A 115,343-nucleotide genomic window follows, 5' to 3' on the forward strand; every position below is an offset into this window, starting at 1 on the left:
CGGCAACGGCACCTCGAAGCTCCAGACGGGCACGGACAAGTCCGTACTGGTGATCCCCTACAGCTGAACCCGCGAAAACCGGCGGCGGGCATCGGCATCCGGCCGATGCCCGCCGCACCGGCATGCCCGGGACGCTGGGGAGCGGCTGTCGGCGGATCAGACGGGCGGGGGCGGCCGCAGGTCAGCCGTTGAGCCTCTGGTGGACCTCGGCGACCGTGGCGGCCAGGTCGCTCAGGTCGGGGCGGACGGCGTGCGCGATCGAGGGGTCGTCACTCGCGTGGAGACGGTTGATCCACACGCGGGTGATGCCGAGTTCACCGGCCGGAACCATGTCGTGGAAGTAGCTCTGCGCCACATGCACCCAGCGGTCACGGGTGACGCCGAGGGACTTCTCGAAATGCTCGAAGTGGTCGTGGGCCGGCTTGTAGGCGCCGGAGTCCTCGGCGGTGACGACCGCGTCGAACCGGACCCGCAGGCGGCGCTGGGTCTCGCCGATGATGACGCGGTCGCAGTTGGTGAGCAGGGCGAGGTTCCAGCCGGACTCCCGCAGCTCGCGCAGGGCCTGCCGCGTCTCGGGGAAGACCGGCCAGAACGGGATGCCGGCCGTCAGGACGCGGGCGTCGTCCTCCAGCAGATCGATCTTCGCCTCGGTGGCCGTGCGCTTCAGGGCCTCCGCCAGGACGTCGCCGTAGCGCATGGAGGGGTGCTCGCGCTGCACCTGCGGCTCGTGGCGGTTGTAGACGTCCAGCAGCTCCCAGCCCTTACCGGGCGCGACCAGTTCGATGCCGGTGGCGATGCCGTGGCGCCAGTCCACGAGGGTGCCGAAACAGTCGAAGGTGACCCAACGCTTCTCGCTCATCGATCTTCCTCCGGGTCGCAGAAGGAGCCGCGACGGCGTCCGCGGCACGACCACAGGCCGGGCCGCAGGCCGGGCCACAGGCCATGGGCGCCGCCGACAGTCGGATTGTCCACGATCTCGGACCCGGGCGCTTTTCGTCAGCTGCCCGAGGTGCGCATCGAGTCGTGCTCAAGCTGCGGGATCCACCCTCGCGGCGGGCCCGGACCGGTGGGCCTTCTCTCGTGACGCGAGGGCACCTGCCGGTCGGCGAGTACGGCCCGCACCCCGGGCGGCTGCGGCGGCAGCCGGAACAGAAGGCTCATCCGGACCACTCGTCGATCACGACTCGACACCGCCCTGGCGCTTGGCCAACTCCGATCGCTTGTACGAGTACGAGAAGTAGACCCCGCACCCGATCAGGAACCAGACGACGAACCGCACCCAGGTCTGCCACTGCAGGAACGTGATCAGCCAGATCGAGAAGATCACACCCAGCGCCGGCACGAACGGCATCCCCGGAGTACGGAAGCTGCGCGGCAGGTCCGGCTGCCGGTAGCGGAGCACGATCACCGCCGTGCACACCACCACGAACGCCAGCAGGATGCCGATGTTGGTCAGTTCGGCCGCCTCCTCGATCGGCAGGAAGCCGGCGATGGCGGCCGACGCCACCCCGACGATCCACGTCACGCGCGTCGGCACGTGTCGCGTGGGGTGCGTCTTCGCGAACCACTTGGGCAGCAGCCCGTCCCGGGACATGGAGAACCACACCCGGGTCACACCCAGCATGAACGTGAACATCACCGTGAGGATGCCGATGATCGCCCCCACCGCGATCACGTCCGCCAGCCGGTCCAGCCCCACCGACTGGAAGGCGGTCGAGAAGCCGCTCTCCTTGTCGATGTCCTTGTAGTTCTGCATGCCGGTCAGCACCAGGCAGGCCGCCGCGTACAGCACCATCGCGATCGCCAGCGAGTAGATGATCGCCTTCGGCATGTGCCGCCGCGCGTCCTTGGACTCCTCGGCCGCCGTCGACATCGCGTCGTAGCCGAAGACCGCGAAGAACACGGTCGCCGCACCGGTGAACGCCCCGCTGATCCCGTAGGGGAAGAACGGGTGGTAGTTGGCGGTGTTGATGTGGAAGACACCGACCCCGATCACCACCAGCACGACCAGCACCTTCAGCGCCACCACGATCGTCTCGAAGCGGGCCGCACTGCGGATGCCGAGGGTCAGCAGCCAGGCGATGAGCAGGCACAGGAGCGCCGCGAACAGGTCCACCTTGTGCCCGGCACCGGTGCCGGGCGCGCCCAGCATCCAGGCGGGCAGCTGCGCGCCCATGTCCTCGATCAGGAAGCTGAAGTAGCCGGAGATGCCGATCGCGACCACCGCCACGATCGCCGTGTACTCCAGGAGCAGGTCCCAGCCGATGAACCAGCCGGCGAACTCGCCGAGCACCGCGTAGCCGTAGGTGTAGGCCGAACCCGCCTTCGGGATCATGCCCGCGAACTCGGCGTACGACAGGGCCGCGGCCGCGCTGGCCACGCCCGCGATGAGGAAGGACACCAGCACCGCGGGGCCCGCCGTACCGTTGGCCACCGTACCGGCGAGGGTGAAGATGCCCGCGCCGATGATGCCGCCCACACCGATCGCGGTCAGCTGCCACAGCCCCAGCGTCCGCTCCAGCCGAGGTCCCTCACCGGCTTCCGTCTCCTCGATGTGTTCGATGGGCTTACGGCGCAGAATGCCCTCGCCCGCCCGGAGCCCGGCCATGTGCCTCACCTCTTCGCCTACGGCAACGGCTGACGGCGGATCATGTCGGCTCGGCGCCGCCGGGTCGGGGAGGACCGCCGTGCACGCGGCCGGACCGCGGCGAGGCGGCGGTCGGTCCGGCCCACCGGCCTACGGCACCACCGTCACCTGCCATCGTCCGCTTCGACCAGGTGGACCGCGACCGAACCGACGCCCCGGGGGCCGGCCTGCTCGGCGGCACCCACCACCGCGTCCGCCTTCAGCCCGGCGACGGCCCTGACCAGGCCGTCGTACGGGTCGTCGCGGAACGTGGGGAACGGCCGGCGAACCCCGGGCACCCCCTTCAGCCGTTCGGCTGTCTCCCGGAGCCACCGGGCGAGGCCGGCGGCCTGCGCGGCGGCCCGTATCGAGGAGTCGGAGCCGTCCACCCGACGACGACGGCCTTCGGTCCGTCCGTGCCCCGCAGAGTGATCACGACTCGATACGCGCCCCGGCACAGTGGTCCACTCCGCGGCCGGGGTGCGGTGAAGTCATCGTCCGAGACCCCGGTGCCGTCGGATCTCGCCTTCGTGCCGTTCGTCGGTGGGTGCGAGCCCGGCGGCAGTGGCGACGAGGGCGGCGGTGCGGGAGACAGCGCCGCGGGTGGCCTTCTTCCCGTTGTCACCGGGAATGCACCCCAATGGCCCCGATCCTGGCCCGCTGTGGAGCACGTCGCCGTCACCGCCCTTAATGTTTCCGCTGGAAGGAGGGGCCGTCATGAACGCATCCGGACGACATTCGTCACACCAAGAGGGACCATGACGAACTCTCCCGGTAACGCCGCGGGCCTTCTCGTACGTTCTCGCCCACGGTCCCTGGATCTGCTCGGGTGCCTTGCCTTCTGTGAACCGACCCCAGGCGTCGTCGTCCGGCGGCATCGGCGCCGGACCAAGCCCGGGCGGCCCTGACTCTGTTCCTTCCCACCACCACGGAGGCGACCATGGGCTTCGTCGGCCGACCCTTCATTTTCCTCGCCGTTGCGGTTCTCGGCGGCTCTGCCGGGCTCGCTCTCATCGGATCCGCGTCGGCCGACGTGGTCCCGCGGAAGACGGCCGGGACCGCGGCACCCCACCCTGCCGACGGCTCCTCGGCGAAAAGCCGCACCCTCCGCGTGGAGGCCCGGCTGCACGTCGGCGAAGAGCTGGATCTGGGTGCACCAGGCCGCAGCGTCGGCGACCAGTTCCTCTTCAGCGGGGATCTGGTCTCGACCGAGGGGCCGGAAGACCGCTTCGCCGGACGCTTCAGCGGGTCCTGCGCCCTCACCGACCTCGAACGCGACACGGGACCGTGCTCGTCGACCGCGGTGCTGCCGGAAGGACAGATCACCGTCCAGGGCGAGCAAACCGGAATTCCGGTACCGAGCCCGGTCGTCAACGCGATCACCGGAGGCACCGGAGAGTTCCGTAAGGCGCGTGGCCAGGTGACACAACGGGTGCTGACGCCGGCGACCTGGCACCTCACCTTCGAAGTTTTCGACGTGCAGCCTCATCGGACCGGGGACGGTCGCAGTCCGTCCGAGGCGCCGATGCCCACACCGTTGTCCTCCTCCGGCAAGTAGCCGCGCCAGGCGGTGCCGCCGCCGCCCGGAACACGGTGGCGAGAGCAGCGGTCCGCGACCCGCACCCCTCACCACACAGGGAGACGTCGTGAGCAAGAACTTCCGCACACTCCTGAACTGGGGCGTCGCCCTGGTCACCGCCACGGCCGCCACCGTCACGATCGGCGCAACCACCGGTGGCCCGCCGAACCCGCTGCCGGCCGACCCGCAGACCCGCCCGACGGCCGGTCAGGAGAAGGAACCGCAGAGCGATTCCCGGGCGGCGGAGCGCCGGCAGATCGCCACATCGACCCTGGACGGGGACGCCAAGTTCACACTCACCGCTCTGCGGTCGCAGACCGATCCGCTCGCGGCATCCGTGCGCCTCCAGGTCTTCACCTTCGAGAACGGTGTGTGGAGGGAGTCGGACCGTGCTCTGGTCGGTGAGGCGGATGCCTGGTTCTGGTTCCCGCTGACCGGCCGCCACGCGGTGTGCGAGTTCTCCACCGCCGGTACGGAGCCCGCACCGGTCGCCGTCAGCCTGCTGATCACGCCGTCGATCGGCTGTTCACCGACCGAGGACTTCCGGATCGAGAACGGGCAGATCATCCCCGCCTGACAGCGGCCGGGCACCGTCGTCGCCCGCCGTCCACAGGGGGAGACGACGTGCCGGAAGTCCTCCGGCGTGCCGGCCGGGCAACCGACGCCGCAGCGATTCCGCCTCCCGGTGAGCACCGGGCGGCGGGCGGCGGGCGGCGGGCGGCGGGCGGCGGGTTCAGCGTCGGTGCGTGCGGTGGCGGGTCCCGCAGGGCCAGGACCAGCAGCCGCTGCGCCCGGTCGGGGGCGAGGACCGACGGCGGACCCGGATCAGGGCGCACAGCGTGGGCATGCACGAGGACACCGCGCGCTCCAGGACCTCGTCGTGCGGGCGGTCGCCCGCGGGGGCGTGGTGGTCGGCGGCGTGCACCGGCAGGAGAGGCAGCGGACCCGTCGGGCACCACCACACCCGGCACCTCTGCCGTTCGGTCGTGTCGGCGAAGTCGCCTGTGCCTTCAGGGGCTTGGGGGGCGAGGACGGGAGTGGCGACCGTGTCCCACAACCGTTCCAGGGTCGCCATGACGGTCTGCCGGCTGGGCCCCAGGACCACCCCCGACGAAACCATCACACTCTCACACGTGAAAGATTGACGACGCTTTCCCTTCCATGGTTAGGTGTCCGTGCTTCCGGCGGTGGCCGGGGGGACTCCGTCGGAAGCACCAGTCCCCCTGTCCCCATCCCCGTCCAAGGGCGGGAAGCGCGCTTGCTTCCCGACGTACGACCCATACGGATCCGACGCAAGGAGCACCATCCGCGATGCACGACACCTCACCCTCCTTCCAGCTGCTGCCCGGCTCCCCCGACTCCCCCGTGATCCTGCACGTCCCGCACTCCTCGCGGGTCGTGCCGGCGGAGGTGCGGAGCGGGATCACGCTCGACGACACCGCCCTGGAGCGGGAGTTGGACCACATGACCGACTCGCACACGGCGGAGATCGCGAAGCTGGCCGCCGGCCGGGTGCCCTCCGGTACGCCCTGGCGGTTCGTGAACCGGCTCTCCCGTCTGGTCGTCGACCCCGAGCGGTTCCCGGACGAGCGGGAGGAGATGCTGGCCGTCGGCATGGGGGCGGTGTACACGGGGACGTCGCACCAAGGTGAGCTGCGCCCGGGCGACCACGACGGACGTCCGCTCGTGGAGCGGTACTTCCACCCGTACGCCGAGGCCATGACCGACGCGGTCGCCGGGCGGCTGGACGCGGTGGGGCGGGCGGTCGTCATCGACGTGCACTCGTACCCGACCGAGCCCCTGCCGTACGAGCTCCACGGCACCGGCCCCCGCCCGCCGATCTGCCTGGGCACGCACCCCTTCCACACCCCGGCCGGGCTGCTCGCCCGCGCGGAGAAGGCGTTCGCGGGCTTCGGCGGTACGGGGGTCGACAGCCCCTTCGCGGGGACGTACGTACCGCTCGCGTACTACGGGAAGGATCCGCGGGTGAGCGCGCTGATGATCGAGATCCGCAGGGATCTGTACATGGACGAGCCGGGCGGCCCGGCGGGGCCGGGGCTCGCCGTGCTGGCGGAGGCGCTGGCGGAGCTGGTGCGGTCGGCCCACTCGGAGTAGGCGTCCGGGCCGCCGCCCGCCACCGGCCCCGCGCAGGGGTCGGGCGGGGCCTACTCCTCCGGCAGGTGCGCGTCCGGTGCGTCCAGGCGGTGGCTGGGGAAGCTCGAGCGGGTGGCCGCCTCGTGGCGCATCCGCAGGAACTCCAGGTGCCGCTCGTACTGGTCGAGGGCGTCGGCGATGAGCTGTTCCTTGGTGTACCCCATCACGTCGTAGTCCTGGTTGCCCTCGGCGAGCCGGACCTCGAAACGTACGTAGGTGTCGTGCGTGCTGACCGACCGGGTGGCGAACGCGGGGGTCGGCAGCACGACGGGCCGGACCTCGTAGAGGAATTCGTCGCCGGGGCCGATCGGTACCCGCAGGCCGACATGGGGAAGGCTGTTCTCCTCGTCGATGCCCTCCAGGACCTCCGCCTCCGCTCCTTGCTCCCGCAGCTCCTGGGCGACCTCCTGGAAGGCGGGACGGCACACGTGGTCGACGAATCTCACGGCCGCCCGCCTGCCGGGGAACGCCATCGTCCGCGCCAGTCGATGCCGCCAGTTCGGCGCCCCCGGCAGACCGTGCTGCGTCATACGTCCGGAGAGCCTCCCGGGCAGCGTGGTGATCCTCGCCTCCGCCCGCATCCGCTCGGTGCGCAACGCCAGATAGAGCCCGGCCATGATCAGGAACATGACGAAGGAGAAGGGCAGCCCCATGATGATGGTGGCGTTGGTGAGCGCGTGCACACCGCCCACGATGAGCATGGCGAGGGTGAGCAGCCCTGTCGCCACCGCCCAGAAGATGCGCAGCCACGTCGGCGCGTCGGTCACCGGGGTGGGCAGCTCCGCGCTGAGGTTGCCCATGACCAGGGCCCCGGAGTCCGCGGAGGTGACGTACAGCAGCAGCCCGACGAAGGTCGCGAGTCCGGCGCTGAACAGGAACCCCGGATACTCCGCCAACAGGTTGTAGAAGCCCTGCTCGGGGACGTTCATGGCCGTTTCGCCGAACGCGGTGTTCCCGTCGCGCACCAGGAACAGGGCGCTGTTGCCGAAGATCGACAGGAAGAGGCCGGTGAAGAGGAACGGGATGATCAGGGTCGCCGCGATGAACTCGCGCAGGGTGCGGCCTCGGGAGATGCGGGCCAGGAAGAGTCCGACGAACGGCGCCCAGGCGATCCACCAGGCCCAGAAGAAGAGCGTCCACGCGTCCAGCCACTCGACGGGCTGGTCGTAGGCGAAGGTGTTCAGGGTCATCGAGGGAAAACGGCTGACGTAGTCCCCGACGTTCTGGACCACGGCGTTGAGCAGCCGGAACGGTTCGCCGACGACGAGGATGTAGAGCATCAGCAGGGCGGCGAGGACGACGTTGAGCTGTGACAGCCTGCGGATGCCCTTGTCGACGCCGGAGGCCGCGGAGAAGGTGGCCATCCCCACCGCGACGACGATCAGGGCGATCTGTGCGGCCAGCCCCTCTTCCACGCCGAAGAGGACCTTCAGGCCGTAGTTCAGCTGCACCACGCCGATGCCGAGCGTCACGCCGATGCCGAACACGGTGCCGATGATGGCCGCCAGGTCGACGGTGTCGCCGATCCGCCCGTGGATGCGTCGGCCGATGATCGGGTAGAGCGCGGAGCGGATCGCGAGCGGCAGATGGTACCGGAAGGAGAAGTAGGCGAGCGCCATGCCCATCAGCGCGTACATGCCCCAGCCGGTGATGCCGTAGTGGAACAGGGTCCACACCACGGCCTGCCGGGCGGCCTCGAGCGTCTCCGGATCGCCCTGCGGCGGTGCGAGGTAGTGGCTGACGGGCCCGGAGACCGAGAAGAACATCAGGTCGATGCCGATGCCCGCCGCGAACAGCATGGCCCCCCAGGTGAAGACACCGTAGTCGGGCCTGGAGTGCTTGGGGCCCAGCTTGACCGTGCCGTACTTGGACAAGGCGATGAAGACGACGAACAGCAGGTACAGGGTCGCGGCGAGGAAGTAGTACCAGCCGAACCAGTGGGAGATCTTGCCGACCGCCACGCCGATGACCGTTTCCGCACCGGAGGGGGTGATGATCGCCCAGATCGAGATCGCGAGGATGAGGGAGGCCGACCCGAAGAAGACCACGGGTTTGAGCCGGACCGTGCCCATCGGCACCTCCTCCGCCGCCATCTCCTCCGGCACGGCTCCGGTGCCCTTGTCTCCATCGGTCGACACGGTCGAATTCCCCCTTCATTCAGGACGAGGACAGGGACGAGGGCACCGGCTCTCGACGGCCGGCGGCATGCGCGGCGGGCGGAAGACCTCTCGCCGGTGTCCGCAGGTCCGCGGACCGGTCACCGTGCCGTCGCCTTGCCGGTGGGCCCGGGCTTGCCGGTGAGCAGGTCGGCGGCGCGTTCGGCGGCGAGCAGGACGGTCACCATGGGGTTGATGGTGGGCATCGTCGGGAACACCGACGCGTCGACGATGCGTACGCCCTCGACGCCGCGCAGCCTCAACTCCGGGTCGCAGACGGCCATCGGGTCGTCCGCCGCGCCCATGCGGCAGGTGCCCGCCGGGTGGTAGACGGTGTGGGCCGCGCGGCGCCCGTACTCCGACAGGTCGGCGTCGGAGGTGACGTCCGGGCCGGGCGCGACCTCGCGGACGAGCCAGCCGCTCAGGGGTTCGGTCGCGGCGACCTCCCGGGCCAGCTTGAGCCCTTCGACGATGGTGCGCTCGTCGTGGCCACCGGGGTCGGTGAAGTACCGGAAGTCCAGGGCGGGGTGCTCGGCCGGGTCGGAACTGCGCAGCCACATACGGCCGACGGAGCGGGCCCGGGGCACGTTCGGCGTCATGCACACCCCGTGCTCCGGGACGGGGTAGCCCAGGCGTTCGGTGTTGACGGTGAACGGCACCTGGTAGAAGTGGAACATCAGATCCGGGCGCGGCTGCCCCTTCTCGAGACGCAGGAACAGTCCGGCGTCGGAGTCCATCGCGGAGTTGGGCGGCAGTGGCTCCTTGGTCTCCCAGACCATCACGGACTCGGGGTGGTCCAGCAGGTTCTCCCCCACGCCGGGCAGGTCGACCCGTACCTCGATGCCCAGGCGGCGCAGGTCCTCGGCCGGGCCGATGCCGGACAGCATCAGCAGGCGCGGGGTGTCGATGGCGCCGGCGCACAGCAGGAGTTCGCGTTCGGCGCGCACGGTGGCGGGCTCACCGTCGGCGCCGCGGACGGCGACCCGGGTCAGCCTCCCCGACTCGTCGGTGAGCAGCCGGTGGGCCCAGGTCTCCAGGAGGAGGGTGAGGTTGGGGCGGCGGTCCATGACGGGGTGGAGGTAGGCCACGGAGGTGGAGGACCGCAGGTTGCCCTCCGGTTCGTAGGCCAGGGAGAAGAAGCCGGTGCCGTCGGCGAAGGGTTCGGCGTTGAAGTCGTCGATGACGGGGACGCCGGTGGCGCGGGAGGCGGCGGTGACGAAGTCCTTGGCGATGGGGTTGCGGTCGGCCTCGGCCACCGGGACGATCTTGGTGAGCAGCCGGTCGCGGTAGGGGAGGATCGTCGCCGGGTCCCAGCCGGTGCAGCCGTGGGCCACCCAGTCGTCGAGGTCCTGCGGCAGCGGCAGGAAACTGATCAGCGTGTTGTGGGAGGAGCAGCCGCCCAGCACCCGGGCCCGTGAGTGCAGGATGTGGGAGTTGCCACGCGGCTGTTCGACGGTGGTGTAGCCGTAGTCGAACTCCGAGCCGAGCAGGTTGATCCAGTTGCGCAGACGCAGGATGCGCTCGTCACCGACGTCGCTGGGGCCGCCCTCGATGACGCAGACACGGCAGTCGGGGTCCTCGCTCAGACGGGCGGCGAGCACACAGCCGGCGGTGCCGCCGCCGACGATGACGTAGTCGTAGGAGGACTCGGCGCCGTGCGGGGTGGTGGAGGCCATGGGATGCCTTTCTTCGGTGGCCGTCGGGAGGGGCGGGCGGTATGCCGCGTCGTGCTGCCGTGCCTGGTCAGCCCTTGAACCAGCCGGAGGGCCCCGGGGCGAGGTTCTGGTAGATGTGCTTGGCCTCCTGGTACTCGCGCAGGCCCGTGGGGCCCAGCTCGCGCCCGACGCCGGAGCGGCCGAAGCCGCCCCACTCGGCCTGCGGTACGTAGGGGTGGAAGTCGTTGATCCACACGGTGCCGTGCCGCAGCCGCTGGGCGACGCGCTGGGCACGGCTCGCGTCGGAGGTCCACACGCCGCCGGCCAGGCCGTAGCGGGTGTCGTTGGCCAGCTCCACCGCCTCGTCCTCGGTGTGGAAACGCTCGACGGTGACAACCGGTCCGAAGACCTCTTCCTGCACGATGTGCATGGACTTGTCGCAGTCGGCGAAGACCGTCGGCAGCAGGAAGAAGCCGCGGCTCAGCGCCGGGTCGTCGGGGCGGGTGCCGCCGGTGACTAGCCGGGCGCCCTCCTCCCGGGCGACGGCGATGTGGCGTTCGACCTTGTCACGGTGCTCGGCGGAGCTGAGCGGGCCGCTCTCGGTGCCCTCCTCCATGCCGCTGCCCAGCCGGATCGACTGGGCGCGCCGGGCGAGGGAGTCGACGAACCGGTCGTACAGGGAGTCCTGGACCAGCAGGCGTGAACCGGCGGAGCAGACCTGCCCGGCGTGCAGGAAGGCGGCGTCCAGCGCGTAGTCCACGGCGGCGGCGAAGTCGGCGTCCTCGAAGACGATGTTGGGGTTCTTGCCGCCCAGTTCCAGGGCGACGGTCTTCGGCCCCTCGGCGGCGGCGGCCATGATGGTGCGTCCGGTGGCCAGGCCTCCGGTGAAGGACACCAGGTCGACCTCGGGATGGCCGGTCAGGGCCGCGCCGACGGTCGCCCCGGAACCGAGCACCAGGTTGGCGACGCCGGGCGGGGCGCCGGCCTCCTCGATCAGCCGGATCATGGCGATCGTGGTGAGCGGTGTGGTCTCGCTGGGTTTGAGGACGAAGGTGTTTCCGGCGGCCAGCGCCGGCGCCACCTTCCACGAGGCCTGCAGCAGCGGGTAGTTCCAGGGGGCGATGAGCGCGCACACCCCGACCGGCTGGTAGACGACACGGCTGAGGACGTCCGGGCCGACGTCCACGACACGGCCGCCGTCCTTGCCCGCGAGTTCCGCGAAGTAGCGGAAGGCGTTCGCCACGTCCTCCACGTCGAAGCGGGACTCGGTCAGCGTCTTGCCGGTGTCGGCGGTCTCGGTGCGGGCGATCTCCTCCTTGTCGCGCAGCAGCAGGTCGTGGACGCGCATCAGCAGGTCGGCGCGCCGGCGGGTGGGGGCGTTCGCCCAGTCCCCCTCGTCGAAGGCACGCCGGGCGGCGCGCACCGCGCGGTCCACGTCGGTGGCGTCCGCCTCGTCGACGGTGGTCACGACGGAGGCGTCGTACGGGTTGACCACCTCCCGCCGCCCGCCGGCCGCCGCCTTCGTCCACTCACCGTCGATGTACAGCTCGCCCACCGCGGGGCCTCCTTCGCGTCCGGCCGGTACCGATCGGTTGCCGGTCGGCAACACGGTCATCGTGCGGTCGGCGGCTCCGGGGCGCACGGCCACCGTCGCGACCGGGTGGTCCGGGTGCCCCGGGCGGGCTAACGAACGGACGGGGCGGGAGGACCGGACGGGCAGGGCGGGAGGACCGGAGAAGCCGACCGGGGCGGGACGAGCTGGTCGGGGCGGGACGGGACGGACGGACGGGACGGGACGGTCGGGAGGTGTGCGCGGAGGTGACGCGTGGGGCGTTGTCCCGGCAGCGGGCGTCCCTGTGTCAGGCCGGCGGTCCGTCCCGGCCGGCCAGGCAGCAGTCGCCGCACTTCGAGCCGTCCGGCACCCGGTAGTAGAGGCAGCAGCTGCGGCGGCGGAACGTGAGCCCCGGGCCGGTGATCACTCCGGTGCCCGCGAGCCGTCCGGTGTCCAGCAGCCGGGTGGTGAGGTCCGTGAGCGGCTCGTGCAGCTCGGGGCGGGCCGACAGCAGGACCTGGGCCGATCCGACGAGCGCGGAGGCGGCGTTCCCGTCCAGCAGTCGCGGGGCGATCTTGACACGCAGTCCGCTCTCGAGCGCGCGCAACTGCCGCATCACCTGCTCGTTCAGGGCGAGAGCGGGGTCGGGGAGCCGCTCGGCGTACCAGCCGGCGGGGCGGGGCAGGCAAAGGGCCGGTCCGTCGTCGGCACGCCGCAGCTCCGTCAGGTCCGGGACGATCCCGTGCAGCAGCACGCACGCCAGGGCAGGGGACCAGAGGCGGGCCGCGTGCCCGAGGTGGGCGATGGACACGCCGATCCGCGGTTCGCCGGTGCGGTACCGCCGCGCGACGGCTTCGGCCAGGTCGGTGAAGCCGCGCGCGGCGGACCGGTCGAGCAGGTGCCGGCCCTCGTCCGGGCCGCCGACGGGCAGGACGAAGAAGCCGCCGAGGGCCGCCACCTCGTGCAGGGCCGCGGTGACGGCCTCGGTGGGTGCCTGAGCCTGAGCGTGTTCGGTCATGCCGGGGCGTTTCCTTTCCGGCGGGCGCCGCGTCGTGGGTTCGAGGGAGGCGTGGTGACCCGCTCGTGTGGACAGCGGCACCGGCCCTGAGGGGGCGGCCTGGTGAGCGCGGCCTCAGAGGGCCGTGCCCCGCCGCGGCGGCCTGACGGTGTAGAGGTCGAGGATGTCCGGGAGGGGCGCGACGCCGGGGCCGCCGGCGTGCGCCCAGGCGACGATGTCCTCGATGGCGTCGGGGTCGTTGACCAGCCCCAGCCAGACGGGCCGGCCGCCGGCCGACCGGCCCGCCGCGGAGGGCTGGACGACGATGACGTTGGCCTGTTCACACAGGTCCAGGCAGGCGGACACCCGTGTCGGAACCGCCGCGCGCAGGCGCGCCGTCTGCGCCGCGTGGTCGACGCCGGGCACCTTGGAGCTGCCGCAGCAGCAGTCCCGGCACACGACGACCCGACAGGGCGCGGGAGCCTTCGGCGGGGCGGGCAGCGGAACGGGCGGCGGGGCCGTGGCCTGACCGGACGTCACTTCGACCGGATTCACGTCGACGGACATACGTCCTCACCCCTCTCCCCGGGGAGATCCGCCCCGGTCGAAGTCCCGCAGCTCTGCGGCGAGTGAGCTGACGGCCGCGGGGTTGCGCGGGCTCTCCACCAGGTCCACGTAGTCGAGGACGACGATCCGGTCGTTCTTGACGGCCGAGACCTGCGCGAGCGGCGGATAGGACGTCAGGAACTTCCGCTTCTGGTCGGCGCTGGTGTCCCCGTAGTCGTTGATCACGATCACCTCCGGGTCACGTTCGACGACGGTTTCCCAACCGACCGTCGTCCAGCTGTCCTCGAGGTCCTTCATGATGTGGTCACCGCCCGCCTTGGTGATGATGTCGTGCGGACCCGCGTACGCACCCGAGGTCAACGGCTTGTCCCGCCCGTCGTCGTAGAGGAAGACCCTCGGACGGTCCGCCCCCTTCGGCGCCTTCGCCTGCGCTTCGGCCACCTGCTCTCGGAACGTCGCGACGAGGGTGGTGGCACGGTCCTCGACGTCGAAGATCCTCCCCAGGTTCCGCAGGTCGGTGTAGAGAGCGTCGAGCGGCGACATCACGCCCCGTGCCTTCCCTCTCCCGTTGCGGCACGACTCACTCAGCAGATACGAGCCGACGCCCACCTCCTCCAACTCGGCGGGGGTGAAGCCGGTTCCCTCGCTGAAGCCGTAGTTCCAGCCGGCGAAGACCAGATCGGCGCGGGCGTCGAGGACCAGCTCCTTGTTGATCCGCTCCTTCGAGAGCCACTCGGTCTTTTGGTAGGCGTCCTTCCAGGGAACGGACGTGAGGTCGCCCTTGTCGTCGGGCATCACATAGCCCGCCATGTGCCCCTCGAGCCCGAGCGCGAACATGATCTCGGTGATGCCGACGTCGTTGGTGACCACGCGCCGGGGCGCCTTGTCGTAGGTCTTCTTCTCTCCGCAGTTCTCCACGGTCACCGGATAGTGGCCGTCACGGGCCGCGGAACCGTCCTTCTCCCCTTCCTGAGAGGTGACCTGCGCACCGCAGCCGGTGAGGAGCAGGGCTGTGGCGAGTGCGAGTGCGGCGGGGCGCACCGGGTGCGGCATGGTGGCGGTGACTCCTCAAGTAGCGGACTGAGCGGGCTGATCGAGCTGATCGGACCGGGCGGACCGAGCGGACCGAGCGGGCAGGAGGCGGTCGAAGAGCAGCTGTACGGCGCCGGTCTCCGGATGCGGGACGCGATGCGCCCGCACGCCGAAGACCTCGGCCAGCAGCTCGGGGGTGAGCACCTCGTGCGGAGCGCCGGAGGCGACGATCCGGCCGCCGTCGATGACATGGAGCAGATCGCAGTGGAGTGCGGCGAGGTTGAGGTCGTGCAGCGCGGTGAGCACCGTCAGCCCGCTGCCGCGCACCAGAGCGAGCAGTTCCAACTGCTGGGCGATGTCCAGGTGGTTGGTGGGTTCGTCGAGCACCAGCACCCGGGGGCGCTGGGCGAGCGCCCGGGCGATCAGGACCCGTTGCCGCTCGCCGCCGGAGAGGGTGAGGAAGCCGCGGTCGGCGAGGTGACCGGCGCCGACCCCCGCCAGCGCGGCCTCGCACGCCCCGCGGTCCTCCTCGGTGGTCCGGGCCGCCGACCGCTGATGCGGCAACCGCCCCATCGCCACGACCTCGGCGACCGTGAAGTCGAATTCGGTGACCGCCTCCTGGGGCAGTGCGGCCACCCGGCGGGCGCTTTCCCGCGCACTCATGGCGTACAGGTCCTCGCCGCCGAGCCGGACCGTACCGGCCGAGGGGCGCAGCGCCCGGTAGACACAGCGCAACAGGGTAGATTTCCCACTGCCGTTGGGCCCGACCAGCCCGACGAGCTGTCCCTCGGCCGCGCCCAGTGTGACCTCTTCCAGCAGCCGGGCGCCGTCGGCCTCGACGGTCAGTGCGTCGACGTCGACCTGCATCACATGCCCCCGAAGGTGTAGGAACGGCGGCGCATCAGCAGGACGAAGCACGGCACGCCGATGGCCGCGGTCAGTACGCCCACCGGCAGTTCGACCGGCGCGAGCACCACGCGGGACAGGATGTCCACCCAGATCAGCAGGACGGCTCCGGCGAGCGGTGCGACGGCCAGCAGCCGCCGGTGGTCGGCGCCGACGAGCATCCGCACGGCGTGCGGAACCATCAGTCCGACGAAGCCGATCGCCCCGCTCACCGCCACCACCGCCCCCGTGACGGCCGCGGAGACCAGGAACAGCTCCTTGCGCAGTCTCCCCGGGTCCACTCCCAGCGCGGCGGCCGTCTCGTCGCCCATGGCCAGGGCGTTCAGCCGACGCGCCGACCACCCGAGATGGACCAGGCCGCCGAGCACCGCCCCCGCGGCGATCGGAACGGAGGCCCAGTTGGCGCCGCCGAGGCTGCCGAGCAGCCACATCATCGCGGAACGGGCCGCCTCACCACGCTCGGCCACGAACACCATGAACGTGGTGACGGCCGAGAAGCCGTAGAACATCGCGGTGCCCGTCAGGACGAGCCGCAGCGGGCTCAGGCCGCGAGGGGTGCGGGCGATCGCGTACACCAGCACCATGGCCAGGAGCGCGGAGAGGAACGCCGCCGTGGACAGGGCCCAGACGCCGAGCGCGCCGAAGGCTCCGAAGATGAGCACGGCGTTGGCGCCCACGGCCGCGCCCGAGGAGATGCCCAGTACGTACGGGTCGGCGAGAGCGTTGCGGACCATGGCCTGCACGGCGACGCCGATGGCCGACAGTCCGGCCCCGACGATCGCGGCCAGCACGGCCCGGGGGAAGCGCAGCTCCCAGACAATGGTGTACGCCGGCACCTGGCCGGGGGTGATGGAGCCGCCCGTCAACCCGGCCCACAGATGGTGCAGCACCTCGCCCCAGGCGATCCCCGACGCCCCGATCCCCACCCCGCAGACGAGGGACAGGGGCAAGGCGGCGCCCAGGCCGATCAGGAGAAGGGGCAACGGCACGCGTCCGGGGGACCCGGTCCCGGCTCCGGTACGGGGCGTGCGGGCGGGCGTGGCAGGGTCGGTTCGGAGGGTGGTGGCCACGGACGGATCGCTTTCGCCTCAGGCCGTGCCCCTACGCAACACTAAGGAGCGGCCCCGGGCGCGGGCGCCCTGCGCAGCACCTCTCGCAGTCCACGGCGAATGACAGGAGCCTTCGCACCGCGGGTAATCGGGCTTGCGGGGCCTTGGAGTGGCTCCACCTACCGTTGCGGGTCAGCGCCGGAATTCGACCGGACTTCCCCCGCGGGGCATGTGCAGCTTAGCGCGCCCGCCGGAGCAGCCCCGCCGGTGGTGGCGGAGATCACCCCCACCGGCACTCCCACCGGGCCTCTGCACCTGCCCTGCTCAACGGCCTGGCAGGCCGCCGGCGGCCTGGCCCGGCGAGGAGCTGGACGCGTGCGGCCGGCTGACGCACGGCATCGGGAACCTCTGCGTCGGCACCGACCGTGAACCCGACCACGACGCACGCCGACTGGTCGCACTCCTCATCGCAGGACTGCACCAGGCCCCGGACCGAGATGGGTCCAGGGCCTGGCGCCCAGCGGCTCGGCGGGGAGCGGGGAGCGGCCGGGGCTCCCGGCCGGTTCAGGCGGCGGCGCCGGCCGTTCCGCCGCCGCCGGTGGCGACACCGCCGGCCGGCCTGGTCGCGGAGAAGGGAGGCGTGTCCTGCCGGCACGTCGTTCCGACCGGCGGGAGGGTGCCGTCGACGAGGTAGCGGCTCTCGTGCGCCGTGACGCAGCTGCTGGGGTTGATCAACGCGGTGTGCCCGTAGCCGTCGTTGGTGAGCAGGCGGGCGTTGGCCAGTTCCTCGACCATGGCCTGCGCGTTCGAGTAGGGAGTGGCGGGGTCGTAGGTGGTACCGACCACCAGGACGGGGTGTGCCGTCGGCTTGTCCCACGGACCGCGGTAGCGGTCGGCGGCGACCGCGGGCCAGGTGGCGCACCCCTCGGCGGCCCAGGTCCAGAAGCGTCCGGCGTCGCCCGCACGAGCGGCGGCGGCCTCCTCCATGGCGTGGTAGGCCCCGGGATCACGCGGGTTGGGACTGTCACTGCAGAGCACCGCGGCACCCTGCTCCTCGCCCAGGTACGGGTTCGGGTCCGGAACCGCCGGTGGGGGCGGGGGCGAGGCCGGCTCCGGGGCGCGGCCCCGCCACAGGTCCTGCAGCCGGCCGGCGAGGTCCGTCCACCCCGGGTGGACGACGTAGAGGCTGCTCACCGCGTCGGCGACCGTGCCGGCGTAGGTCCACGCGCCCACGGGCTGCTTCCGGAGCCGCTGCATCAGCTGGTCGAACTTGGTCCGGGTCGCCTTCGGGCCGCCGGCGGAGAAGGCGCAGTGGGCGGTGGTGGTGGACCCGCACAGGGCGAGGAACCGATCCAGGGTCGCCGCCGCGGTGCGGTCCGAGCCCATGCGCAGGAACGTCGTGAGCCGGGGGTCGGCGTCGGACGCGTGATGCGTCCAGGCCTGCGGGTCGATGTTGCTGTCGAGGACCATGGCTCGGACCTTGCCGGGGAAGAGGCCGGCGTAGGTGGCGCCCAGGATCGTGCCGTAGGAAATCCCCTGGTAGGTGAGGTGCGGCTCCCCCACCGCCCGGCGGAGCAGGTCGAGGTCGCGGGCGGTGTCGGTGGTCGACACATGGCGCAGCAGTTCGGGGTCACGCTGCTCACAGCGCCGGGCCAGGTCCTTGTACGCGGCGATGAAGGCCGCCCGCTCCTTCTCGTCCACCGGGAAGCCCGCCGGTTTGCCCGCGTTCCATTCGGCGGCTTCCTCGGGAGTCGCGAAACAGTTCACCGCGGTGCTGCTGCCGACTCCCCGGGGGTCCCAGCTGACGATGTCGAACCGCTCCCGCACCTCGCGCGGGAACTTCTCGTAGTTCTGCGGCATCTGCACGGTTCCGGGACCGCCGGGGCCGCCGGGGTTGAAGAAGAGGGTGCCGATGCGCCGGCCGGGGTCGGTCGCCTTCCGTTTGACGACCGCCAGCTCGAGGGTGCGGCCACCCGGTCTGCCGTGGTCCAGCGGCACCTTCGCGGTCGCGCAGTCGAACTCGCTGCCCCGGACGCAGGGGCTCCAGTCCAGTCGAGGGACGGGCACCGAAGGTGCGGGGGCACCGCCGGCCACGGCGAGGTCCTGGCCGGCCAGTACGGTCGAGCAGGTCACCAGCGCGGTGACGAACGCGGCATGACGTCTGCGGACCGCTGTGAATCGGCGTATGAGGGGCATGGGCATACTCCGTTCGTGGGTTCTCCGTGGCTGAACGCCCCGGGCCGCCGACGCCCTGGCCGCGTGCGCGTCCGGGTCCACCACACAGCGGTCCGTCGGTGCGCGCTCGGCGATACAGCCGAATGGCCCAGCCCTCGCGCCCCGGCCCGGCGCACGGTGGTAAGCGGCGCCATCCGGGCGGGCCGGCGGCCCACCCGTCGGGGGTGGATCGGTGAGCCGCCGGCCGGGAGCGGTCCGGGCGCGGCGCGGACCGGCTCCTCACCGGTGAACTGCTCCTCGTCGTCCGGCGGTGGCCGGCCGTGCGGGAGGAGGTCCTACCGGCCGGGCCGGCGAGAACGTCATGTCTGACGGTGTCTTCGGCCGGACCGGCCGGTGGGAGTCCCCTACGTCTGACGGTGCGGTGCGCCCCCAGGGCCGCCGATCGTCCCGGGTGGTCAGGCGGCGGCCGACCCTCCGTTCAGCGCGGCCACGATTTCCTCGTCCTCGAACTCTCCGGTGGGCGTGAAGCCCAGCGACGCGTACAGGCGGACGGCGGGGGCGTTCTCCGGATGGTAGGAGAGCCGGATCTCGCGGCAGGACGGCAGTGTGGCGAGGCGCCGTATCAGGACGCGCATCGTGGCGCGGCCCACGCCCTTGCCCTGCTCGGCGGCGTCGACGACCATGCCGCCGATCCAGTGGGTGCCGTCCTCCTCGTCGTACGCCCACATGACGTGGCCCACGACCTCGTCACCGGCCCGGACCGCGAGGGAGTTCCAGGTTCCGTCCCGCAGGGAGAGCAGCAGATAGCGTGCGCCGAGGGCGGCCACGAACCGGCGCTGGTCGTCGGCGGGAGCCACGTCGGCGACGGCGCGCCAGTTCTCGTCCGTGATCTCCTCGAGCACCACGCGCCGGCCCTGGCGGTCGGTGTCTGTCTTCGTCATCAGACCTGTTCTTTCGCTCGATACGGGTAGGGCGGCCCGGGCGGGCCTGGTCGGCCGTCGGCGGGGGCGCCCCGTAGGTCCGCGCCCGCTGCCCGGCTGTTCAGCGCAGCAGGTCCTCGGGGCTGCGGGGAACACCCCGGATGTGCCGGCCGGCCTGCTGTATGGCGGTGAGGAGTCCGTGGCCGGTGTCGGCCATGACCAGCCCGTCGACGACGGCTTCGCGCATGACGCCGACGGTGTCCTTCACGGGGATCCCTTTGCGGCGTGCGTAGTGGCCCGCCTCGCCGTCGTCGGTGATCCACACGGAATGGGCGAACTCGCTGCGGTGCTCGATCAGGACCAGGGTTTCCGCCTCGCCCAGGTGTTGCAGTGGCCGGGACGGAGCACCCGCGAAGACGACGCGTCGCGTGCGGTCCACTAACGAGATCTCGGCAGGGTCGTCGATCTCGATGGGTGCGCCGAGCCATCCGCCGCCGGCCACCTCGCTCAGCCCCGGCCAGTAGCGCGACGACCGCTCGGCCTCGGCCGCGACGGCCTGGGTCCAGCGCCCCCGGCCGTCCAGGACCTTCTCCAACAGGGCGAGACGGTCGACCGCCGCGAAGTTGCACAGCACGGTGTTGTCGGGAAACCAGCAGTGGCGCGTCATGGCTGGAAGACCAGGTCCCCCTCGTCGACCGCGGCAGTGCTCGAGGGATCTTCCGGAGGAACGGGCTCGGGTTCGAGCACCTCGCGGAGCCTGTCGGCCTCCCATCCCGTGTAGGCCGCCAACGGCCGCAGGGTGGTCTCTCCGTCCAGGTACGCCTCGTACAGCGTCTGGGCGGGGCGGAAGGGCAGCCGCTTGGTCTGCGCCCAGGCCGTACGGGCCTGGAAGAGGTCGCTCTGCCCGGTCAGCCAGTGGCAGTCCTCGGTGGTGAGTCCGCGCAGCCTGCCGGCGGTCCGCTCGTCGATGAGGCCCAACTGGGAGAGGCGCGCCGCCAGAGCACTGGGTGACACCTGGAAGTGGACCACCAGGGAGGTGAGTTGTTCGTCCGACAGACCGCCTGCCGCCACCGCCGCCTCGATCTCCGACCGGGGCATGAGGAGATGGGCGGCGAACACGTTCGCGCGGACCTCGGTGAGGTCCTTCTGGTGACCGGGGGTCAGGTGGGTCTCCGTCAGGAGGTCCTGTGCGTCCCGGGCCAGGATGTGCCCGAGTTCGTGTGCGAGGGTGAAGCGCTGCCGGGTGGGCACACGGGTCCGGGCGATCATGATGAGCCGGAAGCCGTCCGCCTGCCAGGCGGCACCGTCGATCCCCTCGGGCAGTCCGATCTTGGCCACGTCCACCCCGAAGGTCTGCTCCAGCGCCTGGAGGAGTTCCGCACTGTCCATGCTGCCCACCGGTGGTGACCCCTCGGCGTGCAGCCGGGCGAGCGCGGCTTCCGCGAGCGCCACGCCTTCGTCCACACACCCCTTGTGATCCGTGGGAGCGGTGGGGTGCGACGGGCCGGCCGAGGGCAGTTCGGGCTGCTGCGGCGCCCTGCCGAGGAGGACGAGGACCTCGTGCGCGCTGGTGAAGCGTTCGACGAGGTCCTTGAGGGTGGCACGGCCGTCCCCGCTCATCGCCGACGGCACGGCACGGGCGGCGAAGGCCGGACGCAGCGGGTCGCGGCCGGTCAGCAGCCAGTCGACCGTCGTGTCGCCGAACTCCGCGATGCGCGCCAGGTCCAGGGAGGTGAACCGGCGGACTCCGCTGAGCGACTTGGACAGCTTGTCCGGCGTCAGCCCGACCCTCTCGGCGAACTCCGCCTGCCTGACCGATGCCCTGAGCATGACGCTTCGCACACGATCGGTCACGGTCTCCTTCATGCCCTCACCCTAGGAACCGAATGCGAAAATCGCAACCGGACGGGTCCGGCACGACTCCGATGGCGGGGCGGGCCTTCCGCATCGAGGCCGCTTCGGCCGTCGGGCGCGTCCCACCACTGCCCGCCGGAGCGTGCGGCCGCCGCCCGGACCACCGGGATGCGCCGGCTCGCCCCCCTTCTCTCTGGCCGGACGACACGGATGTGCCCCACCGGCCGTCGAGCGCCCTGTGCGGGACGCAACGGAGCCTGGTCAAGGCCCGGTCGGGTTTCACGAGAACCACCGCCCCCTCCACGCACGTCTGTTCTACGGTGCCATCAGTCACCTTTGACACCGTGACGAGGGAGGGGCCGTGGAGCAGCCCAGGACGGCGTTGGCCGAGCGGATCGCCGAGCAGCGGGCGGGGGCCGGTGATCCGCGGGCGCTGGTGGGTGAGATGCGGCGGTCGGTGCTTCTGGTCCCGTCCGTCGACGGCCGCCTGTGGAGCGCGCATTCGGGTGGGGTGCGGTGGGTGTGCGCCTTCACGGACGAGACGGCGCTGGCCCGCTTCGCCCTTCACCACGGGCCGGGTGACCGGCCGATGGACTACGCGGCGCTGCGGGGTGCCCGCATCGTGGACGAGATCGTGCCGTCTCTGGGCGAGCCCGCCGGCCTGGCGGTGGACATCGCCGACGAAGGCGGGTCGATGTTCTTCCCGCCGGTCACCGGGATCGTTCCCGACGGTGCCGCCCTCGACACCGAAACGACGGAGGGGGGACCTGGCCGTGGGCACTGACGGGACGGATCTGAACTTCGACAAGGCGTCGGTGGCGAGGTTCACCAAGGGGGTGGGTGCCACCATCGACGAGCTGGGCGACCTGGGCGGCGCCACCGGCTCCATCATGGGCAAAGGGTTCTCCCAGCTGTCGATGACCGGGATGGAGACCGGGCACCACGGCCTGTCCGTCGACTTCGAGGACTTCTGCGAACGCTGGGAGTGGGGCGTGCGCGCCCTGGTGAACGACGCCGGCCAGATCGCGAACCGGCTGGGGCTGGCGGCGGGCACCCTGTGGGAGCACGACCAGTACGTGGCAGGCTCGCTGAAGGTGGGGGTCAACGCCCTGATGGGCGGCAACCCGCACGCCTCCGAGGAGGAGATCACCCAGCAGGACTGGGGTGAGGTGTTCACGCCGGACCACCTGGACCCGGACTGGAGCCGTGAGTCGTTCGAGCGGGCCGGCGAGGAGATCGAGCAGACCTGGAAGGACACCGGCCGTTCGCTGCTCACGGAGGGGCGGGGCGGACAGCAGTCGGAGTGGCTCAACGAGCAGTTGGGCATCGACGAGGGCGAGTGGAACCGGGCGCTGGACGAGACGTTCGGCCCGTCGCCCGAGGAACGCCCCCAACAGGCGCAGCAGCAGGGCAGCCAGGGCGGCGACGGGGGTGACTGAGCGTGGGTATCGGCGACTTCATCAAGGACATCACCCCGGACTCGGTGGAGGAGGCGGTCGAGGACGGTGTCGAGTGGCTCGGCGACCGGGTCGAGGGCGCGGGGAACTGGACCGCGGACCGGCTGGACGAGGCCGGCTGGGAGTCGGGTGCGGACTGGGTGCGCGAGCAGTCGCGTTCGGTGGCGAACCGGATGGGCGCCGAGGTCGACGAGATGGACCTCGGAGAGACCGAGGACAGGACCAAGCTGGTCTACGGCAGTCCGGAGAAGATCCGTTCCACCGCTGAGAAACTCCGCTCCTTCCAGAAAGCGTTCGACGACGCCGGTTCCGGGCTGAAGGGTCTGGACTCCTCACAGCTCAAGGGCGAGGCCGCCGAGGCACTGCGCAAGGCGGTGAGCACCCAGCCGCCGAAGTGGTTCACCGGTGCCGACGCCTGCGAGAAGGCGGTCGGCGCGCTGGAGTCGTTCGCCTCCACCGTGAGCTGGGCGCAGGGGCAGGCGCAGACGGCGATCGGCAAGTGGAAGGAAGGGGTCAAGGCGTCCGAGGACGCCGCCGACGCCCACCGCAAGAAGGTCGACGCCTACAACAAGGCCGTCGACCGCTACAACGCCCAGCCCGCCGACAAGCGCGACCCGTCCACGCTTCCGCCGTGTCCGGCGCCGACGTTCGACGACCCGGGCAAGAAGCTGATGCAGGAGGCGCAGGACATCCTCGCCGAGGCCCGCAAGCAGCGGAACACCGCCGCGGAGACCGCCCGCAGCGCGGTCCGCACGGCACGCGACATGGCCCCGGAGAAACCGTCGTACACCCAGCAGGTGGGCGACGGTCTGCAGGAGCTGCAGATCATGGGCGACCACGTCGGCGGCGGGATCATCAAGGGCACGGCGGGACTGCTCACCTTCGTGCGGGGCATCAACCCGCTGGACCCGTACAACCTCACCCACCCGGCCGAGTACGCCACGAACCTCAACAGCCTGGCCTCCGGCCTGGTGCTGGCAGCCAACGACCCGGTCGGCACCGGCAAGCAGATGGTCGGCGACTTCATGAAGGACCCCTACGAGGGTTTCGGCCGGCTGCTGCCCGACGCCGCGCTGACCGTGGCCACCGGCGGGGGCGGTGCCGCGGTCAAGGGCGTGCGCATCGCCGCCGACGCGGCCGACGCCGCGCGGGTCCGCCGCCTGGTCGACGACGCCCCCGACGGCACCCACAACCGGCCCGACGGGTCCCGCACCACCGACGGCACCGACCCCGTCGACCTGGCTTCCGGCCGCATGTTCCTGCCCCAGGCCGACGTGGAGATCCCCGGCATCCTGCCGCTGGTCTTCACCCGGCGCACCGAGTCCGGCTGCACGGCCGGCCGCTTCCTGGGGCCGTCCTGGACCTCCACCGTCGACGAACGCCTGGAGATCGACCCGGTCGGCGTCGTCCACGTCACCGCCGACGGCCTGCTGATCCCCTATCCGCACCCCGTCCCCGGAGCCCCCACCCGCCCCGAGTCCGGCACCACCCGCACCCTGCTGGCCCGCGACGCGGACGGCGACTACACGCTCACCGACCCCGGCACCGGCCTGGTCCGCCACTTCACCGCCCCGCCCGGCGGTGAGCCCGGCGGCGACGGCGACGCCTGGCTGATGTCCGTCACCGAACGCAACGGCCACACCGTCACCGTCGACCGCACCGAGGACGGCCTGCCGACGGCCCTGGTCCACTCGGCCGGCCCCCGGGTGAAGCTGACCACCACCGACGGCCGGATCACCGCCCTCGCCCTGGTCGGCGCGGGCGAGAACGGCGCCGACCTGCCGCTGATGGGCTACGGCTACCGGGACGGCGACCTCACCACCGTCACCAAACCCTCCGGCGCCACCACCACCTTCGCCTACGACGACCGCCGCCGCGTCACCGCCTGGACCGACTCCAACGACAGCCGCTACGACTACGCCTACGACGACCGCGACCGCGTCATCGCCGAAGGCGGCGAGGCCGGCCACATCCAGATCACCCTCGCCTACACCGAACCCGACCCCGCCACCGGCCACCGCACCACCACACTGACCACCGCCGACGGCCGCACCACCCGCCACCTCATCGACCACCGCTGCCGGGTGATCGCCACCACCGACCCGCTCGGCCACACCACCCGCTCCACCTACGACACCCACGGCAACCTGCTCACCCGCACCGACCCGCTCGGCGCCACCACCGCCTACACCTACGACGAGAACAGCCGACTGGTCTGCGCTGTCCGCCCGGACGGCTCCGAACTGCGCATCGTGCGCGGACCTCTCGGGCTGCCGACGCAAGTCGTCGGGCCGGACGGTGCCCGCACGACCTACGCGTACGACGAGCGCGGCAACCGCACCGCGGTCACCGACCCGACCGGGAAAACGACCCGTTCGGTCTACGACGACGCAGGCCGGCTCACCGCCGTCACCGACGCCCTCGAGGACACGACCCGTGTGGTGTGCGACACAGCAGGTCTGATCGTGGCGGTGACCGACCCGTCCGGCGCCACCACCCGCACCGAACGGGACGGGCTCGGCCGTCCGGTCCGTGTCACCGACCCGACGGGCGGGGTCACCCGACTGGACTGGAACTCGGACGGGCAGCTCGTCCGCCGCATCGGGCCGGGCGGCACCAGCGAGTCATGGATCTACGACGGCGAGGGCAACTGCCTCGCCCACACGGACGCCGTCGGCGGCGTCTCGCGCTACGAGTACACCCACTTCGACCTCCCGCTCGCCGGCACCCGGCCCGACGGGAGCCGCTACGAGTTCGAGCACGACAACGACCTGCGTCTCACCCGGGTCACCAACCCGCAGGGTCTGACCTGGACGTACGAGTACGACGCGGTCGGCAACATCGTGTCCGAGACCGACTTCGACGGGCGCACCCTGACCTACCGCATGGACGCCGCGGGTCGGCTCGCCAAGCGGATCGACGCGCTCGGCGGGGCCGTCTCCTTCGAGCGCGACCAGCTCGGCCAGGTCATCCGCAAGGACGTCGACGGCCGGGTGACGACCTACGCCTACGATCGGGCGGGCCGCCTCCTGGAGGCGATCGGACCGGAGAGCGAACTCCGCTACCAGTACGACCGCCGCGGGCAGGTCAAGACAGAACTGGTGGACGGCCGCCCGCTCGTCCACTCCTACGACGCCCTGGGGCGGCGCATCCGCCGGACCACGCCCACCGGCCATGTCACGTCCTACACCTACGCCTCCGACGGACTCCCCCTGCGGCTCACCACGGAGGGCCGGCGGGTCGACTTCCACCACGACGCCGTCGGCCGTGAACTGACCCGTACCTACGGGGACGCGATCACCATGACGTCGGCCTGGGACGAGGCCGGACGGCTCGCCGAGCAGCACATCACCGCCGGAGTCAGAGCCATCGACAGCCGCGCCTACGCCTACCGCGCCGACGGCCACCTGGTCTCCGTCGCGACCCGGCTGTCGGGCACCCGTACCTTCGATCTCGACCGGGCGGGCCGGGTCACCGCCGTCCACGCACAAGGCTGGACGGAGCGATACGCCTACGACGCCGTCGGCAACCAGACCTCGGCCTCCTGGCCGTCCCGCCACCCCGGCAGCGAGGCCATCGGGCCGCGCGCCTACACCGGTACCACCGTCACCCGCGCCGGAGACGTCCGCTTCGGGCACGACGCTCTCGGCCGGATCGTCCTGCGGCAGAAGACCCGCCTGTCCCGTAAGCCCGACACCTGGCGCTACGAGTGGGACACTGAGAACCGTCTCACCTCCGTCACCACCCCGGACGGGACGCGGTGGCGGTACCGCTACGACCCACTGGGCCGCCGCACCGCGAAGCAGCGCCTGGCGGACGACGGCGAGGGCGTGGTCGAGGAGATCCGCTTCACCTGGGACGGCCTCACCCTGTGCGAGCAGACCAGCCACCGGCCGGACGTCCCGAACACGGTCGTCCTCACCTGGGACCACCGGGACGTTGTGCCCCTGGCCCAGACCGAGCGCATCCTCACGGCCGACAGCGGTCAGGAGGAGATCGACCGGCGGTTCTTCGCCATCGCCACCGATCTCGTCGGCACGCCGACCGAACTCATCGACGAGTCCGGGGACATCGCCTGGCGCAGCCGGAGCACGCTCTGGGGCACCACTGCCTGGGCCAGGGACAGCAGCGCCTACATCCCGCTGCGCTTCCCCGGCCAGTACTACGACCCCGAGACCGGCCTCCACTACAACTGCTTCCGTCACTACGACCCCGAGACCGGCCGCTACACCTCCCCGGACCCACTGGGTCTCGCTCCCGCGCCGAATCCTGTGGGCTATGTCGACAACCCGCACACAGGGTGCGACCCGCTGGGCCTGATGCCCAAGTACACGAAGGAGGAAAAAGCCCAACAGGCCAGGGAAAAGGCCATCCAGACCGCGGACGAGGTCATCGAGAGAGCCCAGGGCAACCGGATGAAGAAGGCCGGGAACTACCACGCGGATTCCATGCACAGCTTCAGTGACGAGCGGGTCTTGGAGATCCTCAAGAGCCCAGACGCCGTTTACCACTCGACGGCGGGCAGCGGAAGGCTGACCTTCCGACAAGGGGAGGACATCGTGGTGACAGAGGGTGGAGGTGCAGGGGCGGGCAATGCCATCACGGCGTACGGCCCGTCCGGTACCAGGGGGGACTCCGGTGTGCGGGCACTCGGAGGCCTGCCCTCCGACCCCGGAGGGCCGATTACCCACGCAGACGTGGTGGAGGGCAGGATTCCGGCCAAGAACGGCTACCTGGCTCCCGCGGTGCAGATTCGATGAGGCGGCATTCACCATGAGACTTACCCTCGACGGCGACTGGAGTGCAACGGTGACGGGCAATGCCCTTCGCGTCCCACCGCGCTTCGACTTCCTGGATCAGCGGGTGCGTATCGCGGAGTACACCGACGTGAAGGAATGGCAGCGGTTCCTCGTGGACACGTTCGGCAGCCAGGAGTGGCTGTGGGACGACCCGGACGAGCTCCGGTTCGATCCGGCCGGCCGGGAGCTGGTCGGCGCCGCGTTCCGATTGCCCCACGAAGCGGCCGACCTCGAGGACTGCGCCCGCGTTCCCGCCACACCCCCCGCCCGTCCTGGCGGTCTGCGTGCCGACGAGGTCCGGGATTTCCGCCTGGCGATGACCACCGAGCTCTGCCGCGCCCCCGAAGACGCCGTACTGACCTGCCTGCGCGACCTCGACGTCCTCGACGAGCCGCTGGACGCCCGCATCGGCATCGCTCCCGACGTGGCGCTCCTCGTCCAGGGCGGCGCCGTCGTCGGCTGGAGCCTGACCGACCCGGTCCGGTACGTCACCACCGGGTTCGCCGCTCTCGACCCGGCTCCACCGGCCCAAGCCACCCGGCTCCTGTTCACGGCCTGCATGGACCTAGCCACCACGCCGTGGCTGGACGCGGTGAGGCGCCGTGACCCGGCCGCGGTGTCCGACCTGCGGGAACTGGACCACAGGCTGCGCGACCAACGCGAGGACCGGCACCGCGTCGACGCCCTGCTCTCGCTTGTCGGCAACCTGGTGGAGGATTACGCAAACTCGTGACGTCCATTGATCAGAAGCTCATGGGCTTCTCGTCCAGGACGTGCCGAAGCGGCCGCGGACAGCCCGCACCGCTTCAGGTGCATGCGCCCGGGCTGGGTCAGCCGCACCCGGTACGGCTTCGCGATGAGGCCGCCCACCTGTCGCCGCGTCCACACCTGCTCGCCTCGCCGTCAACGCGGCTACCGGAGAACGACGGCCAGCGGGTGGTGAAGCACAAATTCTGAACCCGGCTCCTCCCCGGGCGGCGGCGCTCGGTGGCAGTCCGTCGGACCCCGGTAAGCCGGTGACCCACGAGGACATCGTGCAGGGCAGGATTCCCACCGACGACGGCTCCATGGCCCCGGCACAGCAGATCAGATGAGGCAAGAATGACCATGAAACTGTCGTTCGACGGCGACTGGTGTGCAACGGTGACGGACGATCCGCTGCGCGTCACTCCCCGCTTCACCGGCGACTCCGTGGATGTCGCGCAGTATGTGGACGTGAAGGAGCGCGAGCGGTTCGTCGCGCATAGCTTCGGTAGCCAGCACTGGCTGTGGGACGCGCCTGACGTCCTCCGGTTCGACCCGGACAGCCGGCAGTTGGCCGGGGTCGAGTTCAGGCTGCCCGAAGAGTCCGTCTCCGCCGAGGACGCCGCTCGGCTTTCCCTCACACCTGCGGTACGCCCGGGTGGGCTCCGCGCCGAAGAGATCCGGGATTTCCGACATGAGATGGGGAAGGTGTTGTGCCGCGCCCCCGACGATTCCGTGCTGTCCTGTCTCCGCGACCTCGACGTCCTCGACGCCCCGCTGGAGGCCCGCATCGGCATCGCCCCCGACGTGGCACTTCTCGTCCAGGACGGCTCCGCCGTCGGCTGGAGCCTGACCGATCCAGTCCGCTATGTGACCAGCGGGTTCGCCGCTCCTGACCCCAACCCGCCCTCCCCCTCCACCCGTCACCTGTTCACTGAATGCCTGGATCTGGTCACCACACCCGTGGTCGAGGACTTGGCGGACGGCGAACCGACCGCCCTGGCCCGGCTGCGGGCCGCCGACGAGGTCCTGCGCGCCCAGCCCGAGGACCGGCACCGGGCCGACGCGCTGCTTGAGATGATCGCCACGTTCATGGAGGATTACGGACGGTGAATCTCCCCCCGGTCCACGCAAGCGGGAAGTGAAGGCGGGGCAGGTGTAGAGGGAATTTTTCGTCCCTGATGACGAAGAAGCGTATGAGGCCGCTGGCGAATGGCCGAATTCGGATGAAAATGGAGTGCGAGTTCCTGCCCTGCGGGACACTTCCGGGAAATAGCTGGCATTTCCCTACGACACTCTATTCCTGGAGAACGCGACATCCTCTTCCGTGTCCTGAGCGACGCCGCGAATTTCTGGGCGGGAAAACCCGAGCTCCCGGGCCAGGGGAAGGTCACCTTCCAGACCGTACTGCTGTGCCCGTCCGAAGTTCAGGAGGAGATGCTCCACAAAATTCACGCATGGTGAATCTCTTTCGTCGGATGTATGGGCAGGACGGCACAGAGTGACTGATTCAGAACACGACATGTCAACGGATCCAAGGGCCGTGCTCGGCACGGACGGCGCCCCTCCTCCCCCGCCGCAGCCGGGCATGTGCTGCCTCACCATCTGCTGTCCCGCGGAAAGTCCGCTCGCGGGCGATGATTTTGCTCGAGGGCAGGAGTCTCCTCTTTGAACGCCCCCGCCGGGTGCCCACCTGCTCCGGTCAGGGTGCGATGCAGAGCGCTACCCGCGACAGGAGACTCTCCCGAATGACTGATCCGGAACTGGTATCCGACCGCAGCCGGAGGGCCGGGGTCTGGCCCCTGATCCGTACTGAGCGAGCGGCGCTGGCGGCCGATCTCGCGGACCTGTCCGACGAGCAGTGGGCGTCACCGTCGCTGTGCAGCGGATTGACGGTGCGCGAGGTGCTGGCACATCTGACCGCGGGGGCCCGCCTCAACGCTGTGCGCTGGCTGGCGGGTGTGATCCGCTGCCGGTTCGACTTCGACAAGCAGGTGGCCATGCGGCTGGCCGAGCAGCTGGGGGCGACCCCGGCCGAGACCCTTGAGCGGTTCCGGCACGTCGTCCCAAGTACGACCAGGCCTCCCCTGCCGGCCGTGGCCATGCTGGGCGAGACGATCGTGCACGCGGAGGACATCCGGCGCCCTCTGGGCATCCACCGTGACTATCCGGTCGAGACGGTCACGCAGGTGGCCGAGTACTACCAGGGGTCGGATCTCGTGGTCGTCGCCAAGGGACGCGTCGAGGGCCTGAAACTCGTCGCCGTCGACGGTCCCTTCGCGACCGGTTCCGGGCCGCTCGTGTCCGGCACCGGCTTGGCCCTGGTGATGGCCATGACCGGGCGCGCGACGTACTGCGACGACCTCGAAGGCGACGGTGTCGCGCTCCTCCGCAGTCGCTGCGGAACGTGACGGACGGCATGCCGGTCGCCTCACCGGGGCACGGGGCGCCCGGCCGCCGCCGTACCGGTCAGAGGCCCGCCCGTGCCAGCAGCACCGGCAGCGCCTCCGGCTTCACCTTCTGCACCGACCTCACCTGCCCGAGTCCCAGTTCGTCCCGGCCCACGGGATCGCGGTACAGCGCCTTCGTCGCCCCGGGGAGCAGAGTCGCCCCGACCAGGTAGGGGATGTCGGGGGCGTCCGGGTCGTTCCAGGGCTCCTGGTCGACCTCGGCCACCGCGGCGACCGCCGGTTCCGGGTGGGTGAAGAAGAACCACAGGCGTTCGCCCTGCTTCATGCGGTTGCGACGGCTGAGCCAGAGTTCGAGTCCGGGCTCCTCCTCCGCCAGCCGACGTATCGCCTCCCTGTCGGACGGCTCCCCGTCCAGCGTGTCTCTCTTCGGATCGAGGATGTAGATCCAGTCCGCCACGGCTTCCCTCTCGGTCAACAGCGGCCCGCCACCGGGCCCTGCATGCACGCCACGCACCGCTCGTACAGCGATCGTCAGGCCACATGGTGCCAAGTCGCTCCGACATCCGCAGCTTCCTGTTCCCGAGGGCTCTCGCTTCCCTGTCCGGCATGACGGCCCCGCACCCGTGGCCGTGCCCCTTCCGAGCGGGCCCGCGTGGGCCGGCGCCCCCCTGCTCCCCGGTTCCCGGTCGACCGCTGCACGCTCTCAAGTCATCAATGTATTCCTCGAGTTGGTCACCATCGGTATGTTCGATTCCAAGAAGTCCTCCACCTCCACGCCTGCCCGCGCCGCTCCGCACTTCCGCTCCTCCGCTCCTCCGCCGCCGACCTCGCCGGGCTTCGTCTGCACGCGGCACAGGTCCGGCGAAGGGGCACCGGCACCTGCGCCCGGCCCTCGCGTACGGCCCGATCGACCGCTCACTCGAACCTGTCCCCCAGTGCGCGCCTCCCGACAAGGAGTTGTCACCGCATGACCGACAACGGCACGCCCGACAGACCGGAGCCGGCCCCCGCACCCCCGTATCCCGCCGCGCCGCCCACCACTCCCCCGGCGCCGGTGACGACCGCCGATCGCCGGGACCGGGCGGGACGGCGCGCTCTGGCGGTCGTCGCCGTCCTCGCCGTCCTCGCCCTCCTGCTGGCCGGCGCCACCGCCTGGTGGGTGCTGGGCAAGGACGACGAGGGGGGAGGCGGTGACCCGCTGGAACACGTCGAGATCTCGGGCGGCAGACTCGTCGTCGACGAGAGCGACAGCGAGTACTGCGACGACACCGACATCTACTCGTACAACGACTGCGACACGGACGCCGACGAGACCTACACGTTCACCTACGAGATCACCAACAAGGGGGACGGGCCCGCCAACTACTCCGTCATCGTCAACGCCTTCGACGACGACGGAGACTTCGTCGGCCAGACCTACGTCGGTGCGACCCATCTGAAGTCCGGCAGGACCGAGTCCGACAAGGGCGAGTTCAGCGAGTACAGCACGCTCGAGGACGACCGCGAGCTGTCCGACATCGCGTCCGTGAAGGTCGCCCACGCCGAACGCACGCCACTGGCCAACTGACCCGGCGCATCAGCCGTCCCGGCGGTGCCCCCGAGAACGTGCGTAGCGTCACGGGACCCGCAGGGCGCCGAGCAGCATCGGGAGCGACGCGTGCAGTTCACGTTCCCAGTACGCCCAGCCATGGGTTCCCGGCCCGTAGAAGTGGGTGGTCACGTGCTCCGCGCCCACCCTCTTCAACTCGGCGGCGAGAGCGTGGTTCTGCCGGTTGAAGTCGGCCTCGAGCGCACTCGTGCCGCCCGGCGGGTCCAGCGGGCCGGTGGTGCCGTCGCCGCACGACAGGTACACGGGGATCGACCGGAGCCGCTCGGCCAGGTGGAACGGGTCGTGGGCCTGCCAGATGCGGCGCTGCGCGACCGGGTCGCCCCAGACCCGCAGCGGGTCGTCGCCCTGGCCGGCGAAGAAGCCCATGATGCGGTCGACCGACTCGTCGTTCAGGAGTGGGTGGGCCGAGCCGGAGTACGCGGCGGTCGCCTTGAACATGCCGGGGTTCCGTGCGGCGTACTGCAGGGCGCCCTGGCCTCCCATCGACAGACCGGCCACGACACGGTCGGCGCCGGCACCCCAGTCACGCTCCAGGAGGTGTCGCAGCTCCACGGTATGGAACGTCTCCCAGGCCGGGTCGCCGCCTCGGCCGTGGTTCCACCAGTCGCTGTACCAGCCGTTCCAGCCCGCCTCCGGCATCACCACGAGGACGTCGCGCAGGCTGTCGGTCCGCGCGACGTCGGTCATCGAGGTCCACGAGGTGTAGTCGCCGCAGCAACCGTGCAGCAGCCAGAGGGTCGGCCAGTGCTGCCGGCGTCGCGCGTCCGGATTCCAGCCGTCGGGGGTGAGCAGGCGGACCTCGACCGTACGGCCGCCCAGGGCCCGCGAGCGGACCGACAGGTCGACCTGCCGGTCGGCGACCCGGGTGACCGCGACGACCTCGGCGCCTCGTGACACCCCGGGACGCGCCCTGTCCGTCGCCGCCTGGACGCCGGTGACGGGAGACCCCGTCGGTGGGGCGGCGGCGAGTGCCGGTGCGGTGGGGGCGAGGGTGAGCAGCAGCACGGCGAGGACGAGGGGAACGCGGGCTCGAAGGGTCAGGACGGCGGTCACGGTCGCGATCACGGCGGCTCCCTGCGGGATCGGTTCGTCGCTGACAACCCATCGGTGCGCGCTGCATGAATATCGGCGGGTTCCCCTTCCGCGTCAAGACCCACGCCCAGCACGCGCGGGACGGTCTGGGAGCTGCGGCCGTGTGGCCGATGACGTGGTCGGACCACCGGACACGGGGCCGGCCTGGTCCGGGGCGGGGCGCCCGTGTCGCGTCCGTCTGTACGACGTGCCGGGCGGGCTGCCCGGCACCGCTCTGCCCTCTCTACCCTCGTTGCAGATCTCCGCGGTTCACCTGGGCGAGGAGCGGCGGCTCGGACTGCCCCTCGTAACCGAGGTGGAGTTCCCGCCGTGCCCGGGTGGCCATGACGTAGTAGGACATCCGCAGTGCGGCGGAGGTCGGATCGGTCGCGGCGTCCTCGTGGGTGTCGGGGATGACGACCGTGTCGAATCCCAGTCCCTTGGCGCTGCGGCGGTGCACGATCACGACGCCGGGCCGGCCGAGGTCGAGGTTGCGGTACTGTCCGCCCCTCGACTGCGATGTGTACAGCTGGGGCTTGAGCCGCGGTGCCCGTTTCTGGATGCTGCCGAGCAGGGAGAACTGGGTGTGTTTGGAAGCGGCGATCACCCCGATGCTCTTCTTGGGCTGCGTCCCGGCCAGCAGGACGAGCAGGTCCGCGACGCCCCGCTCATGGAAGCGGTGCAGGCGTGGCGGCGGGCCTTGACGGTCCGGCAGGTCCGGGGTGTCGGTACCGGTGTGGAAGTGCGCGGCGAAGGACGCGATCTGCTCGGTGTTGCGGTGGTTGCCGGCCACATCGTGGCGGGTGCACTTGCCCAGGTTCCGGGCGATCTCGTCGAGGGTGGAGTTGGTGTCGGTGAGCCGCTGGCACTCGTCCGCGTAGACGGTCGTGCGCGCCCTGAGCATGCGGACGAGCAGGTAGAACTGCGGGGGAAGGTCCTGGCCTTCGTCGACGACCAGGGCGGCGCCGACGGCTCCCGCCGGTTCGGCGGCCCGGTTGAGGAGGGCGTCCCAGTCGTACCAGCCGTCGCCGCCGACCGGTGGAGTGGTTCCGTACCACTCGGCGAGCCAGCTGTGGACGGTCATGACACGGACCGAGCGGTCCGCGGGCCCCAGTGCGTGCACCGTACCGGCGAGCGACTGCCGCAGCAGGTTGGAGTAGGTCAGCAGGACCACCGGTGTGCCGGTGAGGGCCAGCATGACGGCCCGCTGGGCCGCCAGGACGCTCTTGCCGCTGCCCGGCGGGCCGCTGATCAGATGGTTGCCGTCGAAGGGCAGCTCGTCGAGGCCGGCCCGCTGGTCGGGGTCGAGGTCGAGGTAGGTGACGGTCACGGCTGCTCCAGGGCGGTGGCCGCGGCGGTGCGGGCCGCGGCGACGATGGACTGCAGGTATCCGGGGACGCGTTCGCCTCCGACGACGAGAGCACGGTCCAGGAGGGAGTTGCCGGTCTCGCAGCTGGTCTCCGGGAGCAGGGCGCAGGCGTGGCAGGCGGCCCTGTTGAGGTTGCCGAAGCCCTGGCCGCTGTGTTCGGCGCACAGGGGGTCGGCCGAGCACCAGGCTGCCGACTCGGTCATCCGCAGCAGTGTTTCGGCCAGCCGCGGGGGTTCGCCCTGGCGGACGAGTCCGCCCAGGGTGCCCTCGGCGTCTCCGGCGGCGGTGTAGACGAGGATGCCGTACTGGTCCTGATCGGGGCGGGCGTAGATCCGCTCGCGCAGGCTCGCGGTCGTGTACCCGGACTCGAAGGACAGCTGGCGGATGAGGAGGTGGGCGAGGGTGTGCAGGAGGACGAAGCGGGGGGCGAGTTCAGGTCCGGTCACACTCTCCAGACGGTCCTTCTGGAACGAGCGGTCGAGGTCGGCCCGCATGCCTGCGACCCGTCGGCGGACCTCCGCGCCCTGCTCCCATTCCCGGAGCGCGTCGCGGTCCAGGGTGAGGAAGACGCCCTCGCCGAAGACCTCGACGGCGGGCAGCCACTTCAGCCGGCGGGACGTGTCGGCGGCCACGACGGTGGCGTCCGGAGAGACCCGGGTGAAACCGGACAGGGCCCGGACCTCGCGGAGCCGGTCGGCGAGCACGATGCGGCCGAAGCGGCGGGCGAGCCCGGCCCACGGTTCGTCCGTCTCCCCCGCCAGTCCGAGCGTGGTCTCGCGCAGGGCGAAGTCACGGGTGGCGGGCGGGGCGGGCGCCGTGAACGCGGCCCATTCCTCCCGGCTCAGGTCGGGGCGGGCGGGGCCGGCGGGCGTCTGCCCCGGGGAGGCGGCCACGACGGGGGCCGCTTGTCCCGTCTCCTCCGCCAGGAGGGTGTCCAGCAGGCTGTCGTCGGCTCCGGTGTCCTCCTGGATCATCTCCCGGAAGGCGGCGGCGCGCGGCGAGGCGGGGTCCCTGCACAGCAGGACCCACAGATGATGTTCCCGGACCCGGGCCGCGAGCGCGTCGTCGGTGTGCACGGGGACGTCGGTCTCGGGGATGTCCAACGCCGAGTGCACGACGGGGTAGTAGAGGTTGCCCGCCGTGCGCTGCACGATCTGCACCGGACGCGGGCATGCGACGGCCTCGCTCGCACGCTGCCACGGGTTGCGTCCCGAGCAGCGCATGCCGTGGGTGCCGAGGATGTCGAGCAGGTCCCGGGTGGCGCCGCACCCCTTGGCCGTGCAGGCGACGGAGAGCGCTTCGAGGCCGGAGGCCCGTTCCGAGACGAGGAACCGCAGCCTCTCGCGTTCCTCGCAGCGCCGCCGCTCGCCGCCGTCGCGCCGCGAGTGCGCCCAGAACCACCAGTCGACGTCACCGAGGTGCCCGGCCTGGCAGATCTGCACGAACCGCATCGGCGCCAGGGTCCGCGCGGGCGTGCAGGACGGGCAGCGCGGCGCCTGGCCGTGCTTCTCGTCGGCGATCCGCCAGCGCTTCATGCGCCGGCAGGCACCGCAGAACAGCCAGGAGGGGAAGCGGATGTACGGTGCTCCGGGCGCGTCGGCGACGTCGAAGCGGTCGTTGGCGGTGGCGGGCGCGGCGTGGAAACCGGTGACGCCGAGCCGGTCGGCGAGCCGGGGCGAGTCGATCCGCTGCTTGGCGCGGGCCGGCCAGTCGCCGATACCGGCGGCCACGAACGACTCGCCCTGGATGTCGAAGACGGCCCCGACCCCGAAGGGCACCACGGTCTGCGACTGGCGTACCCGGAGTGTGCGGCTCACAGGTCGGCTCCCTTCACTGTCACCTGGCATTCCCGGTCGACGTTGCGCATGGAGTTGGGTGTCTCCCACAGGCCGTGGAGCTGTTCGAAGCTCTTGATGAGGTTGGACTGGCCCTTGCCCTGGCTGCGGTAGTACAGCTCGCGGCCGTCCTTGCGGGCCTGGCGGGCGAGGTCCTCCCAGTCCGCGACCAGTCCGGCGAGTTCCTTGCGGACCGCGTCCCCGGCGGTCGGCTCGGCGGTCTCCGCCCGCTGCGCCAACTCTTCGATCAGCTTTTCCACTTCGGGCAGCCGGTCGAGGATCCGCCCAGCCTGGTTCTCGGCCGCCAAACCGAGCCGGTGCCGTACGAGGACGACGAGCACGGCGTGCAGGGCGCGGCGGCGGGAGGGAACCGACCAGGGGGTGACACTGGTCGGCTCGACGTGCCGGTAGAGGGCCCGGTGGTACACGTCGAAGGTCTCGTAGTGCGAACGGTCCCTGGGGCGGGTGGCGTTGAAGAAGGTCACCACGAGTCCGGGAACGGCGTGCCGGCCCACGCGGCTGGTGGCCTGGATGTACTCGGCGGTCGTCTTGGGCTGGCCCTGCATCAGCATCAGGGCGAGCCGTTTGACGTCGACGCCCACGGAGAGCATGTTCGTGCAGGGCAGGAAGGACACCGACTTCGGGTCGTCCCAGCTCTTCTCCAACCGGTCCAGCAGCACGGGCTGCTCGGCCCGGGGGAGGTTGCTGGTCAGCTCCTCCACCTGGGCGTCCGGCAACGGACGCACCCCAGCCCCGGAGTCGAGTCCGGCGAGCTGGGCGGGGATGTCGTCGGCGGCGGCGGTGACGGTGCGGCCGAGTTCGCGCAGGCTGTGGTGGTAGGCGACCAGGGTCCAGTAGGCGTCCCGGTGTTCCTCCGGGAGCTGCCACGCCCCCTGGAGAAGGGCGGCCGCGGTGGCCACGGAGGCGCGGCCGGCGGTGTGTCCCTGTGCCATGACGCCGAGGTAGCGGCGGCCGGGGCGGGAGGTGTCCGGCTCGGCGAAGTAGGAGTGCCGGGCGTCGAGTCCGGCGGGCGGGAAGAGCTGGACGTCTCCCCCGTACAGGGCGCGGACCTGTTCGCCGGAGCGGCGGATGGTCGCCGTGGACGCCACGACCTTGGGACCGGTTCCGTCCGGCGCGGTGCACAGTCCGAGGACGGCGGCCTCGTACAGGCCCACGGTGGTGCCGAGCGGGCCGGTGAGCAGGTGGAGCTCGTCCTGGATGACGAGGGACGGCGGCAGATGGCCGGTCCCGGCTCCGAAGAGCCGTCCCGCCCGCTGTTCCCAGGCGAGCCGGGCGAACTTGTCGACGGTGCCGAGGACGAAGGTGGGCGGCTTGTCGTACAGGTGCTCGTCCACGACGGCGACGGGCAGTTCGTCGTGGAAGAGGCACGCGTCCCTCGGGCAGAAGAAGGCGAAGGAGTCGGCGCCCGCGCGCACTCCGTAGTCGTCGATGTCGGGCGACTTGTGGGCGGGCAGGATGCGCGTGCCGCACCAGGGGCAGCGGTCCAGGATGAACACGTCGTCGGGGGTGGCGGCCTGGCGTGCGTCGTGGAAGTCGCGGCGCGCCTTCTCGTAGCTGTTCGCGGTGGTGGTCTCACCGACCCACAGACCGATGGAGAAGGGCTCCTCGCCGTATGTGGCCGGGTCGGCGCGGCGCATGGACTCCAGTGCGCACACGGTCGTGGCGGCGCGCTGGAACTGCTGCGTGGTGAGCAGGCTGAGGGTGTACCGGCTGAGCACGGCCGTCCCGCCCCCGTCCCGCTCACCACGGCGCAGCACCATGACGAACGCGGCGAGCAGCAGGTACGCCTCGGTCTTGCCACCACCGGTCGGGAACCAGATCAGGTCCGTCACGGCACGGTCCGGGTGGCGGGGGTCGGCGGTCCCGTCCACGGCCAGCAGGAAGAACGCGAGCTGGAAGGGGCGCCAGGTGGCGTCCGCGTACGGCTGCGGGTCCGGCGGTACGCCGTCGTCGCGGCGGGGACGCCGGGTGCCGGCGAGGTCGGCGGCGGAGTGGCGCATCTGCAGTGCCATGGCCCGGTTGGCGGCCCGGAAGGCGTGCAGCAGTTCGGGGCGTCGAGGGTCGCAGAGGGTCCGTACACCGGACTCGATGCGGGTGACGGCGGCGCTGATGCGATCGAGGACGCGCCGGGCGGCTTCCCTGCCCCACTCGGGCACCTCGCTGTCGAGCTGGTTGAGCTGTCCCACGTACCAGGCGCGGTAGGCGGCGGCGAACTCGGCCAGTTCCTCCCTCAGTTGATCGGCGGAGACGGCGGGGTCGGCGAGGTGGGTGAGCCTGAGCACCGGGGTGTCGGTCAGGCCGGCGGCCCGTACGCCGGTGACCTCGGCCTCGGGCATGACGGCGGCCCGGAGCCCGGTCACGCGGCTGCCGGTCTCCTCGTCGTACACCTCCTCGACGGCGCACCCGTGCCCGACGGCGTGCGTCCGCACGTGCCGGTACTGCAGGCGCAGTTCCTGCTCCTCCTCGTCCCTGCTGGCCAGGCTCACGCTCGGGTACTGGAGCACCCGCCCGTCGACCGGCCGGGCCCGCAGGTCCACTTGGAACAGCATCCCGTCCCAGTGGGCGCTCCTGCCGAGGGCGGGGTCGTGCCGGGCCGCGTTGACGAGGGCGACGGTGACGAGTTTCCCGCTGCCGAAGTCCCTTCGTGTGACCCGGAGTTCCGCTCGGGCGTCCAGCACGGAGACCTGGTCCCGGTCCGGGCCGAGGAGGTGTGTCTCGGCCGGTATCGCGATCCGCTGCCATGTCCGACCACGCTGGCCGCTGCGCGACTGGGTGCGGTAACGGGCGGCGGAGCACTCGACCTCGAGGGTCTCGGCGTCGGTGTAGAAGCTGAATCCGAGGGACGACGGCAGCCAGGAGTTCGACTCCGGCACGGGGTCGCCCGCCGGTGCGGTGTCCTCGGCCCCCCGCTCGGTGCCGGTCCCCTCGAACTCCTCCTTGGCGAGGTCCAACTGCCCCTGCAGGTCGGCTTCCTGCGGGTAGAGGGTGCCCATGAGGTACTGCCGGTCGGGTGGTGCGTCGAGCGTCTCGTCGTCGCCACCGGCCGGGCCGACGAGTTGCCGTCGCAGGTAGGAGACGAGTTCCTGTCTGGGGTCCATGGGAGTTCCTGGTGCTCTTCTGAGGAAGGGGGTGTGGTGTGCGTCTGTGGGTCAGGAGCGGAGCCAGCGGTCCCGCAGGGAGCCGCGGCTCCGGACGGCCTCCTGTGCCGCGGCCAGCTGTGCCTGGACGTCGCCGAGTCGTGTCTGCAGTTCGGTGATCCGGAGCCAGGCGTCGTGCTCGCTCTGCGCGATGCGCCGGGCCGCCTGCTGCTCGGCCTCCTCGGCGCGCCGACGGGCCGCCTCGACGAGCAGTTTCTGCTGTTCGACGGCCGCTTCGGCCTCGCGCAGCCGCGCCTCGACTTCGGCGACCCGCACCTGGGCACCCTGGAGGTACTCCTCGCGCGCCGACGCCGCGGCACGTTCGCGTTCGGCGATGGTCGCCTCGGTCTTGCGCAGCCTCGTCTCCAGCTCGGCGGCCCACGCCCCGGCGGCGCGTTCGCGTTCGGTGGTGGTCGCCCGGGCCCCCGCCAGCCGTGCCTCGAGGTCCGCGATACGGGCCTCGGCGCCCTCGCGGTACTCCCGCAGTCTCCGCTCCAGGACGTGGACCCGCTCCTCGGCGCCCTCCGCCCTCTGGGCGGCCTCCTCTTGGTGCTCGGTCCTGCGCAGCAGCGCCTGGTACGCCTCGTGGTGCTGCGCGATGCGTTGTTCGGCCTCGGCACGGACGCGCCGCCCGTGACGGAGCATCACCGTGTCCATGCGCGTGAGCAGGATGTTCTCCCAGGTGTCGATCTCCTGCTCGGCCACCGCACGGGCTGCGGCGAGACGCTGCTCGACGGCCTGCCGTTCATCGGCGAGACTCCTCTCGGCGGCCTGGCGCTCCTGCGCGAGACGCCGATCCGCAGCCTGCCGTACCTCGGCGAGCCTCTGCTCACGGATCCGGTGCTCTTCCTCGAGGCGCAGCTCGGCGGACTCACGCTGCTCAGCGAGCCGTCGCTCGTACTCCTCCTTGAAACGCGCCTCACGCACCTCGTACTCAGCCCGGAGAGCGGCGTCCGGCCCCTCTGTTGTCGACACGTCGACAGGGATGGTTTCGGCTTCTCCCGGCTCGGCTTCCGCCGGCTCATCGGTGACCTGCTGACCACCTGACGGAACCGCGTCCGTGGAGGGCTGCACCGCGGACTCCTCCGCGGCGGTCCGGGTCTCCTCGGGTTCGCTCGCTTCGCCGGGCACCGGCGCCTGCTCGTTCCGTTCCGCCTGCGCGTCGGCGAACTCCCGCAAGGCGTCGCGGACGGCGAGGCGCGACTCACCGCGCACCAGGGGCCGATCGGTCAGGTAGGTCCGTGGGGTCACCCCGCGGAGGACCTCGGCAGGCCGCTCGAAGAAGTGCTCGGGCCTGAGCCCCAGCTCCTTGACCATGTCGAAGACGCCTTCGAGCACTTCGAGTGCCTTGACCACCTGGCGGTCGAGCATGCCCCGCTGCCGCGCGGCGCGGACCACGGCCTCGGCGGCGGACGAGCCGAGCAGCGTCCCCAGTTGCAGGCGTCCCACGGCCAGCAGCGCGTACTCGGCGAGCCATGCGACGTCCCCGCCGAACGGCGGCCGGACCAACGCCGTGGCCCTGGCCCAGTCGGCGGTGAACTGCAGACTGACGGCGGCACCGGTCTCCCGGGCTTCAGCCCCCACCGAGGGATCGTCTCGGGGCGACTCGGCAACCACCGGGGCTCGCACGGTCTCGGCCGTCGCCTCCGCACCGGGTGCTTCCGCAGCCGGCTCGGCCTCATCCGCCTCCGCGTCCGGGACCGCTTCGGGCGTCGAGGGCACCTCCTCGACACCAACGGCCCGGTCGGCGTCCGCACTCTCCTCCGCGCCCGGAACCGCCTCGGCCTCTGCTCTCGTCTCGGCCCTTGCGCCTTCCTCGGCACACACCGGTTCCTCGGACTCCGGCATCCCCACCATGACCGGTGCCTCGACGATCGGCGCACCCTCGCCCACCTGGTGTCCGGCCTCCATCGGCGCCGACGCCACGGTCACCTGCGGCTCCGTCCCGGCCGCCCGGGCGCCCCGCTCCGCCCTCGCCCTGCGGAGGGCGAGCCGGGCGCGGGCGGTGCGCGCCGCGTGGGTGGCGCGGGCGATCCGGGCCAGACGTGCCGCCTCCGCCGCCCTCTCCGCCGCCCGTTCGGCCTCCTCGCACACGGCGTCCAGGCCGACGCCGGTGAGGCCCGCCCTACGCAGCCGCTCCTGGAACACGGGCCGCGCCTTCACCTCGAGCTGTCGGATGCGCTCCCGCGTGACACCGAACTCGCGGCCGAGCTCGTCCAGCGTCGACGGCTCGTCCCCGTCGAGTCCGAGGCGACGCACCAGGATCCGGCGCTCCCGCTCCGGGAAGGTGTCCACGACCGCCAGCGCCGCCTCGACGTGCAGCGCGTCCACCACCTGCTTCTCCACCGACGGCAGCACGTGCGTCCGGCCCACGAAGTCCGCCAGGGTCGCGCCGTCCCCGATCACGCGGTCCAGGGAGTCGGTGCGACGGGTGAGGCGCCGGATCTCCTCCACCTTCTGCAGGGTCATGTCGCACATCACCGCGACGTCGGCAGCGGTCGCGGGGCGCCCTTCTGCCGCAAGGGCGCGTTCCGTCCCGGCCACCTTCCGCATCTGTTCGTGCATGTGCACCGGGATGCGGATGACAGCGCCTTCGTCGGCGATGGCCCGGGTGATGGCCTGACGGATCCACCAGGTGGCGTACGTGGAGAACTTGAAGCCCTTGGTCGGGTCGAACTTCCGGGCGGCTCGCAGCAGACCGAGGAAGCCGTGCTGGAGCAGGTCGTCGTAGTCGAGGCCCTGCTCCAGGTGCAACCGGACCAGGGAGTGCACGAGGCGCTGGTTGTGCAGGACGAGGCAGTCCCGGGCACGGATCCTGAGGTCGTCGGGCGGCAGTGCCTTCAGTTCCTCTTCGTCCAGTGCCCGTGCGATGTGGTCCGCTCCGCCCCGGATCAGCGCGGCCAGGCCCACCTCGGCCTGTGCGCTCAGCAGCCGGTCGGCGGGGTGCCGCTCGTACCGGTCGGCGTCCAGCACGGCGTACGCCGCGGCGAGCGCCTCGCCGAGGTCTCCGGGCGCCGTCTCCTCTGCGGGGGGCTCGCCCTCCGGGTCCGCCCGATCCGGCTCGTCCGCCTCCGTTTCGGCGAGGACGCCCTCCCAGCCGTCTTCCTGCGCCCCCTCCGACACCGCCGCCTCGCCGGTGCCCCCACCGCCCCGCTCCTCCGGTTCCGGTCGCTCCGGGCCGTGTTCGGCCTCCGGATTCCGCACCGGTGTCCCCGCGCGCAGCTGCGCGGCCTCGTGGGCCTGGAGTCCGGCGAGCCTCACGACACCGTCCAGGACGCGAGAGGTCACGTAGCCGTCGGCGTCGAGGTAGCGCTTTATCAGGTTGTGCACCGGCTGCATCCGTGGGGACACATTTCCCCCCGGATTCTGTACAACCTTTTCACCGTTCCGCTTGTCACCTTCTGCGTGCACATGCAACTTCCGCACGGGCAGGCCCAGCCGACCCAGCTCGTCACGCAGCCGGTCCTGCTCGGCGTCCCCCAAGGCGAGCGCCCGCACGCTTTCGACGAAGACGTGCTCCGGCACGACCCCGTCCACAGCACTGCCTCGCAGCCGCACCAACAACCCGCCGAGCGCCGTGCGCAGATCGGACGATCCGTCGCCGACCAAAGACCGCTGCGCCATTGGCCCACCCTTCACCGTTCCCGGCGTCACCATAGAGTTGCCACGTTGACGATGTCAACGAAAACATCTCTATCCATCAAGCGCCCCTTCGTGTACGGTGTCGGCTGTCGCTGTATCTCCTCTGTCACGATGGGTACGCGCAGCGGCGCGTGAGAGGGCCCGTGCACCTGGGGGGTGTGGGGGACGTGTGCGAGGGCGAGGGAGCGAGCGGCAGTGAGCGACGCACTGGTCGACGGCAGGTTCCGCATCGGACTGGTCATCGGCAGGGGCAATATGGGAGAGGTCCATCGGGCCGAGGACCTGCAAGCTCCCGAGGGCACCCCGGAACGCGCCGTCGCCGTCAAGACGATCCTGCGCCGTCGCACCGGCACGCAGGTGGACACCGCCGGCGACGCGAAGGCCGTGCAGCGTTTCTTCCGCGAAGTGCGGATCATGCGCCGCCTGTTGCACCCCAACCTCACCCGGCTCGTGGCGGGCGGCATCGACGAGAACGCCGGAAGCCCCGGCGGCCTGCCCTATCTGGCCATGGAGTTCCTCGACGGCGAGACCCTGCGGGACCTGATCGAGGAAGAGGCCCAGCTGCCCGTCTCCTGGGCCGCGGCCATCGGCGCCCAGATAGCCGCCGGCCTCGCCACCGCGCACGCCGCGGGCATCGTGCACCGCGACCTCAAGCCTGCCAACGTGATGCTCACGCAGGGCGGCACGGTCAAGGTGCTCGACTTCGGCATGGGCAGCATCGTCGACGACCCGGACCAGACCCGTCTGACCAGCACGGGCGTGAGCGTGGGCACCGCCCGCTACATGGCGCCGGAGCAGTGCCTGGCCAGGCAGGTGACCCAGGCCGCCGACCTCTACGCACTGGGCTGCGTGCTGTACGAGATGCTGGTCGGCGTTCCCCCGTTCACCAGCGAGTCCGCGTACGAGCTGGCCGACCGGCACGTCAACCAGCAGCCGGCGCCGGTCCGGGCGGTCCGCGGCGAAGTGCCTGCCGAGCTCGCCCGGCTCGTGGAACGCCTGCTGGCCAAGGACCCAGCGGACCGCCCCGCCGACGCGGTGAGCGTGCGGGACGCGCTGCTCCCGCTCGCCGTGTCCGGTGCCGAGGACCTGCTGCCGCACTGGGGCGCCCTCGACCCGACGGTGCCCCTGCGCGAGGCCGCTCCCGCCCCGGCGACCGCCGCCTCCCCAGCCGATGCCGACGAGGCCGCCGCCGCGCAGCCCTCGGAACCGGGCACGGTCATGGACGTCTTCGGTGTCCACCGGGCCCTCATCAAGGACTACCGCTCCTTCACCGAGGGCGGCACCGTCATCCGCGACGACCGCATCGCGGGCTACGTCGAGAAGGACCTCGACGACAAGTCGCAGTGGCCGGACCCGTGGCTGTCGCTCAACCCCTTCTTCCAGGGCGGCGGCACCGTGGTCGAACTCGCCCAGCAGAAGGTGCTGCACGCCGAGTGCGCCCGCATCTTCCAGGCGAAGAAGACCGAGGGCGGCACCGTCTGCGACGGCCGCCCGCTCACCCTGCACCGCCACCAGCGCGACGCCATCGACGCCGCCGCCTCCGGCGCCTCCTACGTCCTGACGACCGGCACCGGCTCCGGCAAGTCGCTCTCCTACATCGTCCCGATCGTCGACAAGGTGCTGCGCGAGCGGGACCAGGAAGGCCCGAACGCGCCCAAGCGCGTGCGGGCGATCATCGTCTACCCGATGAACGCGCTCGCCAACAGCCAGCTGCGCGAGCTGGAGAAGTACCTGCGCGACGGGTACGGCGCGGGCAGGGAGCCGGTCACCTTCGCCCGCTACACGGGCCAGGAGGACGACGAGAAGCGCAAGGAGATCCGCGACAACCCGCCGGACATCCTCCTCACCAACTACGTGATGCTGGAGCTGATGCTCACCCGCCCCGCCGACCGGGCGAGCCTGATCAAGATGGCGCGGGGCCTGGAGTTCCTGGTCTTCGACGAACTGCACACCTACCGCGGCCGCCAGGGCGCCGACGTCGCCCTGCTCATCCGCCGCGTCCGCGAGGCCTGCCGGGCCGAGGAACTGCAGTGCATCGGCACCTCGGCGACCATGTCGACCGAGGGCACCTGGGAGGACCAGCGCAACGTGGTCGCCGAGGTGGCGACCACCCTCTTCGGCACCAAGGTGCGGCCCGAGCACGTCATCGGCGAGACCCTGGTCCGCGCGACCCGCGAGGCACCGGACACCGTCCCGGCCGAGCGTCTCACCTCGCCCGCCGCCCCGCGCGCCTACGACGACCTGGTGCGTGATCCGCTGGCCCGCTGGATCGAGAGCCGCTTCGGCCTCGTCGAGGACGCGGAGTCGGGCCGCCTGGTACGGCAGCAGCCGGCGAAGATCGAGGTGGCCGCGAAGGAGCTGAGCGAGCGGTCGGGCGTGCCGGAGAAGGACTGCGCCGACGCCATCCGCGCCACCCTGGAGGCCGGTTCGCAGGCCCTCCACCCGGTGACCGAGCGCCCGCTGTTCGCGTTCCGGCTGCACCAGTTCCTGTCCAAGGGCGACACCGTGTACGTCACCCTGGAGGACAAGCCCTCCCGCCACCTCACCCGCTCCTACCAGCTCGAACAGCCGGGCAGTGGCGGCAAGTTGCTGATGCCGCTGGCGTTCTGCCGGGAGTGCGGCCAGGAGTACCTGACGGTGTGGCGCACCGAGAAGGACGGTGAGGTCCGCTACGAGGCCCGCCGTGACACCTCGGCGACCGGCGGCCGTCAGGGCGACGGCTACCTCTACGTCGACCACGAGCGGGAGTGGCCGTCGAACGTCCAGTACGCCGTGGACGACCGCCGGCTGCCCGAGTCCTGGCTGGAGGTGGACGACAAGGGTCAGGAGGTCGTCAGGCGCGCCTACCGCGACCGGGTACCGCGCGCGGTCACCGTCGACCCGTACGGCCGGGAGGGCCAGGGCGAGCTGAAGGCCGCGTTCATCCCCTCCCCCTTCCTGTTCTGCCTGCACTGCGGGGTGGCGTACGAGCAGACCCGCGGCAAGGACTTCGCCAAGCTGGCCACGCTGGACCAGGAGGGCCGCTCGTCGGCGACCTCGCTGGTGTCGGCGTCCATCGTGCGGTCGCTGAAGTCGGTGCCGGAGGAGGCCCTGGACAAGGAGGCGCGCAAGCTCCTCACCTTCGTCGACAACCGGCAGGACGCCTCCCTCCAGGCGGGCCACTTCAACGACTTCGTGCAGATCACGCAGTTGCGCGGGGCCCTGTACCGGGCGGCGCTGGACGCGGGCGAGGACGGCCTGCACCACGAGGAGCTGGCCACGGCCGTCACCAACGTCCTGGCACTCGCCCCCGCCGACTACACCGGCGACACCGACCTCTCCCCCGGCCTGGCCCGCAACGCGGCCCGCACGCTGCGCGACGTGATCGCCTTCCGGCTCTACCTGGACCTGGAGCGCGGCTGGCGCATCACCATGCCGAACCTGGAGCAGACGGGCCTGCTGGAGATCGACTACGAGGACCTGCACTGGGTGGCCGGCAAGCAGGACCGCTGGGAGACCGCGCACCCGGCGCTGCGGGACGCCGACCCCGCCCTGCGCGCGGAGATCGTCAGGGCGCTGCTGGACGAGATGCGCCGCTCGCTGGCGATCGACGTGTCCTACTTCCGTGACGACACCTTCGAGTCGCTGCAACGGGCCACCGAGGAGCGGCTGGTGGACCCGTGGGTGCTGTCCTCCGGCGACAAGCCGCGGGTCGGCACGGCCTACCCGCACCCGTCCCGGCCGGGCGCCGACCGCTCCAGCCTGTTCCTGTCGGCGCGCGGCAAGTACGGCAAGTACCTGCGGCGGTCGGACCGTTCCTTCGCGGGGCTGGACCAGGACGACCTCCAGCTGGTCATCGCCCAGCTGCTGACCGTCCTCGCCAAGGCCGGCCTGGTGAAGGAGGTCGAGACCGCCCCGCAGCGCCCCGGCCGCTACCGCCGCCCTTCGGGCCCGACGACGACCGGCTACCGGGTCGCGGCCCAGTCGCTGGTCTGGCGGGCCGGCAAGGGCGAGTCGGGCGCGCACGACCCGCTCACCCGCACCTACCAGAGCGGCGACGGCCCCCGCATCAACACCTTCTTCCTGAAGCTGTACCGGGAGACCGCCGACGCGCTCGCCGGCCTGTTCGCCCGCGAGCACACCGCGCAGGTCGCGCCGGAGGACCGGGAGAAGCGCGAGGAGGCCTTCCGCAAGGCGGAGCTGAAGCTGCTGTACTGCTCCCCCACGATGGAGCTGGGCGTCGACATCTCCTCCCTCAACGCGGTGATGATGCGCAACGTCCCGCCCACCCCCGCCAACTACGCCCAGCGTTCGGGCCGCGCGGGCCGCAGCGGCCAGCCCGCGCTGGTCACCACGTACTGCGCCACGGGCAACAGCCACGACCAGTACTACTTCCGCCGCTCGGCGCGCATGGTCGCGGGCGCGGTCGCCCCGCCCCGCCTGGACCTCGCCAACGAGGACCTGGTCCTCTCCCACCTCCAGGGCATCTGGATCGCCGAGGCGGGCCTGCGGCTGGGCCGCTCCATCCCGGACGTGCTGGACGTGTCGTATCCGGACACCGGCGACCGCCCGGACCCCGCCCTGGAACTGCTGCCCGAGATCCAGGCGGCCTCGCACGACGACGGCGCCCGGCGCCGCACGGTCGACGCGGCCCTCGCCGTCCTCGGCCCGCTGCTCAAGGAGTTCGCCGACACCACGTGGTGGCACGACGACTGGATCCAGGACAGGGTGCGCACGGTCCCCGAGCGTTTCGACCGCGCCTTCGACCGCTGGCGCAGCCTGTTCCGGGCCGCGCTCGACGACCAGTACGTGCAGAACCGGCGCCGTCTCGACTACAGCCTCACCGAGGGCGACCGCAACCGCGCCAACGCCCGCCGCCGCGAGGCCGAGACACAGCTCAACCTGCTGATGAACGAGAGCGTCGACAGCAAGTCGGTCCTCTCCGACTTCAACCCGTACCGCTACCTGGCCTCCGAGGGCTTCCTGCCCGGCTACAGCTTCCCGCGCCTGCCGTTGGCCGCGTACATCCCGACGATCGGCCGCCGCCGCGGCGACGGCGACTACCTCCAGCGGCCCCGTTTCCTGGCCGTCCGCGAGTTCGGTCCCGGCGCGCTGATCTACCACGAGGGCGCCCGCTACCAGGTGACCCGCATCCAGCTCCCGCCGGACTCCTCCGGCGAGCTGACCACGGGCGAGGCCCGCCGCTGCGCCCACTGCGGCTACCACCACGACCCGAAGGAGCGCGAGGACCGCTGCGGCTTCTGCGAGGAGCCGCTGGGCTCGGCCACCTACGGCCTGCTCCACCTGCACACCGTGTACACCACCCGCCGCGAGCGGATCTCCTCGGACGAGGAGGAGCGGCGCCGGGCCGGCTTCCGGCTGGAGACGTCGTACCGCTTCCACGACCACGGCGCCCGCCGGGGCCGCCTCAACGCAGCGGTCGCCGACGCGGCGGGCGGGCAGCTCGCCGAGATCTCCTACGGCGACTCCGCGACCGTCCGCATCACCAACACCGGACGGGTGCGCGCCAAGAAGGACGAGCCGCCGGGCTACTGGCTCGACCTGGCCGACGGCCGCTGGATGAACGACAAGGACGCCGCCGAGGCCTCCGGCGACTCCGGCGAACTCCCGGTGATCGACGCCGACGGCAACGAGCGGCGCCGCAAGAAGCGCGTCATCCCGTTCGTGGAGGACCGCCGCAACATCCTCGTCGTCACCCTCGACGAGGCGCTGCCCGAGCCCGTCGCGCTGACGCTGATGTACGCGCTGGAGCGGGGCATCGAGGCCGCGTTCGAGCTGGAGGACGCCGAACTGACGGCGGAGCTCCTTCCGCCGGACGACGGCCCCCGCCGCCGCTTCCTGTTCATGGAGGCCGCGGAGGGCGGCGCGGGCGTGCTGCGCCGCCTCCAGGCGGAGGAGGACGCCCTGGCCAAGGCGGCCCACCGCGCCCTGGAGATCTGCCACTTCGACTCCGACGGCACGGACAAGGGCGGCAAGGAGCACCGCGGCGACCGCGCCTGCGCGCTCGGCTGCTACGAGTGCCTGCTGACCTACGGCAACCAGCTCGACCACACCCGGATCAACCGCCACACGGTGGCGTCCCTGCTGGTCCGCTTCGCGTCGGCGACGGCGACCCGGGAGGCCCGCGGCGAATCCCGGTCGGAGCAGTACCGCCGCCTGGTCGCCGAGACCTCCGCCCCGTCCCCGGCCGAGCCCACGGCGGTGGAGGCCGCCGCGGCGGCGGAGCTGGCGGAGCAGGGCGACTTCCTGGGGTGGGTGAAGGCCAAGGGCCTGCACCTGCCGACGGAGACCGGCACCCTCCTCACCGAGGCCAACGCCATGCCCGACTACGTCTACCGGGAGCCCGGCACGCGCCTGGCCGTCTTCGTCGACCTGCCGGGCACGGAGCAGACCGCCCTGCGCGACGAGGACGCCGAGGAACGCCTCCTCGACGCCGGCTGGGAGGCCGTCCGCTTCCGCCCCGGTGACGACTGGGACGCGCTCGCCGCCCGCTACGCCGACTGCTTCGGCTCCCCCACCGCCGACTGACCGCCCGCCCCGCGCCTTCCGCCCCGCTTCGAGGATCTGACGACTGACATGGCACTCACGTACTCCGCAGGCTCCCTGGTCACCGCACGCGGCCGGGAGTGGGTTGTCCTCCCCGAGAGCGAGCCCGACCTGCTGGTGCTGCGCCCGCTGGGCGGCTCGGACGACGACATCGCCGCTGTCTTCCCGGCCTTCGAGACGGTGAAGGGCGCCGAGTTCGCCCCGCCGGAACCGAGCGACCTCGGCGACCAGCGGGCCGCCGGCCTGCTGCGCACCGCCCTGCGCGTCGGCTTCCGCTCGGGCGCGGGCCCGTTCCGCTCACTGGCCGGCATCGCGGTGGAGCCGCGCGCGTACCAGCTCGTCCCGCTGCTGATGGCGCTGCGGCAGAAGACGGTCCGCATGCTGATCTCCGACGACGTCGGCATCGGCAAGACCATCGAGTCGGGGCTGATCGCGAGCGAGATGCTGGCGCAGGGCGAGGCGACGGGCCTGGCGGTGCTGTGCTCGCCCGCGCTGGCCGAGCAGTGGCAGCAGGAGCTGCGCACCAAGTTCGGCATCGACGCGGAACTCGTCCTCTCCTCGACGGTCTCCCGTCTGGAGCGGAGCCTGGATCTGGGCCAGTCCCTGTTCGACAAGTACCCGCACGTGATCGTCTCCACGGACTTCATCAAGTCCACCCGCCACCGCGACGACTTCGTGCGGCACTGCCCCGACCTGGTGATCGTCGACGAGGCGCACACCTGCGTGGTCGCCGACGACACGAAGACCGGCACGCAGAACCAGCTCCGCTACGAGCTGCTGCGCCGCGTCGCCGAGGACGCCGAGCGGCACCTGCTCCTCGTCACGGCGACCCCGCACAGCGGCAAGGAGTCCGCCTTCCGTAACCTGCTGGGCCTGGTCAGGCCCGAACTGGCCCACGTCGACCTGGACTCGGAGAAGGGCCGCAAGCTGCTCGCCCGGCACTTCGTGGCCCGCAAGCGGGCGGACGTGCGCCAGTACCTCACCAAGGAGGACGGCCTGGCCGACGACTCGCTGGCCGAGCGCACGGCGTTCCCGTCCGACCGCTACTTCAAGGACGAGACGTACAAGCTGTCCCCCGAGTACCGGGCATTGCTCGACGACGCCATCGCGTACGCGAGCGAGCGCGTGGAGGAGGCGGGGGGCCAGGGCCGGCGCGAGGCCCGCATCGCCTGGTGGTCGGCGATCGCGCTGCTGCGGTCGATGGTGTCGTCGCCGCGGGCCGCCGCGCAGACCCTGCGCACCCGGTCCGCGGCGGCGGTGGCCGCGTCGGCGGAGGAGGCCGACCGCCTGGGCGCCCCGCTGACCAGCGACTCGGCGGACAGCGACGCCCTGGAGGGCATGGACGTCGCCCCGGGCGCGGAGACGGAGGAGGACGCGGGCTCGCGCCTGGCCGAACTCGCCGCGCGGGCGGAGGCGTTGGAGGGCCCGGCGCAGGACCTGAAGCTGAAGGCACTCATCAAGCACCTCAAGGCCCTGCTGGCCGACGGCCACAACCCGATCGTCTTCTGCCGCTACATCCCGACCGCCGAGTACCTGGCCGAGCAGCTCGGCAACGACCCGGAGACGAAGAAACGCGGCCCGCTCGGCGCGAAGACGGTCGTCAAGGCGGTCACCGGCACGCTCTCCCCGCAGCAGCGCATCGACCGTATCGAGGAGTTGGCGGCGGAAGCCGGCGGGGACGCCGCCGCGCGCCGCGTCCTGATCGCCACCGACTGTCTGTCGGAGGGCGTGAACCTCCAGCACCACTTCGACGCCGTCCTCCACTACGACCTGGCCTGGAACCCCACCCGCCACGACCAGCGCGAGGGCCGTGTCGACCGGTACGGGCAGAAGCGCGACGAGGTCCGCGTCGTCACGCTGTACGGCGAGGACAACGGCATCGACGGCAAGGTCCTGGAGGTGCTGATCAAGAAGCACCGCCAGATCAAAAAGGACCTCGGCATCTCGGTCTCCGTCCCGGACGAGATGTCGACCGGCGTGACGGACGCGATCGTGGAGTGGCTGCTGCTGCGCGGCCGGCAGGGCGAGCAGGAGGCGCTGTTCGAGACGGAGTCCTTCCAGCAGAGCTTCGCGGACCTGGAGAAGGACTGGAACTCGGCCGCCGACCGGGAGAAGGCGTCCCGTTCGCGGTTCGCGCAGCGCTCCATCCACCCGGAGGAGGTGGCCCGCGAGGTCGCCGCCGTACGGGAGGCGCTGGGCGGCGCGGGCGAGATCGACACGTTCGTACGGGAGTCGCTGAACGCGCTGGGCGCGGTCCTGCGCGACTCCGGCGAGGACTTCACGGCCCAGGTCGGCGGCACGCCGATCGGTCTGCGGGACGCCCTGGCCCCGGTCGTGGGCGCGGAGACGGTCGAACGGGACCGCCCGATCCCGTTCCGCTCGACCCCGGCGGTGGCGCGGGGCGAGGCGGCCCTGGTCCGCACGGACCCGGTGGTGGGTGCGCTGGCCTCCCACGTGCTGAACGCCGCCCTGGACCCCCAGGCGGACGGCGCCCGCCCGGCCCGCCGCTGCGGCGTCGTGACCACGGACGCGGTGACCACGCGCACCACGCTGCTCCTGGTCCGCTACCGCTTCCACCTGACCCTGCCCTCGCGTAACGGCGAGAAGCAGGTCGTCGCGGAGGACGCCCGCCTGCTGGCCTTCGAGGGCGCCCCGAGGAACGCGGTGTGGCTGCCGCCGGAGCGCGCGGTGGAGCTGCTGGACGCACGGGCGACCGAGAACACGGCCGCGGCGGCCGGCGAGCGCACCATGACCCGCATCCTCGACCAGCTCGGCGAGGTGAGGGCCCACCTGGAGTCCTACGGCGACGACCTGGCCGCCGAGCTGGACGCCTCCCACCGCCGGGTACGCGCCGCCTCCGGCGAGATCGTCCGGGGCCTGTCCGTCACCGCCCAGAAGCCCGCCGACATCCTCGGCACCTACGTCTACCTGCCCGCAGCTCCCTCCCCCGTCTCCGCTTCCGCTGCCTCTGTCTCCGCTGGAGTGTCCGCCTGATGTCCGCCACCACCCGCAACCAGGTGTTCACCGCCGTCCACACCGTCGGCGGCCTGCTGCCGGCCGACATGCTGGTCCGCATCTCCGAGGGCAGGGACGTCCCCGGCTCCAAGCCCGCCGACTACGGCCTGCCGTCCTCGCGCTCGGTCCGCGACGAGGCCGAACGCAGCTGGGAGTACCTGAAGCCGCTCTGGCGCGACCTGCGCAAGCACCTCCCCGAGGACACGGAGACGGGCGTCCCGGCCACCGACCCGACCGGCCGCGCCGACACCGACTGGCTGGCGCCGCTGTGGCGGGAGCTGGGCTTCGGTCGGCTGACGGCGGTCGGCCCGGCGGGCATCACGGCCGACTCGGACGCGGAGAAGAAGTTCCCGGTCTCCCACCGTTGGGGCCATGCCCTGATCCACCAGACCGCCTGGAACGCCGAGCTCGACAAGCGCCCGGGCGGCGCGGGCACGGTCCCACCCCAGTCGATGCTCCAGGAGTGCCTGAACCGCACCGAGGCCCACCTGTGGGGCGTCCTCACCAACGGCCGCCAGGTACGGCTGCTGCGCGACTCCAGCGCCCTGGCCACGGCGTCGTACGTCGAGTTCGACCTGGAGGCGATCTTCGACGGCGAGCTGTTCAGCGAGTTCGTGCTGCTGTACCGGCTGCTGCACGTGTCGCGGTTCGAGGTGGCGGAGGGGGCGGCGCCGTCTTCGTGTTGGCTGGAGACATGGCGGACGGCGGCGATCGAGACGGGCACCCGCGCCCTGGAGAACTACCGCGACGGCGTCCAGCAGGCCCTCGCGGCCCTCGGCACCGGCTTCCTGCGCCATCCCGACAACGCGGAGCTGCGCGAGAACCTCGATCCGGCGGCGCTCCAGTCGGCGTTGCTCCGGCTCGTCTACCGGCTGATCTTCCTGTTCGTGGCGGAGGAACGCCGGGCGCTGCCTTCCCCGGACGCCGACGAACGGGCCCGCGACCGCTACACCCGCTACTTCTCCACGGCCCGGCTGCGCGAGCGGGCCCTGCGCCGGCAGGGCACCACGCACAGCGACCAGTACGAGGCCCTCCAGCTCGTACTGACTGCCCTGGGCGACGAGCACGGACGCCCGGAACTGGGCCTGCCGGGCCTCGGCGGCCTGTTCAACGACACGGCGGCCGACGCACCCCTCGCGGGCGCCCGGATCGCCAACCGGTACTTCCTGGAGGCGGTGCGTCACCTCGCCCGGGTCCGGGACGCCGACGCCGCGCGCTGGCGAGCCGTGGACTACCAGCACATGGGCGCCGAGGAACTCGGCTCGGTCTACGAGGCCCTGCTGGAGCTGGTGCCGAAGTACAGCGCGTCCGACCGTACGTTCGCGCTGGTGGACCGGGCGGGCAACGACCGTAAGAAGACCGGCAGTTACTACACCCCTGCGGCACTCACCGAGACGCTTCTCGACTCGACGCTTGACCCGGTGATCGACGATGCCGTGAAGCGCGGCGAGCAGCGGGCTTCCGCCGAGGGCCGTCCCGATCCCGCCGACACCATCGTCGAGGAGTTGCTGTCCCTCACGGTGTGCGACCCGGCCTGCGGCTCCGGCCACTTCTTGGTCGCCGCCGCCCGCCGCATCGCCAAGCGGGTCGCCTCCGTCCGCGAGCGCAACCCGGAGCCCACCGCCGAGACGGTGCAGCACGCCCTCCACGAAGTCGTGGCGCAGTGCGTCTACGGCGTAGACCTCAACCCCATGGCGGTGGAGCTGGCCAAGGTCTCCCTGTGGCTGGAGGCCATGGAGCCGGGCCGTCCGTTGGGCTTCTTGGACGCCCACATCCGGCACGGCAACGGTCTGATCGGCGCGACGCCGGCGTTGATGCGGGACGGCATCCCCGACACGGCCTTCAAGAAGGCCGAGGGCGATGTCGAGGCCTGGGCGAAAATGCTGCGCGCCCGGAATGAGCAGGAGCGCGCCGGTCAGGGCGGCCTCTTCGACGTCGAGTCGGAGACCCAGGTCGCCAACACGACCTTTGCCTACGGGCTGCGCCGCATCACGTCCGCGCCCGCCCACACCCTGGCCGACGTACGGCGCAAGGAGGCCGCGTTCAAGGAGTGGGCGACCTCCGGCGAGTATCTGAGGGCGTTGCACCTCGCCGACGCGTGGTGCGCCGCGTTCGTGTGGGTCAAGCGGGAGGATGCTCCGCCGGCCATCACTCACAAGGTGTTCCGGGGCCTTGAGGACCCCGAGGCCGACGCGGCTCCGCAGTCGACGCACGACGAGATCATCCGTCTGCGCGACCAGTACGCCTTCTTCCACTGGCACTTGGAGTTCCCCGAGATCTTCACCGTCCCGGACGAGGGCTCGGCAGAGGCGGCGAAGGTCGACCCCGCGACGGGCTGGGCCGGCGGGTTCTCGTGCGTGGTGGGCAACCCGCCGTGGGACAAGGTCGACTTCGAGGACAAGAAGTACTTCAGTGTCGTCGACCCGGACATCGCCGCGATCTCCGGTACGGCGCGGAGAACGCGGATCACGGAGTGGGAGGTCGAGCATCCGGAGGCGGGGGCGCGGTACCGCGAGGCGCGGCGGACGGTCAAGGGGACGTTCCACTTCGCGGGGGACTCGGGGGTGTTCCCTTTGTGCGCAAAGGGGTTGACGGTCAAGGGCGTCAACTCGCTTCAGACGGACACCTTGTTCGCAGAGCGGATGACCGCGATCGTCGCGCCCGAGGGGCGACACGGCCTGATCCTGCCGACGGCGATCGCAACGGGCGCGGGCTCGCAGTACCTGTTCTCCGGCTTCACCCAGCGTGGTGCGTTGGTTTCGCTATACGACTTCGAAAACCGACGCCCGAAGAGCCCTGCTCTGCCGAAGGGCGGCAAGTGGTTCGAGAGCGTGCACTCCAGCTACAAGTTCTGTCTTCTCTCCCTCACCGGTCGCGCCGGACGGGAGTCAGCCGCGCGCTTTGGTTTCTTCCTCGGCGATGTTACGGACCTCGATAATCCGAACAAGGTGTTCGCCCTCAGCCCCGAGGATTTGGCACTCATCAGCCCCAACACAGGGACACTCCCTGTCTACCGCACACGCAGGGACGCGGAACTGACCGCAGAGATCTATCGACAACTGCCCGTCCTTTGGGACGAACAGCACCGGGACGGGAACCCGTGGGGCCTGGACTTCAAGAATCTCTTCAACACGACCGATGACTCCGACCTTTATCACACACGTGATGAACTTGAAGACGCTGGTTGGCAATTGAAGGGGAACACTTACGTGCGAGGGACCGAGCAGTTGTTGCCGGTCTACGACGGAAAGATGGCTCACCTTTTTGACCACCGATGGACCTCATACACCGGGACCGGAAACGAAGACCGACGTCGCATTGGGTCAGACGAGAAGTCGAACCCTGCAACCTGGGCACAACCCCGTTACTGGATTCAACACGACGGTAAGATCCAAACGCGCAGGAGGGGAAGAAAGGTGGAGGTGTCTGGCATCGCTCAACGACTCGAACAGTCGAACTGGCATTACGACTGGCTGCTCGGCTGGCGAGACATCGCACGGGCGACGGATGCACGGACCTCAATTCCCTCCTTCCTTCCTCGGTCCGCAGTCGTTGAAACTTTCCCCCTTATGCTGCCGCGTGTCGCACCCAGACTCATCGCTGCTCTCGTTGCCACTCAATCGTCACTGGTCTTCGACTTTGTGAGTCGCCAGCGGATAAGCGATGCCCACATGAAGCTATTCATCTGGAAGCAACTTCCCGTGCCGTCCCCCACCGCGCTCGAACCCCACCTCCCCTTCCTCCTCCCCCGCGTCCTGGAACTTGTATACACCGCCTACGACATGACTCCCCTCGCTCGCGACCTGGGCGACGAGGGCGAGCCGTTCCGCTGGGACGAGTTCCGTAGGGCCCAGCTCCGCGCCGAGTTGGACGCCTACTTCTTCCACCTGTACGGCATCTCCGCCGAGGACACCGACTACATCCTCGAGACCTTCCAGTCGGAGTCGGGCGGCCTCAAGAACAACGAGATCGCCAAGCACAGCGAGTACCGCACCAAGCGCCTCGTCCTCGCCGAGTACGACCGCATGGCAGAGGCTGGTCTCGCACTCGACCGTCCTTTGATGGACGGCGACGGCTACACCACCCCCCTTCCCCTGCCTCCGGGTCACGGCCCTCGTCACCGCTCTTAGCTCCTTCTCTTGGCTCGCGAGTGCTCAACGCTGGTGTCGGCATGCTTAGTTGAGCCGCAGCGCGCTTGACACCCTCTCAGCCGCATGGTTGTCTCTTCGTCAGGCCAGGGGTTCTCCAGCACAGGAGAGCCCCTGGCCTCCTCCTCCTCCTCAACAGCACCACAGGTTTACGACCGACGTGGCTGCCAAGAGTTCAGCCGCCAACTCAGAAGGGGCACTCGTGAGCAAGAAGCCTGGCATGAACAGCATCGGTACCGAGTACAGAGAGAGGCGCATCATCATCACCATCCGCCGGGAGCGCGGCCGACGAAGCTTTCAACTGCTCGTCGATGACCACCTTACGTTCGGGATCTCCATCTCCTCGGCCTTCCTCTTCGCCCTTCTCTTCCTGCTCATCGCTGCGGGATATCACTGGCTGGCACGGTAGCGCCCCCCTCTGGCCATGTGGCCGGTAGGATCCCTGCAGTCTGCTGCATGCCGACCGAAATTATCGATGGATCCGGGTGAAATCGCCAGTAGTCGCACGTATCGTTGGGGCATGACTCTGGAAGATTCGAGCACGCCCGCCGGGAAGAAGACCCGGGTCAAGATGTGGGTCGAGTATCCAGCCGGCACGCGGCTCTCTAAGTCACAAACTCCCGGTGGGTACAGCTCGCTTGCGCGCGATGTTGAGACGAACGACCTCGAAACACACGCCACACTGTTTCCCATCGATGATGACGAGGATGGAGCCGGTTCGATACCGGATCCACCGCCGGTCTTCGTCTACGTCACCAACGAGGGCGCGTCGGATTCGCAGAACAGCGAGCCGGTGAAGCTTGAGGAGATCATCGAACTTCTGGACCGTCTCTACGCCTTCGCCAAGTGGGTGGAGAGGAACGCACCCAAGGCCAGGGTCTGGTGGAATCAACAGGCACTCCCTGTCGTAAAGTCGACATGGGACAGGGTCACCAAAGCCCGCAAGGACGACAGCCGATCCGCAGCCGCGACTGTGGACGCCGCGGCCGAAGCCCTGGCCGAAGAACATCGAGTCGACATGAGCAGCACAGAAGCACGAGAGCGCTTTGTTGCAGCCCTGGCGGCCAGGCTGTTCAGCGACGAGCAGTTGAGGGTGCTGCGCAAAGCCCGGATCAAGGATGACGCCGCCTCCCTCGAACTGAGCGGCGCAACGAACGGGCAGGCTCTTGAGCAGCTTCGAGACGCCATCAGATTGATGGTTGAGACTTATCCGGAAGTTCTCAGCGAAGAGGTGCCGCCGGAGGGGGCAAAGAGTCGACACTCTCTCCTGCGCCTGGGCAGGAAGGGCTGAACACGCCAGGTGTCCCGGCGGTGCGCGTCTCAACGCAACCGCCGGGACGACGCGGCTCAGTCCCTGGCCGCAAACCGGACGAAGCGCGACCACTCCTCACGCCCGAGGACGAAGTGAGGACGCGTCACGTCCTTCGAGTCCCGTACGTGGACAGCTCCCTCCGTGAGGGCCACCTCCACGCAGTCGTCGCCCTGTGCGCTGCTGTAGCTGGACTTGAACCAACCGAGTTCGGACGTGTTCATAGCGCTCCTCTGATCCGCATCAGCAGGCTCATGGAGTCCTTCGGGGAAAGTGCCTGCGAGCGCAGTCTTGCATAGCGCATGTGGATGCGGCTCACCTCTTTCGGGCCAGCGATCAGGCGGCCGTTCTCCTGGCCTTCGGAGTACGCCCGCCAGCGGCCGTCCGGCATCTCCAGCAGTCGTACAGGCCCCGAAAGGCATGCATGCTGCTCGCTGTTCGCAGGCATGACCTGGACGGTGACATTGCGCAGCAGGCTGAGCTCAAGGATGAGGTCGAGTTGCTCTGCAGTGACTTGCATCCCTCCCAAGCGGCGCATGAGCACAGCTTCTTCGAGGACGAAGTCGAACGTCGTGTTGGGCCGTTCGCGGAGTAGTTGCTGACGCTCCATGCGCACCTGCACGGTGGTCTCCAGGGCATCGTCCGACAGGGGCGGGATCTCGTTCTCGCAGAGCGCCCGTACGTACCCCTCCGACTGCAGCAACCCAGGAACCAGTCGGCACTCGTACGTGCAGAGGCTCACCGCCGTACGCTCCAGCCTCGCCCACTGCCGGAACCAGGCCGCCAGCCCCGCCTCCCCCCGCGTCAGAAACCGCGCCGAGTGCCGCAGCGCCCCCGTGTTCCCCAACGCTTCCTCCGCCCGCTCCACGAACGACGCGTCCGGCATCCGCCGCCCCAACTCCACCGACTCCACCGTGTGTTTGGAGAACCGGACCAGCTCCCCGAACTGCACCCGGCTCAGCCCCGCGTGCTCACGCAGCGCCTGCACGACGGCCCCGAACGTCCGCAGACTGTCCGACGGATCCGGCTCCCGCTCGCACTCCCCGCCCGGCGCCGCCGGTTCCACGTGATCGGTCGTCATGCGCGGCCCACCTCCAGGTACTCACACGCCAGGTCCTCTCCCTGAGAACGCCAGAGTGACCGGAACGAATTCGCACAGCCCACCGAACGTGCCCGTACGCTGACGCAGCGTACGGGGTGGGCGGATCCAGAGGGCGTGCCACACGTTCTTCCAGGGCGAGGCTCGATACGGGCGTTCTCAGGTCGGCAGTCGCCAGCGAGGGCCCTCCGGGGCGCCCAGCCAGACGACCTGATCCCACTCGGTGACGGTCATGCCGAACGCGGTCTGGTCGGGCGAGCCCGCCTTCTGCCACGTGTCGAGCGCGTCCTCGACCTGGTCCCACAGGCGCAGGGGCCCGTCCTGGTGAACCCTCCAACCGCCGGCGCCGTCCGGCTCGGTCCATGCCTGCGAGCCGGTCGCCGCGTCGACCAGGGCGACGCCCTCCGCGAGGCGTACCAACTCGGCGGACGGCGCACCGAGCTGCGCGACGAAGAGCCCGGTCCAGTCGTCCAGCAGATCCGGGCTCAGCCGCGCTTCCCGCGTGCTGCCCGGGTGTGCGTAGAAGGTGGGGCGAGGCGGTCGTTCGTGCGGCCGGGCGAGCATGTACGACACCGGGTCGGCGGCGAAGCGGCCGTGTGCGACGCCCTCCTCGTCGAGGACGAGCCGGATCAGGCCCGAGCCCAGCATCCAGCCGCTGATCGTCGTGGTGATGCCGCCCCCGTCACGGAGCTGCCACAGCCACGACGGAGGGACGGTGCGCACGGCGCACGTCGCGATCACCGTGTCGTAGTCGGCGCCGTCCTGGTGGCCGCGCAGGCCGTCGCCGACGACCAGGTGCGGGGAGCAGCCGGCGGCTCGGAGGTGCTGTGCGGCGGCGGCCGCCACCTTCTCGTCGTACTCGACGGAGTACACGCTCTCGTCCCCGAGCCGGTGGCAGAGCACGGCGGTGGAGTAGCCCGTCCCCGTGCCGATCTCGAGGACCCTGTGGCCGTCGCGGACGTCGGCGAGTTCGAGCATCCGCGTGACGAGCGACGGAAGCGTGCCGGAGGAGGTCGGCCGTCCTGCCACGGGGGCCGTGGCTTCCCGGGCGCCGATGCCGTCGACCTGTGTCACCCAGGTGGTGTCCGAGTGGACCATCCGGAGCCACTCGTCGTCATCGAGTTGCTCGCGGCGTACGGGTTCCCACCGGGTGCCGTGGGGACGGAACACGGCGTCGCCCAGGAACAGTTCGCGGGGCACGGCCTCGACGGCGGCGCGCCATGCCGGATCGGTGAGCAGGCCCCGTGCGGCGAGTTCGCGGGCGAGGTCCTGGCGGAGGAGTGCAGTGTTGGTCATCGGCTGTCCCGGTCGGGGTACTGGAGTCGGTCGGCGAGGGCGGCGGTGATCCGGTCGGTGACGGGATCGGGGAACCATGCGAACTGCCCGTTCGGATTGCACTCGTACCAGTGCCACCGTCCGGCGGCGTCGAGTCCGAAGTCGAAGGCGCCGTAGGTCAGGCCGAACGCGGCGAGGTAGTCGTGCACGCCCTTCGCCACGTCGGGCGGCGGGTCGACGAGGCGGTAGTCGAGGTCGTCGTAGGAGCGGCGCCAGTCCAGTCCCGGTGCCCCGTCGATCCGCACGGCGAACAGCCGGTTCCCCACCGCGGTGAGCCGGATGTCCGCGACCTTGTCCACACGGCTCTGGAACAGGTGCATCGTGTGGCCGACACCGGCGTCGAGCTCGGCCGCGGCGACTTCTTCGACCCACACCGTCAGGCCTCGGCCGTCCCGATCGGTGTACTCGCTGTTGTACAGCGGCTTGTAGACGGCCGGGCCGTGGTCGCGGAGGAACCGCCGGGCCCGCTCCGTGTCGTTGGTGAGGAGCGTCGGCGGCACGCGCAGCCCGCACCGCGCCGCGGTCGTGAGCTGGGCCGGCTTGTACTCGGCGGCCCGGTTGCGCCACGGGTGGTTGACGTACTGCGCTCCCGGCAGGGCCGCCAGGATCCCGCCGAGGCCGTGGCGTGCCTGCTGTGCGCACCAGTCGGCATCCGGTCCGTCCAGTCCTTCGGGAGCGGAGCAGGGGCGCGGGCGGCGCCAGTACACGGATCGGACCGTGTCCAGCGCCAGCTCCCGGGTCTCCGTCCGCACCTCACCTGTGAGCCGCGCACCTTCCGCGCGCGCTGCCACCCGGACCGTCTCCGGGAAGTCGCCCGGGTCGAGCCGGACGACCGGCACCGAACGCCGACCCAGTTCCCCGATGACGACGTCCGCCGTCGCGTCGTCCAGCCGCGTGACGACGAGAACCGGTGTTGCCCCGCTCAATCGCTGTCTCCGGACTGGTCGCTTCCCTCGTCCGTGGTGCCGTCCAGGGAGGTCTTCGTCTTCGTCTCCTTGCAGGTCTCGCTGCGCTTGTGCCGGTCCAGTTCCGGGACGTCCAGGCCGTCGGGTCCGACCCACCGCCCGACTTGGCGGTCCGCGTCGAGCACGACCGTCGCCGCGGTCAGTACGGCCGCTGCGGGAAACGGCTTCATCCGGGTCAGGCCCCACGGCCTCGTGGTCGGCGTCGTCATCGGGCACCTCTTTCTCGTCGACACTGCGGCGACCGCACCGGACACAGCCGCGTGCCTGCGGGCCATGTCCCCGTGATCGTCGGCACCCAGCGTGAGCGACGCGGATCCGAGCCGTCCACCGAACGTACCCGTACGCTGACGCGGCGTACGGGGCGAGCCGGTTCAAGAAGCACGGCGCTCGCTCCTTCTGGAGGCAGTCGAACTCCTTGTGACCGGCGGGCTTGGGGGCTATCCGCAGGTCCTCCGACATCGCCGCGCCGCAGTCGAGTGAAGCCCCTCAGGGTCTCCCCACCGGACGAGCTGGTCCTCCTCGGTGACGGTCATGCGTGTACGACGCCGGGTCGGCCGTGAAGCGGCCTCGTGCGATGCCCTCCTCGTCGAAAACGAGCCGGATCAGGCCCTGGCTGAGCATCCTCACCAACGGCCATCTACAACTGCCGTAGCTGACAGAGAGGGCACCGGCGTCGTCGACAGCCTTGGTGCCGGCGAGCGGAAGGGCCTCAGCCCGTGTAGTTGCTGTTTCTGACAGAGTGAGACGCACACAGATCACTGCTGCCGGAAAGGCCTCTTTTGATGTCCGAGCCCGTGCGGGATGCTTCCTTCGATCACTTCGGTGCGGACGGTATGCGGCAATTCCACATCCCCGGGGCGTTCGGTATCCGGCTGCCCCCCACCGCCCGTGAACACCTGGAAGGCACAGGCGTACCACTGAACGTGGCGCCTTACTTCCAAGCGGCCACGCCGGCCGACGGTGCGACACTCGGGCTCCTTGCCGGCCATCAGGGCCTTCCACACCCGCCGGCACAGATGGCCGATTGGCTGCGGATCGGTACCGACGGGCTGGCCCACCTGTGTGTGCGCCCTGACGGCGCCGTCCAGGCGGTCTTCCTCAGCGACCACGGCGAGGATGACATGCTGGTGTCATCGAGCGTTGCCAGATTCACCTCGGCGCTCACTGTGTTGGACCGGAGGCTGCCGGTGATCGCGGCATCGACGGGACTGTCCGTCGCGGCGGCCGCCTTCCGTGAACTCAACGCCGAACTGCGACGGATTGACGAGACGGCGTTCCAGGAGCGCGAGAGCTGGTGGCCCCGGGTCCTCGACGACGTGCGGCACACCCTGAACTTCCCGTTCTCCTCTGCCTTCGAGTACCTCGACGACCTCGGTAACAAGCAGATCGTCACCGAGGCGACCGGCCCGGGGCGCGGTCATCCGGAGGAACTGCTCTGGCAGCGGCTGCAGTCCCAGGGCGTCTCGTCCACCCAGGTGCGTCGTGTGTACTGCGAACTCGAGCCATGCATGATGCCCGGCCACTACTGCGCGGTCTGGCTGCGCAGCACCTTCCCCCAGGCCGAGTTCACCCACAGCTTCGACTACGGATCCGACGCTGCCTCCCGAGAAGAGGGTCTGAAAGAGCTGCTCACTCACGCGGCCAGGCAGGCCCGCTCGTGACGAGCCTGCGGTGGGGGAGGCCCTCCGCCGGGAGAGAACCGGCAGCCGCTGCCCTGCTGGCATGGCTGGCCGATCCGGCTGCCCCCCGCATGTGCCTGGTCACAGGCAGCACAGGCTGCGGAAAATCAGCTCTGCTTGCCTGGCTGGTGGCTCACGGCGCGCGCTCCGGAACGCCTCAGGAACGCCGCATACACGCGGTCGCACCCCTGCAGGGCCTCGGCGTACGGGGTGCGGTGTGGACCCTGGCCAACCAACTCGGTGTGGTCGCCCGAACCCCCGCCGAACTGACAGCTGCTCTGGCCGCCGACCGCCGACCGATCACCATCGTGCTGCCCGACCTGCAGGACGCCGCGGACGCACTGGTGCTCGCCGATATGGCCGCCGCCCTCTCACGCTTCGAGCACGTCCGTGTCATCGTCGAAGCCACCGCCTCAAGCCTCGCGGCCGTGCGCCTGGAAGATCAGGTACCGGCGGTCATGAACCTCGACCACGACCAGTGGACCGATCCTGAGCGGCTCGCCGCCTGGCAGACGGCACTCAACGAGTCCGTACCCATGCGCACACCGCCCGCCGAGCACGCAGTCAGCCTGGACGACCCCGAGGACGTCTGCGCCGCCGACCCCATCACGATCACCGCCCGCTACGAGAGCAGCAACGACGAGCACGGAGGACTGCGTACCGCCTGGCTGCGCGCAGGTCAGTCCGTCCTTCGCGAACCACGGCCACCAGCACGGGCACTGGCCGTTCTCTCGGCACTCGGCGACAGCGCCGACCCACGCCTGAAACAGCACCTGACAGTACTTGCCGCCGACACCGACTGGAGCCTGGTCTGGAACCGGGTGAGCGGTGATATCCGCCCGCCCTGGCCTGGTCCCGCTCTCGCCCTCGCCACTGGACACGAGGTGCTGGCGGGCACCGTACTCGCCGCAGACCACCAAGGCGTCGTACGGATCATCAGCGCAGACAGCGCCCGCGCTTCAGGCCGTCTTCCCCGCCCCTTCGCCCCGATACGAGCACTGGCGGCGCTGCCGGACGGAACCGTGCTTGCGCTGGACATACAAGGACGCCTCACCTGTCAGCACAGCCTCGCAGTACGCAAACCCTCCGGCATCAGCGCCCTCCTCGACGACGGCCCCACCCCTGTCCAGCAGCTCATCGACATCATGAGCAACCACCTGGCGCAGGCCCCAGGGCGCGCGCTCTCCGCCACTTCCCACCTGCTGGCGGTCGCCGACGACGCCGGCGCCGTCCACGCCGCCACCCTGCATCAGCCAACAGACCAGCCACAGACAGCCACGCTCCATGAAGGCCCCGTCACCGCACTCGCCGCCCTGGACCTCGATGTTTCAGAAGACGGCACACCTGTCTCCCTGCTGTACAGCGGCGGCGCGGACGGACACGTCCGTGCCTGGTCACCAAGCCGCGCAGCCCTTGCACCCCCCGTGATGCAACGGCCAATTCCCGTCACGGCCTTGGCAGCCATGCACACCGAAGACGGGCCGGCGCTCGCTGTCGGGTGGGGGGACGGCCTCGTCGAACACCACACCTGGAACCGGGGCACTACACGCGTCTACCACCCCGGCCCGCCCGTTCGTTCACTCACAGCAACTGCGAACGGAGACCTCGTCGTCGGCTGCGACGACATGCTCGTCTGCCTACGCCCTCGCTGACACCAGCGCAGGACCGGGTTTGTTCGACTTCGGCTTGACTGCTTCTCACTTCCTGTCAAAACTTGCCCGGTTGGTGACCGATCCGGGGGGAACGACACGTGGGGAAGAAGCTGCCCGACGAACTCGTCGAGGTCCTCGACCTCGTCGGCGTCCAATGGCCCGACATCGACGAAGACGAGGTCCGCGACAGCGCCAAGGACTACCGTCACCTGGCCGAAGGCCTCCGCGACGTCATCGCCGAGGGCAACAAGGCCTGTTCCCACATCGTCGCCGGACGCAGCAAGGGCAAGACCGTCGATGCCATCGACCGCCGATGGGGCAAACTCACCACCAAGGACCTCACCACCTTCATCAAGGCCCTCGACGACCTCGCCGAGGCCCTCGACGACTGCGCCGGCTTCATCGAAGGCTGCAAGATCGCCTGCATCGCCAAACTCTCCGCCACCGCAGCCACCGCCACCGCCGGCGTCATCGGCATGTTCTTCACCGCCGGCCTCAGCGGCCTGCTCAGCGCCGCAGCCATCGCCGCCTGCCGCTTCGCCCTGCACGAGGCCATCGACTACGCCATCGACCAGATCACCTCAGTCGTCACCGACAAGATCGAGGCAAAGATTCTCGACAAGATCGAAGACCTCTTCACCGACCGACTCGACGCACACGACGACAACGACCTCTCCCACTACGCCCCCGGCAGCGCAGACATGGCCTACGACCTGGTCATCGAGTTCGACGAGTTCGAGAAGGCCTCCGGCGGCTACGGCGAGACCAAGCGCAACTTCGACGACAAGAAGAAGACCCACAGAACCGGAAGCGCCAAACGGCGCAGCTCCGTCAAGCAAGACAGCCGCTTCCACAAACTGGCCACCGCCATGGACAAGGCCGAAGACGTCGTCGACAAGAAAATCGACGAGACCATCGACGTCCTGGAAAAACACGGCGGCAAGATCGACGACAGCAAGAAGGAACACAAGAAGACCGACCAGAAGGTCAAAGACGACATCGACAGTTGCGATGACATACGCACATACCTGCTCAGCACCGACGGTGCCGTCCAACGCCTGGACCCCGACGGTCAACTCCGCAGCCTCGACAGCACAGACAAAGACCGCCTGGACGGCATCCTCGACAACGGCAAAGCCTGGCGTCCCCAAACACGGCGAGACCAAGCCGACACAGCCGTACCCAACACCCACACCGGGAAAGTCAGCTCCACCAAGGTCGACCCCTACTCCGACGAACTCGGCCAAGCCACCCAACTCGCCCGCTACGCCCGTAACGAATACAGCGGAAACAATTACGCCGCCGGGCGCTACATCGACCCCGACGGCAAAGGAGAAAGCATACTCGTCGGCTACAGCGAGAAGAGCATGCACTCCGAAAGATCGATCGGCTATCCGCTCCTGCACAACGGAAAACAGTCAGGCCTCAAAGAGGTCTTCACCGAACGTGAGCCCTGCCAGCTCAAACCCAGCTGCGACCGCTGGCTCGACCGCCACTTCCCACAGGCCAAAACCGTCCACCACACCAACACTTACGACCAGACCGTCCCACGCCACCAACGTGACAAAGAGCACCAGCAATACATGGACGAGCTCCGCAAGGCACACGGCCGCTAACATTGACTCCTCACCCCAGCCGCGCAACACCCAAAAGGTCCCCGCATGAGCTTCGCTATCACGCCGGCCGAACTCCTCAACACCTTCGGTCTGACCGGCGTCGTGTACTTCCCCCGCTACGAATCTCCCGACAACCAACTCGATACCCGAACCGCGGACTTCCTCAGCCAGGTCGGCCTCCCACACGACGAGACATTCAAGTCCAAGGCGAGCATTGGTCAGGAAGAGTCGATCCTCCTGACCGAATGGTTCACCCCTGACGACGGAACCCTTCCTGAGGAATGTCACCCTTGGCTCGTCCTCGGCTACTTCGCAGCCTCCGTCATTGCCCTCGACCCCCACACCGGAAAGGTGTACGCCTTCGGCGAGGGGGAACCCCTAAACACCTACACCCAGCTCCATCGAGATGTCGAATCCCTCGTCCACGCCCTGAACCTCTTCAAGGAATTCGAGGAACACCAACGCGACGACCAGGCCGACATCGACGAGCAGGTGGAGGACCTGCGCGCACGCATTCACGCCTTTGACGCGACTCCCTTCGAGGACGACCAGTCCCAATGGAACCTCATCCTCGACGAGGTCATCGAAGGTGTCTGGTGAGCGAACCGCCCAGGCCCCGCTGGTGGCGCCAAGGACAGTGATCAAGGAAAGTCAAGCTCCCGACTTCGCACGGCGAACAGCCGGTTCCCACTGCGGTGAGCCGTACGTCCACGGCCTTGTCCACGCGGCTCTGGAACAGGTGCATCGCGTGGCCGACACCGGCGTCGAGGTCGGCCACGGCGACTTCTTCCACCCACACCGTCAGGCATTGGCGCCGTCCCGGCCGGTGCAGTCGCCGCTGTACAGCGGCTTGCAGACGGCCGGGCCCTGGTCGCAGAGGAACTGCCATGCCCGCTCGGCGTCGTTGGTGAGGAGCGTCGGCGGCACGCGCAGCCCGCACCGCGCCGCGGCCGTGAGCTGGGCCGGCTTGTACTCGGCGGCCCGGTTGCGCCCGGGTGGTTGACGTGGTTCGCTCCCGGCAGGGCGGTCAGGATTCCGCCGAGGCCATGACGCGCCTGCCGTGTGCGCCGCAGCCGCACGATGTCACTGCGCCACCGCTCGACCCACTCGTCGAGCAGCCCTTCACGAACGCCGTACGTACGCAACCGCGTGGTCCTGGGCATGCGGCGCACTCTCCTGTCGAGCCCGGCAACCGACCGCCACGGGCCGCGTGTTGCCCGGCAGGACGACGCTCGTCACGACCGCGCCCGGCCGGCCACGCGCACCGCCTCCAGTCACCTTCGATCCGCACCCAACGTGACCGTCCGTCCCGCGCACCTTCCACAGCAAGCGTCCGTACGGTGACGCAACGTACGGGCCACACCCCTGGAACGCGCCCCCGCGCACCCGCCACCGTGGTCCCATGAGCACAACCACCCCCCAGCTCCCCGCCGCCGCGCGGTCGTTCACGCAGCAGTTGCCGTCCACCCGGCGCGGTGCCCGCCTCGCCCGTCTACTCACGTACGAGCAGCTGCGGACCTGGCAGGTGTCACCCGGCGTCACCGACCGCGCGGAGCAGATCGTCGCGGAGCTGGCCGCCAACGCGGCGCTGCACGGCCGGGTCCAGGGCCGCGACTTCCGCCTCACCCTCACCCACGATCCGGCCGCCGGCGTCCTGCGCATCGCGGTCACCGACGCCCGCGGGGACCGGCTCCCCTCCCCCGTGACGGACGTCGTCACGCCGCCGGACGAGGAGTCGGGTCGCGGCCTGCTCATCGTCACCGCCCTGGCCGACCACTGGGGCACGGAACCGTATCCGCCCGGCGGCAAGACCGTGTGGGCCGAGTGCGCGTGCTGAGCGCCGTCATGTTCACCGATGCACTCGATGGGGTGAGGCCGCCGTCGTTCGGGTCTCCCCTCAGGAACGTGAGCGGTATGGTCGATGGTATGGCAACCAAGAAGTACACCGTCACACTCCCCGAGGAGCTTGCCGAGGCCATCCGGGCCGAAGTGGGCCCCGGCGGGTTCAGCCGCTATGTCACGCAGGCCATAGAGCGTCGGCGGGAGCAGGACCGGCTCGGGGAAGCGGTCGCTTGGTGGGAGGAGGAGTACGGCGAGGCCACCGAGGCCGAGCTGGCGGAGGCGGAGGCGGAGCGCAGGGAGATCGAGCGCCGGCACGCCGAGCTGGCTCGCGCACAGCGGGTGGCCTCCGGTGAGCCGATCGAGGCCACGCCGGAAGAACAGCGCCGGGCGGCAGCATGACGGGGGACCCGGTATACCTTCTGGACTGCGAAGGTCTGTCCCGCTGGGTACGGGGCGAGCGTCGGACAGGCATCCGCATCAAGGACGCCCACCGGCTCGGCATCCGTGTCATGACCACCTCGATGACGTTGATCGAGGCGTACGACGTACGGACCTATATCCCGGCCTGGCACTGGGCTCTCTCCCGTGTCCACGTCGAACCGGTGACCGAGGACATCGCCGAGGACGCGATCGGGCTGCTCAAGGAAGCCGGCCTGCACGGCCACAAGTACGCCATCGACGCGGCCCTGGCCGCCGTCGCTCTGCGACAGCCGGGGCCGGTCACGGTCTTCACCTCCGACGAGGACGACCTGCGCAAGCTGTGCGGGGACCGTGTGGTCGTCATGGGCCTGTGACCGGCCTGTCCGTCGCTTCCACCCCGAGGGGGCGAAAGCGGCGAGCAGGGCACGGGCCGCTGAGCTCCGTATCCGGCGCGACATCACACGTCGAGCGCCACGCCTGCCGTGGCAGCGGTTCCAGGCGTCGAAGAGCTGGGCCACCACGTGGCAGTGTGATGACGCCCGCGTGTGGATTCAGGGCGAGAATCCGGTCGAGGTGGAGTTCACCCTGTGGTTCCAGGAGGTCGAGGACGACAGGCCGGACCCGGACGCCTACCTGGACGACCTCTGTGCCGTCGCCGTCGCGAAGATCCCGGAGGTCGCGGCACAGCTCCGGTCCGGAATCCTCGGGGAGCGACTGGAGGAACCGGAGGGCGAGGTCACGGACGCGGACTCCTACATCGAGCACCGTGCATGGATGGTCACCGGCAAAGAACTCCTCGTGGGCGTGAAACAGGACGACACCGATACTCCGGTGCAACTCGTCGTGGTGCTTCGTGAGCCCGGTGCGGATGATGAGGCGTACGACGACTGGTTGTGATGCGGGCGCGCGGTCCGGGGACCGGGCCAGCGAGGTGTGACAGGCGGAGCGGGACGGCGGCCGGGGTCCTCTCCGGCGGGCGGAGAAGCGACGCGGGACGCGCCTCGGTGAACTCCCGGCCCCCCACCGACGCAAGCCTTCGCGCCTGGGCCCGGGGCGGCGCGGCACCGGGTGCAGCCCGGAGACGCCCGGTAACGGGAGACTGCGGACCGGCAACCTCGTCCTTGCCCTCAGTAGGCCGGCAGGCGCGGGGTGCCCACGGCTCCGGGGAGGTCGCACCACGGGCGCAGTTCCTTGTACGCCTTGGCCTGGTCGTAGTAGAGGTTGGCTCCGTATCCGCTGTGCGCCTCGGCAAGGGCGACGCACGCGGCCTCGCTCTCGGTGTCCACCGTCCCCGGGTCCAGTTGCTCGGCCCCGTTCACCGCGGCCTCCCGGCAGTTGGCGAGACTGCCGTGGTCGTCCGCCGTCTCACCGCTCCTTGCGGCCTGGTCCAGGGCCACGACGGCGTCCGCGCAGTCGCGCGGCATCTTCGTCGCCTCGAAGCCGATCCCCTTGGTCAGTTCGTCCACTGCCGCGTCGGTGGACTTGTCGTGCTTGCCGTAGGTGTAGAGGAGGTACTTGCTGTACGGCAGCCACCACACGCGGTGGCTGTTCCTGCGGGAGCCGTCGTAGTCGGGGAGCACGTCGGTGCCGATGGTCCAGTGCATGGCCTTCTTGCCGCCGATGCCTGCCAGTGCCCGCTCCTTCACCGAGATCACCGACTCCTCGGTGGAGCTGAAGCCGTCCTCGCTCTCGGTGGACCACATGGGGCCGGAGTCGAGCTGGCCCTCACGGATCTGGTCGAGGGTCAGGGCCGGGGAGTAGAGGATGCGTACGCCGGTGCCGGGATCGTCCTGCAGGGAGAAGTCGACCCTGGTCGCGACGGTCGGTCCCGAGGGCCAGCCGTATCCGGGGTCCGCCTCTTCGTCGCTCGACTGGAGCATCAGCTCCGAGTCGGCGGGAACGGTGATGCGCAGGCCGCCGAAGACGTCCACCGGCACAGGTTCCTGTTCCTCTTCTGCAGTGGCCTCCTGCGCGCTCGGCGACTCGTCCGCGGCGGGAGTCTCGGTGGTCGCGTCCGGGCTCGGTGCCGTCCGTTCCGGCTCGGCCGTCGTGTCGGTGACGGTGTTCCGGTCGGTGGCTCCCGTCCCGGTGTCGCCGGCGGTCAGGACGGCCGCTAGGCCCCCGACGGTGAAACTCACGACTGCGGCGGCCAGCACATAGAGGAACCGCCGTCGTGTACGGCGCCTGCCGGGTGAGGGCCCGGCAGGAAACGCCCCGGGAGCCGAAAGCGGTGCGGGAACCGGCGAGTGGAGGGGAGGCGGGGGAACCGGCGGTCCGGTCCGCGCGGTCACCGGCGGCGTCGGTTCTCCGGACACCTCCGAACGGGCCGAAGGCGAAGGTTCCGGGGACACCGGCGGAACAGCGGGGGCGTCACCCGCGGGTCCTCCCCCGGCAGGCGCCTCCTCGGCGGGATGCCCGGCGGGCAGGGGGACGTTCCATCGCTCGCGGTCCAAGGGCACGGTGACACCGGTGCCGGTGTCGACGCCGGTCTGCCCCGGGGTGCGGTCGAGGGACCGCGTGTAGGCGATGGTCGGGAAGACCGCGGTGCCCGTCGGCCCGTACACGGCGGCCGTCCGCTCGGCGACCTCCGCCGCGCTCGGGCGCCGTCCGGGCTCCTTGTCCAGGGCTTCGCGCACGAGGGGCAGCAGGGCGTCGGGCACGCCTCTGAGTGAGGGCGCGGCACTGACGATGCGGTGCGTGATCCCCGTGGGGGCTCCGAAGGGGTGGAAGGCGGCTGCGGCATAGGCGACGAGCAGGCCCCAGGCGAAGATGTCGCAGGCCGGGAGGGTGGTGCCGTCGGTGAGCTGCTCCGGCGCCATCCAGCCGGGGGTGCCGGTCATCACCGAGGTCGCGGTGATCGCGGTGGCGTCCAGGTGGTGGGCGATACCGAAGTCCACGACGCGCGGTCCGTCGGCGGCGAGGAGCACGTTCGTCGGCTTCAGGTCGCGGTGGGCGACCCCCGCGTCATGGATGCAGGCCAGGGCGTGGGCGACGGCCGCCGCGAAGGTCAGCAGGTTGTCCGGGCCCATGGCCCCGGTGTCCCGGACGTGCTGGTGCAGGGTGTTGCCGTGGACGTAGGCGGTCGCCAGCCAGGGCAGGGGAGCGTCGGGGTCGGCGGCGACCAGCGGGACGAGATAGGGGCCCGTGACCTTGCGGAGCGTGGTGGTCTCGCGCCGGAAGCGAGCCCGGTGGGCGGGGTCGGCGGCGAAGTCCTGGTGCAGGACCTTGACGGCGAGGGGGAGCCCGCTCTCGGGGTCGGTCGCGTAGTAGACCGTGCCCATGCCGCCGGTTCCGAGGTGACGGGTCGGCCGGTAGGGGCCGATGCGGGCGGGGAGGTTCACCGGCACGGTGCCCCTCCTCGCGCTGCGGAAGCCTGTCCGGCGGACAGCGCCTGCTCACACGGATCGCACTGATGAATCATGTACCCCCCTGTTGTCAACGCCCTCATGGCCACCGAGCGATCCGGCGCGGGCGGCCTGTGGCCCGTCCGTACGGGCAGGCCTCAGCAGCTCGACGAAGCCCCCTGACCGGCGGAGACACTTAATGCCGAACTACCGAGAGTCGACAGAGAGTCAGTCGCACGTTGTCGTATGCACGTTCCACCGGATGTCCGACACCGTCGTTCACACTCGGTGACACGCACCCGCGATAGTACACACACCTAGAAGCAAGTGACACGTCAGCCTGTTGACATCGCTAACGCGCATACGCCACCATCTGATCGGCAACAGCGTGAGGGGCCAACAGCGCCAGCCCCCTCCTGCCGTCGCCGCTCAATAAGCGCCCCCTATCACAACAACCTGCGTAACTGTCTTGCACCACGCCGCCGACACCATGTGATCGTCGTCTAGTATTGCCCGACCAGTGAAGGAGATGTGAAAATCTCCGTCACTTCGTTTGCGCGGCAGGGGTGTACGTGGCACGCCACCGCCCTCTCCCCGTCGCGCTCCGATCTGCACAAAGTCCCGGCTTCACCGGGCAAGGGTGGGGAATGTTCACCGGGACACAACTCGACAAAGGGGTGGCCGCACGTCACCTCGAGGACGCGGCGCAGAACCCTGCGCTCGCCCCACGCGCCGAAGAACTGCGCGCCCTGGCGCGGGCACTCGACTCCACCGACGCAGAAGCTCTCAACGCATGGGCCGATCTCGACCTGATGGCCCACTTCGCCCGGCCCGAAAGCATCGCCGAACCGGTGGACACCGGTCGGGGCGGAGGGCTTGACTCGGTGCTGGACTGGGTTCTGGGGGCCCTGGTCTTCCTGCCTCTGCTCTTCACGTGGTTCGGTCTGTGGCAGGCGTCGAGTGCCTACGGGGCACTCACCGGGGACGACCCCAAGGCCGCCGGCCGACCGTTCCTGCAGTTGTGGCAGTCCGGGTTCGACGGACACCTGAGCGGGGCGTACCGCTTCGGCCATGTCGCCGTGGGCGGGTGCCTGGCCCTGGTGATGCTGTTCGTCCTCACGGCCGTGCACGGCTACCGGCGCACGCGCGCGGAGCATCGCGAGGAGCAGGCAGGGGAGCGTGCCCGTACGGCTCTGGCCCGTCTGGTCCCGGTCCTCACGCGTGCTCAGCTCTCGCTCAACGAGCACCGGTTCGCCTCGCCCCAGCGCTTCGCGGCGGAGCTCAACTCGGCGGCCGGTCGGCTGCAGCGGATGCACACCAAGGCCATCACCACGCAGGAGGCGCTCAGTCGAGCCGCCGAGCTGGTGAGCGAGGCCGCGGACAAGGCGGAGCAGCGTCTCGTCCAGGCGGAGGCGTACGTACGGCCGATCGAGCAGGTGGTGCTGCGGATCGAGGAGACCGTCCGGGACAGCGGCACGGCCATTCAGGCCACCGTCCAGGGCTTGGAGGACCCGTTGACGCAGGCGGGCCGCCGACTGGCCGACGCCGTCAGCGGGCAGACCGGTGTCCTGGACAAGGCGGTGGAGGACCTGAGGACGGCCGGCGACGACATGCGCGACGTTCTGTCCCGTGCGGCGGACCGGCTGGAGACGGCGGTCGGCGACAACGGTGACCGCGTGCGCGGCGCGCTGTCGGATGCGGCCCGGCAGGTCGAGGAGTCGCTGACCGTGCTGGCCGCCTCCCAGCGCGGGTTCACCACCGGCATCGAGGTCGTGGCGGATGTCAACGGACGCCTGCTCGACGACCTCGGCACGGTGGCCGACCGAACCGGCGAGGCCGCCGAGGCGTCGCGGGAGGCCCTGCTCGGTATCGAGGCTCGTAGCCGGGCCGTTCAGGAGGCGACGGACCGCTTCGTCGCGGTCACCGACGCCCTGGAGCGGGCGCTCCGTGAGACGGAGGCGGCGCGGATCGAGGCGGAGGCCGCGCGGGGCCAAGCAGAGACGGCACGCAGCGAGGCGGAGACGGCACGCGCGGGTGCCGAGGCGGCCCAACGGCGCGCGGAGAGCGAGCTGCGGCAGGCCGAGAAGCTGCGGGCCGGGATCGGACCGGACCGGTGAGCCCGCTGAAGAGGCGTTTCCGGTTCACGCCGCTTCACCTGGCCGGGTGGCTCTTCGCCGACATGCTGCTCGTGCTCGCCCTGGTGTCCATGGGAGACCGCGGTGATCCGCTCGCCGCGCAGGCCAGCGCCAGTCCCTCGAAGTCGGCCGATGCCACGCCGTCTCCCGAACCGAGTCCGACGCCGACGGGACCGCGGTCGGTGGCGCGCAAGCCGGTGAAGATCCATCTGACCGCAGCGGTCGGCGACACCACGCGGATGGTGGAACAGCTCCGTGCCGCCACCACCCGCTACCGGGGACGCGAAGCCGCCTTCGTACTGACCTTCGGCCAGGCACCGGAGCCCGGTGACGGCCAGGCATACGCACGGGAGGTGAACAAGGCCCTGCGGAAGGCGCGGCCGGACATGTTCACCGAAGCGACGACGCGGAACTTCTGGAGCGGCGGCCCTTCGGGCTCGGCCGACCTGGAGATCTACTTCTACACCCGTTGACGGCCACGCCGTCTCATCAGCTCAGGAGAACCAACCCATGCAGCTCCTCCCCTTCTACGTGGTGTGCGACGAGTCCGGCTCCATGGCCGGCGACGGCGTGGACACCATCAACTCTGCGTTGCCCGAACTGCACCACGAGATCAGCACCAATCCGAGCGTCGCGGACAAGACCCGCTTCGCGCTGATCGGTTTCTCCACGCAGGCCTCCGTGCTGCAGCCGCTCGCCGACCTGAGCGAGCTGACGCAGCTGCCGTCCCTGTCGGCGGGCGGCGTGACCTCTTTCGGCGCCGCCTTCCGGCTGCTGAAGGACACCATCGAGAAGGACGTCGCCGCGCTGAAGGCGGAGGGCCACGACGTGTACCGGCCCGTGATGTTCTTCCTCTCCGACGGCATCCCCACGGACGAGGGCTGGCGCACCGCGCTCAACGACTTGAACGCGTTCCGTTACGCACCGAAGATCATCGCGTTCGGGATCAGTGACGCCGACGCCGCGACCATCACCGAGGTGGCCAACTTCAAGGCGTTCATCCAGAAGGACGACTCCATCTCCCCGGCCGTCGCACTGCGTGAGTTCGCCTCCAGCCTCACCCGGTCCATCGTCAACTCGGCGACCAGCATGGCCGCCCAGGGCGGGGAGGGCTTCCAGCTCCAGGTGGACGAGCAGGTGCCCGGGTTCACCAGCCTCTCCCTGGACAAGCTGTGAGCGCCCCGATGCGTCACGAAGAAACCCGCGATGATGTGACGAGCGGCGGCGGAACCACCCACGGTCACGGTCTTGACGAAAACCTCGGCCTACCCGACGGCATCACTTTCCACGACACGCGCATGCGCGGCCCCGCTTCCACGGAGCAGCCTGCGCCTCCGGTGAGGGAGCACCTCATGTCGCCTGTATCCCTCTCGAAACCTGAAAGCACCTTGTTGCGCAGGGAGCCGGCGCACGTCGGCCAACGGCCTCCCAGCTATCCGCCCCATCCTTTGCAATGTCCCTCCGTACGGGACGGTGACGAGTTCGCGGCATTCACCCCAGCAGTACTGCTGGACGGCGCCCAGGTCGGACGGTTGACAGTGCGAGCCACGTCGGTGCGTGGTGACTCCCACAATTGGGAGGGCACTTGCCGTCAGGACGCCATGGTGGTGACGCGGGTCGGACCTCCGGAGGCCGAGTTCCTCCTGCTTGCAATCGCGGACGGGGTGGGCTCCGCGAAGTGCTCGCACATCGGCTCGCACCTCGTTATTCGCCAGACGGCTCTCTATCTGGACCAGGAGGCGGAGAGCATCCATGCAGCGTTGACCGCTCAGGAGGAGATACAGCTTTGCGGGATCGCCAACAAGGCGGTCGCACGCGCTGTCAGTGACCTGGGTATCGGTCAGGATCACGCGACCACCTTGCATGTCCTGCTGGTGCCGACCGACGCCCGCATCCGCGAGCGGGTGCTGTTCAGCGTGGGGGACGGCGGCCTGTTCGTGCTGCGGGAGGGCCGGTGGGAACAGGGCAATCCGGTGAACGACGGAAGTCTCCTGGACACCCGTACCGAGGCTCTTCCGCACGCCTATCGCAGCGTCAAGGCCAAACTGCTGCGCACCGAACCGGGCGAAGTCCTCCTCCTGGGCACCGACGGCATCACCAACCCGCTCACCCAGAAGGACCCCGAGTTCGCCCAGCACCTCGCGAACGCGTGGGGCCGGCCTGAAGTGCCTTCGCTGTCCGACTTCCTGTGGCAGGCGCAGACACGGGCCAAGTCCTACGACGACGACCGGACCGTCATCTGCGTGTGGGAGGAGTCGCAGTGAGCGCGGAGGACGGAGCCGACGTCGCACGGTCGTCGCTCGCCCTGGGGGAACGGGTCGGCAGCGGCGGCCAGGGTGACGTGTACGCGACCGCGGGGGGTCCGCTCCTGTACAAGGAGTACAAGGACCCGTCCAAGGTCAACGGTACCGCCCTCGCCGACCTGGTCGGGCTGCGGCAGGGCCTCGGCCAGGCGGACCGGAGCCGCCTCGACGCCCTTGCCGCATGGCCCCTGTGCCGGGTGGTCGAGGGCGGCCGGACGCTCGGCTTCCTCATGAGGCGGGCCCCCGCCCACATGACGTGGCGCACCGCGACGGGGGCGGCGAAGCTCCTCGAGCTGCAGTACCTGATCCGGCCGCCCAAACCGGCCTGGCAGGACGTTACGCAGCCGCCCCCGGAGCAGCGCAGGGCTCTCGCGCTGGCCTGCGTCGAGGCCATCGGTTGGTTCCACGACGCCGGACTCGTGATCGGCGACATCTCGCAGGCCAACGTCCTGTGGTCCCTCTCCCCCGCGCCCGCCGTTCACTTCCTGGACTGCGACGGCTTCCGCCGGGTGGGCCGCGCGGCGGTCCAGGCCCAGGCCGCCACTCCGGACTGGAACGACCCGCTGGCGCCCTCCACCGACGCGACGGTGGACACGGACGCCTACAAGACCGCTCTGGTGGCGGGGCGCATCGTCTCCCAACAGCCGTACGTCCTACCGGGTCAGGACCTGCAGTTCGTCCCCGGATGCCTCAACGAGCGCCAGAACGACGGAGTGCGGAGGCTCTTCGCGCAGGCCGCCGGCGAGCGCGGTAGCCGGCCCCGGCCGGGCGAGTGGCAGACCGCTCTGAGCGACCGTGGTGTCATCACTCTCACCGCGGCAACGCCCCGAGCCCGGCCTTCCATCGACCACACGGTCCTGGACGGAACGCGCGACCGGACACCGATCAGACTGCGGGGCCCGGTGCAGTAGAGGGGTACCGGTTCCCCGGATGTCAGGGAACCGGCCACCGGCTCAGGCCGACGCCGGCTTCCCGTGGTGAGCGACGGGGTGGCGACCGACGGTGTCACTGTGTTGCCATGAACCTCAACAGGTGTTCGGTACAGGGGGGTTCGCGGTGACCGACGAGGTCGGAACGACGAAGGTACGGGACGTGGTGCGTGCGGTGGTGACCGAGTGCGCGCCGCACGAGCTGCCCCTCGTCGAGGGGCTGTTCCGGTTCGACGACGAGGAGGCCGTCCGGGTCCTCGTCGGCCGGGGACCCCGCAGGGAACCCCTCGGCTTCGGTCTGGCCGAGGCCACCGCCCTGGTCACCGCCGTGGTGTGGCTCGTCCTCGACCAGGTGGCCCGGCGCGCCCTCGACGCCGCCGCCGACGGCCTGGTGGAACGGGGCCGCTCCGGACTGCGCCGGGTCCTGCGCCGGGGCGCCGCCGTTGCCCCGCTCACCCTGCCCGAGCTGGGCCGCGCCCAGCTCGCCCTCGTACACACACAGATCCTGAGGCACGCGACCGAGCGCGGTATCGACACGGACGAGGCGACCTCGCTGGCGGACGCGGTGGTGGCCCACCTGGCGACGGCGGATCCGCGGGCGGACGGGGCTTCCGGCAGCGCCGAGACGGGCAGCGAGGACAACCGGCCGGCCTCCGGCACCGATTCGTGAACGCGGTGAACGCGCCCGTCGACGTGGCGGCCTTCGTACCGGACAGACCCCGGTGGCGCGGCATCGCCGACACCGGTCCCCGTTTCGCGCTGTTGATGACCGTCGTGACGGCGTCCAGCGTGAGCATGTTGGACACCGTCCTGGCGCCGAGGCCCAACGACAGCCCGGGCGACCCGCTGGGCTGTCTGCTCGCGGCCGGGCTGGACCCCGACGGCCGCAACCTGGACAACGTGCTGATCACCGTGCGCAGCTCCGCGGCACTGTCGAAGTGCATGTCCGGGGTACCGACGGTCGAGCACTGGAAGGGCATGGTCGCGACGCTGCTGCTGCTGGCGGTCGCGGCGGCGGTGTACTGGTGGACGCCACGGCTGCGCGAGCTCAGGCACCGCACGGTCCCGGTCGGGGACGTGGACCCCGACGGCACGCTGGCCGCCGAGCTCGCCGGGCTGCGCGCCCGCGCCGGCATCACCTACGGCCTGGCGTTCCGCGTGGACCCGGCCCGGACCACTGCCGGTGCCGTCGTGTACGGACGGTTCGGGCACTACACGGTGTGCCTGCACGCCGGCCTGCTGGTGCGGTGCAGCACGGACCCGGAAGGCTTCCACGCGGTCGTCCTGCACGAGCTCGCCCACGTCCGCAACCGCGACGTGGACTTCGCCTCCGCCAGTACGGCGCTGTGGCGGGTGTTCGTGGTGCTCGCGCTGCTGCCCTACCTGTACCACGAGGGCCGCATGCTCTTCGAGGGCCTGTTCGGCCTGAACGACTCACCGTTCTGGCCCGGGGTCGCGTCAGCACTGGCGTACTCCCTGCTGGCCGGTCTCGTCCTGGTGGGCCTGGTGCACCTGGCCCGCGCCGACCTGCTGCGCCGCCGCGAACTGCACGCCGACGCCGGGGCCGTCGACTACGGCGCGTCGCCCGCTGCATGGGAGCACCGGGACCCGCCCGGCACGGTGGCGGCATCGGTGCGCCGTGTCACCGCGCTGCTGCGGACGCACCCGACGTGGGCCGAGCGGCGCCGCGTGCTCGCCGACCGCACCCGGCTGTCAGGGGTGGGCGCACTGTCCATGTTCCTTGTCGGAGTGAGCGCCACACTGCTGGTCAACGCGCTGCTGGTGGTGCCGGGGCTGTCCACGAACACCGGCGCCGCATGGTGCACGGCTGCTTTCGTGGCGCCGATGCTCTGGTTCGCGCTGGCACGTTCGGTGGCTGCCTCCCAGGGCACGGAGCGGGGCGAGTCCGGCGTACGGACGGGGATCTGGCTCGGCTGCGGCCTGGTCCTGGGCGAGTTTGTGCGCGGCAGGCACGGCAACGAGTGGCTGGTCCCCGCACCCTGGTTCCTGCTCGGCCTGCTGCTCGCCGCGACGGTCGCGGCGGTGTGGTCGGCACAGTGCACACGGCTGGCGCTCGCCCTGCCGCGCAGGTGGGCGCGGCGGGCGGCGGGCCTGCTGAACCTGCTGGTCGTGGTGGCGGTACTGGGGGCCGGGCTGCACTGGTGGTACCGGTCGGGCCAGTACCTCGCGGTCGGCCTGCACAACCGGACCGAGGTGATCCGCGATCAGGTCACGTCGGTGTACCCGGACACGTGGCAGGCCTACTCCCTGGAGTTGTCGGCCGTCGTCACGCTGCTTCCCACCCTCGCGGCCCTCACGAAGAACATCCCGGTCGAGGCCGCTGCCCTCGCTCTGTGGCTCCTCCCGCTCGGGGTCTGGGCGTACACGGGCACGCCGAGACTGCGTGTCCGCCGGACACTCGTGGCCGGCCTGGCTGGCGGTGCGCTGTGCTGGGCGGGGCTGCTCGCGGCAGGGTACGTCCAGCACGGCCGCCGCCCCGGATCCTGGGCGGAACGCGCCGGTGCGTACAGCTTCTTCCACACCTGGATGATGATGGGCGCCGTCCTCGCCTCGAGCCTGCTCACGGCTGCCGCCGTGGCGGCCGTCTCCCGGCACTTCTGGCTCCCCCGTGCCCTGCTGGCGGCTGCGGTGGCCCAACTTCTCGGCTTCGCAGGGTTGTTCGTCCTCTCCTCGGCCGACGGCTGCCTCGGCCGGTACAGCGTCATGACCGACCAGTGCCACTGGGTGCCGGCCGTCGGCCTGGTCTACCTCGGCCCGATCGCCCAGACCGTCCTGGCCCCGACGATCCTCCTCGCGGGGTGCGCGGGGCTGGTCGGTGCCGGGGTGGGGTGGGGCGTACGACGGTTGCGGCGCGGGTCGCCCATACGGCCGGCCCTGGCCGATCACCCGGACGAGACACCGGGCCGGGCGCAAATGCCACCCCCGCATCCCGTCGTGCCCAGGCCGCGAAGACCGAGGCTGTTCTCCTTGGGAATGGTCCTCGTGCTGGCCGTCTCCGCGTCACTGCTCACGGTGGCGGCGCACGAGACCTCGTCCGGTGCGAAGCCGGCCAGGGCATCGGTGTCGGTCGACACTCCGGGCGACATGGTCGGCGATCTGGTCGACTCCTCGCCGACGGCGAGGAGGGCGAAGATCCGTGAGTGGCAGGCGCTGGCCTGGCTCGGCCACGGCGGTCTGACGCACTACGAGCGGATCGCCGACGCCGTCAAAGACTTCAGCGACGCACTCACCGCCGCCGGGAAGCAGAAGCCGCGCGACAACGGCACGATCAGGCTGGACAACGAGAAGTTCAGCCGGCTCTGCGGGGCCCTGGCGACGCGAGCCGACGACGCGCTGGCCTACTTCCCCGTGCCGGACGAGAACCTGCAGAAGTCCTGGTCCGGGTCCCTGAGGGAGATCGCCCGGCAGGGCCGAATCTGCCAGGACGTGCTGGCCCCCGGCGACGACGGCCCGTACAAGACGGAAGCGGACCGGTCACGGGCCTTCAGTCAGGTCCTCGACGAGATGCTCAGGGCCGTGCGCCCCCTCACCACCATCCTGGACAAGATCACGAAGGTGGCGACGGGCTCGACCTGACGGCCGTGCGCGCCCGGGCTGGACACGCGACACCCACGGCCAAGAGGTTCTGACGGAGCGCTCGAACGCGTCGGCGCAGGAGGAGGCAGACCGCCGACTGCAGGAAGGCGCCGTGGGTGTCGCCCCGGCGTTCCCAACGGGTCCTCAGGTGCCGGAAACCGTGCGGCCATGACAGGCCGCGTGCAACCAGCCACCGGTGGACGCCCAGCACGGGCCGTGAGGCTGCCCGCGGCGGGCGATGACGGGGTGATGCCCAGGGCGCGGGCCTTGCGGCGGTGGCGATCGTGGTCGTAGCCGCCGAAGCAGCCGCCCGACACGGCGGCCGGGGCGTCCCCGGCAACGGCGGTACCGGAATCACCGTTCGCAAAGGCCTGGGAACACCTCCGCCTTCCGGCCCGACGTGCTGCTCGGACTCCCCGGCCGGAACGGCTCCGCCCGCTCGCTGCTGCCCGTGGACGCCAAGGACAAGCACTACGACCGCCACGGCGTCAGCGCAGCCGATGTCCACCAACCGCTCACCCATGCCACCAGCTACCGTTCCTGTCCTTTGGCGAGCGCCGTCACAGTGCACCCGCGGTCCGGCGGCCGTGCCCACCGCTCGCTGGGGATCAGCGGTCCGCAGGGCATGTTCTCCACGATCCGCGTCCTCGGCATCGACACCGCTACGCATCCCGAGCGGGCGGTCGCGCGGATCGGGAACACGCTGCTCCGAGTCGACCGCCGATCGTCAGACACACCAGCTGTTCTCCGCTTCCCACCCTGACGTGCATGAGCGTCCTATCCGCCGAAGAACCCTTCACGTGTACACGTTTTCGATTCATCTGGATTCCTTTGAACCTGTTGACAGAGCTCACAAAGCTACGTCACTCTTCTTGCGGTAACACTCGCCCGTCACTCTCAGGTGCGTCTCATCTCGCACTGCCGTGGAAGGAACAGTTCGTGATCGACCCACCGCAGAATTCCGTCGACTCCCCCGCCGGTCCCCCGCCCTCCGTGCGGGAGTTACTCCTCGCTCGGCTCGACGGATCGGATCTCATTCCGGAGACGCGGTCCCGACTGCGCGAACTGCTGCCCGACGAGCGCGCCAGGAGCAGCGAGGGCCGGACCGGGCCGGTGCAACTGCGTTCCATCACCGCCGTCGGCTGGCGCGGCATCGGCCCGCGTACCACGCTCGAACTGCCGCCCGGCCCCGGGCTGGTGGTCGTCGCCGGGCCCAACGGCTCCGGCAAGTCGAGCTTCGCCGAGGCCGCGGAAACGGCCCTGACCGGACGCAACTCCCGCTGGGAGAAGCGCCGGACCGGTGACTGGAAGCAGGGCTGGCGCAACCTGCACAGCCCCGACGTGGTGCCGGAGGTGTCCGTCGAACTGAGCGTCGGCGAACACGGCGAGCCCGTCACCGTGCGCCGGACCTGGTACGGGGCCAAGGTGGACGATGCGCGCACGCGCGCCGAAGGGTCCGACGGCTCGGAGCGGAAGCTGGGCGAGATCGTCGACGCCGACGCGCTCGACCTCGCCCGGCCCTTCCTGCCGTACAGCGAACTCGGTTCGATGATCAACGGCACGCTCTCCGACTTGCACGACGCCTTCTTCAAGCTCCTCGGCCTGGAGCTGCTCGCCGAGCTCGACGGACGCGTCAAGGACGCCGTGAGCGAGTGCGAGAAGGCCGACAAGCACGAGAAGCAGCGCACGGAACGACTACGCGGCGAACTGGCCGAGTTGGACGACCCGAGGGCCCGGGACGCGGTCGAGGCACTGTCCGGAACCCGGCCGGAGACGAGCAGGGTGCGGGCGCTGCTCGCGAGCCGCTCTCCCTCGGTCGAGGTGGAACTGGCGGGGCTGCGGCGACGGGCCGGTCTCACCGGTCCCGAACTGCGCGAGGTCTCCGGTGCCGTCGCGCGACTGCGTGAGACGGCGGCTCGTGCCGAGGATGCCCGGCACGGCAGTGCGGAGGACGCCCGGCGACTGGCGAATCTGCTGGAGGCGGCGCTGGATCACCGGCGGCGCTCCCAGTCCCCGGACTGCCCGGTGTGCGGCAACGCCGGACAGCTCGACCAGGTGTGGGCCGAGCGGGCCCGGGCCGAGGTGGAGCGGTTGCAGCGTGAGGCGGTCGAGGCGGAGGCCGCTCTGCAGGAAGCCGCGAAGGCCCGGCAGGCCCTCCACGACGTGATCGAGCCCGTCCCGGTGTGGCTGCAGACGGACGACTCGCCGCTCGCCGAGCTCTGGCGGCAGTGGGCTCGGTGCCGGAGCATCACCGACGCCTCGGACCTGGCCGGCCAGGCGGAGCGGGCCGCTGTCGCTCTGGAGGAGGCGTGTCGGCAGGTGCGGGATGAATCACTCCGTCGACTGGCCGACCATGACGGCGAGTGGCAGCCGATGGCCGTGCGGCTCACGGACTGGCTGGCCGTGGCGGAAGCGGCCGAGGCCGCCCGCGCCCGTCGCCCCCACATGACCAAGGCGCGCGCCTGGCTGCGGAAGGTCATCGACGAGCTGCGGGACGAGCGGCTGCGTCCCTTCGCCGAGCGCTCGCAGGAGGTGTGGCAGCAGTTGTGCGAGCACAGCAGCGTCACGCTGGGCTCCGTCACCCTGGCCGGGACTCCCGGCCGCGGCAGGGTGGAACTGGGCGTCACGGTCGACGACATGACCGCACCGGCCTACAGCGTGATGAGTCAGGGCGAGCTGCACTCGCTGGCGCTCTCGCTGTTCCTGCCGCGTGCCACGCACGAGGCCAGCCCGTTCGGCTTCCTGGTGATCGACGACCCCGTGCAGTCCATGGATCCGGAGAAGGTCGAGGGACTGGCCCGGGTGCTCGACGCCGTGGCCAAGGACCGCCAGGTGATCGTCTTCACCCACGACACCCGGCTTCAGCAGGCGATCTCCCACCTCGGTATCCGGGCCACCGTGCTGCGGGTCACCCGTCAGACCGACTCCGTGGTGGGCGTCGAAACGGTGACCGACCCCGTCGACCAGGCACTCGCGGAAGCGCGGGCCATCTCGCTCGACCCGTCGGTGCCCCAGGACGTGGCCGATCGCGTGCTGTCGGCCATGTGCCGGGGTGCTGTCGAAGTCGCCTGTCTGGTCACGGCGCGCCGCCGGCTCCGCGACGAGCACGGACTGCCGCTGTCCGAGGTGGAGAAGCGCATCGCGTCCCTGGAGCGCACCAAGGAGTACGCGGCCCTCGCCCTGCTGGGGGACGGGAAGCGGAACGCCCACGACGCCGTCGAAGGGATCCGGGAGGGCGGCTGGAAACTGATCGAGGCGTTCAACTCCGGTACGCACACGTCGCTGCCCACGGTCGACGACCGCAAGGCGCTGGTGTCCCGTACCAAGGCCCTGGCGGCGGCCATTCTCCGCTCCGGCGCCCCGGGCAGTGGCGCGCAGGCTCCGGGAACCCCGGGGGGTGCGCGATGACGGTCGCCCCGGAAAGCCTGGTCACCGACGCCGGCCGGCTGCTGCTCCCTCCGGCGGGGACCGCGCAGACGTTGACTCCCGGTCTGCGGGCCCGTGCCGCCGCGGTCCTGCTGCGCCTGGCCCTGGAGCAGGCCCTCGACGCCTACTGGCGGCAGGTCACCCCGCGGATGACCCGGATCGGCAAGCACCGCATGCTGTGCCTGGAGTGGTACGCGGGACATGACACCGCGCGCCGGTGCCGCACGACGTGGGTGGCGCTCAGCGCGGCCTGCCACTACCGCACGTACGAACTGCCACCCGCCCCGGCCGAGATCCAGGCCCGGCTGGAGGAGGTCACCGCGTTGCTGGCCGCCCTGGGGGCCGGTCCGGGAACGGCAGCGGTGGGCCGGCACACGGACACATGACCGACGGCTCCGCCTTTCGCGGACGCGAGCGGCGGCGTCGGTCGGTCGACGCATAGGGTCCTGGAGGACGGTCCAGGCTCTCCACGGACGAGGAGCAGGCGTGAGCGAGGAGTACGAATCCCCCTCCGGGACGGCGCAGTACCCGGAGTTCCGGCTGCGGCTGCCGGGCGGCGGGCCCGAGGCCCGGGGACGGCTCCTCGCGGACAAGGGCACCAACGGCAGTCAGAAGTTCGTCGTCCTGGCCGGGTCGCCGGGCCGCACGGAGGTCGTGCCCTCGTTCCCGCAGCGCATGCAGTCGTCGTACCGGCTGCGTCAACGGCTGATCGCCGCGGGGGCACTGGTCGAGTCCACCCGCTGGCCGGGCCGGCTGGAGACGACCCGGGACGTCGAGTGCAACTCGCCGTCGGCCGCCGCCGAGATCCTGGCCGGGCGCAGCTCCAACGGGTGGAAGGAATGGAAGTCGGCCGACGGGCATCCGCTCGCCGACTACCTCGACCAGGTCTGGTGGGGACGCAGCAGGGCCTGGCTGGTGCGGGGCTCCAACGTCTCGGGCCTCGACCTCGTGCGACGACTGTGGCTGTCCGAAGGACTGGTCTCCCTCTCGGCCCGTCACCTGCGCAAGGGCATCGAGCAGGGCATCAGCAAGGACAGGCTGCGCACGGCCGTCGACGAGGACTACGCGTCCAGTGCCACGTACAACCAGAAGATGCAACTGGTCGAGGACATCCACGCGTTCCTCTCCCGCATGCGGCCCGGTGACACGATGTGCACGATCTCCGGTGGTCGACTCCACGTCGGCGAGATCTCGGGACCCGCCGAGCAGGTCGACTCCGAGGACGGACGGTCCAATCTGCGCCGCCCGGTGGACTGGGCGGAGCAAGGGCATCCCTACGACGAGTTGCCGGAGGAACTGCAGCAGCGCCTCTCGGCCCAGCACGACGTGGTCGACCTCACCGTGGTCAAGGACCTCATCGACGGCCTCGGACTGAGCGACCAGGACCTGATCGACGAGGCCGAGGCCACCGACCGCGATCCCAGCGTGGAGATCCCCGCCCTCACGGCCCGTCGGGAGCTGGAACTGCCCCGACCGACGGAGGAGCTGGCCGCCGACCTGCTCGTGCACGACGCGGCGTGGCTGGAGGAAGTGCGCGATCTGCTCTGGGACGAGCGGCAGCTCGTGCTCTACGGACCGCCCGGCACCGGCAAGACCTACCTCGCCCTCAAACTCGCCGAGTTTCTCGGTGGTGGCCCCGAGCAGGTGAAGCTCGTTCAGTTCCACCCCTCCTATTCCTACGAGGACTTCTTCGAGGGGTTCCGGCCGCAGGAGGATCCGGAGACCCGCGAGGTGGCCTTCCGGCTCACCGCGGGGCCGCTGCGCGAGCTCGCCGATCTCGCGTCCCGCGAGGGCAACCGGCACATCCCGCACTTCCTGATCATCGACGAGATCAACCGCGCCAACCTCGCGAAGGTCTTCGGCGAGCTGTACTTCCTGCTGGAGTACCGCAACAAGTCGGTGCGGTTGACGTACTCGGGGGACGACTTCGCGCTGCCGCCGAACCTGTTCGTGATCGGGACGATGAACACCGCCGACCGGTCCATCGCGCTCGTGGACGCCGCGATGCGCCGGCGCTTCGCCTTCGTCGAGCTGTCGCCGCGCGTCGAGCCGACGAGCGGCCTGTTGCGCCGGTGGCTGGAGCGGGAAGGGAAGAACTCCGAGCCTGCAGACCTGCTCGACGCGCTCAACACGCGGATCGACGACCCAGACTTCCGTATTGGGCCCTCGTACCTGATGAAGAAGGGCGTGTACCGGGAGGGCGGCCTCGAGCGCACCTGGCGGACGAAGATCCTTCCGTTGCTTGAGGAGCACCACTACGGCGAGGGCGTGGACGTCGAGAAGCGGTACGGGCTGGCGGCGCTGCGGGAGTCGTCGGGGTGACGCCGGTCGTCGAGCTCGTCGAGCACGCGCCGGCGGTCAGCGTGGCTCTGCCGGACGGCGTGGGGCGGGCGCTCGCGGAGCTGCGCATCGTGGACGCCGCGCCGGACCCGTACTCACCGGGTCGCTGGTCGCTGCGGGCGGGCAGCAAGGTCGGGGCCGTCACGCTCACGGTGCCGGGTCACGACGATCCGCTCACGGTCCGTGTCATTCCCAAGGTGCCCGTCGCCCGTCTCTTCTTCCTCCTCGGCTACGGCCTCGATCCCACCGGTGCCTGGCGGGACGGTGAGGTCGAAGTGGCCGAGCATCGGGACCTGTTGCCGGCGCTCGCGCACGCGGTGGAGCGGCAGGTGGACCGGGCCCTGCGGCAAGGGCTGTTGCAGGGTTACCGGGTGACGGAGGAGACCTCGACGGTCGTGCGGGGGCGGATCCGGGAGGCCGAGCAGATACGGCGCCGGTTCGGGGCGACGCTGCCGGTGGAGGTGACGTACGACGAGTTCACGACGGACATCGCGGAGAACCGGATCCTGCGGGCGGCCGTGGAGCGGCTGCTGCGGCTGCCCGGGGTGCCGCGCGAGGTGCGCCGGAGGCTGCTGCACCAGCGGGCGCGGCTGGCGGACGTCACGGTGCCGGTGCGCGGCCGGCCCCTGCCCGAGTGGCGTCCGAGCCGCCTCAACTCCCGCTACCACCACGCCCTGCACCTGGCGCGGGCCCTGCTGCAGGACGCCTCCCCGGAACACGGGCCCGGCGGACTGCGCGTCGACGGGTTCCTGTTCGACATGAACAAGCTCTTCGAGGACTTCGTGACCGTCGCCCTGCGCGAGGCCCTGCGCGGGTCGGGCCGCACCGCCCGCCTCCAGGACAGCCACCACCTCGACGAGGCCGCCGCCATCCGCATGCGGCCGGACTTCGTGCTGTACGGGCCGGACGGCATCCCGTGCGCGGTCGCGGACGCGAAGTACAAGGCGGAGAAGCGGGGCGGTTACCCGGACGCCGATCTGTACCAGATGCTGGCGTACTGCACCGCCCTCGGCCTGAGCGCGGGACACCTGGTCTACGCGAAGGGCAACGCCTCGCACGCGGCCCACCGGGTGCGCCACGCGGGCATCCTGATCCACCAGCACGCCCTCGACCTGGACCAGGAACCGGCGGGGCTGCTCGCCGACGTCGGGGAGGTCGCGCGGCGCATGCGGAACGGCTGACGCGACCTCCCGGGCCGACTACGGCAGCTTCCACTCTCCGGTCTGGTCGGCGAAGCCGGTGTCCATGGTGAACTGCACGGTGTCGACCTTCGCCGCCTCGGGAACCTCGAAGACGATCCAGCCGAGACCCTTGGCACCGGGCTTGAGCCTCAGGTTGGAGGCCATGGAAGGCCCGGCCGTGATGTCCCCGAAGGTGGCGTCGAACTGCTGCCCCTCGGTGTCGGCGACCTTAGCGCCGATGGACGGACTGTCGCTGTAGGCCGCCTTGCCGGTGTTGACGAGCTGGAACTGGACGCCGACGAACCGCTGGCCGTCACCGGGCTCCATGAACTCATTGGCCGACTTGGCGGGGTCGGCGACCTTGACGACGGTGACGTCGAGCTTGCTGCCCTTCTCGAAGCCCTCCAGGGTGAGGGTGTCGCCGACCTTGGCGACCTCAGGAGCGGCGGACTTCTCCTTCTTGGTGTCCTTGCCGCTGTCCGCCTGGGCGGCGGCGTTGTCCTTCGGCTTGTCGACGACGGTGCTGCCGGTGTCACAGGCGGTGAGGGTGAGCGCGCCGACGGCGGCGGCTACGACGGCGGCGATTCGGATACGGGCGTGCATGGTCCCCCCAAGGGCAGTGCTGGATGTTCACGTACACACCCCGCTACCTCATTCACGACGGGGCTGCACGAGTAAACGGTAAGTTCAATCCGTTGATGATGTCAACATAACCCCAAGGGCTGTCCACACGGCGAGATGACGGCCGAGTGGTGTGCACCCGATGCGTATGATCGGCCCGGATGGTCCATTCAGGGTCGGGGGGACACGTGCCGCAGCTTGCGTTCGCCAACAGCTTCTGGGAGAGCTACGACGTTCTCGAGAAGCCCGTCAAGGCCGGTGTGCGCAAGGCGATGCGCAAATTCCAGCAGCTCACCGTGCCCGAGTTGCAGGCGGACAAGGGTCTGCACCTGGAGTCCGTCGAGAAGGCGCGCGATACACGGATGCGAACCATCCGCATCAACGACTTCTGGCGCGGTGTGGTCCTCGCCCCGGACGACGGCAGTGACGTCTTCCTGCTGGTGAACGTCGTCCGGCACGACGACGCCTACACCTGGGCCGCCAAGCGGCTGTACACGACGAACGCGGCGACCAGGGCGCTCGAGGTCCGCAACGTGGTGGCGATCGAGCAGTTGACTCCGCAGCTGGAGAAGGCCGCCGCCGCTGCCGGTTCCCTGCTTTTCACCCGGTACTCGGACACGGTGCTGCGTGAGCTCGGCCTCGACGACCAGGTGCTCCGTGCGGTGCGCACCGTCATCGACAAGCCCCAGCTGGAGGCGTTCGGCACCCTGCTGCCGGAGGACCAGTTCGAGGTGCTGCAGTACCTCGCCGAGGGGTTCAGTCCCGAGGAGGTCTACCGCGACGTGGTCGCCGTCCGGCGGCCGGTCGCCGCCGGGCCCGACCCGGACGAGAGTCTGGCCGCCGCGATCGCGAACACCACCAGCCGCATCACGCTGGTCACCGGGCCGGAGGAACTCGCCGGCATCCTGGAGAAGCCCTTCGCGGCCTGGCGGGTGTTCCTGCACCCCTCGCAGCGACGGGTCGCCCACCGGGTGTCCTACGGCGGCCCGGTGCAGGTCACCGGCGGTCCCGGGACCGGGAAGACGGTCGCCGCACTGCACCGCGTCCAGCATCTCCTCGGCCGCTCACCGCGCACCCGTGTCCTGCTCACCACGTACACCAACGCACTGGCGGCCTCGTTGCGCGAGAACCTGGCCCTGCTCCTCGACGGCGACGAGCACCTCCTGGAGCGGGTGGACGTGACGACGGTCAGCTCCTACGCGCACGGCGTCGTGAGCCGCCTCGACGGCAAGGCCCCCTCCCCCGTCGGTGACCGCGAGGAACGGCAGTTGTGGCAGCGCGTCGTCAAGAAGCTCGGCCTGCCGTGGACCGAGCAGTTCCTCGCCCAGGAGTACCGGCACGTCGTGCTCGCACAGGATCTGCGCACCCTGGACGACTACCGTGCCGCTTCCCGGCGCGGTCGGGGCACCGCCCTGTCACCGGGCAGGCGTGAGCAACTGTGGCCCGCCGTCGAGCTGTTCGAGTCGATGCTGCGCGACCGGCAGGGCACCACTTACCTGAAGGTGTGCGCGCGGGCGGCCGAGTTGCTGGCCGCTTCCACACCCACGCACGACCATGTCGTGGTGGACGAGGCACAGGACCTGCACCCCGTGCAGTGGCGCGTGCTGCGCGGCGCGGTGGCCCCCGGCAACGACGACCTGTTCCTCACGGGCGACCCGCACCAGCGGATCTACGACTCGAAGGTGTCGCTCGGCTCGCTGGGCATCGCGGTGACCGGGCGCACCCACCGGCTGCGGCTCAACTACCGCAGCACCGAGGAGATCCTGACGTGGTCCACCGGGCTCCTGAGCCCGGTGACCGTGGAGGACCTGGGCGGCGACGGCAACGACACGCTGGCCGGCTACCGCTCATTGCTGCACGGCCGCAGGCCTCACGTCACCGGGTACGGATCGGAGCAGGAGGAAGTGGCGGCGCTCGTGGCACGGGTGCGGGACTGGGTGGCGCAGGGCATCCGCCCCTCGGAGATCGGGGTGTGCGCCCGGTTCAACGTCCTGCTGGACAAGGCCTACGACAAGCTCGGTGCGGCCGGCGTGCCGGTGGTGCGGGTCAGGGACAATCCGGGGCATGACGTGGACGGGGTGCGGCTCGCCACGATGCACGCCATGAAGGGGCTGGAGTTCCGGTGTGTCGCCGTGCTGGGCGTGACGGCCGGTGCGGTGCCGTTCGGACGGGAGGTGACGCCGGCCTCCGTGGACGCTCTGCAGCACGAGTCCGATCTGCTGCGGGAACGGTGCCTGCTGTTCGTGGCGTGCACCAGGGCCCGGGAGGCACTCGCGGTGTCGTGGAGCGGGGAGGGCAGCCCGTTCCTGCCCCGGTGAGCCCGGGGCGTCGGCCGTCGCGTCCTGTCAGTCGCCCGGCTTCAGGGCGCCGTTGCCGAGGCCGTCCCGCGCCAGTGCGGTGATCTGCCTGCTGAGCTCGGCCACCCTCCGCGACCGCTGCTCGAACTCCCCGAGCGCGCCGAAGACCGCTCCGTAGCGGCGCTGTGCCGCGATGTCCATCTGGGGGATGCGGGCGCCCTTGCCGTCGAACCGGAAGGTGCCGCTGGTGGTGGTGGAGCGGCGGCTGTTGGCGGCGCTGTGCAGGAAGCCCTGGAGGAAGTCCGTGTCGAGCTGGTCGCTGACCGAGACCGGTTCCGGGTCGGCGTACTCGACCAGTCCGGCCCTGACGAGGTCGGCGACGCTCACACTGGCCCCGTCGAGGGGGCCGGGTCCCTCACCGGCGGTCAGGGTGGGGAGCAGTTCACCCAGGCGTTGCAGCTGCTCGGCCAGCTCGCGGTGCAGGGCGTCGTATTCGGTGACGAAGTCGCGGTGGGACTCGTCGACGTGGCGGCCCGGGGTGAGGTCCACCAGATCGTCCAGCAGGTCGATCTGGGCGACCTCGGTGACCTGCTCGGGGCGCGGCTCCAGGGGCCCGTCCGGGTCGTTGGCCGTGAGGTCGACCATACGGACGGTGGCGGCGGTGTCGCCCGGTGTCCGGGGCCGCCGCAGCTGCCACAGGTGGACGGGGAGGGCGTGCGCGGCGGCCGTGCCCGGTGGCAGGGCGGTGACCTGGGTCAGGATGCCGCGACGGACGAGCTCGGCGCGGATGCGGCGGCCGGCCTTGCGGTAGGCGACCGACGCCGGCATCACCATGACGACCCGGCCGCCCGGCGCGGTGTGCGCGTAGGCGTGCTGCAGCCAGGCGAGTTCGCCCTCGGCCCTGGAGGGGGTGCCGAGTTCCCAGCGCGGGTCGAGGAGCAGTTCCTCCCGTCCCCAGTCGGCGTCGCTCACCGGCGGGTCGCAGACGACGAGGTCCGCCTTGAGGTCCGGCCACTGGTCGGCGCGCAGGGAGTCACCCTGCCTGACCTCGATGGGAGCCGGCTTCGCGAGCTCGGCCCGCCATCGTGCGAACCGTGCGCTGCGGGTGTCCACTTCCTGGCCGCACCGCCTGCTGCCGCGGTTCGTCCCGGTGGTCAGGAGGAGGGTGCCGATTCCGCAGGCCGGGTCGAACAGCACCGCGTCGGACGCGAGGTCACCGGCGCTGTGCCGGACGGCGCGGATGACGCGGGGCGAGGTCACCTGATCGGATCCGGCCCGCCGCACGGACTCCGTGAACCGCTCGGCCAGCCCGTCCACCACGTCGGCCGGGGAACTCTCCTCCGCCATGCGGCGGGCCAGGCGGACGGCCTGGGCCGGCAGTGCGGCCGGCTCCTCGGCCCCGGGGGCGGCGAGGACCTGCGCGAGGTCCGCGAGTCCGCCGAGGATGTCGTCGCCGTAGGCTCCGCGCAGTACCTGCCACAGCTGGACCTCGTCGGTGACGTCCTGCCCCTTGTGCTGCTTGTTCAGCCACGCCTGCACCTCGGCCAGGTCGAAGAGGGGGCTGTTGGCCCCGCCTCCGGCCGGAGCGGGGAAGTCGTCGTACCGCCGCCTCCAGTTGGACACGGCGGCCCGGGTGACACCCGCGATCCGAGCGATCTCGGAACCTGTCACCAACGGGTTCGTAGGAATGGCCGGGGTCTGTGACATGCCATCTACCGTACACAGCCTGGCTACCTGCATCAATGAAGAATGACCGTTGACGACGTTAACGAGGCTAATGTGGCATACGGACCTCGGGCGGTGGGGCGGGCGGAACGGTGGTCCGGTGAGTCAGGCGGCCCGCCGTATCCGGTCCCCGTGGCCGCGGACGATGTCCGCGTACCGGTGGCCGGAGCCCTTGATGGTGCGGGTCTGGGTGGCGTAGTCGACGTGGACGAGGCCGAAGCGCTTGGCGTAGCCGTACGCCCACTCGAAGTTGTCCAGCAGTGACCAGGCGAAGTAGCCCGCGAGCGGGGCGCCCTTGCGGGCGGCGGAGGCGCAGGCGGCCAGGTGCTGTTCCAGGTAGTCCTGGCGTTCCGGGTCGTCGATCGTGCCGTCGGGGCGGACCACGTCCGGGAAGGCGGAGCCGTTCTCGGTGACGTAGAGCTTGCGTGCGCCGTAGTCGTTCGTCAGGCGCAGCAGCAGCGTCTCGATGCCGCTCGCGTCGATCTCCCAGTCCATGCCGGTGCGCGGGACGTCGGCGCGGCGCACGAAGGCGGCGTGCGGTGCCGGGCCGTCGGGGTCGGCCGTCACCACCTGGGGGAAGTAGTAGTTGAGGCCGAGCCAGTCGAGCGGGGCGGCGATGGTCGCCGGGTCCCCGGGGCGCTCCGGGAGTTCGACTCCGTAGACCTCGCGCATGTCGGCGGGGAAGCCGTAGCCGTGCACGGGGTCCAGCCACCAGCGGTTGGTGTGGCCGTCCATGCGGGTGGCGGCGGCCAGGTCCTCGGGGCGGTCGGTGGCGGCGTGGATCGTGGAGAGGTTGTTGACGATGCCCACCTGGGCGTTCGGGGCGGCGGCGCGGATCGCCCGCGCGGCGAGGCCGTGGCCCAGCAGCAGGTGGTAGGAGGCGCGGACCGCCGCCGTCAGGTCGGTCAGGCCCGGTGCCATCCTGCCTTCCAGGTGGCCGATCCAGGCCGAGCACAGCGGCTCGTTGAGGGTGGCCCAGTGGTGCACGCGGTCGCCGAGGCGTTCGGCGACCGCCGACGCGTACGCGGCGAAGTGCTCGGCGGTGTCGCGCTCCGGCCAGCCGCCGCGGTCCTGGAGGGCCTGGGGCAGGTCCCAGTGGTAGAGGGTGGCGGACGGGGTGATGCCCGCCTCGAGCAGGCCGTCGGTCAACCGGTCGTAGAAGTCGAGGCCCTGGGCGTTGACCGGGCCGTCGCCGCCGGGGACGACGCGGGGCCAGGCGAGGGAGAAGCGGTAGGCGTTGGTGCCGAGGCGGCGCATCAGGTCGATGTCCTCGCGCCAGCGGTGGTAGTGGTCGCAGGCGGTGTCGCCGTGGTCGCCGTTGTCGATGGTGCCGGGGGTGTGCGCGAAGGTGTCCCAGATCGACGGCGAGCGGCCGTCCTCCGTCACGGCTCCCTCGATCTGGTACGCCGAAGTGGCCGTGCCCCACAGGAAGTCGTCGGGGAGGGCGGCGTGGTCGATGGTCACGGAGGTCCTTTCGGGTACGGGGACGCCGGTCACTTGACGGCTCCCGCCGTCAGACCGGCGACGAGGTAGCGCTGCAGCAGCAGGAAGCCGGCGACCACGGGGACGCTCACCACGAGCGAGGCCGCCATGATCTGGTTCCAGTACACGTCGTTGAGGGTGGAGTAGCCCTGGAGGCCGACGGCGAGGGTACGGGTGGTGTCGTTGGTCATCACCGAGGCGAACAGCACTTCGCCCCAGGCCGTCATGAAGGCGTAGACGGCGACCGCGACGATGCCGGGGATCGCGGCCGGCACGACGACCCGGAAGAGCGCGCCGAGCGGGCCGCAGCCGTCGACCAGCGCGGCCTCGTCCAGGTCCCTCGGCACCGAGTCGAAGTAGCCGATCAGCATCCAGATGGAGAAGGGGAGGGAGAACGTCAGGTACGTCAGGATCAGGCCGCCGCGCGAGCCGAACAGGGCGATGCCCGTGGCGTTGCCGATGTTGACGTAGATGAGGAACAGCGGGAGGAGGAAGAGGATGCCGGGGAACATCTGCGTCGACAGCACGGTCACCGTGAAGACGCGCTTGCCGCGGAAGGTGTGGCGGCTCACCGCGTAGGCGGAGAAGACCGCGATCACCACCGAGCAGACGGTCGCCGCGCCCGCCACGATCAGCGAGTTCACGAAGTACCGGGCGAGCGGGACGGTGGACCAGATGTCGATGTAGGGGCGGATCGTCACCTCACTCGGCAGCCAGCGGAACGTGCCGGTGACGTCCGCGAGCGGCTTCAGCGAGCTGGAGATCATGACGTACACCGGGATCAGCACGAAGCCGGCGAGCAGGGTGAGGAAGATCCGCCGGGACCACAGGAAGGAACGGGGCGGGGCCATCGGGGACCGGGGCGGGCTCATGGGGCGGTCCTCCGTCCGCGCGAGGTGAGTACGAGGTACACGCCCGTCACGGCGAGCAGGAACAGCAGGAGCAGGACGGACATGGCGGAGCCGGTGCCGAAGTTCCAGGTGACGAAGGACGCCTGGTAGATGTGGACCGAGATGAGGTCCGCGGCTTCGGGGGCGGCCTTGCCGAACAGGACGAACGGGGTGTTGAAGTCGTTGAACGTCCACAGGAACAGGACGAGGACCAGGACCCGGTTGACGGGGCGCAGTGACGGCAGGGTGATGCGGCGGACCTGCTGGATCATCCCGGCGCCGTCGAGGGCGGCGGCCTCGTACAGCTCGCGGGGGATGTTCTGCAGGCCGGCCATGACGATCAGGAAGGCGAACGGCCAGCCCTTCCACACGGACACCGTCAGCAGTGCGAAGAAGCTGTTGTCGCCGATCAGCCAGAAGGACGGCTTGTCGGTGAGGCCGAGCTGGTCGTGCAGGACGTGGTTCACCAGGCCGTTGTCGTGCTGGAACATGAACACCCAGGTGATGACGGCGGCGTAGACCGGCAGGGCGTACGGCACCAGGAACAGGGCGCGCAGCAGGCCGCGGCCGCGGAAGGTGTCCTGCAGGCAGATCGCGGCGGCGGTGCCGAGGAGCCAGCACAGGCCGACCGACAGCACGGTGAAGGCGACGGTGACGAAGAAGGAGTGGAGCAGGGCCGCGCCGACGGGGGCGTCGAAGTCCACCGACACCTTGTAGTTGTCGAGGCCTGCCCAGGGGGCGGTGCCCCAGTCGCGGATGTAGAACTGGGTGAGCTCCTTGAAGCTCATCACGATGCCGATCACCATCGGCACCAGGTGGACGAGGAGTTCGAGGAGGACGGCGGGCAGCAGGAGCAGGTAGGGCAGTCCGACGCGGCGGATCCGCCCGGGGCGGCGGGGGCCGCGCGCCGCCCCGGGGGAGGACTTCCGCGCGGCGGCCTCCGCGGTGGGGGCAGTGGCGGTCATGGCGGTGTCCGGGCTCACTTCTCGGGCATCTGCTGCTGGGCCTTGGTGAGGGCGGCCTCGACCGAGCCGGTGGTCACCTCGCGGCCGCCGGCGGCGTCGGCGAACAGGTCCTTGATCGCCGTTCCGACGGCGGTCTCGAACTGGGACTCGTCGGGGACCTGCGGCAGCGCCACGGCGCTGGTGGCGAGGGTGTCCTTCAGGACGGCGTTGGCCGGGGAGTTGAAGGCCGGGTCCTCCTGGGCCGCCTTGACCGGCGGGATGGAGCTGTAGGCCGTGTTGAGGATCTTCTGCTCGGCGTCGCTCGTCATGAACTTCACGAACTCGGTGGCGCCGTCGAGGTTGCCGCTGTTCTTGAAGACGGCCAGGTTGATGCCGGCGACCATCGAGTTGACCTGCTTGCCCGCGCCCGGGGTGCCGGACTGCACGGGCACGGGGGCGATGCCGTAGTCGTCCTCGCTCATGCCCTGGGACGTGAGGTTGGCGGAGGCGGACTGCCACAGCAGCATCGCCGTCCTGCCCTTGGCGAAGTCGCTGACGGACTGGTTCTGGGCGTACTCGGCGTTGCCCGGGGCGATGATCTTGTCCTTGGCCATCAGGTCGACGTACTGCTTGACCGCGGTGACCGCGCCGTCGTTGGTGAAGTCGGGTTTGCCGTCGGCGGTGAAGAAGTCGGCGCCGTGCTGCTGGGCGAGGACGAAGGCGTGGTGGATGTTCTCGGAGGGGTTCGAACCCTCCATGGCGATCCCCCACTTGCCGTCCTTGGAGACCTTCTTTCCGGCGGCGACCAGCTCGTCCCAGGTGGCGGGCGGGGCGTCGACGCCCGCGTCGGCGAGCATCTGCTTGTTGTAGTAGAGGGCGTACGCCATCGAGTACAGCGGGACGGCGGCCGGGTCCTGGCCCTCGGTGCCGGTGGAGCCGAGCGCGGAGTCGACGAAGCGGTCCTTGCCGCCGATCCTGTCGAAGTTCTTCGCGTCCCACGGCAGCAGCGCGCCCGTCGCCTGGAGCGAGGCGGACCAGGTGTTGCCGATGTTGAGCACGTCCGGGCCCTGGCCGGAGGTGGTCGCGGTGAGGATCCGGTTGAGCAGGTCGGACCAGGGCACGACCTCGAGCTTGACCTTGATGCCGGTCTGCTTCTCGAACTTGTCCAGCTCGGGCTGGAGCACCTTCTTGTCGATCTCGACGCTGGCGCCCTGGTTGGAGGCCCAGTACGTGAGCTCCTGGGGCGAGCCGCCGGACCCGCCGCCCGTGCTCGAACCGCCTCCGCAGGCCGAGGCGGTGAGTGCGAGGGACAGGATGACGGCGCCGGTGGCCGCGGCTCGGATACTGCGCATGGCTCCTGATGTGCCTTTCCGGGGGTGCGGGCAGGAAGCGGAGAAGCGGAGAAGGAAGGCGAGGTCGGCGACTCATGGCTTAATTTAGGACGTGAGTTAAACCCTCCGAAGGCGGCACGTCAAGGGTTTGGACGGAGTCACCCCACTCTTGCCGCGCCTCTTGACTCATCTGTTCCACGGATGAACCATCAGCGGCGAAAGAGCGCTCCCCACTCCCCCACACCGTTCACTTCCTGAACCAGGAGAGCCCCCATGATCTCCGACTCCCCCTCCGTCCAGCCGTCCTCCGACGACGGCCCCCGCCCCGCCGTCCGGCGCCGGGCCGTCCTCGGCGCCGCGGCCGCCGCCCCCGTGCTGGCCGCGCTGACCACCACGGCCTCCGCCGCACCGGGCACCCCCGCCGCGCCGGCCGCCCCTTCCGCCGCGGTGAAGCCCAAAAAGCCGCGCCGGCTGCGGGCCGGCGGCGACCTCGGTCCGAACGTGATCGTCTTCGACCCGTCCACACCGGGCATCCAGGCGAAGCTGGACGAGGTGTTCGCCCGGCAGGAATCGGACCAGTTCGGCCCGGGCCGCTACCAGTTCCTCTTCACACCGGGCACCTACCACGGACTCAACGCCCAACTCGGCTTCTACACCTCGATCTCGGGCCTCGGCCTCTCCCCCGACGACACCACCATCAACGGCGACGTGACGGTCGACGCCGGCTGGTTCGACGGCAACGCCACCCAGAACTTCTGGCGTTCGGCGGAGAACCTGGCCCTCGTCCCGGTCAACGGCACCAACCGCTGGGCGGTCTCCCAGGCCGCCCCGTTCCGCCGGATGCACATCCGCGGCGGCCTCAACCTGGCGCCCGACGGCTACGGCTGGGCCAGCGGCGGCTACATCGCCGACAGCCGGATCGACGGCACGGTCGGCCCGTACTCGCAGCAGCAGTGGTACACCCGGGACAGTTCGGTAGGCGGGTGGACCAACGCCGTGTGGAACATGGTGTTCTCGGGTGTCGAGGGCGCCCCCGCGCAGAGCTTCCCGGAGCCGCCGTACACCACGCTCGACCGGACTCCGCTCTCCCGCGAGAAGCCGTTCCTGTACCTGAACGGCGCCGACTACCGCGTCTTCCTGCCCGCGCTGCGCCGTGACGCACGCGGTGTCAGCTGGGGCAACGGCACCCCGCGCGGCACATCCCTGCCCCTGGACCGTTTCTACGTCGCCAGGCCCGGCGACTCCGCGGCCACCCTCAACCAGGCACTCGACCAGGGCCTCAACCTGTTGCTGACGCCGGGTATTTACCACGTCGACCAGCCGGTCCGGGTCAACCGGGCGGGCACGGTCGTCCTCGGCCTCGGCTACGCCACCCTGATCCCCGGCAACGGCGTCACCGCCCTGAAGGTCGCCGACGTCGACGGCGTACGGCTGGCCGGCTTCCTGGTCGACGCCGGGCCGGTCAACTCCCGCACCCTGGTGGAGATCGGCCCGGACGGTGCCTCCCGCGACCACTCGGCCGACCCCATCACCGTCCAGGACGTGTTCATCCGGATCGGCGGCGCGGGCCCCGGCAAGGCGACCACCAGCATGGTGGTCAACGCCCGGCACACCATCGTCGACCACACCTGGATCTGGCGCGCCGACCACGGCGAGGGCGTCGGCTGGGAGACCAACCGCTGCGACTACGGCGTCGTCGTCAACGGCCACGACGTCCTGGCGACCGGCCTGTTCGTCGAACACTTCAACAAGTACGACGTCCAGTGGAACGGCGAACGCGGGCGCACGATCTTCTTCCAGAACGAGAAGGCCTACGACGCGCCGAACCAGGCCGCCGTCCAGAACGGCTCGATCAAGGGCTACGCCGCGTACAAGGTCGGCGACCACGTCACCACCCACGAGGGCTGGGGCATGGGCAGTTACTGCTACTACAACGTGAACCCGTCGATCGTGCAGCACCACGGCTTCGCCGCCCCGAACCGCCCGGGCGTCCGCTTCCACCACCTGCTGGTCGTGTCGCTCAGCGGCCACGGGCAGTACGAGTGCGTCATCAACGACACGGGTTCACCGACCTCGGGCACCGAGACCGTGCCGTCGAAGGTGGTGTCCTACCCCTGACCCCGGTGTGCGGTGCGCGCTCCGGGCGGAGCCGGCGGTCGGAGCGCGCACCGCGACGGCGCCGGTTGTGGACGCGGCGACCGACTCGCCACGGACACGGACGGGCGTACCGATGGTTCCGGCGCGGGCCGTACGTCGTTACGGGTGGAAAGAAAGGAGATCCACCATGCCCCTGCCGGAGTCCGCGCGGTACCCCACGACCGAACTCGACACCCGCTACAGCTCCGCGCTCAATCCCCGCCCGGGTGCCGCGGACGTCACCGCCACCGAGTGGGCCGAGGCCCGGCGGCGACTGGAGGCGGCGGAGATCTTCTGGGTGTCCACGGTGCGGCCCGACGGCAGGCCGCACGTCACGCCCGTGATCGCCGCCTGGCACGACGGTGTGCTGTACTTCTCCACCGGTCGGGGGGAGCAGAAGGCGAGGAACCTCGCACACGATGCGCACTGCGTGCTGACCACCGGCGCGAACTCGCTCACCGAAGGGCTCGACCTGGTGGTCGAGGGCGAGGCGAGACCGGTTACCGATCCGGCGCTGCTGGAAGAGGTGATCGCGGCGTACGAGGCCAAGTACGGACCGCACATCACCTCCCCCGAGGGCACCTTCCACGGGCTCGGGGAGACGTTCCGGAAGGGGGACGCGGTGGTGTTCGCGGTGGCCCCGGCCACCGCGTACGGTTTCGGCCGGGACGACGGGGTGTACAGCCACACCCGGTGGGTGTTCTGAGCAAGCGGGCGAACGGCGCGCCGCCGTGTGCCGCCGTGTGCCTGCGGCGGTGGCCCCCTCCACGTGTGGGTGCGGAAGGGGCCACCGTCCTGCCGGCCGGCGCGGGCGCGGGACGGCGTTGCGGCTACCGTGCCGGGACGGGTGCCGGTGCGTAGCCGACGGGCCGGGTGGTGAAGGTGCCGCGGCCCTGGGTGCGGCTGCGCAGGCGGGTCGCGTAGCCGAACAGCTCGGCCAGCGGCACCGTCGCGGTGACGACGGTGCTGCCCGACCGGGTGGCCGAGCCGGTCACCCGGCCGCGGCGTGCGGCCAGATCGCCGAGCACCCCGCCCACCGTCTCCTCGGGCACGGTGACGGTGGCCTCCACCACCGGTTCCAGCAGCACCATCGCGCAGGACCGCAGGGCATCCCGCAGACCGAGCCGGCCGGCGGTGCGGAAGGCGGTGTCCGAGGAGTCCTTCACATGGGTCGCCCCGTCGGTGAGCGTGACGCGCAGCCCGGTCACCGGATGACCGCCCGACGGCCCCTCGGCCAGGGCGTCCCGGCAGCCGGCCTCGACCGCGCGGACGTACTCCTGCGGCACGCGCCCGCCGACGACGGCCGAGCGGAACTCGAACCCGGTGCCCGGGGCGCCCGGGACGCCCAGCGGCTCGACGTCGAGCACGACGTGGGCGAACCGGCCCGCCCCGCCGTCCTGTTTGACGTGCCGGAAGACGAACCCGGACACGCCGCGGCCGGCGGCCTCCCGGTAACCGACCTGGGGGCGGCCCACGTTGACGGCCATCCCGTGATCACGCCGGATCTTCTCCACCGCGACCTCCAGATGCAGCTCACCCATGCCGGACAGCACCGTCTGACCGGTCTCCGGGTCGGTCCGCACCACCAGCGAGGGGTCCTCCTCGACGAGCCGCGCGAGTGCCGACGCCAGACGTCCGGTGTCGTTCCTCCGGAGTGCCTCGAGCGCCACGGAGACGACGGGCTCGGCGACCCCCGGAGGTTCCAGGACCAGCGGGGCGCAGGGTGCGCACAGGGTCGATCCGGCACGGGCGGACCTCAGCCCGGCCACGGCGACGATGTCCCCGGCGACCGCCCGGTCCAGCGGGGCGTGCCGGTCGGCCCGGACCCGCAGGATGCGGCCGATGCGCTCGGTGCGGCGGGCGGTCGCGTCCCACACGGTGTCTCCCCTCTCGATCGTTCCCGAGTACAGGCGCAGATAGGTCAGTCGTCCGGTGGACGTGGCGTTCACCTTGAACGCGAGGGCGGCCAGCGGTGCCCCGGGGTCGGCGGGGCGGTCCTGCTCACCGGTGCCGTCGTCGCGCGTCCCGCGCACGGGCGGCACGTCGAGCGGGGACGGCAGGTAGGCGAGGACGGCGTCCAGCAGGGGCTCGACGCCCCGGTCGCGGTAGGCCGAGCCGCACAGCACGACGACGCCCTCGCCGCTGCGGGTGAGGTCGCGCAGGGCGGAGGTGAGCGTACGGGTGCTGAGCGCGCCCGTGTCGCAGAACTCCTCCAGCGCGCCCGGATGCAGTTCGGCGACGGCCTCCTCCAGCGTCCGGCGCCGACGGCGGGCCTCCTCCCTGAGGTCGTCCAACACGGGGCCCTCGTGGGCCGTCGTACCGTCGTCGGTCCAGGTCAGCGCCCGCATGCGGATCAGGTCGACGACGCCGGTGAAGGTGTCCTCGGTACCGATCGGCAGCTGGACCGCCAGGGGTGCGGGGTGCAGTCGCGCGCGGATCGAGGCGACGGCGGCGTCCAGTTCGGCACCGGCACGGTCCATCTTGTTGACGAACGCGATGCGCGGTACACCGTGCCGGTCGGCCTGCCGCCACACCGACTCGCTCTGCGGCTCCACGCCGGCCACCGCGTCGAACACCGCGACCGCGCCGTCGAGGACGCGCAGCGAGCGCTCGACCTCGTCTGCGAAGTCGACGTGCCCGGGGGTGTCGATCAGGTTGATGCGGTGACCGTCCCAGGTGCAGCTGACGGCGGCGGCGAAGATCGTGATGCCCCGGTCGCGTTCCTGCGGGTCGAAGTCGGTGACGGTGGTGCCGTCGTGCACCTCGCCCCGTTTGTGCGTGGTGCCGGTGGCGTACAGGATCCGCTCGGTGACGGTGGTCTTGCCGGCGTCGACGTGGGCGAGGATGCCGAGGTTGCGGACGGTGGCGAGGGGGTCGGCGTGCAGGAGGTCGCGCATGGCCCGTGACCTTTCGGTGTTCTGTGACAGGACAGCGCGATTCCCGGACGAGACCCGTGGTCGGGCGACGGAGGCACAGGGGTGCCCAAAAGCCGTCACGACAATGCGACGTGGCCGCCCGTCAATGATTCGGTCTCGTCACGGCATCCGGTGCCGGCCGCGCAGCGGGCACCGGACGGCCGAGGACACGAGGAGCACCTCGGAGCGGACGGACCGGGTCCGGAGAACGGCCGCGGCGGTGTGGTCACGCATGGCCGGACTCCCCTCACGGTCTCGAAGGCGCGCCCTTCCGTCGAGGCGGCGCCTGCTCGTTGCCGAGTGTAGGGAGGGCCGGGTGGGCGGAGCCACGGGTTTTCCCGTGTGACGGGGATCACGTCGGGGGGAAAACCCGCGGCGCGGCTCGGGCGTCTAGCGGGTGTGAGATCAGTCAGGGCAGCACTGCACAAGGTGGACGAGGAACGTCTCGTCCGGCTGGTGGCGAAGGGCGACCGTGCCGCGTTCGAGGAGTTGTACCGGCGTACGGCGCCGTGGCTGGCGGTGCGGCTGCGCCGCCGGTGTGCGGACGAGCAGATCGTCGCGGAGGTCATGCAGGAGACCTACCTGGCGGTGTGGCGCGCGGCGGGCGCGTTCGCCGGGGCCGCGGTCGGCGGGACGGCCGTCGGTTGGCTGTGGACGATCGCGGCGCGCCGCCTGGTCGACGCGTTCCGGCGCAGGGCTCACCACGCGGAGCCGCCGCCGGCCGCCGCCGTGCCCGGCGCGGCGCCCGCCGCCGAGGAGGAGGCGCTCGCGGCGACCGTCGGCGGTGAGGTCGGGGACGCACTGCGGTGCCTCGCGCCGGAACTGAGACAGGTACTGCAGGCCATGGTGCTCGACGGGCTGTCCGTCCGGGAGACCTCGGTCCTGCTCGGGCTGCCCGAGGGCACGGTCAAGACCCGTGCCCGCCGGGCCCGGATCGCGATGAGGAGGGCGCTGGCGTGAGTGGGGAACATCCGTCGACGCGGATCGTCGAGGGGTACGCGCGCGGCGGTACGGACCTCGCCGCCGACGAGGTGTGGGCCGTGGAGGCCCATCTGGAGACGTGCCGGGTGTGCCGCGACCGGCTGTCCGCCGCCGTCGGCACCGAGGCGCCCGCCGTGGCGGCGCTGGTCGGCACCGTGTGGTCCGGCCTCGAACCCCGGCTGGCGGTCACCGCCACGATGCCGCGCGGACGGCGCCGGTCGGCGCGGCTGTCGAGGTGGCTGACGCCCACGATGGTGCCGTGGCTGGCCATGGTCGTGGGTGTGGTGCTGCTGGCCCTGCTGTTCGACCTGGCCGGCACCGGTTCGGGCGAGGTGTCGCTGGTGCTGCTGTTCGCGCCGGTCCTGCCCGTGCTGGGCGTCGCGGCCTCCTGGTCGCGCGGTCTGGACCCGGCGTACGAACTGACGTCCTCGGCGCCCAGGGCCGGTCTCCCCCTGGTGCTGCGGCGCACCGCGTCCGTGCTCGGCGTGGTCGTCCCCGCGCTGCTGGTGGGCGGATGGGTGACGGGGGTGATGGTGGCCCAGTGGCTGCTGCCCTGTCTGGCCTTGACGGCCGCGACGCTGGCGCTCGGCGGTGCCATCGGGGTGACCCGCGCCGCTGTCGCACTGGCCGCCGTGTGGGCCGCCGTGGTCGTGGCGCCGACCCTGGCCACCAGCCGTACGGCCTTCGCCCTGCAGACGGGCGGCCTGCCCGTGTGGGGGCTGCTCCTCGCACTCGGCACCGGTGTCGTGATCGCCCGCAGGGGCGCGTACTCCGTGCCGGGAGCTACTCGATGACCATCGGAAAGGAACACCACATGACGTCCGCCGTGAGCGCGGCCGACCTCGCACCGACGGCCTACGCCTGGGAGATCCGGGCCACCGGGCTGAAGGTCAGGGTCGGCAGGAAACGCATGGCCGTCGACGGCCTCGACCTGTCGCTGGGCACCGGCGTCCACGGGCTCCTCGGTCCCAACGGGGCGGGCAAGACCACCCTCATCCGGACCCTGGCCACCGTGCTGCGCCCCACCGAGGGCACCCTGGAGCTGCTCGGCGAGTCCGCCGACGGCAGGGGCGGGCACCGTGCGCTGCGCCGCCGGATCGGTTACCTGCCGCAGGAGTTCGGCTACTACAAGCGTTTCACGGTGCGCGAGTTCGTCGAGTACATGGCGTGGCTGAAGGAGGTGCCGAAGGCGGAGATCCCCGCGGCGGTGCAGCGCGCCGTGGAGCGGGTGGGGCTGGCGGACCGCGCCGACGAGAGGATGAAGGCCCTCTCGGGCGGCATGGTGCGCAGGGTCGGCATCGCCCAGGCCATCGTCAACGACCCGGCGATCCTGCTGCTGGACGAGCCGACGGTCGGCCTGGACCCGGCGCAGCGGCTGCGCTTCCGCGAACTGCTCCAGGAGCTGGGCACGGACACCTGTGTGCTCGTCTCGACCCATCTGGTGGAGGACGTCGCCGCCGCCTGCACCGACGTGGTGCTCTTCGCCGAGGGCCGGCTGGTCTTCCAGGGCACCCCGGACGAGCTGGCCGCGGCGGGCGGCCCCGAGCACGTGGGCGACAGCCCTCTGGAGCGTGGCTACTCGGCGCTGCTGCAGGGTCCCGTCCGGGAAAGGGGCACCTGGTGAACACCCGTGTTCTGCGCATCGAGTTGAGGCGCTCCGTCGCCCCGTGGGCCGGCGCCGTGGTCTTCACGAGCGCGCTGGCGTTCCTGTACCTGGTGGACGCCTCGTGGTGGAGGGGCACCACGGCGTGGACGGCCCAGTGGACGTCCCTGGCCATGTGGACCCGCAGCCTGTTGTTCTACCTGTGGCCGCTGGCCGTGGGGCTCGGGGCGCTGCAGGGTCTGCGCGACCACCGCTCGAAGATGCCGGAGCTGCTGACGACCACGCCGCGACCCGCCTGGCACCGCGCGGCCGTATCGGCGGGTACGACGGCGATCACCCTGGCCTCGGCCTTCATGCTCCTCGTCCTCGTGGGCGCGGTCCAGGTGGTCGCCCACACCGAGTACACGCACCTCGGGTGGCTGCCGATCTCGCTGGTGGGGGCGCTGTCCCTCGTCGCGGGTGCCGTGCTGGGCATGGGAGCCGGGCGGGCCCTGCCGTCCGCGCTCACCCCGCCCGCGCTGGCCATGGGTGCCTTCGTGTTCACGGCCCTCATGCACATGTCGTTGGGCCGGACGGAGACGGTCACGCAGGAGGGGTATCCGAGCACGGAGCCGAACCGCGTCTCGCTGCTGTCACCGGCGGTGGAGGAGGTGCGCGACGTACTCGTCACGTTCTCCGCCCCCGTACACGTCGGGCAGACGATCTGGCTGCTCGGCATGGCCACGACCGGCTTCGCGCTACTGGTCGCCATGACCCGGCGCGCCCGGCTGGTCGCCCTGACGCCCGTCCTGGCGGGCGCGGTCCTCGCCCTGCTCGTCCTCCCCTCCGACCCGCGCCGGATGTACGTCGTCGACGAGGCCGCCGCGGAGCTGGTGTGCGACGGCCCGGTGTGCGTGACCAAGACGCACCGGGCACGACTCGCCGACCTCGCGGGTCCCGGTAAGGAGGCACTGCGCCTGCTGCACGGCGCCCTGGGCGACCGGGCACCGGTCTCGGTCCGGGAGAACACCGCCGTACTGCCGGACGGCACCGTGCCGCAGTGGTCCGGCGAGACCGTGCTCTTCGACTTCGACGACGGCATCATCGCCGCCGCGCAGGGCGAGGAGCTGACCCGGGCCCTGATCGCCGAAGCCATGGTGCCGGGGTGCACCCCCGTGGGCTGGAGCAGTTGGGGGAGCGAGGACTTCGCGCAGGCCGTCGCGGTGGGCTGGGTCCTCGGGGACCTCAGGCCGCTTCCCGGCACGGAGTCGGCGAGTCTGCGCAGCGAGGTCGAGGCCGAGACCCGTCCGGTGTGGAAGGAGCTCACGGCGCTGCCGCGGGCCGAGCAGCTCTCGCGGATCAACGCGATGCGCGCCGCCGCGCTCTCCTGCGAGGGCAGGGGCGACGCCTTCGACGCCCTGTCCGGCGGTGCGTCCCGGTGAGATGGCTGACGCTGTACGCGCGCTCGCGTCAGGTTCCCGCGTCGCTCGCCACGGTGGTGATCAGCGCGGTGGCGGCGTGGGCGCTCTCCCGGAACGGGGGCGAGGAGCCCGGTGATCTGCGACTTCCCGCGCTCGTCCTCGCCATGGGGGCGATGGCGGCCTCGATCGGGCTCAGCGGGCAGGACCTCGCGCTGGACCGGACGGCCTCGATCCGCTGGGTGCCCCGCAGAGCGGCGCACGTGCTGCTCGCCGGCGCGGTCGTCGGCACGGTGCTGCTGACGGTGCGGGCCATGGGCGAGACCATGGCCACCACCGCGTTCGTCGTCCGGGACAGCGCGGGCCTGATGGGCCTGGCCGCCCTGGGCGCGGCGTTCTCGGGCGGCCAGTACGCGTGGACGCCGCCGTTCGCCTGGCTCTCGTTCGCGTTCTTCGCCCCGCCCCCGACGAGTGTGCCGACGCAGGTGGCGTCCTGGATACTGCTGCCACCCGGCACGGCGGCGGGCACCTGGACGGCCCTGGCCCTCACGGTCGCCGGCACCACGGCCTACGCCGTCGCGGGCCCGAGACGGTGACCGGACCGGGCCCGCCGTCAAGCCGATGATGTCGGGTGCGGGTGATACCGGCGCGCGCCGCTCCGGCGTTCCGAGCCTGGTTCAGCGGCCCCTGCGCACCCGGGCCGCCGCCCTGGCCTCCGCCGCCTTGCGGGCCTCGGCGACCTTGCGGGACTCCTTGCCCGGACGGCCCGAACCGCCCGAACCGCCCGGACGGCTGCCCAGCCCACGGAAGGGCGCGTTGCCGCTGTCGGCCTTCGTCCCGGCCGGCGGGCGCTTCGCACCGGTGAGGGCGGTCAGCGTCGCCTCGCCGGAGCGCACCGGGGTGACGGTCGGCCGGACACCGGCGTCGGACATCATCCGGTTCACCTCGCGCCGCTGGGCGGGAGTGACCAGGGTGACCACGGTCCCGGACCGTCCGGCCCGCGCGGTGCGCCCGCCGCGGTGCAGGTAGTCCTTGGGGTCGGCCGGCGGATCGACGTTGACGACGAGGTCGAGCGCGTCGACGTGGATGCCCCGCGCCGCGACGTTGGTGGCCACCAGCACGGTGAGGTCACCGTCCGCGAACCGGCCGAGCGTGTGCGTGCGCTGCGGCTGCGACTTGCCGCTGTGCAGGGCACCGGCCCGCACGCCGGCGGCCCGCAGATGACGTGTGAACTGGTCGACGCCCGCCTTGGTGTCCAGGAACATCAGCACCCGGCCGTCCCGGGCGGCGATCTCGGTCGCCGTGGCGTACTTGTCGGCGGGATGCACGGTCAGGACGTGGTGGTCCATGGTGCTCACCGAGCCCGCCCCGGGGTCGACCGACGCGTGGACCGGGTCGTTCAGATGGTTCCGCACCAACTGCTCGACGTGACGGTCGAGCGTGGCCGAGAACAGAAGCCGCTGCCCGTCGGCGGGGACCTGTTCCAGGATGTCCGAGACCTGCGGCAGGAACCCCAGGTCGCACATCTGGTCCGCCTCGTCCAGCACCGTGATCCGAACGTGGTTCAGATGGCAGTCCCGGCGCGACACGAGGTCGGCCAGCCGCCCCGGCGTCGCGACGACCACCTCGGCGCCGCTCCGCAGCTCCGCCACCTGCCGGTTGATCGACAGCCCGCCGACCACCGTCGCCAGCCGTACGTTCAGCGTCCGCGCGTACGGCACCAGGGCGTCGCTCACCTGCTGGGCGAGCTCCCGGGTCGGGACCAGGACCAGCGCGAGCGGCCGCTTCGCCTCCGCCCTCCGGCCCGCCGTCCGGACGAGCAGAGCGAGCCCGAAGGCCAGCGTCTTGCCGGACCCCGTCCGCGCCCGCCCGAGGACGTCACGGCCGGCCAGCGCGTCGGGCAGCGTCGCCGCCTGGATGGGGAACGGTTCCGTCACCCCGAGCCCGCCCATCGTCTCCACCAGCTCCGGCGGCAGCCCGAACGCGTCGAAGGACGCGGCCGGGGTCGCCCCCGGCGGCGCTGTCACTCGCGGGGGCGTGCCGCCCCCGGAGAGTCCGGAGAGTCCGGAGGCCAACGGCTTCGCGTTCATGAGGGGCACCTTCCTGGTCTGGCGCCCGGAGCGCACCGGGGCCCGTACCGTTCGGTACGGGCCCCGGTGCAGTGAAGCGCGGGCACAGCTTATCAGCGGCCCGGAATGCGCCTCCGGCGCCGATTCCTCCCCCTGCACCGGCACCCGCGCCCTCCGAGCGGCTCCGGCCGCCGGCAGGCCGTGTCACTCAGGAGGTGCCGGGTACCTGGAGCGGGCCAGGAACCCCCGCCGACCTGGAGGGAAGCCGCATGCTCTCCGACACCTCCCGCCCCGTCATCACCGCCACACTCCCCGTGGTCGCCGACCACATCGGTGAGATCGCCCAGCGCTTCTACCGGCACATGTTCTCCGCGCATCCCGAACTCCTCGACGGCGTCTTCAACCGCGGCAACCAGGCGCACGGCCACCAGCAGCAGGCCCTGGCCGGCTCGGTGGCCGCGTTCGCGACGACCCTGGTGGAGACACCGGAGCGGGTGCCGGAGCAGTTGCTGAGCCGGATCGCCCACAAGCACGCCTCGCTCGGCATCCGCCCGGACCAGTACCCGATCGTCCACGACCACCTGATGTGGGCGATCGGCGACGTCCTGGGCGACGCGGTCACCGCAGAGGTCGCCGCGGCCTGGGACGAGGTGTACTGGCTGATGGCCAACGCCCTGATCAACCAGGAGCGCGGCCTCTACAGCGCCCGCGGGGTCCGGCCGGAGACGGTCTGGCGGGACTGGCGGGTGGAGCGGAAGATCAAGGAGACCGACGACGTGGTCACCTTCGTGGTCAAGCGGAACGACGACCGCCTGGTGAAGACCTCCCTGCCCGGCCAGTACGTCACCGTCCGGATGCGGATGCCCGACGGGAAGCTCCAGCCGCGCCAGTACAGCCTGACCCGTGCCGACGACGGCGAGCACCGCCAGTTCTCGGTGAAGCGGGTGCGCGGCGAGGGCGGCGACCCCGACGGCGAGATGTCGGCGCTGCTGCACGACTCCGTCGGGGTGGGCGACGACCTGACGCTGTCGCTGCCGTACGGCGACGTGGTGCTCGACGACTCGGGACGTCCGGTGGTGTTCGCCAGCGCGGGCATCGGGGTCTCCCCCATGGCGGGCATGCTGTCGCACCTGGTCGCGGCCGACTCCGGGCTGTCGATCACCCTTCTCCACGCCGACCTCGACGAGGCGTCCTTCCCGCTGCGGCGGCAGGTGGTCAACGACGTGCTGGCACTGCGGGACGCGCGGATGTACCTCTGGTACGAGAAGGGCGCGCACAGCCTCGAACCGGTGACCGGCGTCTTCGAGGGACAGATGGACCTGTCCGCCGTCGACGTCCCCGACGACGCCCTCTACTACCTGTGCGGCCCGCTGCCCTTCATGCAGGCCGTACGGAGCCGCCTGATCGAGCAGGGAATCGCCCCGCGCGACATCCAGTACGAGATCTTCGGCCCCGACCTGTGGCAGGCCGACCTGGACTGACCGTCGTGCCGGCGGCGGGCTGCGGCAGGAGAGGGGCCGGGAGTCGTTCCGCGGTCACCCGGAGTTGTATCCCCACCGGGCGTTGCCGTCCTTGCCCATGAAGCACTTCGCGGGCCGCCCGTCGGTGGTCGTCGCGACGGCACCGACGGGAGAACAGTACTGACCGAACTGGACACCGGTCCGGCTTCCGGTGCCGCCGCTCGAACTGCCGGAGGAACCCCCACTGGTGGAACCGCCGCCGGTGGAACCGCCGCCGGACGAGCCGCCACTGCCGCTGCCGCCTGTGGTGCCGCCGCTCGAGCCGGTGCCGTACGAGGGCTGCGGTCGCGGCTTCGACTCGGGTTTGGGCTCGGGCTTCGGTTCAGGCTCCGGTTCAGGCTTTGGCTCCGGCTTGGGCTTCGGTTTCGGTTTGGGTTTGGCGCAGGGGTCGCTGGGGCCGATCAGCCACAGGTCGATCTGCGTCCCGGTCGAGACCTCGGTGTCGGGCTCCGGCTGCTGCCTGCACACCTGCCAGTCGGCCAGTTCCTCCAGCCCGTCGTACAGACGCTTGCCGGTGTGGGCGTGGAAGTAGATCACGCGCTCGAGACCGAGGTCGCCGAGAGCACGGGAAGCATCGTCGGCCTGCTCGCCGACGAGGTCCGGCATGACGATCCGGCGGGGGCCGTGCAGCCGGGTCGGGCACTGCTCCTGCTTCGGAACCGCATACAGGGTCAGCGTCCTGGCTGCCGGACGGACCGTCTCGTCACGGGCCGGGCTCTGGAAGCAGACCTGCCAGCCGCTCGTGGTGGTGTTCACCGGCCGCTGGTCGGAGGAGGCGTCGGCTGCCGACACCGTCTTCCACGGATGCCGGCCGGCCGACACAGCCGCTACGGCGAGAGGGGTCGCCTTGAAGTCGGGGACGGTCAGAGCGGGCTCGGGCTTCTGGACCACGGCCTCCTTCTCGCCGGAGCCCGGACCCAGGTTGGCGAAGAGGAATCCGATCACCGCTACGGAGACGAAAACAGGGTGTCGGCTTATCCAGGTGGCGAACCGTGTTCCGCGGCCTGGGCGCAAGGGGGAGTCGGGAGGGAGAACCTCGCCCGTGGCCACGAGGAGCTCGCCCCTCGGGTCGAGTTTCGAGCCCCACAGTTTGTGCGGATGCCCGTGGACGAGGACCTCGACGGACCGGAACATGCCGTAGGTACGGCGGGAGATCCGCAGGGGCGCGGGGACGCGGATCGCCCTGGGCCTCACAAGACCCCGCAGAAGGACGAGGTCGTTCTTCGTGAGCACGGCCCAGCCCCAGCCGTTGCGGTAGACGGCCCGGACGTCTTCCTGTGGGCCCAGTTCTCCCAACAGCGCCTTCGCCTGGTCGTCGGACAGGGAGAGACTCTCACCAGCGGCGGCTTCGGCGGTGCGCCGGTCCTTGGCCAACAGATCGGACAACGGTTCTCCAGCTCTTTCGAAAAGTTCTCCGGACGTGTCGAGCTGTGAGCCCCGGAAGCCGGTACGTCGCCCCTGCACGAAGACACGTCCCGCACCGCCGGACGCCGTGCGAGAGGCACTGCGCGACAGTTACCGACAAATGCAGATGTTAACGGCTGCCGATCCGGACCCGGACACCGGCAGGACTCACCGAAGGCACCCGTGACCTGCGCCGATTTCCCGGAGCCATCCTGCTCACCCCGCCGGCACGCGGCAGCGGCCCGTGCCACCCGCCGACGCGAAGGCTCAGGCGAAGCCGCCGTACCGGAAGCACCGGGAGACGTATCGTGAGGCCGTGAAGAGACGGCGTTGGTGGGTTCTGATCAGCTTGTGGGCCATGTGGTGGGCGGCCGTTACCGCTGCCTTTGCGCTTCTGGGCGCGGTTACCGATCAGCCGATGGGTCTGGGGGAGTGCGCGGCGGGCGCCGCGTTTGTGATTGTCGTCGGTGAACTCGGCGACCGCCTGCGGCGACGCTTCTTTCCCCGCCGCAAGGTCGGTTGACTGCTCGGCTCGTCAACGCTTGCTGCGTCGCCGGAACTTCGACCCTCGAGTCAGACGGGACATGGTGCGAAGGGGCGGCTTCGAAGTATGCCCATAGCAAACCAGTGGCGGGCTTCCTGGGGCCCATCACTCCACTTCCGAGCCGAAGGCGCCGCACGTCCCTGAGCGAGCCCTGCGAGGCAGCAGACGGTGGCCGGGCCCGACGGAGGGTCCGGCCACCGGAGTTCTCAGCAGGTGATCTTCAGGTCCGCCCAGTCGGCGTGGTCGTACTCGTTGCCGTCGCCGCCGTCGGTGACGACCAGTGTGACGGTCCGGGCACCGCTCACGTCAGCGGTGAGTTGCTGCGCGTCCTGGGAGTTGGTGAGGAGGCCGGTGGCGGCCGCGCGCTCGCCGTCGGCGCGGATCTCGAAGGCGACGGTGCCGCGTGTCCCCGTCTCGTCGTCGAGACCGACCAGGGCCGTGACCTGTTCGCAGCGCCCCGCGGTGAAGTACTCGACGCTGCTGTGGGCGTGCACGCCCAGGCCCTTGTCCCAGGTGCGGCCGCCGATGGTGAGCGTCCCGCCGTCACCGGCCGCCTTCTCGCCGTTGCTCCGGTCCTGCTCCACCGGCCCCCAGCCGTTGGCCGTCGACAGCGGTGTGAGGTCGCTGAGGTAGGTGGTGCCGTCCTCCGGCGCGACGGACACCTTCACCTGGACCGGGGAGAGGGAACGGATCTCCTGCCCGGACGGCGTGCGGTACGTCGTGGTGAGCTTCAGCTCGTAGGTACCGGGGTCGGTGCCCTCCGGAACCCTCGCTCGCCACGTGGTCCGGAACTCCGCGCCCCCACGGAGCAGCGGGCTCCCGGGGCGGGACTCCGCCTTCGTCCGCCACCCCGTGGGGCCGGTCAGCGCGAGGGAGACGGAGTGCACCGGGCGGCGTCCGAGGTTCGCGGTCACCGCGGTGAGCCGTGCGCTGTCACCCGCCTCGGTGATCGCGACGCCGTCCACTCCGGAGTCCACGGCGGGCGGCAGCTGGGCCCAGCCGCGGTCCGGGGCCACCCGCACCAGCACGGTTCCGTGTCCGGGCACGGTCGCGGAGATCTCGCCCGCCGTGTGGGTGGAGCGGTGCTCCCACAGGTCCCGCACCCGATAGCCGGCCGCGTGCGGCAGGCCGACCGTACGCGCCGTGGTGGAGATCCGCTGCGGCCGGTCGCTCTCGTTGAACAGGGCCACCGCGCGACTGCCGTCGGCCAGTTCCTTGGCCACGACCCAGCGGCCGTCCTCGGAACCGATCACCTTGCCCTGCTTGCCCAGCTCGTCCTGGTCGACGGCGATGACCTCCTCGTTGGAGAGGATGTCGAAGGCCGACTGGGGCGCCGACCGGAGGTCCGTGCCGATGAGGAGGGGCGCGGCCATGACCGACCACATCGAGAAGTGGGTGCGGTACTCGGTGTCGGTCATGCCGCCGTTGCCCACCTCCAGCATGTCCGGGTCGTTCCAGCCGCCCGGTCCCGCGTACTCGTCGAGGGCCAGGTTCGCCTTCATGATCGACAGCATGGAGTCCCAGTCGTCACTGATGTCCCCCGTGGTGCGCCATGACTGCCCGACGCCCCTGGCCCACTCCCAGGGCTTGTTCTCGCCCCACTCGCAGAGGCTGTAGAGAATCGGACGCCCGGTGGCCTCCAGCGCGTCGCGCATGGTCGTGTAGCGCTGTTTCGCGTCCACGCCCTCGTTGTTGCAGTTGTCGTACTTGAGGTAGTCGACACCCCAGTCGGCGAACTGCTGGGCGTCGCTGTACTCGTGGCCCAGTGCGCCGGGGAAGCCGATGCTGCTGCACGTCTTCGTTCCCGCGCTGGTGTAGATGCCGAACTTCAGGCCCTTGCCGTGCACGTAGTCGGCGACGGCCTTGATGCCGTGGGGGAACCGCTCCGGATCGGGCACGAGCTTGCCGTCGGCGTCGCGCTGGGGCAGGGCCCAGCAGTCGTCGAGGTTGACGTACTCGTAGCCGGCGTCCTTGAGCCCCTTCTCCACGAAGAGGTCGGCCATGTCCTTGACCAACTCCTCGTCGAACTCCGCTCTGCAGTGGGTCGAGTTCCAGTTGTTGAACCCCATCGGCGGCGTCAGCGCCAGGTGGTCGTCACTGTCCCCCGGGGCCGTTGCGGCGGCACGGGGTTCCTCCGGAGTCACCGCGGCCGACGCCGGCGAGCCGAGCGCGGTGGCGCACAACAGCCCAGCGGCGAGCGTGGCCACCGCAGTGCGTACGAGAGTGCCGGACCGGGCTCTCCACCCGGGAAAGTGAGCCATCTACGTGTCTCCCTCGCCTGGCGTCCTGGATCGTTCCCCTGGTGCTACTGCTGGGCGACGAGACTACGCGGTGTGCAACTTTGTCGGAAGAGGTTCAACAATGGGCGTCCAGTTACGAGTCAGGTTGACCGATTTTGAAATTACCCCCTTGACGCCAGCCAGCGTGTTCAATTTTGTTTGGTTTTCACTCACCATCGCGACGAGTGACAGTCCGCGGTCGGCCGCTGCGCGCACACGGTTGCGAACACCACGCGTAGCTCCCTGACTTGCTCTCGCCCATCGGCAACCTGGTGGAGGACTACGGGGACCGGTGATGGTCGGCCGAGGAGGCTGAGACCGCGCCCGGCGACCCGGGGCGCCGGGCGCGGTCAGGGCGCGCGGACCGCCGAGATGTCGAACTCGAGCTCGATCTTCTCGCTGACCATCAGACCACCGGTCTCCAGCATCGCGTTCCAGGTGAGGTCCCACTGAGTGCGGTCGACGACGGCCGTGCCGTCGAAGCCGATCCGCTCGACGCCGAAGGCGTCGACCACCAGGCCCGTGTGGAGGAGGTCGACGATGACCGGATGCGTGCGTCCCTTGACGGTGAGGGCGCCCGTCATCCGGAAGCGGTCGTCATCGACCTGCTCGATGTAGGTGCTGCGGAAGGTGATGGTCGGGTAGCGCTCGACGTCGAGGAAGTCGGCGCTGCGGAGGTGACGGTCGCGCTGCGCGACGCGGGTGTCGACGGTGGCCGTCCGAATCACCACCCCGGCTCCGGAGCTTTCCGGTCGTTCACCGTCCAGGCGAAGCCAGCCGTCGAAGTCGGTGAAGCTCCCCCGGACCCGGGTGACCACGGCGTGCCGGGCGGCGAACCCGATGGTGCTGTGCGCCTGGTCGAACATCCACTCCCCGGAGAGCTGGGCCCGGGAGGGGGCGGCGTTGGACGTCCGGGCGTCCGTACCCGTCGTCGGGGCCGGTGACGGGGTCGGCTCGGTGTCGGCGGACCGTGCGTTGCGGAAGAGAGAGCGGAGGACCATCAGATC

Annotated in this window: 85 protein-coding genes, 1 pseudogene and 1 riboswitch (1 of these 87 only partly in view); of the genes and pseudogenes, 46 read left to right on the forward strand and 40 right to left on the reverse strand. The window is 70.7% G+C overall.

Annotation, left to right across the window (positions count from 1 at the left end):
* Positions 1-67, forward strand: partial view of a glycosyl hydrolase gene (locus ACTWJ9_RS02965; protein ID WP_387034490.1) — the 3' end only. 2,723 nt of this gene lie to the left of the window's left edge; 67 of the gene's 2,790 nt are visible here — the last part of the coding sequence; the start codon falls outside the window, past its left edge; its stop codon occupies positions 65-67.
* Between the two features lie 114 nt (positions 68-181).
* On the opposite strand, the gene ACTWJ9_RS02970 is transcribed toward ACTWJ9_RS02965, so the two are convergent.
* From ACTWJ9_RS02970 to ACTWJ9_RS02980, 3 genes and pseudogenes are all read right to left on the reverse strand, one after another.
* Positions 182-859, reverse strand: a complete 678-nt coding sequence (locus ACTWJ9_RS02970) for an HAD family hydrolase (protein ID WP_387034492.1) — start codon at positions 857-859, stop codon at positions 182-184.
* A 318-nt stretch (positions 860-1,177) separates the two neighbouring features.
* Complete coding sequence (locus ACTWJ9_RS02975; protein WP_387034703.1) at positions 1,178-2,608, reverse strand: amino acid permease; 1,431 nt, start codon at positions 2,606-2,608, stop codon at positions 1,178-1,180.
* Between the two features lie 129 nt (positions 2,609-2,737).
* A pseudogene (locus ACTWJ9_RS02980) lies at positions 2,738-2,952 on the reverse strand (universal stress protein); the annotation flags it as partial.
* 614 nt (positions 2,953-3,566) lie between these two features.
* On the opposite strand from ACTWJ9_RS02980, the gene ACTWJ9_RS02985 reads away from it, so the two are divergent.
* Positions 3,567-4,184 (forward strand): allene oxide cyclase barrel-like domain-containing protein, encoded by a 618-nt coding sequence (locus ACTWJ9_RS02985; RefSeq protein WP_443295133.1) that lies wholly within the window; start codon positions 3,567-3,569, stop codon positions 4,182-4,184.
* 88 nt (positions 4,185-4,272) lie between these two features.
* The gene (locus ACTWJ9_RS02990) at positions 4,273-4,782 is read left to right on the forward strand and encodes a hypothetical protein (protein ID WP_388705683.1); all 510 of its coding nucleotides are present in this window, start codon (positions 4,273-4,275) and stop codon (positions 4,780-4,782) included.
* A gap of 156 nt (positions 4,783-4,938) precedes the next feature.
* Here ACTWJ9_RS02990 and ACTWJ9_RS02995 read toward each other — a convergent pair whose 3' ends face one another.
* A complete protein-coding gene (locus tag ACTWJ9_RS02995; protein ID WP_388705686.1) occupies positions 4,939-5,325 on the reverse strand; it encodes a hypothetical protein in 387 nt (128 codons plus the stop codon).
* 191 nt (positions 5,326-5,516) lie between these two features.
* Here ACTWJ9_RS02995 and ACTWJ9_RS03000 point away from each other — a divergent pair, with 191 nt between their 5' ends.
* Entirely contained in the window at positions 5,517-6,320 is an 804-nt protein-coding gene (locus ACTWJ9_RS03000) for an N-formylglutamate amidohydrolase (RefSeq protein WP_443295134.1), read from the forward strand.
* Between the two features lie 50 nt (positions 6,321-6,370).
* On the opposite strand, the gene betT is transcribed toward ACTWJ9_RS03000, so the two are convergent.
* The 12 genes from betT to ACTWJ9_RS03060 form a co-directional block, all read right to left on the reverse strand.
* A complete protein-coding gene (gene betT / locus ACTWJ9_RS03005) occupies positions 6,371-8,497 on the reverse strand; it encodes a choline BCCT transporter BetT (RefSeq protein WP_443295135.1) in 2,127 nt (708 codons plus the stop codon).
* Positions 8,498-8,616: 119 nt separating this feature from the next.
* Positions 8,617-10,191, reverse strand: a complete 1,575-nt coding sequence (locus ACTWJ9_RS03010) for a GMC family oxidoreductase (RefSeq protein ID WP_387034502.1) — start codon at positions 10,189-10,191, stop codon at positions 8,617-8,619.
* 67 nt (positions 10,192-10,258) lie between these two features.
* Positions 10,259-11,725 carry an aldehyde dehydrogenase family protein gene (locus ACTWJ9_RS03015; protein WP_387034504.1) on the reverse strand — a complete coding sequence of 489 codons (1,467 nt, stop codon included), beginning with the start codon at positions 11,723-11,725 and terminating at the stop codon, positions 10,259-10,261.
* A gap of 304 nt (positions 11,726-12,029) precedes the next feature.
* Positions 12,030-12,740, reverse strand: a complete 711-nt coding sequence (locus ACTWJ9_RS03020; protein ID WP_279332467.1) for a (2Fe-2S)-binding protein — start codon at positions 12,738-12,740, stop codon at positions 12,030-12,032.
* 114 nt (positions 12,741-12,854) lie between these two features.
* Positions 12,855-13,286, reverse strand: a complete 432-nt coding sequence (locus ACTWJ9_RS03025) for a (2Fe-2S) ferredoxin domain-containing protein (RefSeq protein ID WP_443295136.1) — start codon at positions 13,284-13,286, stop codon at positions 12,855-12,857.
* Positions 13,287-13,292: 6 nt separating this feature from the next.
* Entirely contained in the window at positions 13,293-14,339 is a 1,047-nt protein-coding gene (locus ACTWJ9_RS03030) for an ABC transporter substrate-binding protein (RefSeq protein WP_443295137.1), read from the reverse strand.
* Positions 14,340-14,354: 15 nt separating this feature from the next.
* On the reverse strand, positions 14,355-15,185 hold the full coding sequence (locus ACTWJ9_RS03035; RefSeq protein WP_443295138.1) for an ABC transporter ATP-binding protein: 831 nt from the start codon (positions 15,183-15,185) through the stop codon (positions 14,355-14,357).
* Positions 15,185-16,294, reverse strand: a complete 1,110-nt coding sequence (locus ACTWJ9_RS03040) for a FecCD family ABC transporter permease (RefSeq protein WP_443295139.1) — start codon at positions 16,292-16,294, stop codon at positions 15,185-15,187. The genes ACTWJ9_RS03035 and ACTWJ9_RS03040 overlap by 1 nt, the downstream gene beginning before the upstream one ends.
* A 101-nt stretch (positions 16,295-16,395) precedes the next feature.
* Positions 16,396-16,516, reverse strand: a riboswitch (cobalamin riboswitch).
* A 321-nt stretch (positions 16,517-16,837) separates the two neighbouring features.
* Complete coding sequence (locus tag ACTWJ9_RS03045) at positions 16,838-18,469, reverse strand: alpha/beta hydrolase (protein WP_443295140.1); 1,632 nt, start codon at positions 18,467-18,469, stop codon at positions 16,838-16,840.
* 434 nt (positions 18,470-18,903) lie between these two features.
* A complete protein-coding gene (locus ACTWJ9_RS03050; RefSeq protein ID WP_279332473.1) occupies positions 18,904-19,389 on the reverse strand; it encodes a GNAT family N-acetyltransferase in 486 nt (161 codons plus the stop codon).
* 100 nt (positions 19,390-19,489) lie between these two features.
* Positions 19,490-20,035 (reverse strand): hypothetical protein, encoded by a 546-nt coding sequence (locus tag ACTWJ9_RS03055; protein ID WP_279332474.1) that lies wholly within the window; start codon positions 20,033-20,035, stop codon positions 19,490-19,492.
* On the reverse strand, positions 20,032-21,234 hold the full coding sequence (locus ACTWJ9_RS03060) for a helix-turn-helix domain-containing protein (protein ID WP_279332475.1): 1,203 nt from the start codon (positions 21,232-21,234) through the stop codon (positions 20,032-20,034). Before ACTWJ9_RS03060 ends, ACTWJ9_RS03055 begins: the two co-directional genes overlap by 4 nt.
* Before the next feature lie 349 nt (positions 21,235-21,583).
* Between ACTWJ9_RS03060 and ACTWJ9_RS03065 the strand changes: the two genes are divergently transcribed.
* From ACTWJ9_RS03065 to ACTWJ9_RS03090, 6 genes are all read left to right on the forward strand, one after another.
* Positions 21,584-22,006: a hypothetical protein gene (locus ACTWJ9_RS03065; RefSeq protein WP_387034519.1), complete on the forward strand. Its 423-nt coding sequence runs from the start codon at positions 21,584-21,586 to the stop codon at positions 22,004-22,006.
* Positions 21,996-22,661, forward strand: coding sequence for a hypothetical protein (locus ACTWJ9_RS03070; RefSeq protein ID WP_443295141.1), 666 nt, complete (start codon positions 21,996-21,998; stop codon positions 22,659-22,661). The genes ACTWJ9_RS03065 and ACTWJ9_RS03070 overlap by 11 nt, the downstream gene beginning before the upstream one ends.
* Positions 22,662-22,663: 2 nt before the next feature.
* Positions 22,664-27,439, forward strand: a complete 4,776-nt coding sequence (locus ACTWJ9_RS03075; protein ID WP_443295142.1) for a putative T7SS-secreted protein — start codon at positions 22,664-22,666, stop codon at positions 27,437-27,439.
* A 13-nt stretch (positions 27,440-27,452) separates the two neighbouring features.
* On the forward strand, positions 27,453-28,211 hold the full coding sequence (locus tag ACTWJ9_RS03080) for a hypothetical protein (protein WP_279332479.1): 759 nt from the start codon (positions 27,453-27,455) through the stop codon (positions 28,209-28,211).
* Positions 28,212-28,579: 368 nt separating this feature from the next.
* Complete coding sequence (locus ACTWJ9_RS03085) at positions 28,580-29,335, forward strand: hypothetical protein (protein WP_387034527.1); 756 nt, start codon at positions 28,580-28,582, stop codon at positions 29,333-29,335.
* A gap of 635 nt (positions 29,336-29,970) precedes the next feature.
* Positions 29,971-30,633 carry a maleylpyruvate isomerase family mycothiol-dependent enzyme gene (locus ACTWJ9_RS03090; protein ID WP_387034529.1) on the forward strand — a complete coding sequence of 221 codons (663 nt, stop codon included), beginning with the start codon at positions 29,971-29,973 and terminating at the stop codon, positions 30,631-30,633.
* Between the two features lie 58 nt (positions 30,634-30,691).
* Here the strand turns inward: ACTWJ9_RS03090 and ACTWJ9_RS03095 are convergent, their stop codons facing one another.
* Positions 30,692-31,108 (reverse strand): hypothetical protein, encoded by a 417-nt coding sequence (locus tag ACTWJ9_RS03095; RefSeq protein WP_279332483.1) that lies wholly within the window; start codon positions 31,106-31,108, stop codon positions 30,692-30,694.
* 492 nt (positions 31,109-31,600) lie between these two features.
* On the opposite strand from ACTWJ9_RS03095, the gene ACTWJ9_RS03100 reads away from it, so the two are divergent.
* Entirely contained in the window at positions 31,601-32,200 is a 600-nt protein-coding gene (locus ACTWJ9_RS03100) for a hypothetical protein (protein ID WP_388704894.1), read from the forward strand.
* 48 nt (positions 32,201-32,248) lie between these two features.
* On the opposite strand, the gene ACTWJ9_RS03105 is transcribed toward ACTWJ9_RS03100, so the two are convergent.
* The 5 genes from ACTWJ9_RS03105 to ACTWJ9_RS03125 form a co-directional block, all read right to left on the reverse strand.
* Positions 32,249-33,307: an alpha/beta hydrolase gene (locus tag ACTWJ9_RS03105; RefSeq protein WP_443295143.1), complete on the reverse strand. Its 1,059-nt coding sequence runs from the start codon at positions 33,305-33,307 to the stop codon at positions 32,249-32,251.
* A 250-nt stretch (positions 33,308-33,557) separates the two neighbouring features.
* Entirely contained in the window at positions 33,558-34,643 is a 1,086-nt protein-coding gene (locus ACTWJ9_RS03110; RefSeq protein WP_443295144.1) for a DNA helicase, read from the reverse strand.
* Positions 34,640-36,499, reverse strand: a complete 1,860-nt coding sequence (drmB, locus tag ACTWJ9_RS03115; protein WP_443295145.1) for a DrmB family protein — start codon at positions 36,497-36,499, stop codon at positions 34,640-34,642. The genes ACTWJ9_RS03110 and drmB overlap by 4 nt, the downstream gene beginning before the upstream one ends.
* A complete protein-coding gene (locus tag ACTWJ9_RS03120) occupies positions 36,496-39,636 on the reverse strand; it encodes a helicase-related protein (protein ID WP_443295146.1) in 3,141 nt (1,046 codons plus the stop codon). Before ACTWJ9_RS03120 ends, drmB begins: the two co-directional genes overlap by 4 nt.
* 51 nt (positions 39,637-39,687) lie before the next feature.
* On the reverse strand, positions 39,688-43,299 hold the full coding sequence (locus ACTWJ9_RS03125; RefSeq protein WP_443295147.1) for a sigma-70 family RNA polymerase sigma factor: 3,612 nt from the start codon (positions 43,297-43,299) through the stop codon (positions 39,688-39,690).
* A 213-nt stretch (positions 43,300-43,512) separates the two neighbouring features.
* On the opposite strand from ACTWJ9_RS03125, the gene ACTWJ9_RS03130 reads away from it, so the two are divergent.
* The 5 genes from ACTWJ9_RS03130 to ACTWJ9_RS03150 all read left to right on the forward strand — a co-directional run bounded on the left by ACTWJ9_RS03130 (position 43,513) and on the right by ACTWJ9_RS03150 (position 58,317).
* Positions 43,513-49,845 (forward strand): protein kinase domain-containing protein, encoded by a 6,333-nt coding sequence (locus ACTWJ9_RS03130; RefSeq protein WP_443295148.1) that lies wholly within the window; start codon positions 43,513-43,515, stop codon positions 49,843-49,845.
* A 48-nt stretch (positions 49,846-49,893) separates the two neighbouring features.
* Positions 49,894-52,857 (forward strand): helicase-related protein, encoded by a 2,964-nt coding sequence (locus tag ACTWJ9_RS03135; RefSeq protein WP_443295149.1) that lies wholly within the window; start codon positions 49,894-49,896, stop codon positions 52,855-52,857.
* Positions 52,857-57,008 carry an Eco57I restriction-modification methylase domain-containing protein gene (locus tag ACTWJ9_RS03140; protein WP_443295150.1) on the forward strand — a complete coding sequence of 1,384 codons (4,152 nt, stop codon included), beginning with the start codon at positions 52,857-52,859 and terminating at the stop codon, positions 57,006-57,008. Before ACTWJ9_RS03135 ends, ACTWJ9_RS03140 begins: the two co-directional genes overlap by 1 nt.
* Before the next feature lie 220 nt (positions 57,009-57,228).
* Positions 57,229-57,435, forward strand: coding sequence for a hypothetical protein (locus ACTWJ9_RS03145; protein WP_443295151.1), 207 nt, complete (start codon positions 57,229-57,231; stop codon positions 57,433-57,435).
* A gap of 111 nt (positions 57,436-57,546) precedes the next feature.
* A complete protein-coding gene (locus tag ACTWJ9_RS03150) occupies positions 57,547-58,317 on the forward strand; it encodes a hypothetical protein (protein WP_443295152.1) in 771 nt (256 codons plus the stop codon).
* A gap of 56 nt (positions 58,318-58,373) precedes the next feature.
* Here ACTWJ9_RS03150 and ACTWJ9_RS03155 read toward each other — a convergent pair whose 3' ends face one another.
* The 5 genes from ACTWJ9_RS03155 to tgmA all read right to left on the reverse strand — a co-directional run bounded on the left by ACTWJ9_RS03155 (position 58,374) and on the right by tgmA (position 61,943).
* Positions 58,374-58,559 (reverse strand): DUF397 domain-containing protein, encoded by a 186-nt coding sequence (locus ACTWJ9_RS03155; protein ID WP_443295153.1) that lies wholly within the window; start codon positions 58,557-58,559, stop codon positions 58,374-58,376.
* Positions 58,556-59,416: a helix-turn-helix domain-containing protein gene (locus ACTWJ9_RS03160; RefSeq protein ID WP_443295154.1), complete on the reverse strand. Its 861-nt coding sequence runs from the start codon at positions 59,414-59,416 to the stop codon at positions 58,556-58,558. The genes ACTWJ9_RS03155 and ACTWJ9_RS03160 overlap by 4 nt, the downstream gene beginning before the upstream one ends.
* 177 nt (positions 59,417-59,593) lie before the next feature.
* Complete coding sequence (gene tgmC, locus ACTWJ9_RS03165; RefSeq protein ID WP_443295155.1) at positions 59,594-60,730, reverse strand: ATP-grasp peptide maturase system methyltransferase; 1,137 nt, start codon at positions 60,728-60,730, stop codon at positions 59,594-59,596.
* Entirely contained in the window at positions 60,727-61,695 is a 969-nt protein-coding gene (tgmB, locus tag ACTWJ9_RS03170) for an ATP-grasp ribosomal peptide maturase (RefSeq protein WP_443295156.1), read from the reverse strand. Before tgmB ends, tgmC begins: the two co-directional genes overlap by 4 nt.
* On the reverse strand, positions 61,692-61,943 hold the full coding sequence (tgmA, locus tag ACTWJ9_RS03175) for a putative ATP-grasp-modified RiPP (RefSeq protein ID WP_384204738.1): 252 nt from the start codon (positions 61,941-61,943) through the stop codon (positions 61,692-61,694). The genes tgmB and tgmA overlap by 4 nt, the downstream gene beginning before the upstream one ends.
* A 573-nt stretch (positions 61,944-62,516) precedes the next feature.
* On the opposite strand from tgmA, the gene ACTWJ9_RS03180 reads away from it, so the two are divergent.
* The 4 genes from ACTWJ9_RS03180 to ACTWJ9_RS03195 all read left to right on the forward strand — a co-directional run bounded on the left by ACTWJ9_RS03180 (position 62,517) and on the right by ACTWJ9_RS03195 (position 67,281).
* Positions 62,517-63,395 (forward strand): nucleic acid/nucleotide deaminase domain-containing protein, encoded by an 879-nt coding sequence (locus ACTWJ9_RS03180; protein WP_443295157.1) that lies wholly within the window; start codon positions 62,517-62,519, stop codon positions 63,393-63,395.
* A 146-nt stretch (positions 63,396-63,541) separates the two neighbouring features.
* The gene (locus ACTWJ9_RS03185) at positions 63,542-65,065 is read left to right on the forward strand and encodes a WD40 repeat domain-containing protein (protein WP_443295158.1); all 1,524 of its coding nucleotides are present in this window, start codon (positions 63,542-63,544) and stop codon (positions 65,063-65,065) included.
* A gap of 98 nt (positions 65,066-65,163) precedes the next feature.
* Positions 65,164-66,681 (forward strand): nucleic acid/nucleotide deaminase domain-containing protein, encoded by a 1,518-nt coding sequence (locus ACTWJ9_RS03190; protein WP_443295159.1) that lies wholly within the window; start codon positions 65,164-65,166, stop codon positions 66,679-66,681.
* Positions 66,682-66,726: 45 nt separating this feature from the next.
* On the forward strand, positions 66,727-67,281 hold the full coding sequence (locus ACTWJ9_RS03195) for an SUKH-4 family immunity protein (RefSeq protein WP_387034578.1): 555 nt from the start codon (positions 66,727-66,729) through the stop codon (positions 67,279-67,281).
* Positions 67,282-67,482: 201 nt separating this feature from the next.
* Here ACTWJ9_RS03195 and ACTWJ9_RS03200 read toward each other — a convergent pair whose 3' ends face one another.
* The gene (locus ACTWJ9_RS03200) at positions 67,483-67,608 is read right to left on the reverse strand and encodes a hypothetical protein (RefSeq protein WP_443295160.1); all 126 of its coding nucleotides are present in this window, start codon (positions 67,606-67,608) and stop codon (positions 67,483-67,485) included.
* Positions 67,609-68,083: 475 nt separating this feature from the next.
* On the opposite strand from ACTWJ9_RS03200, the gene ACTWJ9_RS03205 reads away from it, so the two are divergent.
* The 4 genes from ACTWJ9_RS03205 to ACTWJ9_RS03220 all read left to right on the forward strand — a co-directional run bounded on the left by ACTWJ9_RS03205 (position 68,084) and on the right by ACTWJ9_RS03220 (position 69,840).
* A complete protein-coding gene (locus ACTWJ9_RS03205) occupies positions 68,084-68,518 on the forward strand; it encodes an ATP-binding protein (RefSeq protein ID WP_387034582.1) in 435 nt (144 codons plus the stop codon).
* An 89-nt stretch (positions 68,519-68,607) separates the two neighbouring features.
* Positions 68,608-68,922 (forward strand): hypothetical protein, encoded by a 315-nt coding sequence (locus ACTWJ9_RS03210; RefSeq protein ID WP_387034584.1) that lies wholly within the window; start codon positions 68,608-68,610, stop codon positions 68,920-68,922.
* Positions 68,919-69,317, forward strand: a complete 399-nt coding sequence (locus ACTWJ9_RS03215; RefSeq protein WP_387034586.1) for a hypothetical protein — start codon at positions 68,919-68,921, stop codon at positions 69,315-69,317. Before ACTWJ9_RS03210 ends, ACTWJ9_RS03215 begins: the two co-directional genes overlap by 4 nt.
* Before the next feature lie 169 nt (positions 69,318-69,486).
* The gene (locus ACTWJ9_RS03220; protein WP_387034588.1) at positions 69,487-69,840 is read left to right on the forward strand and encodes a hypothetical protein; all 354 of its coding nucleotides are present in this window, start codon (positions 69,487-69,489) and stop codon (positions 69,838-69,840) included.
* Positions 69,841-70,070: 230 nt separating this feature from the next.
* On the opposite strand, the gene ACTWJ9_RS03225 is transcribed toward ACTWJ9_RS03220, so the two are convergent.
* Positions 70,071-72,290: a serine/threonine protein kinase gene (locus tag ACTWJ9_RS03225; protein WP_443295161.1), complete on the reverse strand. Its 2,220-nt coding sequence runs from the start codon at positions 72,288-72,290 to the stop codon at positions 70,071-70,073.
* A 644-nt stretch (positions 72,291-72,934) separates the two neighbouring features.
* Here ACTWJ9_RS03225 and ACTWJ9_RS03230 point away from each other — a divergent pair.
* The 12 genes from ACTWJ9_RS03230 to ACTWJ9_RS03285 all read left to right on the forward strand — a co-directional run bounded on the left by ACTWJ9_RS03230 (position 72,935) and on the right by ACTWJ9_RS03285 (position 88,198).
* On the forward strand, positions 72,935-74,404 hold the full coding sequence (locus tag ACTWJ9_RS03230; RefSeq protein ID WP_443295162.1) for a hypothetical protein: 1,470 nt from the start codon (positions 72,935-72,937) through the stop codon (positions 74,402-74,404).
* Positions 74,401-74,895 carry a hypothetical protein gene (locus ACTWJ9_RS03235; protein WP_387034596.1) on the forward strand — a complete coding sequence of 165 codons (495 nt, stop codon included), beginning with the start codon at positions 74,401-74,403 and terminating at the stop codon, positions 74,893-74,895. Before ACTWJ9_RS03230 ends, ACTWJ9_RS03235 begins: the two co-directional genes overlap by 4 nt.
* A gap of 37 nt (positions 74,896-74,932) precedes the next feature.
* Positions 74,933-75,598: a vWA domain-containing protein gene (locus ACTWJ9_RS03240; RefSeq protein ID WP_387034598.1), complete on the forward strand. Its 666-nt coding sequence runs from the start codon at positions 74,933-74,935 to the stop codon at positions 75,596-75,598.
* Positions 75,595-76,686, forward strand: coding sequence for a protein phosphatase 2C domain-containing protein (locus ACTWJ9_RS03245; RefSeq protein ID WP_443295163.1), 1,092 nt, complete (start codon positions 75,595-75,597; stop codon positions 76,684-76,686). Before ACTWJ9_RS03240 ends, ACTWJ9_RS03245 begins: the two co-directional genes overlap by 4 nt.
* A complete protein-coding gene (locus ACTWJ9_RS03250; protein WP_387034602.1) occupies positions 76,683-77,636 on the forward strand; it encodes a hypothetical protein in 954 nt (317 codons plus the stop codon). The genes ACTWJ9_RS03245 and ACTWJ9_RS03250 overlap by 4 nt, the downstream gene beginning before the upstream one ends.
* A 145-nt stretch (positions 77,637-77,781) precedes the next feature.
* Complete coding sequence (locus tag ACTWJ9_RS03255; protein ID WP_443295164.1) at positions 77,782-78,324, forward strand: hypothetical protein; 543 nt, start codon at positions 77,782-77,784, stop codon at positions 78,322-78,324.
* Positions 78,325-78,329: 5 nt separating this feature from the next.
* On the forward strand, positions 78,330-81,251 hold the full coding sequence (locus ACTWJ9_RS03260) for a M48 family metalloprotease (protein ID WP_443295165.1): 2,922 nt from the start codon (positions 78,330-78,332) through the stop codon (positions 81,249-81,251).
* 400 nt (positions 81,252-81,651) lie between these two features.
* Positions 81,652-82,014 carry a hypothetical protein gene (locus ACTWJ9_RS03265; RefSeq protein ID WP_443295166.1) on the forward strand — a complete coding sequence of 121 codons (363 nt, stop codon included), beginning with the start codon at positions 81,652-81,654 and terminating at the stop codon, positions 82,012-82,014.
* A gap of 176 nt (positions 82,015-82,190) precedes the next feature.
* Positions 82,191-84,659 carry an AAA family ATPase gene (locus tag ACTWJ9_RS03270; protein ID WP_387034610.1) on the forward strand — a complete coding sequence of 823 codons (2,469 nt, stop codon included), beginning with the start codon at positions 82,191-82,193 and terminating at the stop codon, positions 84,657-84,659.
* Complete coding sequence (locus tag ACTWJ9_RS03275; protein ID WP_387034611.1) at positions 84,656-85,063, forward strand: hypothetical protein; 408 nt, start codon at positions 84,656-84,658, stop codon at positions 85,061-85,063. The genes ACTWJ9_RS03270 and ACTWJ9_RS03275 overlap by 4 nt, the downstream gene beginning before the upstream one ends.
* Positions 85,064-85,163: 100 nt before the next feature.
* Positions 85,164-86,999: a DUF4357 domain-containing protein gene (locus ACTWJ9_RS03280; RefSeq protein ID WP_387034613.1), complete on the forward strand. Its 1,836-nt coding sequence runs from the start codon at positions 85,164-85,166 to the stop codon at positions 86,997-86,999.
* Positions 86,996-88,198 carry an McrC family protein gene (locus ACTWJ9_RS03285; RefSeq protein ID WP_443295167.1) on the forward strand — a complete coding sequence of 401 codons (1,203 nt, stop codon included), beginning with the start codon at positions 86,996-86,998 and terminating at the stop codon, positions 88,196-88,198. The genes ACTWJ9_RS03280 and ACTWJ9_RS03285 overlap by 4 nt, the downstream gene beginning before the upstream one ends.
* 18 nt (positions 88,199-88,216) lie before the next feature.
* Here ACTWJ9_RS03285 and ACTWJ9_RS03290 read toward each other — a convergent pair whose 3' ends face one another.
* Positions 88,217-88,801, reverse strand: coding sequence for a DUF4352 domain-containing protein (locus ACTWJ9_RS03290; protein ID WP_443295168.1), 585 nt, complete (start codon positions 88,799-88,801; stop codon positions 88,217-88,219).
* A gap of 206 nt (positions 88,802-89,007) precedes the next feature.
* Between ACTWJ9_RS03290 and ACTWJ9_RS03295 the strand changes: the two genes are divergently transcribed.
* The gene (locus tag ACTWJ9_RS03295; protein WP_443295169.1) at positions 89,008-91,137 is read left to right on the forward strand and encodes a UvrD-helicase domain-containing protein; all 2,130 of its coding nucleotides are present in this window, start codon (positions 89,008-89,010) and stop codon (positions 91,135-91,137) included.
* A gap of 27 nt (positions 91,138-91,164) precedes the next feature.
* Here ACTWJ9_RS03295 and ACTWJ9_RS03300 read toward each other — a convergent pair whose 3' ends face one another.
* The 5 genes from ACTWJ9_RS03300 to ACTWJ9_RS03320 all read right to left on the reverse strand — a co-directional run bounded on the left by ACTWJ9_RS03300 (position 91,165) and on the right by ACTWJ9_RS03320 (position 97,509).
* Positions 91,165-92,823, reverse strand: coding sequence for an N-6 DNA methylase (locus tag ACTWJ9_RS03300; protein ID WP_443295170.1), 1,659 nt, complete (start codon positions 92,821-92,823; stop codon positions 91,165-91,167).
* Positions 92,824-92,946: 123 nt separating this feature from the next.
* Positions 92,947-94,305, reverse strand: a complete 1,359-nt coding sequence (locus ACTWJ9_RS03305) for a GH1 family beta-glucosidase (RefSeq protein WP_279332515.1) — start codon at positions 94,303-94,305, stop codon at positions 92,947-92,949.
* 29 nt (positions 94,306-94,334) lie between these two features.
* The gene (locus ACTWJ9_RS03310) at positions 94,335-95,174 is read right to left on the reverse strand and encodes a carbohydrate ABC transporter permease (protein ID WP_341483712.1); all 840 of its coding nucleotides are present in this window, start codon (positions 95,172-95,174) and stop codon (positions 94,335-94,337) included.
* 17 nt (positions 95,175-95,191) lie between these two features.
* Entirely contained in the window at positions 95,192-96,178 is a 987-nt protein-coding gene (locus ACTWJ9_RS03315; protein ID WP_443295171.1) for a carbohydrate ABC transporter permease, read from the reverse strand.
* A gap of 14 nt (positions 96,179-96,192) precedes the next feature.
* The gene (locus tag ACTWJ9_RS03320; protein ID WP_279332518.1) at positions 96,193-97,509 is read right to left on the reverse strand and encodes an ABC transporter substrate-binding protein; all 1,317 of its coding nucleotides are present in this window, start codon (positions 97,507-97,509) and stop codon (positions 96,193-96,195) included.
* A 252-nt stretch (positions 97,510-97,761) separates the two neighbouring features.
* Between ACTWJ9_RS03320 and ACTWJ9_RS03325 the strand changes: the two genes are divergently transcribed.
* Together ACTWJ9_RS03325 and ACTWJ9_RS03330 are read left to right on the forward strand one after the other, a co-directional pair.
* On the forward strand, positions 97,762-99,606 hold the full coding sequence (locus tag ACTWJ9_RS03325) for a coagulation factor 5/8 type domain-containing protein (RefSeq protein WP_443295172.1): 1,845 nt from the start codon (positions 97,762-97,764) through the stop codon (positions 99,604-99,606).
* A 166-nt stretch (positions 99,607-99,772) separates the two neighbouring features.
* Positions 99,773-100,330 (forward strand): pyridoxamine 5'-phosphate oxidase family protein, encoded by a 558-nt coding sequence (locus ACTWJ9_RS03330; RefSeq protein ID WP_279332520.1) that lies wholly within the window; start codon positions 99,773-99,775, stop codon positions 100,328-100,330.
* 124 nt (positions 100,331-100,454) lie between these two features.
* Here ACTWJ9_RS03330 and fusA read toward each other — a convergent pair whose 3' ends face one another.
* On the reverse strand, positions 100,455-102,521 hold the full coding sequence (gene fusA, locus ACTWJ9_RS03335; protein ID WP_443295173.1) for an elongation factor G: 2,067 nt from the start codon (positions 102,519-102,521) through the stop codon (positions 100,455-100,457).
* Between the two features lie 417 nt (positions 102,522-102,938).
* Here fusA and ACTWJ9_RS03340 point away from each other — a divergent pair, with 417 nt between their 5' ends.
* The 5 genes from ACTWJ9_RS03340 to ACTWJ9_RS03360 are packed head-to-tail and all read left to right on the forward strand — an operon-like array spanning position 102,939 to position 107,116.
* Positions 102,939-103,499: an RNA polymerase sigma factor gene (locus ACTWJ9_RS03340; protein ID WP_279332522.1), complete on the forward strand. Its 561-nt coding sequence runs from the start codon at positions 102,939-102,941 to the stop codon at positions 103,497-103,499.
* Positions 103,496-104,314 (forward strand): zf-HC2 domain-containing protein, encoded by an 819-nt coding sequence (locus ACTWJ9_RS03345; RefSeq protein ID WP_443295174.1) that lies wholly within the window; start codon positions 103,496-103,498, stop codon positions 104,312-104,314. Before ACTWJ9_RS03340 ends, ACTWJ9_RS03345 begins: the two co-directional genes overlap by 4 nt.
* Entirely contained in the window at positions 104,311-105,144 is an 834-nt protein-coding gene (locus ACTWJ9_RS03350) for an ABC transporter ATP-binding protein (RefSeq protein ID WP_443295175.1), read from the forward strand. Before ACTWJ9_RS03345 ends, ACTWJ9_RS03350 begins: the two co-directional genes overlap by 4 nt.
* Positions 105,141-106,544, forward strand: a complete 1,404-nt coding sequence (locus ACTWJ9_RS03355) for a hypothetical protein (RefSeq protein WP_387034637.1) — start codon at positions 105,141-105,143, stop codon at positions 106,542-106,544. The genes ACTWJ9_RS03350 and ACTWJ9_RS03355 overlap by 4 nt, the downstream gene beginning before the upstream one ends.
* Positions 106,541-107,116 carry a hypothetical protein gene (locus ACTWJ9_RS03360; protein WP_279332526.1) on the forward strand — a complete coding sequence of 192 codons (576 nt, stop codon included), beginning with the start codon at positions 106,541-106,543 and terminating at the stop codon, positions 107,114-107,116. Before ACTWJ9_RS03355 ends, ACTWJ9_RS03360 begins: the two co-directional genes overlap by 4 nt.
* Before the next feature lie 81 nt (positions 107,117-107,197).
* On the opposite strand, the gene ACTWJ9_RS03365 is transcribed toward ACTWJ9_RS03360, so the two are convergent.
* A complete protein-coding gene (locus ACTWJ9_RS03365; RefSeq protein ID WP_443295176.1) occupies positions 107,198-108,610 on the reverse strand; it encodes a DEAD/DEAH box helicase in 1,413 nt (470 codons plus the stop codon).
* Positions 108,611-108,858: 248 nt separating this feature from the next.
* Between ACTWJ9_RS03365 and ACTWJ9_RS03370 the strand changes: the two genes are divergently transcribed.
* Positions 108,859-110,070 carry a globin domain-containing protein gene (locus ACTWJ9_RS03370; RefSeq protein WP_279332528.1) on the forward strand — a complete coding sequence of 404 codons (1,212 nt, stop codon included), beginning with the start codon at positions 108,859-108,861 and terminating at the stop codon, positions 110,068-110,070.
* Between the two features lie 54 nt (positions 110,071-110,124).
* Here the strand turns inward: ACTWJ9_RS03370 and ACTWJ9_RS03375 are convergent, their stop codons facing one another.
* Positions 110,125-111,495: a PASTA domain-containing protein gene (locus ACTWJ9_RS03375; RefSeq protein WP_443295177.1), complete on the reverse strand. Its 1,371-nt coding sequence runs from the start codon at positions 111,493-111,495 to the stop codon at positions 110,125-110,127.
* A 334-nt stretch (positions 111,496-111,829) separates the two neighbouring features.
* On the opposite strand from ACTWJ9_RS03375, the gene ACTWJ9_RS03380 reads away from it, so the two are divergent.
* Positions 111,830-112,036, forward strand: coding sequence for a hypothetical protein (locus ACTWJ9_RS03380; RefSeq protein WP_279332531.1), 207 nt, complete (start codon positions 111,830-111,832; stop codon positions 112,034-112,036).
* A 227-nt stretch (positions 112,037-112,263) separates the two neighbouring features.
* Here the strand turns inward: ACTWJ9_RS03380 and ACTWJ9_RS03385 are convergent, their stop codons facing one another.
* Positions 112,264-114,318, reverse strand: coding sequence for an NPCBM/NEW2 domain-containing protein (locus ACTWJ9_RS03385; protein ID WP_387034642.1), 2,055 nt, complete (start codon positions 114,316-114,318; stop codon positions 112,264-112,266).
* Positions 114,319-114,686: 368 nt separating this feature from the next.
* On the reverse strand, positions 114,687-115,337 hold the full coding sequence (locus ACTWJ9_RS03390; protein ID WP_443295178.1) for a YceI family protein: 651 nt from the start codon (positions 115,335-115,337) through the stop codon (positions 114,687-114,689).
* Between the last annotated feature and the right edge of the window lie 6 nt (positions 115,338-115,343).

The organism is Streptomyces sp. GDS52, assembly GCF_052246875.1.
GTDB lineage: Bacteria > Actinomycetota > Actinomycetes > Streptomycetales > Streptomycetaceae > Streptomyces > Streptomyces cathayae.

Coding starts and splice junctions, on each gene's coding strand:
- ACTWJ9_RS02970 (WP_387034492.1), bottom strand. CDS start 859: ATGAGCGAGAAGCGTTGGGTCACCTTCGACTGTTTCGGCACCCTCGTG.
- ACTWJ9_RS02975 (WP_387034703.1), bottom strand. CDS start 2,608: ATGGCCGGGCTCCGGGCGGGCGAGGGCATTCTGCGCCGTAAGCCCATC.
- ACTWJ9_RS02985 (WP_443295133.1), top strand. CDS start 3,567: ATGGGCTTCGTCGGCCGACCCTTCATTTTCCTCGCCGTTGCGGTTCTC.
- ACTWJ9_RS02995 (WP_388705686.1), bottom strand. CDS start 5,325: ATGGTTTCGTCGGGGGTGGTCCTGGGGCCCAGCCGGCAGACCGTCATG.
- ACTWJ9_RS03000 (WP_443295134.1), top strand. CDS start 5,517: ATGCACGACACCTCACCCTCCTTCCAGCTGCTGCCCGGCTCCCCCGAC.
- ACTWJ9_RS03010 (WP_387034502.1), bottom strand. CDS start 10,191: ATGGCCTCCACCACCCCGCACGGCGCCGAGTCCTCCTACGACTACGTC.
- ACTWJ9_RS03020 (WP_279332467.1), bottom strand. CDS start 12,740: ATGACCGAACACGCTCAGGCTCAGGCACCCACCGAGGCCGTCACCGCG.
- ACTWJ9_RS03025 (WP_443295136.1), bottom strand. CDS start 13,286: ATGTCCGTCGACGTGAATCCGGTCGAAGTGACGTCCGGTCAGGCCACG.
- ACTWJ9_RS03030 (WP_443295137.1), bottom strand. CDS start 14,339: ATGCCGCACCCGGTGCGCCCCGCCGCACTCGCACTCGCCACAGCCCTG.
- ACTWJ9_RS03035 (WP_443295138.1), bottom strand. CDS start 15,185: ATGCAGGTCGACGTCGACGCACTGACCGTCGAGGCCGACGGCGCCCGG.
- ACTWJ9_RS03045 (WP_443295140.1), bottom strand. CDS start 18,469: ATGCCCCTCATACGCCGATTCACAGCGGTCCGCAGACGTCATGCCGCG.
- ACTWJ9_RS03050 (WP_279332473.1), bottom strand. CDS start 19,389: ATGACGAAGACAGACACCGACCGCCAGGGCCGGCGCGTGGTGCTCGAG.
- ACTWJ9_RS03055 (WP_279332474.1), bottom strand. CDS start 20,035: ATGACGCGCCACTGCTGGTTTCCCGACAACACCGTGCTGTGCAACTTC.
- ACTWJ9_RS03060 (WP_279332475.1), bottom strand. CDS start 21,234: ATGAAGGAGACCGTGACCGATCGTGTGCGAAGCGTCATGCTCAGGGCA.
- ACTWJ9_RS03080 (WP_279332479.1), top strand. CDS start 27,453: ATGAGACTTACCCTCGACGGCGACTGGAGTGCAACGGTGACGGGCAAT.
- ACTWJ9_RS03085 (WP_387034527.1), top strand. CDS start 28,580: ATGACCATGAAACTGTCGTTCGACGGCGACTGGTGTGCAACGGTGACG.
- ACTWJ9_RS03090 (WP_387034529.1), top strand. CDS start 29,971: ATGACTGATCCGGAACTGGTATCCGACCGCAGCCGGAGGGCCGGGGTC.
- ACTWJ9_RS03100 (WP_388704894.1), top strand. CDS start 31,601: ATGACCGACAACGGCACGCCCGACAGACCGGAGCCGGCCCCCGCACCC.
- ACTWJ9_RS03120 (WP_443295146.1), bottom strand. CDS start 39,636: ATGGACCCCAGACAGGAACTCGTCTCCTACCTGCGACGGCAACTCGTC.
- ACTWJ9_RS03125 (WP_443295147.1), bottom strand. CDS start 43,299: ATGGCGCAGCGGTCTTTGGTCGGCGACGGATCGTCCGATCTGCGCACG.
- ACTWJ9_RS03135 (WP_443295149.1), top strand. CDS start 49,894: ATGGCACTCACGTACTCCGCAGGCTCCCTGGTCACCGCACGCGGCCGG.
- ACTWJ9_RS03140 (WP_443295150.1), top strand. CDS start 52,857: ATGTCCGCCACCACCCGCAACCAGGTGTTCACCGCCGTCCACACCGTC.
- ACTWJ9_RS03150 (WP_443295152.1), top strand. CDS start 57,547: ATGACTCTGGAAGATTCGAGCACGCCCGCCGGGAAGAAGACCCGGGTC.
- ACTWJ9_RS03155 (WP_443295153.1), bottom strand. CDS start 58,559: ATGAACACGTCCGAACTCGGTTGGTTCAAGTCCAGCTACAGCAGCGCA.
- ACTWJ9_RS03160 (WP_443295154.1), bottom strand. CDS start 59,416: ATGACGACCGATCACGTGGAACCGGCGGCGCCGGGCGGGGAGTGCGAG.
- tgmC (WP_443295155.1), bottom strand. CDS start 60,730: ATGACCAACACTGCACTCCTCCGCCAGGACCTCGCCCGCGAACTCGCC.
- tgmA (WP_384204738.1), bottom strand. CDS start 61,943: ATGACGACGCCGACCACGAGGCCGTGGGGCCTGACCCGGATGAAGCCG.
- ACTWJ9_RS03180 (WP_443295157.1), top strand. CDS start 62,517: ATGTCCGAGCCCGTGCGGGATGCTTCCTTCGATCACTTCGGTGCGGAC.
- ACTWJ9_RS03195 (WP_387034578.1), top strand. CDS start 66,727: ATGAGCTTCGCTATCACGCCGGCCGAACTCCTCAACACCTTCGGTCTG.
- ACTWJ9_RS03205 (WP_387034582.1), top strand. CDS start 68,084: ATGAGCACAACCACCCCCCAGCTCCCCGCCGCCGCGCGGTCGTTCACG.
- ACTWJ9_RS03210 (WP_387034584.1), top strand. CDS start 68,608: ATGGCAACCAAGAAGTACACCGTCACACTCCCCGAGGAGCTTGCCGAG.
- ACTWJ9_RS03215 (WP_387034586.1), top strand. CDS start 68,919: ATGACGGGGGACCCGGTATACCTTCTGGACTGCGAAGGTCTGTCCCGC.
- ACTWJ9_RS03230 (WP_443295162.1), top strand. CDS start 72,935: ATGTTCACCGGGACACAACTCGACAAAGGGGTGGCCGCACGTCACCTC.
- ACTWJ9_RS03240 (WP_387034598.1), top strand. CDS start 74,933: ATGCAGCTCCTCCCCTTCTACGTGGTGTGCGACGAGTCCGGCTCCATG.
- ACTWJ9_RS03275 (WP_387034611.1), top strand. CDS start 84,656: ATGACGGTCGCCCCGGAAAGCCTGGTCACCGACGCCGGCCGGCTGCTG.
- ACTWJ9_RS03290 (WP_443295168.1), bottom strand. CDS start 88,801: ATGCACGCCCGTATCCGAATCGCCGCCGTCGTAGCCGCCGCCGTCGGC.
- ACTWJ9_RS03300 (WP_443295170.1), bottom strand. CDS start 92,823: ATGTCACAGACCCCGGCCATTCCTACGAACCCGTTGGTGACAGGTTCC.
- ACTWJ9_RS03310 (WP_341483712.1), bottom strand. CDS start 95,174: ATGGCCCCGCCCCGTTCCTTCCTGTGGTCCCGGCGGATCTTCCTCACC.
- ACTWJ9_RS03315 (WP_443295171.1), bottom strand. CDS start 96,178: ATGACCGCCACTGCCCCCACCGCGGAGGCCGCCGCGCGGAAGTCCTCC.
- ACTWJ9_RS03320 (WP_279332518.1), bottom strand. CDS start 97,509: ATGCGCAGTATCCGAGCCGCGGCCACCGGCGCCGTCATCCTGTCCCTC.
- ACTWJ9_RS03325 (WP_443295172.1), top strand. CDS start 97,762: ATGATCTCCGACTCCCCCTCCGTCCAGCCGTCCTCCGACGACGGCCCC.
- ACTWJ9_RS03330 (WP_279332520.1), top strand. CDS start 99,773: ATGCCCCTGCCGGAGTCCGCGCGGTACCCCACGACCGAACTCGACACC.
- fusA (WP_443295173.1), bottom strand. CDS start 102,521: ATGCGCGACCTCCTGCACGCCGACCCCCTCGCCACCGTCCGCAACCTC.
- ACTWJ9_RS03350 (WP_443295175.1), top strand. CDS start 104,311: ATGACCATCGGAAAGGAACACCACATGACGTCCGCCGTGAGCGCGGCC.
- ACTWJ9_RS03365 (WP_443295176.1), bottom strand. CDS start 108,610: ATGAACGCGAAGCCGTTGGCCTCCGGACTCTCCGGACTCTCCGGGGGC.
- ACTWJ9_RS03370 (WP_279332528.1), top strand. CDS start 108,859: ATGCTCTCCGACACCTCCCGCCCCGTCATCACCGCCACACTCCCCGTG.
- ACTWJ9_RS03385 (WP_387034642.1), bottom strand. CDS start 114,318: ATGGCTCACTTTCCCGGGTGGAGAGCCCGGTCCGGCACTCTCGTACGC.
- ACTWJ9_RS03390 (WP_443295178.1), bottom strand. CDS start 115,337: ATGGTCCTCCGCTCTCTCTTCCGCAACGCACGGTCCGCCGACACCGAG.